Genomic DNA, 113,772 nt, shown 5'->3' with positions numbered 1-113,772 from the left:
CCAGTAAAGCCATTTCTGGAGGGTACTTTCGCGCGGTTCCGCGAGTACGCAGATGCCTCCGCTGACGGCCGCCATCAATGCGACGTAGAAGTCGGGGTCCGGCGCTCTCATCGCTTCACACTCTATGTGGGCCACATTCAGAGTGGCCGATCCTGTTCAGCGGTAAGCGATGTTCGGCTCGTGGAACATGGTGCGACGGCCCAGGGCATCACCCCTGCAGCCGGCCAGACTGTGTGCAGGTTATTCGGACTTGTTGAACATGTATCGGGCTATTTTCCACGCACCGTCTTCTTTGTGGAGGACAAACACCTCGCGGTTGGACTCGGTGCTTCGGGTGCCGTCGGCCAGCACGGTCTGAGTGCCTTTGCTGCGAGTTAGGGCATACGCGATGTCGTCACTCGCTATGACGAGTTCATCGATGGTGAACGTCACGTTGAGGCGGATGGCACTGAAGATTTGTTCATATGCTTCACGCAATCCATCCCCTGTCGCGGTGGGCTGAGCAGTCGGCATGAAGACTCCGCCGGCGGTGTAGCAAGAGGCGGCCAAGGCTGCGTCGCTGTTGTTCAGCGCTTGCTCATACGTGTAGAGCAGCGTCTTGACGTCGTGTTCGTTGGTCATCTGATTCCTGTCGTCTTTCCGAGAATTTGCATTCCATGGAATACAGTACAGGAAACGCCGATGGTATATTCCATGGAAGGTAATGCTCGGCAGGACGGGTGGATGTGTCATGGCAGATTTAGAGCTGATGTTCAGAGAGCTGGTCAGGTGGGAGATCGGGCTGTGGAACGCCGTGGATGTGCGACTGCGTACCGACTTTGATCTGCCGCTGAGTCGCTATGAGCCGATGCGGGTCATCGAGCAGCACGGCTTGTGTCGGGTAAACGACATCGCCACCGACTTGCTCATCACGGTAGGCGGTACCAGCAAGCTCGTCGACCGCATCGAAGCCTCCGGGCATTGTCGGCGTCGGCCCAATCCCGAAGACGGGCGCTCCTCGGTCATCGAATTGACGCCATCAGGCAAGCGTCTGCTAGCCCGGGCGAAATTGGCTCTGGAGGAAGAACTTTCCACCCGTTTGGGGAAGGTGCTATCCGCTGGCGAGCTACAGCAGTTCGCGACCATCTTGACCAAAGTCCGCGCAGCGGAACAAAACAGCAGTGCGAAGAATAGGGGAGTGTTGTGACCACGACCATGCGGGCCATCGTGCTGGACGCCCCCGGGCCTCCGGAAGCTCTGAAGATCCGGCAATTACCGGTCCCAGAACCGGCCGAAGGCTGGGTGCTTATTGCGGTGAAAGCGTTTGGCCTGAACAGATCTGAACTGCACACCCGCCTGGGCCTAGCGGAAGGAGTCACCTTTCCGAGGGTGCTCGGGATCGAAGCGACCGGTGTGGTGGCAGCGTGCCCTGGCGGTGAGTTCGCGGTGGGGCAGCAGGTGATGGCCATCATGGGTGGCATGGGCCGGGAATTCGATGGCGGATATGCCGAATACACCTGTGTGCCTGTTACGCAAGTGACCGCATTTTCCAGCGACCTGGACTGGGCCACGATTGGCGCGGTACCGGAGATGCTGCAAACGTCATATGGATCCTTGACGGTAGGACTGGATGCCGCGGACGGTCAGTCGCTCCTTATCCGGGGCGGCACATCCTCGATCGGCATGGCCACTGCGATCTTGGCCAAACAGCGCAATATGACTGTGTTTTCCACCACGCGGAACCCCGGAAAAGCCAGTGCGCTAGCCAGGATTGGCGTTGACCACGTCCTTGTCGACGACGGCCAGATAGCACGCCAAGTCCGTGATCTCCTCCCCGGCGGCGTCGATACCGCACTGGAACTTGTCGGTACCCCAACACTGCCCGACACTCTGCGTGCCACGCGCGTGCATGGGGTGGTGTGTTTCACCGGAATGTTGTCCAACCAGTGGACAGTGGATGAGTTCTATCCCATTGAGTACATCCCACGGGGCGTCCGCCTCACCTCGTACGGAGGAGGCGCCGCCGACCTACCCGCACATGTCCTACAGGAGTATCTCGACGGTGTCGCCTCCGGCAACATTGCTGTTCCTATCGATCGTGTCTACGCCTTCGACGAGATAGTCGAGGCGCACACGGCAATGGAAGCGGGCCGTGCGAGTGGGAAACTCGTTGTGACAACCACGTGACCGTGTGACGCCGGCCCCGCGGACCAAGGCCGAGATCGCATGGTCACCCGTCGGACCCGCCCGGCATGATGTCAGGCATGGCCGAGCACTGGACTGACCGTGAGATCACCGGAGAGACCTTCTACGACGAGGACTTTCGTGAACTGCGCACCGAGCGCGTGGTTTTCACCGAGTGCGACTTCAGCGGCGCCAATCTCACCGAGTCGCTGCATGTCGGCTCCGCCTTCCGGAACTGCACCTTCCGCCGCACATCGCTATGGCATTCGGAGTTCCGCCAGTGCAGCTTGCTGGGCTCCACGCTCACCGACTGCCGGGTGCGCCCTTCGAAGTTCACCGAGACCGACTTCACGCTGTCCTCGCTCGGCGGGCTCGATCTGCGTGAGATGGACCTGTCGGACTGCCGTTTCCGGGAGGCCAACCTGGTCGGCACCGATATGCGCAAGGCCAATCTGCACGGCGCCGACTTCACCGGTGCCCGCACGCAGAATCTCAAACTCGACGGTGCGGACCTGCGGGGTGCCCGCATTGACCCGACGTTGTGGACCACCGCAACCCTGATGGCCGCGAAAGTCGATCTGCCCCAAGCCGTCGCGTATGCCGCAGGGCACGGACTGGACGTGCACGGCGGCTAAGGCGGGCCCGTCTCTTCGAAAGAACTCAGCCCTTGAGGCGGATGCGCCAGCGCACGAATCCGGCCATCACCAGCGCGAGTAGCGCCAAGATGCCCATGTCGAACAGCCAGGTTCCCGCATCGTGATTCCACAGCTCGTCCTGCGGCCCCACCGGCACCAGCTTGCGCAGGTCGGTGGTCGCGGCGGTGGCTGCGAAGCCCCATCGCGAGGGGAACAGGAACGAGAACTGTTCCAGCCCCGCACGTCCCGTCACCGGGATGAGTCCGCCGCTGAAGACGATCTGCGTCATGGTGGCGATCACCAGCATCGGCATCACCTGCTCGGCGGAGGTGGCTAGTGAGGACAGCACCAGGCCCAGCACGGTGGCCGCGCATGCGGTGGCGGCAACGGCGACCCACAGCTCGAAGTTCGCGTTTCCGAGCAGCACCGCGCCCTGCGTCGGTCCACCGCGGACGATCACGATGACGGCCGTCATGATCGCGGACTGCACGATGGCGGCTCCGCAGTAGGTGACGATCTTGGCGAGCAGATATGCGGTGGCCGACAGGCCCACTGCCTGCTCACGGCGGAAGATCACCCGTTCACCGATCAGGTCACGGATGGTCAGCGCCAGACCCAGGAAGCTGGCACCGAGGTTCGTCAGCGCCAGCAGCAGTCCAGGTTCGTTCGGGTTGTCAGGCAACGCCACATTGAAACCGGCACTACCGGGTACCGACAACACCAATCCGGCAAGGACGAACGGCAGTAGCGCCAAGAAGATGAAATAGCCGCGGTCGGCTAGGATCAGCCGTCCCTGGCGGCGCGCCACCGTGGAGACCTGCCGCAGCAGACTTGTCTTCGGGGGCTTGCCGAGGTCGCCAGGCTGTACCGGGGCGGTGACGGGTTTGTTCGCAGCGGGATGCCGGGCCAGATAGGCCTGGTGCACACCGTCCGGGTCGGCCGCGGCATTGGCGAAGATGTCGGCCCAGTCGGTCGTGCCCATCTCTTGGTTGATGCTGCGTGGAGGTCCGCAGTATGCGGTCTTGCCACCGGGGGCCAGCAGCAGCACCTGGTCGCAGTAGCTCAGATAGGTCAGCGAGTGCGTCACCACCACCACTACGCGGCCGGCGTCGGCGAGCTGGCGCATCAGGCTCATCACCTGACGGTCCAGTGCCGGATCCAGGCCCGAGGTGGGCTCGTCCAGGATCAGCAGAGACGGACCGGTCAACAGCTCCATGGCCACCGAGGCGCGCTTACGCTGCCCGCCGGAGAGCTTGTCGACGCGCGTCTCCGCGTGCTTGGTCATCTCGAGTTCCTCAAGAACCCGGGACACGACCTGTTCGCGGTCTTCTTTGGTGGTATCCGGGGGCAATCGCAGCTCGGCGGCGTAATGCAGTGCCTGGCTCACCGTCAGCTGCGGGTGCACCACATCGTCCTGTGGCACCATGCCGATGCGGTTTCGCATGACGGCGTACTCGGCGTGGACCCCGTGACCTTCGAAGGACACCTTGCCCGCCGACGGTTGGGTGTTGCCGACGATCAGCCGGGCCAGGGTGGACTTGCCGGCACCTGATGGGCCGATGACCGCGGTGAGTGATCCGGGGCCTGCGGAGAAGCTGATGTTGTCGAGCAGCTTCTTGCCGCCCTCGACGGTGAAGTCGATACCCTGCACCTCAAGCCCGCCGACGCGGGCGGCTGTCGTCGGTTTGACCAGTGTGCCGTCTTGAACGACGAGGTCGACGTTACCGATGGTGACGGTGTCACCCTCGCGCACCGTTGCCTGTTCAACCTGGACACCGTTGACGAAGGTGCCGTTGATGGTGTGCAGGTCCTGGATTTCCAGGCCACCGGCCGACGGAAGCAACAAGGCGTGGTGCCGCGAGGCCAACACGTCGTTGACGACGATCGTGTTGTCGGGGGCGCGACCGACGGTGATGGCACCGGGTGACGGTTTGGGTGCGCCGCCGATGCCGAGCGCGCGCATCGCACGGGTGCCGAACGGCTCGACCGGCTCGTGGGCGTAGGCGGCGGGGGGCACTGGGGTGGGTTCCGACGGATACTGCTGGCGCGGGCGGGTGGGCCCGGACGTTCCATAGGTTTGGGGCCCCGAGGGCGGTGCGCCGTAGGGGTGCTGCTGGCTCGGCGGCTGCCCGTAGGTCTGCGGAGCGGATTGGTAACCGCCGGTGGGGTAGTGCTCCTGAGTGCCGGTATAGGGGGCTGGCTGCAGACCCGAGGCCGGACCACGCATGGTGGGGGGAGCGATTCCCAGCTGCGTTTCGCTGCCGAGACCGCCCAGGGCGAACGTCAGCCGCGGTCCGCCGGGGTCGCCGAGGTTGACCACGGTGTCATCCCGCACCTCGACCCAACCGACCTGACGGCCGTTGACGAAGATGCCGTTGAGGCTGCGCTGGTCCTCGGCGATCCATTTACCGTCGACGAACCTGATTATCAGGTGAATACGCGACACCAACGGGTGCGTGATGCGTACATCGGCGTGGATATCGCGGCCGATATGAATATCGTGCCCGGGCGCGAACTTTCGCTCGTCACCGTCGAATACCACCGTGAGAGTGGGTGCTTCCCGACCAGTCATCGCTATCGACTGTATCGGTTCACAGCGAGTGGTCAGTCTTCCCGCGCCGGAGCTGTGCACGGGCGCGGGAAGACTCGCACTCGTGAGCTGCGCCCGATCCGGCAGCCGGGCACTGTGTCAGTCGGCGGTCAATTGGCGACCGTAAATCGCTCGTGTCGGTGTGCCGGGTGTTCAAGTTCGTCGGCTACCGCGACCGCGAAATCTTCGGCCGAGATGCGCTGGCCCGCTGGGGAGTCACCTGCGACGCGGTAGGAACCTGTGCGCTCTCCCGGCTCGATGAGCGGCGCCGGGGAGAGGTACACCCAGTCCACGTCTTGTCCGGTCCGCTCGAGTATCTCCAGCGCGGCAGCCTGAGTCAGTGCCTCGGCGCGGTACGCCTCCGGGAACTCTGGGGAGTCGACCAGGCGTATTCCGTTGACACGGAGCGTTCCCGCACCGCCGACGACGAACAGCCGGGTGCCGTGGAGGTTTGCGGCGGCTGTGCTGATCGCGTCGATGAATTCGCTGTGTGGTTCACCGGCGCGGCTTGGTCCGATCGCGGAGACCACAGCGTCATGCCCGGCAGCGACTGTTGCCACGAGAGTGCTGTCGGAGAGTGTTCCGGCACCGGCGGTGTCACTACCTCGGCGGCTGTAACCGGTCACCTCGTGTCCGCGTCCGCGTAGCTCGGCGGCGATCCGCGAGCCGACCATTCCGGTTGCGCCGAATATCGCGATTTTCATGGGGCGAGTCCCTTCTTCAATCCGTGTGAACGCCCCAAAGGTATCCAGTGGTAACTTGGTACCTCAAAGTAACTAATGGAGTTTTTGATGTCTGCCTCGTCACAGCCCGTGGATGACTGGTTGGGAAACCTGTTCGACACGGAATGCCCCACCCGGATCGTGTTGGACAGAGTCGGGGATAAGTGGACAGTCCTGGTGGTCGCGGCCCTTGCCGACGGACCCTTGCGGTTTACTGTCCTGCGCGATCGCGTCGGCGGCATTACCAGCAAAGTGCTCACGTCCACGCTGCGCTCGATGCTCCGCGACGGGCTGGTGAAGCGAATGGCTTATGCCACGGTCCCGCCGAAAGTGGAGTACCAGCTGACCGAGTTGGGCGTTTCGCTTCGCGAGCCCATCGACCAATTGCGGGTGTGGGCAGAGCGCAATGTGGCGCAAATCGTGCGCAACCGGGAAGCCCATGATGGGGACTTGTCATCAACCGACGCGGTCAGGTGAGTGCACGACACCAGCGACTGTGTCGCTCACCGGTGGTGACCTGGTCGCGCCGGACGCTCACAGGTTGTGCAGCAGAAACAGCGTTCTGACGAGGACGGACACGCACAGCGCCGGCCAGTACCAAATGTGCCAATGCCGCCAGTGCCCGATGCCCATGGCGATGGGTGCGGCCATGCACGTGAACAGGGTCAGCAGCGACCAGACGAACACCGCGGCTGCCGCGTCGGCCTGTTCGGGTGCGGCGCCGCTGAAGGCGAGCGGGAAGATCGAGGCGAACGCGACGACGCCTGCCGCCGCGGTCACCAGCACCCACAGCAGCCAGCTGACGACGGACTCGGCGGTTCCCGGTCTCTGGTGTTCGGGCGCCGCCGTCATGGCAGCGATGCTATGTGAGCACGCAGTGGGTTCTGCTGAAAATCGTGGCCATGCACTGATTGCAGTGGGTGCATCGGGAATGGGCGGCCCGGTCGGCCGCCACCCGATTCACCAGATCCGGATCGGCCAGCAGCGCACGTCCCATGGCCACGAAATCGAAGCCCTCCGCCATCGCCAGGTCCATGGTGTCGCCGCCGGCGATTCCGCCCAAGAGGATCAGGGGCATGTCCAGTTCGGCGCGAAACCGGCGGGCATCGTCCAGTAGGAAGGCGTCGCGGTAGGGATAGGACCGGAAGAACTTCTTTCCGGTGAGCCGCACGCCCCAACCCATGGGTTTGGGGAAGCCGCTGGCGAGCTCACGGATCGGCACCTCGCCGCGGAACAAGTACATGGGGTTGACCAGAGAGGATCCCGCAGTCAGTTCCAGGGCATCGAGTCCGCCGTCTTCTTGCAGCCATTTCGCGGTTTGCAAAGACTCCTCGATCGGGATGCCGCCGCGGATGCCGTCGGTCATGGTGAGTTTCGCGGTCACCGCCAGCCGATCGCCGGCCACCTTCCGCACTGCTTGCACCACCGCGCGCGCCACCTTGGCGCGGTTGGCCAGCGATCCGCCGTACTCATCGCTGCGCCTGTTGAACAGTGGGCTCAGGAAGGAACTCACGAAATAGCCATGGCCCAAGTGGATTTCGACGGCGTCGAAACCGGCCTCGATGGCAAGCCGGGCCGCGTTCGCGTGCGCGGCAATCACGCCCTCGATATCGGAAGTGCTGGCCCGGCGGGCGAATTTCATGCCCAACGGGTTGAAGAACCGGATCGGGGACAGGGCACGTGACCCGTTCGATCGCGCATTGGCCACCGGACCGGCATGGCCGATCTGCGCCGAGACGGCGGCGCCGGTGTCGTGGATGGCGCCGGTGAGGCGCCGCAGCCCGGGCAGGGCCTCTTCACGCATCCAGACCTGGCCGTATTCGGTGCGTCCCTCGGGGGCGACGGCGCAATAGGCAACCGTTGTCATGCCGACCCCGCCGAGTGCGGGTCTGCGGTGATACTCGATGAGATCGTCGGTGACGAAAGCGTCCGGTGAGGCGGCCTCGAATGTGGCGGCCTTGATTGTCCGGTTGCGCAATGTGATGGGGCCGAGTCGCGCGGGCGCCAACACGTCGGGAACTCCAGCGGCGTCATTGCCCATGAGCGGGAGATTACGCCGCGACCACGGACGGCGAATTCTGGATGCGGACTCCTAATTTTCGGTAAGCCCGGTGGATGTACGTTCGTCGTATGACCTCCCTGAATCTGTCAGCCGACGAAGTTCTGACCACCACCCGTTCGGTGCGCAAGCGCCTTGATTTCGACAAGCCCGTCGAGCGCGCGGTTGTCGAGGAATGTCTGAACATCGCGCTGCAGGCACCGACCGGCTCGAACCATCAGGGCTGGCACTGGGTGATCGTGGAGGACGCCGACAAGAAGAAGGCGATCGCCGACATCTACCGCGAAGGCTGGAACAAGTACGCCAAGGGCGCAGGCGCCACCTACGCCGAAGGCGACACCCGGGCCGAGCGTAAGGAAAAGGTTGTGGACTCGGCCGGCTACCTCGCCGAGAACTTCGAGCGGGCGCCACTGTTCCTCATTCCCTGCATCGAGGGACGACTCGACAATCTGCCGGTGGTCGGCGCGGCCTCGTCGTGGGGATCGTTGCTTCCTGCGGTGTGGAGCTTCATGCTCGCCGCCCGTAACCGCGGTTTGGGATCGGCCTGGACGACATTGCACCTGATGGACGACGGTGAGAAGCGCACCGCCGACATCCTGGGCATCCCGTTCGACAAGATCACCCAGGGCGGGCTGTTCCCCATCGCGTACACCGTCGGCACGGACTTCCGGCCTGCCAAGCGCCAGCCCGTCGCCGACGTCCTGCACTGGGACACTTGGTGAGAGCTGGAATACTGGCCGTGTGACGGCGACTCGACTTGATGGCAAGACCACCCGCGACGAGATCTTTGTGGAGCTGGCCACTCGCGCCGCGGCGCTGACCGCGGCGGGCAAGACCCCAGGCCTGGGAACCATCCTGGTGGGGGACGACCCGGGTTCGCACGCCTATGTTCGCGGTAAGCACGCCGACTGCGCCAAGGTGGGCATCAACTCGATCCGCCGCGATCTGCCCGCGGATATAGATCAAGCCACACTGTGCGCCACCATCGACGAGCTGAACGCCAACCCGGACTGCACCGGCTACATCGTGCAGCTGCCGCTGCCCAAGCACCTCGACGAGAACGAGGCGCTGGAACGCATCGACCCCGATAAGGACGCGGACGGGCTACACCCCACGAACTTGGGCCGGCTGGTGCTGGGCAAGGAAGCCCCGCTTCCGTGCACGCCGAGGGGCATCGTCTATCTGCTGCGTCGCTATGACGTCAAGCTCGACGGCGCGCACGTGGTGGTGATCGGTCGTGGCGTCACGGTGGGCCGTCCCCTCGGGCTGCTGCTCACCCGCCGCTCGGAGAACGCGACGGTCACCCTGTGCCACACCGGAACCCGTGACCTGGCTGCCTTGACCCGGCAGGCCGACATCATCGTCGCCGCTGCCGGCGTGCCGCACATGGTGACGGCGGACATGGTCAAGCCGGGTGCCGCGGTGATCGACGTGGGCGTGAGCCGGGTCGACGACAAGCTGACCGGCGACGTGGCCGAGGACGTCTGGGATGTCGCCGGGTACGTCTCGCCCAACCCGGGCGGAGTCGGACCCTTGACCCGAGCGTTCTTGCTTAGCAACGTGATCGAGCGAGCGGAACGTTCGTGACGACTACCCGGGGCATGTACGGGGCGGCTCTTGATGCCGTCCGCCGCTTCGCCCGTGAGCAGTGGCCGATTCTGGTGGTATCGGCGGTCTTTCTGGTGGCGCTGGGATTGGTGATCGCGGATCGGTGGCGCCGCGGTGCGCTGGTCGTGGGGATCGCTGTGGGAGTGGCCGCGGCGCTGCGGTTGGTGCTGGCCGATGACACCGCGGGCCTGTTAGCGGTGCGCAGCAAGACCTTTGACGTCGGTGCTCTCAGTGCCGTCGCTGCGGTGATGGTCTACCTGGCGTTGACGATCGACCCGCTGGGCACCGGATAGACCTACTTGAGCAGTTGCGCCGAGCGTGCGATGGCATCGGCTTGCTCGCCGAAGAACTGCTCCGACGGTTCTCCGCTGGGGCTGCCGGTATTGCTGGTGGCGATCTGCCAACGTTGATCGCCCTGCCCGACAAACGCCACGTAGATCTTGGGTGTGACGGCGGACGGCGGCTTGCCCTCCGCGACCGGAGGCTTCTCCAGCTCCAGGCTTGCCGAGGCTCCGGGCAAGTTGGGGCCGTCCCATGAGTCTCGTTTATCCGCAGTGACTTTCGACTTACGGCTCTTGACGAAGTCGCTCACCGCATCGGCATTCGACGATTCGAGCCAGCCCTTTACCTCGGGTGCGGCCGTGTTCTCGTCGGAAGCCGTCAACTTGCGGATGCGCACGTACTGCGCGAATTCCGTTGACTCCCACTTGGGCCGGACTTGGAAGGTCACCTGCCCCTTGTTGTCGTGCACTCCGTCGGCGAAGGCCACCCAGTCATGCGGGAGGGTGACGTAGATGCCCAGTTCGGGGATGAACTGCCGAGTGTGCCGTTCGGTGGGCGCGCTGCTGGCGCTGGATTCGGACTGGTTCTTGGTGTCCGAAGGTGACCCCGCCGATCCACAGCCGGCGAGTGCCGGGGTCAGGAATGTGGTGGTGACAAAGAGGGCTGCCAGCAGGCGGCGATCCGTACGCACGGGTACACCGTAGCGGCACGCGGCCTATTCGTCTCTGTGAATTGGGGCACCCGATTCACAGATCTTCTACTGGTTGAGTGTCGCCCGGATACTCACGGTGACGTACGGCAGCGCCAGTCCCGTCGACTGGGCAAGCGCAGGATGGGTGGACAGCAGTTCCCGAACCTGCTGCAGGGTCTTCTTCCGGGCGGCTTCGGGGGCGGTGATGCAGTAGCTGCGTGAGGCCACCATATCCAGAAGTGCCTGAGGGGTAAGGTAACTCGTCCATTCGACCTGGTGTCGTTGCTGCCCGCTAAACGGCGCGGGCAGGCTGACCGTGTGGTTGAACGGATCGTCCTCACTGCCGATGATCCTGCCGAGGTCGGCCACCCAGCCCAGGCGCTCATCGCGCGTGTTCCACACCAGCCCCAGCCGCCCACCCGGGCGCAGCACGCGAGCGACTTCGGGAATGGCGCGTTCGGGATCCACCCAGTGCCAGGCCTGCGCCACGAGCACCGCATCCACGCTGTTGTCGGGTAACGGAATCTCCTCGGCGGTGCCCAGTAGTGCGGGGGTTTCGGGAAGCGAATTGCTCAGTACTTCAAGCATTTCGGCGAGCGGATCCACCGCGATCACGTTGAGCCCGCGTTCCACCAGGCGGGTGGTGAGTTTCCCGGTACCGGCGCCCAGATCCAGGACATCGTGCGCTCCGTCGGGCAGCAGCCAGTCGATGGCCTCGGGCGGGTAGGACGGTCGGCCCCGTTCGTAGGCGGCCGCCTGTGAACCGAACGAAAGCGAGGGCTCTGCGTGTGCGTCCGGCATTCGCGCTCCTCGGGTTCCGTTTACGAAGCCTGTGTTGACTTGGCCAGGGCGAGTGTCTCCCGAACCAGCTCGCTCACCGCGTCGAACTCGATGAGGAACGCGTCGTGGCCATGCAACGATTCGACCACCCGCAAGCCGGTACAACCGGGGAGCAGGTCGGCTAATTCCTCCTGCAGGCGCAGCGGGTACAGCCGATCGGACGTGATACCGCCGACGACGACGGGGACGGGGCAGCCGCGCAGCGCCTTCTCGACACCGCCACGGTTCCGGCCGACGTCGTGGCGGTTGAGTGCCTCGGTCAGGATGACGTAGCTTCCGGCGTCGAAGCGCCGAACGAACTTGTTGCCCTGATGCTCCAGGTAGCTCTGCACCGCGTATCGGCCGTCGGCCCACGGATCCTCGGGCCCGTCCGGGCCGACCTGGGGATCATTGCCGAACCGGGTGTCCAGCTCGACCTCTCCGCGGTAGGTCAGGTGTGCGATGCGCCGGGCGAGGTTCAAACCCTTCTCGGGGCTGCGTCCGCTGCCGTGGTAGTCGCCGCCCTGCCAGTTTGGATCGGACCGGATGGCGGCGATCTGCGTGCTCTGGGTGCCGATCTGGTCGCCGGTGGCGCGTGCACCAACCGCCAGCACCAGCGCCGCACGCACCGAATCCGGCTGCATGACGGCCCATTCCAGCGCGCGTGCACCGCCCATCGAACCGCCGACGACGGCGGCGATCTCGGTGATGCCGAGTTGTGCGAGTGCGGCGATGTCGGCGTTCACCTGGTCACGTACCGACACCTCGGGGAATCGTGAGCCCCAGGGCTTTCCATCGGCGGCAAGGGAAGTCGGGCCGGTGCTACCGCGGCAGCCACCCAGCACGTTGGTGGCGATGGCGCACCACTGGTCGGTATCGATCGCCGCGCCGGGGCCGATGATTCCTTGCCACCACCCGCCGGTGATGTGGTCGGGGCCGGCGGGTCCGATCACGTGTGAGTCGGCGGTCAGCGCATGACAGACGAACACCACGTTGTCGCGGCGGGGTGAGAGCTTTCCCCAGGTCTGTACCGCGACGGTCGCGTCGTCGATGACGGCACCGCTTTCGAGTGTGATCGAACCTATTGACACATAGGCGATCTCATCGCCTTGTGGAAGGGCGATGTTCGGTGCCGGAAGCTGGTGGTCGGCGGAGCCGTTTGCGCGAAGATCGTCGGTCAAGGTCATGATGATGCCACCGCTGCGGGCTGTTTGAGTCGCCGCACGGCGGCGAATCCGGTGTCCAGATCGGCCAGGATGTCGTCGATACCCTCAATACCGACGGCCAACCGCACCAGGCCGGGTGTGACGCCGGAGGCCACCTGTTCGGCGGGCGCGAGCTGTGCGTGTGTCGTCGTGGCGGGGTGTATGACCAGCGATCGCACATCGCCGATGTTGGCTACCTGACTGTGCAGTGTCAGGGAATCGATGAAGGTGGTCGCCGCCTCGGCTCCTCCGTCCAATTCGAATGCGAGTACCGCACCGGCACCCTTGGGGGCCAATGATTTCGCGCGTTCGTGCCAGGGGGAGGTGGGTAGCCCGGCGTAGTTGACGCCGGTGACCTCCGGCTGGGCGGCGAGGTACTCGGCCACCCGCTGTGCATTTTCGACGTGGCGTTGTACTCGCAGGCTCAACGTCTCAAGTCCCTGCGCAATGAGGAAGGCATTGAACGGGGAGATGGCGGGCCCGAGGTCACGCAACAGCTGAACACGCGCCTTGAGTGCGTAGGCCGGTGCGCCCAGATCGGCGAACACCACACCGTGGTAGCTCGGGTCCGGCGTGGTGAATCCGGGGTGGCGGCCCTGGGTCCAATCGAAGGTGCCGCCGTCGATGATCACGCCACCGATCGCATTGCCGTGTCCACCAAGGTATTTGGTGGCCGAGTGCACCACGATGTCGGCGCCGTGGGCCAGCGGCTGGATCAGATAGGGAGTGGCGACAGTGTTGTCGACGATGAGGGGGACGCCCGCTTCGTGCGCGATCTTCGAGATGCCCGGAATGTCGAGAATGTCGTTCTTGGGGTTGGAGATCGATTCGGCGAAGAGTGCCTTGGTCTGTGGCGTGATGGCGCGGCGCCAGGAGTCGAGGTCGTCGGGATCCTCGACGAAGGTGGTTGAGATTCCCAGGCGCGGCAACGTGTAGTGCAACAGGTTGTATGTGCCGCCGTACAGACGCGGGCTCGACACGATGTTGTCGCCGGCCTGCGCGATGTTGATGATGGCCAATGTCGCTGCCGCCTGCCCGGAAGCCAGCAGCAGCGCCGCCACGCCGCCTTCGAGGGCAGCGATGCGCTCCTCGACGACATTCTGGGTCGGGTTGCCGATACGGGTGTAGATGTTGCCCTCTTCGGACAGCCCGAACAGCGCTGCCGCGTGCGCGGTGTCGTTGAAGACGTAGGACGTGGTCTGGTAGATCGGCAGGGCCCGGGCATTGGTCGCCGGGTCCGCGGTCTGGCCCGCGTGGATCTGCTTGGTCTCAAACGCCCAGTGGGCGGTGGGATCGATATCGGTCATGGGAACCTCCTGGGTGGTCGGTGCGGGGCTGGCGGTTTAGGGCATGCGACAGCGACAACACCGACAACAGGAATGCAGGGACTCACCCCCGGGTGACGAACGCTTCATTGGGCCAACCTGTCTTCTCGGGGCCCGTCATCGGACCCGCGCTTGCCGTGTGGCCGACTGTCCTTTCATAACCCAGTCGGCTACTCAACCTGGTCATCACCCGGGGCACCCCACCGCGGTTGGAGGGTTGCCGACCAGCGAGCCGGGGCTTGACGCTGGTACTCATGACCGCTTAAAAGCGTATCGCAATGCACCGAATGGTTGCCACCAGGTATGCAAGGCGCGGCTCGGCGGTGTCTGCGGGCCACGATGGGAGCGCGATCACAGCCCGTCCGCCCGCCTAGGCTCGGAAGCGACGTGATACTGAATAGGTCATCCGTGTGACCCACGGGATGCCTGAGATTTGACCGACCAACAAGTCCGATCAACGATGCCGGGAGTGACCATGAGTGCGCAGCAGCCGACCATCATCTACACGCTGACAGACGAGGCGCCGCTGCTTGCGACGTACTCCTTCTTGCCGATCATCCGGGCCTTCGCGGGCCCCGCCGGTATCGACGTCCAAACCAGCGATATCTCCGTTGCCGCACGCATCCTGTCCGAGTTCGCCGAGTACCTCCCCGAGGATCAGCGCGTTCCGGACAACCTGGCCGAGCTGGGCCGCCTGACGCAGCTGCCTGAGACGAACATCATCAAGCTGCCGAACATCAGCGCGTCGGTGCCGCAGCTCCTCGCTGCCATCAAGGAACTGCAGGGCAAGGGTTACAAGCTGCCCGAGTACCCCGGCGATCCGAAGAATGAGGAAGAGGAAGCCATCAAGACGCGCTACACCAAGTGTCTGGGCAGCGCCGTGAACCCCGTTCTACGTGAAGGTAACTCGGACCGCCGTGCACCCCGCGCGGTGAAGGAGTACGCGCGCAAGCACCCGCACAGCATGGGCGAGTGGTCGCAGGCATCGCGCACCCACGTCGCGACCATGAAGGAGGGCGATTTCTACCACGGTGAGAAGTCGATGACGCTGGACCGCGACCGCAAGGTCAAGATGGTCCTGACCACCACGAGTGGCGAGACCATCGTGCTCAAGCCTGAGGTCAAGCTGGCCAAGGGCGACATCATCGACAGCATGTTCATGAGCAAGAAGGCGCTCTGCGACTTCTACGAGGAGCAAATCGAGGATGCCTACAAGACGGGCGTGATGTTGTCCCTGCATGTCAAGGCGACCATGATGCGCGTCAGCCACCCCATCGTCTTCGGGCATGCGGTCAAGATCTTCTACAAGGACGCCTTCGAAAAGCACCAGAAGCTGTTCGACGAGTTGGGCGTCAACGTAAACAACGGACTCTCGGATCTCTACAGCAAGATCGAGTCGCTACCCGCCTCGCAGCATGAGGAGATCATCCGCGACCTGCACGCCTGCCACGAGCATCGGCCCGAGCTGGCCATGGTGGATTCGGCCAAGGGCATCTCGAACTTCCACTCGCCCAGCGACGTGATCGTCGACGCCTCGATGCCCGCGATGATCCGGGCCGGCGGCAAGATGTATGGCGCCGACGGCAAGCTCAAAGACACCAAGGCCGTCAACCCGGAGTCGACGTTTTCCCGGATTTACCAGGAGATGATCAACTTCTGTAAGACCCACGGCCAGTTCGATCCGACCACCATGGGCACCGTTCCCAACGTCGGTCTCATGGCACAGAAGGCCGAGGAGTACGGCAGCCACGACAAGACGTTCGAGATCGCCGAGCCCGGCGTTGCCGACATCGTCGACGTCGAGACCGGTGAGGTGTTGATGTCGCAGAACGTCGAGACTGGCGACATCTGGCGTATGCCGGTCGTCACCGATGCCGCCATCCAGGATTGGGTCAAGCTGGCCGTCACGCGGGGCCGCGAGTCCGGGATGAATGTGGTGTTCTGGCTGGACACCGAGCGTCCGCACGAGGTCGAACTACGCAAGAAGGTCAAGGAGTACCTGCAGGACCACGACACCGAGGGTCTCAAGATCCAGGTTGTGCCCCAGGTCTGGGCCATGCGCTACACCCTGGAACGGCTGATTCGCGGCAAGGACACCATCGCCGCGACCGGCAACATCCTGCGCGACTACCTGACCGACCTGTTCCCGATCCTGGAGCTGGGTACCAGTGCCAAGATGCTGTCCATCGTGCCGCTGATGGCAGGTGGCGGACTGTACGAGACCGGCGCCGGCGGCTCGGCACCCAAGCACGTCAGTCAGCTGGTCGAAGAGAACCACCTGCGGTGGGACTCGCTGGGTGAGTTCCTGGCGCTGGCCGTCAGCCTGGAGGACCTGGGCATCAAGACCGGTAACCCGCGGGCCAAGATTTTGGCTACCACGCTGGATGCGGCGACCGGGAAGCTGCTGGAGAACGACAAAAGCCCGTCGCGCAAGACCGGTGAGCTCGACAACCGCGGCAGCCAGTTCTACCTGGCCCTGTACTGGGCGGCCGAACTTGCCGCGCAGACTGAGGACACCGAACTCGCCGAGCTGTTCGCGCCGCTGGCCAAGCAGCTGGTCGAGAACGAGGACGAAATCGTCGCCGAGCTTGCCGCCGTCCAGGGCAGCCCGGTCGATATCGGCGGCTATTACGCGCCGGACCCCGACAAGACCGCCGCGGTGATGCGGCCGAGCCAGACCTTCAACGCCGTTCTGGCCTCCGTCCAGGTATAGCTCACTGCGTCGAGTGTGAAACCTGGGCGGCGAATCAGTCGAAACTCCGCCACAGGTTCACACTCGACGTGATCCCTAGCCGACGTCGGAGGCCGCGGCGCGTTTGGCGGCGACCAGCGGGTCGATCAGGTCGGTGATGACCTCGGTGACCTGACCGGGCGCTTCCAGCATCGGCACGTGCCCCATGCCCGCCAGGGTGATCCGCCGTGCATCGGCAGGCAGGCCCTGGCTGATGAGCTTCCCGAATCGACCCGGGGGCACGATCTCGTCCTTCTCACACAGCACCAGCTGTGCCGGCACCGAGATGGTGTTCAGGTTCTGCAGGCCCGGTGCCGGCAGAATCGACGACAGCGACGGCAAGTAGGCCGGGCAGTGCGTGATGTCCTCGAAAATGCTGTGGAAGTCCGGCAGGCTCAGCGCCTCTGTCTCGCCGCAGAGGGCGCGGGCGGTGGCGAACTTGACGAACGGCAGGCCCGCCGCACGGCGGCCCAACAGCCGGGAGAACGCCAGCCAGGGGAGCATGGCCGCGAACTTCACCACGATCTCCGCCTTCAGCGGCGAGTACTTGGTCCAGCCGCCGGCAGGCGCGATGGCGGTGACACTGCGAGCCCGGCCGCGTAGCGCCAGTCCCAGCGCGATCCAGCCGCCCAGTGAGTTACCCACCAGATGGGCGGTCTCCCAGCCCTTCTCATCCATGATCTCTTCGACCTGGTCCAGGTAGGTATCGACCGAGCGCTGCGACAACGGAGGCAGCGCGGGCAACGGTCCGCCGCCGTTGTGTCCGGGGTAGGTGGGTGCGAACACCTCGTATCCGGCATCGGCGAGCTGCTCGGCCACGGTCTCCCACACCGACTGCGACAGCATGAACGGATGCAGCAGCAGGACCGGCTCGCCCTCACCCATCTCGATGGGCGCCCGCTTGCTCGACGACTTCGACAAAATGGCTTCCAGCATGCGGTCCTCCTAGTGCGCCAACATCAGCGTTGACATTACTGTCTGTTGCGTCAACTTACCGTGCCCCGTGGTGCCCATCACTGTCGGCTGTTCTTCGCCTCAGCGGCTCATCACTGTCAGACCTCTCGACTATCGTCGGCGATCGATGAGCACCGAGAAGATCACCGTCACCACCATCAACGTCAACGGCATTCGTGCCGCGGTGAAAGAGCGGTCCGCGGAGAACCGGGGGCTGCTGCCCTGGTTGGAGCAGACGACCGCCGACATCGTGTGTCTGCAAGAGGTGCGTGCGGAGAACGAGCAACTCCAGGAGGCGCTGGCACCGGCGCTGGCCGCGGGGTGGCACGTGGTGAACGCCTCGTCGAGCGTGAAGGGACGTAACGGCGTGGGGATTCTCAGCCGCGTCCCGGCCACCTCGATCAAGGTGTCGCTCGACGCCGATGGCGGCGAGTTCGACGAAGCCGGGCGGTATCTGGAGGCCCAGGTCGGTGATCTCACGGTGGCGAGCATCTACCTGCCCACCGGGGAAGCGGGCACGGCGCGCCAGGACGAGAAGGAACGATTCATGGCGGCGGTGGGCGCCAGGATGGCCAAACTGGTTGCGAGCGGGCGCGACACGGTGATCTGCGGTGATTGGAACATCGGGCATACCGAGCGAGACATAAAGGCCTGGAAGGCGAACCAGAAGAAGGCCGGGTTCCTGCCGGAGGAGCGGGCCTGGGTCGGCTCACTGCTCGCAGCCGGATGGGTCGACACCTTCCGGCTGCTGCACCCCGGTGTTGACGGACCGTACAGCTGGTGGTCGTGGCGGGGTAAGGCCTTCGACAATGACGCGGGCTGGCGCATCGACTACCACCTGGCGACCGCCGATCTGGGGCAGCGCGCACACGCGGCGCGGGTCGAACGCGCCGACGCCTACGCGCTTCGCTGGTCCGACCATGCGCCGGTGACGGTTGAGTACCGGCTGCACTAGCCGATTGAGCGTCCTGTGCTCGGGTAAATGGTTTTGACCGGTCATGCCAGGATGGATGCACTATGACTGCCGACAGGACCGCTGAAACCGCCGCCCGGGGACGCCTGTTCTCTGGGATTCAACCCACCGCCGATTCTCTCCATCTCGGAAATGTGTTGGGCGCGGTGCAGCAGTGGGTGCGGTTGCAGCACGAATACGAGGCGCTGTTCTGTGTTGTCGACCTGCATGCCATCACGGTCGCGCAGGACCCCGAGGAGCTACGCCGACGCACGCGCGCAGTAGTTGCCCAGTACGTGGCGCTGGGTGTTGACCCGGCCGAGAGTGCGATCTTCGTGCAAAGCCATGTCCCGGCGCATACCGAATTGGCTTGGGTACTGGGATGTTTGACCGGCTATGGCGAGGCGTCGCGGATGACGCAGTTCAAGGACAAGTCCGCCAAGCAGGGGAATGACGCCACCACCGTCGGTCTGTTCACCTATCCGGTGCTGATGGCCGCCGACATCCTGCTGTATCAGACGAATGTGGTGCCGGTGGGCGATGATCAGCGTCAGCATCTCGAGCTGACACGCGATGTGGCGCAGCGGTTCAACGGCCGCTATGGCGAGACCTTCGTGCTGCCGGAGACATTCGTGCCGAAGAATGCGGCGCGGATCTACGACCTGCAGGACCCGACGGTGAAGATGAGCAAGTCCGCCTCGACGCCCGCCGGGTTGATCAACTTGCTCGACGATCCAGCGGTCTCGGCCAAGAAGATCAAGTCGGCGCAGACCGACAGTGACCGGGAGATTCTTTTCGACAGGGAAGCCAAGCCAGGTGTTTCGAACCTGCTGAGCATCCAGTCCGCGCTCACCGGCGCCGATATCGACACACTCGTCGACGGCTATGCCGGGCGGGGTTACGGCGACCTGAAGAAGGACACCGCCGAGGCGCTTGTCGAGTTCGTCACGCCGGTGCGTGACCGGACAAACGAGCTGCTCACCGACACCGCGGCGCTCGACGACATCCTGGCGGCAGGTGCGGCGCGCGCCAGGGAGCTGGCAGAGAAGACTCTCACCGAGGTCTATGACCGGATAGGGTTTGTCCGGCCCGCGAGGTAGCGAACAGTAGAGGCGGTGAGTGGTGGCCGAAGACGATAAGCCTGGGATTCTCGACCGCTATCGCGCAAGGTTTCCCTGGTTCGACCACATCATGCGCATGCAGGAGCGCTACCAGAAGGTCAACGGCAACTTCTACGCCGCCGGAATTACGTATTTCACAGTCTTTGCGCTGTTTCCGCTGATGATGGTCGGATTCGCGGTCATGGGCTTCGTCTTGTCCAGGCGGCCGGACACGATTGCGGAGTTACGGGGCCGAATCAGCGGGGCGATCTCCGGCGAAGTGGGCAATCAGCTAATCAATCTGATGGATACCGCGATTGCCTCGCGTACCAGCCTGGGCATCGCGGGCCTTGCGACGGCGGCCTGGGCCGGGCTGGGGTGGATGGCCAACGTGCGGGCGGCACTGAGCGCCATGTGGGAGCAGCCCAACGACTCCGACGGGTTCGTACGGGGCAAGCTCTCAGATCTGGTGGCATTGGGGTCGACGTTCGTGGCGCTGGCTCTCACCATCGCGGTCACCGTTGTCGGTAATGAGAAAACGATTCTGCGCATACTCGGCTGGTTCGGGCTGCATGACGTCTCGATACCGGCAGTGCTGCTCAAGGTCGTCACCATCGCCATAGCGACCGTGTTGTCGTGGGCGCTGTTCACCTGGATGATCTCGCGGCTGCCCAGAGAGCGGCTGCCGTTCTCCAGTGCGGTGCGGGCCGGGCTCATCGCGGCGATCGGCTTCGAGCTGTTCAAACAGGTCGCGTCGATCTATCTGAGCGTGATCATGCATGGCCCCGCGGGCTCCACGTTCGGTCCGGTGCTGGGCATCATGGTGTTCGCCTACATCACTGCGCGTCTGCTGTTGTATGCCACCGCGTGGGCGGCCACCTCCGATGAGAACCGGCCCTTTGTCTATGTGCCGCCGCCCGAGCCGGTGGTCATCACTACGCGGATCGAGACCGTCGAGCGGCCCACCAAGCTGGGTGTCCTCGCCGCCTTCGGCGCTGGAGCTCTTGGTGCTCTGGGTATTTCGTGGCTAGGCCGCGGCGGCGACTAGCGGTTTAGGCCTGGCGGCGGTTGAGTGATCGCGCCGCCAGGATGAGACCGAAGACGATCATCGCGCCGATGATCGTCACACCCACCCGGACCGGGACGCTGTTGACCGCATCCGTGGTGAGACCGGCGGCTTGGGGCGTGGCCGCGTTGTCGGCATGCGGCTTGGTCAGCAGCGCAGGGTCGGGATCGACGAGCTTGCCGATCGAGGCGTCGCGTGGCGTCGAGAACCCGTAGTCGAGTAGGTGGGCGGCCTGCTCCCACGGAGCTATCGGAAGACGCGTACCCCGCAGCATGGTGACCACCAACCGGCGGCCGTCACGCTCGGCGGCGCCGACAAAGGTCTGTTGCGCGTCGTCGGTGTATCCGGTCTTTCCGCCGAGCGCGCCGGGGTAGTTGTAGAGCAGCCGGTTGTCGTTCGTCATCTCGTAGGCCGGATGATCGTCGGGCTCACCCGGTTTGGCGGGATGGCCGGGGAAGGTCGCCTTCGGAGCCGACACCAGATCGGCGAAGGTGGGGTCTGCGAATGCGTACTTGTAGAACAAACCCAGGTCGTAGGCCGAGGTGCTCATGCCGGGGCCGTCGAGACCGGAGGGGGTGGCAACCCGCGTATCCCGCGCGCCGAGTTTCTGCGCCATGTCATTGATCTTGGCGACGGTCTCGGACATGCCTCCGAGCTGGACGGCCAGCGCGTGTGCGGCGTCGTTGCCCGAGTTCATGAGCAGACCGGTGAGCAGCTGCCGGACGGTGTAGGTGCCGCCGACGTCGACACCGACTCTGGTGCCCTCGCTGTTCGCGTCTTCTTGGGTACCCACCACCGCCTGGTTGAGGTTCAGGTTGTTGATGGCCTCCATGGCGACCAGCACCTTGATGACACTGGCGGGTCGGTGCCGGGCGTGGGGGTCCTTGGCCGCCACCACATTTCCCGTGTTCAGGTCGGCGATGAGCCAGGATTCCGCAGAGACGTCATTGGGGACGGGCCCCGCCCCGTTAGGAGTGATCACATCGCAGCTTCCGAGCATCTCGCCGCCGATGGGCTTGGCGGGCACCGGGAGTGGCGCGGGCGGATCGCCACCGGCCTTGGGAACCTCGGAGGTGTCGACTGCCGGTGGCGTGACGACCTTGTAGGGGCACCCGCTGGTATCCGGCGGCGTGAACCCGGGCTCGGCAGTAGCCAACGGTGTGCTCATGGGGAGGGCGGCGACGATCAGCCCGGCGGCGGTGGCCGCGGCGAAGCGCGTCGCGGCTGCTCGCAGCGACGGGCGGCGATCGGGCGCAGGAATCCAGGTGGTCATCGCCTTGCCACAGTAAGTGACCACCACCCTGAACTGGGGGATGTTACGTCTGTGTCGGATGTGACTTCTGGGTCGACTACTCCGACGGCGCGATATCGGCCAGGTTGATATGGCCGACGGCCGACGATCCGATGCAGCCCAGCCAGAGACGCCCGCCGGACTCCACGATGCCGGTCGTGGTCTGCAGCAGTGGGTCGCGCCCGCGGATGTTCACCACCGCGGCCCCGGTGTCCGGATTGAACGCGACAACCCAGGCGTCGGCCGCGACGGCGGGCTGAATCGATTCCGGAAGCCGCCAGAGGAGTTTGCGTAGCAGCGGAGCGCGCGGCACGAGTGTCTCCAGCGCGGCATTGCGCGGCCCCGCCATCGCGACCCAGATCCGGCCATCGGAGCCGGTGCTGATGTTGTCCGGCATGCACGGCAATTCCTCGACGAGCCTGGAGGTCTGTCCCTGCGCAGAACCCGACAGCGCGATCGTGCTCAGGCGCCGGCCAATGGTTTCGGCGTACACCAAGCGAGACTCGTCGGCGGTCAGGGTGACGCCGTTGGTGAAGTACAACCCGTCGGCGATGGTGGTGACGGTGCCGTCGACATCGCGGCGGAATACCCTGCCGGTGCCGCGGCCCTCGATGGCGGCAGCCCGATACTCCTCGAAGGGGAAACGTGCCGTTGACTCGCTGAAATAGATTGTCCCATCGGATGCTTCGGTCACATTCGAGCAGAAGATGAGTGGAGAGCCATCGACCTTGGTGACAAGTGGCTCGATATCTCCGGAGGCCGGATCGAGGGCCAGCAGCTTGTCGCGGCTGCAGATCAGCACGCGTCCATCGCGCGCGACATGCAGGCCCAGGGGTGGGTGCTCGGTGGTCGCGATGTGTGTGACCTCGGCGCCGTCGGGGGAGATACGGAGCATCTTTCCGTCCACCACACCGGTCCAGATGTTTCCCGCGGCATCGGCCACGACATCCTCGGGTCCATGACCCGGGAGCGGCACCACCGTGAGCGGGGGTAGGGGCCGTGGGTTCAGGGATAGTGCCCGCACTCCGGGCGGCTGCCAGCGGACGGGGTCAATCGACGGCTTAGCCATGGGCTCACCTTATTGCAGGCCTAGGCTCAAGAGGTGGCAGTTCCGGTTCGCGATCGCACCGACGAGTTCGAGGCGCTGCGCCCTCGGTTGCAGGCGGTGGCCTACCGCCTCACCGGCAGCGTCGCCGACGCCGAGGACATCGTCCAGGACGCGTGGTTGCGCCTGCACTCTACGACCGTCGAGATCGAGGACCTCGCGGCGTGGCTGACCACCGTGGTATCCCGGCTGGGCCTGGATCGGCTGCGGTCGGCCGTCCATCGCAGGGAAACCTATGTGGGGGAGTGGCTTCCGGAGCCGGTGGTCACCGGTTTGGACGGCAATGATCCGCTGGCCGTGCTGGTGGCCAGTGAGGACGCGCGCTTTGCGGCGATGGTGGTGCTGGACCGTCTGGCACCCGATCAGCGCGTGGCCTTCGTCCTGCACGACGGATTCTCCGTGCCCTTCAAGCAGATTGCCGAGATCCTGGGCATCAACGACGCGGCCGCGCGTCAACTCGCCACGCGTGCGCGTCGGACGGTGAGTGCGACGCCGCAGCCGGTGGGTGATGCCGAGCATAATGAGGTGGTCGGCCAGCTGCTCGAGGCCCTCATGTCCGGCAGTGTGGAAGCCGTTGTCCGACTGTTGCATCCGGATGTGACGATGACGGGGGATTCCGATGGCAAGGCACCCACCGCGGTGCGGGTCATCCGCGGCCCCGATAAGGTGGCGCGCTTCCTGCTCGGATTGCTGGACCGTTACGGCCCGCAGATGATTCAGGCCATCAATCCGGCGTTGGTGAACGGACAGTTCGGCATGTATCTGACCGAGACAGACACCGACCCGGATTTCAGGCCGGTGCTGCCCCGGGTCAGTGGATACACCGTGCGCGACGGCAAAGTGCTGGCGGTCTGGGATGTGAGCAATCCCGACAAGTTCAGCGGCACGCCGTTGCGCAGGGGCTAGGCGTCCGCTGTGTCCTCGATAGCCCATGGAACCCGGCAGGCATCGCCGGAATTGAAGCCCTGCTCGGTGATTCCGAGGGCGGCGTAGGTCCGGGCGCGCATGTTCTCGACGCCGACCTGGTAGGTCAGCTCAATCACCCCGGCGTCACCGAACCGCCGGCGTAGATCCTCGATCTGCTCGTCGGTGATGTCATGCGGATTGCCGGTCATCGCATCGGCATAGGCGATGGCTGCCCGCTCGTCGTCGGTGTACAGCGGCGAGGTCGCATAGTCGTCGATGGCCTTGAGGCGCTCGACGTCCAAGCCGTCGAGCCGCTGCAGCATGGAGCCGAAGTCGACGCACCATGAGCAGCCCACCGTGCGGGCGGTCCAGAACACCGCGAGTTCTCGCACGCTGGCCGGCAGAACCTTGGATGCGCTGCCCAGCATCTGCTCGTGCATCGCGGCGGCCACCATCAGCTTGCGGTGGTGGGCAAGCACCGTAAACGGTTCGGGCACTTGGCCGTATCGCCGCTTGGCGACCCGGTACATGATGCGTGTGAGCAAGGAGGCTTGTTGCGGGGGGACGGGATTGATACGGGTTGTTCTGCGTGATTGTGCGGTCATATCCGTATGACGAGGCAGCCCTCGGATGTGTGACAGGGCGCGCCTCGGCATAGAAAAAACCGCCGGGCGTGAGCATTGGCGCTCACACCCGGCGGTGCAGACGGATCGATCGGCTAGCGCGCGAACATCAGTGCGCGCTTGACCTCCTGGATCGCCTTGGTGACCTCGATACCGCGCGGGCAGGCGTCGGTGCAGTTGAACGTGGTGCGGCAGCGCCACACCCCGTCCACGTCGTTGAGGATGTCCAGGCGCTCGGCGGCGGCCTCGTCGCGGCTGTCGAAGATGAACCGGTGTGCGTTCACGATCGCCGCGGGACCGAAGTAGCTTCCATCGCTCCAGAACACCGGGCAGCTGGTGGTGCAGCAGGCGCACAGGATGCACTTGGTGGTGTCATCGAAGCGCGCGCGGTCGGTCTGGCTCTGGATGTGCTCACGTGTCGGCTGGTTGCCGCTGGTGATCATGTACGGCTTCACGGCGCGGAATGCGTCGAAGAAGGGTTCCATGTTGACCACGAGGTCCTTTTCCACCGGCAGCCCGCGGATCGGCTCGATGGTGATGGTGAGCGTCTTCTTGGGCTTCTTGGGCAGCAGATCCCGCATCAGGACCTTGCAGGCCAGCCGGTTGACACCGTTGATGCGCATGGCATCCGAGCCGCACACGCCGTGCGCGCAGGAGCGGCGGAAGGTCAGCGTGCCGTCCAGGTAGCCCTTCACGTACAGCAGCAGATTCAGCAGCCGGTCCGTCGGCAGGCACGGCACGCGGAAGCTCTGCCAGCCGGCGGCGTCCGGATCTTCGGGGTTGAAGCGCTGAATCTTGAGCTCCACCATGACCGCGCCCTCGGGGACCGGCGGCAGCGGCGGGTCGCCGGCTTCGGCTTTCTCGATAACCGCAGTCATCTCAGTACTTCCGTTCCATCGGCTCGTACCGGGTCTGGACAACGGGCTTGTAGTCCAGCCGGATATCGGACAGCAGCTCGGCACCCTGCTTGTACGCCATGGTGTGTCGCATGTAGTTGGTGTCGTCCCGGTTCGGGTAGTCCTCGCGGGCGTGGCCGCCGCGGGATTCCTTGCGGTTGAGCGCACCGACCACGGTCACCTCGGCGAGTTCGAGCAGGAAGCCCAGCTCGATGGCCTCGAGCAGGTCGCTGTTGTAGCGCTTGCCCTTGTCGTGCACCGTGATCCGGCTGTACCGCTCCTTGAGCCGGTGGATGTCCTGCAGCGCTTGCTTGAGCGTCTCTTCGGTGCGGAACACCGCGGCGTTGTTGTCCATCGACTGCTGCAGCTCGGTGCGGATGTCGGCCACGCGCTCGTCACCGTGCTCGGAAAGCACGTCCGCCACCCACTGGGTGACCATCGTGGCCGGGTTCTCCGGCAGTTCGACGAAGTCGTGGGAGTCGGCGTACTCGGCTGCGGCGATACCCGCCCGGCGGCCGAACACGTTGATGTCCAGCAGCGAGTTGGTGCCCAGCCGGTTGGCGCCGTGCACCGAGACACAGGCGCACTCGCCCGCGGCGTACAGCCCGGGAACCACGTTGTCGTTGTCGCGCAGCACCTGTCCCTTGATGTTGGTCGGGATGCCGCCCATCACATAGTGGCAGGTGGGGTATACCGGAACCAGCTCGGTGACCGGGTCGACACCCAGGTAGGTACGGGCGAATTCGGTGATATCCGGCAGCTTGGCTTCCAGCACGTCGGCACCGAGGTGGCGCACGTCGATGTAGACGTAGTCCTTGTTGGGGCCCGCGCCGCGGCCCTCCAGCACCTCGAGAACCATTGAGCGCGCGACGATGTCGCGAGGTGCCAGGTCGACGATGGTGGGGGCGTAGCGCTCCATGAACCGCTCGCCGTCGGCGTTGAGCAGACGACCCCCCTCGCCGCGCACGGCTTCGGAGATCAAGATACCCAGACCGGCAAGGCCTGTCGGGTGGAACTGGTGGAACTCCATGTCCTCCAACGGAAGTCCCTTGCGGAACACAATGCCCAGGCCGTCGCCGGTCAGGGTGTGTGCGTTGGACGTCGTCTTGTACATACGGCCCGAACCGCCGGTGGCGAAAACGATTGCCTTGGCGTGGAACACATGGATATCGCCGGTCGCGAGCTCGTAGGCGACCACGCCGGTGGCCACCGGGCCGTTGGGCGTCTCGGTGAGTACGACATCCAGTGCGTAGAACTCGTTGAAGAACTCGACGTCGTGCTTGACGCAGTTTTGGTACAGCGTCTGCAGGATCATGTGCCCGGTGCGGTCGGCGGCGTAGCAGGCGCGGCGCACCGGCGCCTTACCGTGGTCGCGAGTGTGGCCACCGAAGCGGCGCTGGTCGATTCGACCCTGGGGTGTCCGGTTGAACGGCATACCCATCTTCTCGAGGTCGAGGACGGCGTCGATGGCCTCCTTGCACATGATCTCCACGGCGTCCTGATCGGCGAGATAGTCGCCGCCCTTGACGGTGTCGAAGGTGTGCCACTCCCAGTTGTCTTCCTCGACGTTGGCCAGCGCGGCGCACATGCCGCCCTGGGCGGCGCCGGTGTGACTGCGTGTCGGGTACAGCTTGGTCAGTACCGCCGTACGAACGCGAGGTCCGGCCTCGACCGCGGCACGCATACCCGCGCCGCCCGCGCCGACGATGACGACGTCGTACCGATGTTCCTGAATCATTGTGGAAATCGCCCCTAACCGATGTTCGGGTTGAAGGTCAGCAGGACGTACGTGCCGAGCACAACCGTGAAGATGATCGACAGTGCCAGCAGGCAATTGAGCCAGAACCGGGTCGAATCCTTACGGGTGTAGTCGGCGATGATCGTGCGCATGCCGTTGCCGCCGTGCAGCTGAGCCAGCCACAGCATCGTCAGATCCCAGGTCTGCCAGAACGGGCTCGCCCAGCGTTGCGCCACGAAGTTGAAGTCGAGGCGGTACACGCCGTTGTCCCACATCAGCATGATGAACAGGTGGCCCAGGGCCAGGAAGATCAGGACGATGCCCGACAGACGCATGAAGATCCACGCGTACTTCTCGAAGTTGGGCATACCCGATGCCCGCCGGGGTGCGCGTGGATTGTCCAGTGCGGCAGGGCGGTCGTAGTTGCGCTCCATGACGGGAGCGAGGCGGCCACTGGCGCGCGCACTCGCGTTCGGACCGGTCTGAGGTGTTGTCATAGGAAACGCTCCGCCATGTGCATGAGAATCCGGGTTACCGCGGGAACCATCACCACAAACCAGACGCCGCCGATGATCCACAGCATGAGCCGCTGATAACGCGGGCCCTTGGACCAGAAATCGACGAGGATTACCCGGACGCCGTTGAGTGCGTGGTAGAGCACCGCCGCGACCAGGCCGAGTTCCATCAACCCGACGATCGGGGTCTTATAGGTCTCGATCACCGAGTTGTACGACTCGGGGCTCACCCGTACGAGTGCGGTATCCAAGACGTGGACAAAAAGGAAGAAGAAAATCGTGGCACCGGTAATGCGATGCAGGACCCAGGACCACATTCCTGGATCACCACGGTATAGCGATCGCTTGAGGCGATTACCTTCACGGCCAGATGTGGCCGTATCGGGCGTCGCAGTCGTCACGTGGGCCTCCAACACCAATGGTGGACTGGGGCCAAACGGCGCGGTAAATGGGGGCGTCCATGACGCGCAACCGATGGCCCAACGGTGGTCGGCGAACCGTCATCCGAACTCTAAACCCATTCCGAGGTGGCGCCGAAATCGCGTGAGCGCGAAAAAGCGCCGAAATGCACCGTACTCCAAAGTAAGTTAGGTAAACCTTGCACGAGCAAATGATGAGCCGACGCGACTCTCATGGGGTCGACAGGGAGGATTCCCGATCATGTTGATCGACTGGAATGAATTGCGGGACAAAGCATATGCGATAACCAAGCATGCGTATGCGCCCTATTCGAAGTACCCGGTGGGTGCGGCCGCGCTCGTCGACGATGGTCGGGTCGTCGTCGGCTGCAATGTGGAGAATGTCTCATATGGGCTAGGTCTCTGTGCGGAGTGTTCTGTGGTGTGCGCCCTGTTCTCCACCGGTGGAGGGCGGCTGGTTGCGCTCTCCTGCGTCGATTCGCGCGGTGAGGCCCTGATGCCCTGCGGCCGGTGCCGCCAGCTACTTCTCGAACACGGCGGCCCTGACCTGCTGATCGATCACTCGGATGCGCCACGAAGACTCGCGGAGCTGCTCCCGGAGGCTTTTGGCCCCGATGACCTGGAACGAGGCCGGATCTGATGGCAAACATGTACACGTTCGATATGCCGTCGATCATCGCTGCCAAGCGTGACGGCGGAGAACTGAGTCCGGGAGCCATCGACTGGCTGATCGGCGAATACACCCGTGGCGCCATCGGTGAGGAGCAGGTCGCGGCGCTGCTGATGGCGATCTATCTGCGCGGGATGAACTCCGCCGAGACGACGGCATGGACCGCGGCGATACTGGCCTCGGGGGAGCGGCTGAATCTGTCCGGTCTGTCTCGCCCGACCGTGGATAAACACTCCACCGGTGGCGTGGGGGACAAGATCAGCCTGCCGTTGGTCGCGGTCGTGGCCGCCTGCGGGGCGGCGGTGCCGCAGCTGTCCGGCCGCGGTCTCGGGCACACCGGCGGCACGCTGGACAAGCTTGAGTCCATCGCGGGCATCCGGGTCGACCTCACCAACGAGGAGATACGTCACCAGCTTTCCGATGTCGGGGCAGTGATCTGTGCGGCCGGGGCCTCATTGGCGCCCGCCGATCGAAAGCTGTACGCGTTGCGGGATATCACCGGCACCGTGGAATCGATTCCGCTCATCGCCGGGTCGATCATGAGTAAGAAGCTGGCCGAGGGCACCGCCGCGCTGGTCCTCGACGTCAAGGTGGGCGCCGGGGCATTCATGAAGTCCGAGCAGCAGGCGCGCGAATTAGCCTCGGCGATGGTCGATCTGGGCACCGCACACGGAGTTGCCACCAGTGCGCTGCTGACCGCGATGGATACCCCGCTCGGGGCCACCGCGGGAAACGCGGTCGAGGTGCAGGAATCACTTGACGTGCTGGCGGGGGGAGGCCCCGATGACGTTGTCGCCCTCACGGTGGCTCTGGCCCGCGAGATGCTCGCCGCTGCCGGTATCGACGGCAAGGACCCGGCTGCGACGTTGACCGACGGCACCGCGATGGACGTGTTCCGGGCGATGATCAGTGCGCAAGGCGGGGATCTTTTGGTGCCGTTGCCGGTCGGCCAGTGCCAGGAGACTGTGCTCGCTCCGTCCAGTGGTGTGGTGCATCACATCGATGCGATGCCGGTTGGGGTCGCCGCGTGGCGGCTCGGGGCCGGGCGCAGCCGTCCCGGAGAGTCGATACAACATGGCGCGGGCGTGCGTATTCACCGGCGCCCGGGTGAGCCGGTGGTCGCCGGCGAACCGCTGTTCACGCTGTACACCGATACCCCCGAACGGATGCCCGCAGCGCTCGACGCGCTGGAAGGTGGATGGGGTATCGGTGCGGCGCCGCCCGCTGCCGCACTCATCATCGATAGACTTTCGGTGTGACGGCCGAACTTGATTTGGTGTCAATCACCCAGGCTCCCAAGGCGCTTCTGCATGACCATCTCGACGGGGGGCTGCGGCCCGGCACCGTCCTGGATCTGGCCCGGGAATCTGGGTACGAGAGCCTGCCTGCCGAGGACGAGAGTGCCCTGGCTTCGTGGTTCCGTACCGCTGCGGACAGTGGCTCTCTGGAGCAATACCTAGAGACCTTCGCGCACACCGTGGGTGTGATGCAGACGGCGGCGGCGCTGCACCGCGTGGCCGCCGAGTGCGTGGAGGACCTCGCGGCCGATGGCGTGGTGTACGCCGAGGTGCGCTTCGCCCCCGAGCTGCACATCGATGCAGGCCTGACCCTCGACGACGTCATGGACGCCGTGCTGGCCGGTTTCGCCGACGGGGAACGGCAGGCGAGCGCGGCCGGCAAGCGCATCAAGGTCCGCACCCTGGTCACCGCGATGCGGCATGCGGCACGGTCGCGGGAGATCGCCGAGCTGGCTGTGAAGTTCCGCGATCGGGGTGCCGTCGGGTTCGACATCGCCGGAGCCGAGGCGGGCTATCCGCCGAGCCGCCACCTCGATGCCTTCGAGTACATGCGTAATGCCAACGCCCGGTTCACCATCCACGCCGGTGAGGGGTTTGGATTGCCCTCGATCCACGAGGCGATCGCCTTCTGTGGTGCCGACCGGCTGGGCCACGGTGTGCGCATCGTCGACGATATCGACATCGATCCGGACGGTACGGCGCATCTTGGCCGGCTGTCATCGCTGCTGCGTGACACTCGCGTGCCGTTGGAGCTGTGCCCCAGCTCGAATGTGCAGACGGGAGCGGTCGCCAGCATCGCCGATCATCCCTTTGACCTGCTGGCACGGTTGCGATTCCGGGTGACCGTGAATACCGACAACCGGCTGATGAGCGATACCTCGATGAGCCGCGAGATGCTGCGGCTCGTAGAGACGTTCGGGTACGGCTGGAGTGATCTTCAGCGGTTCACCATCAACGCGATGAAATCAGCCTTCATCCCGTTCGATGAACGGCTGGCGATCATCGATGACGTGATCAAACCCGGATACGCGGTCCTGATCGGTTAAACCGGCTAGCCGCGCACTACTCGCGGCGCAGCCGCGCTTCCATGGCGCGCTCCAGCGTCCGCCAGCTCTCGGCCGCATCGGCGAAGGGGCCCTTCGGCTCGTCGTGCTTATCCGGTTCGAGCAGATGCCCGACCAGCTTGCCCAGCGCGGTGTCACCATCCAGCTCGGCGTCGACGCTGTCATCCTCGGAGTATTCGGCGACATCGGTCAGCAGCTCCACCGCCAGCTCGAGCTGATCGCGGTCCACCTCGTCGATGCCGTCTTCCAGGTCATCGGCCAGGCCCGTGAACACGTAGATGTTGTCGTCGGTGATGTCGATCCGCAGCGAGCCGTCGGTGGCGGCGGTACGGATGTCGTCATAGGTGCTCAGGTCGGACAGGTCGTGATCGTGCTCGTCGGCCAGATACCGGGCCAGTGCCCGCTCGGAACCGAACACACTGATTCTTCCGTTGCGTCCCAGGAAGATCGGCTCGTCGTTGAGGTAGCAGCGCAGTGTGTAGAACGTCCCCGAGTTGGTGATCATCTGGATCGGGTCGATACCGACTTCCAGCCAGAAGTCCTCGTCGCCGCCCAGAACCGGGGCGTCCTCGTCTTCGGTGTCGTCGTCCTCGGTGTCTTCGTCTTCGTCGCCGGACTCGTCGTCAGCGTCGTCGTCGGAGCTCTCGGCGTTCGAGTCGGATTCCTCGTCGAGCAGTTCCAGCTCGTCGTCATCCTCGAGGTCGTCCTCGTTGTCGACGGCATTTTCCGCGGCAGCAAGCAGCTCGGCATCGGCGGCGGCGGAGAGCTCCTCATCGACATCCGGGGTGGCGGCGATCTCGTCGATGGCATCGACCACCGAGTCCCAGGACTTGCCCACGATGGCACCGATCTGGTTCCACCGCTTCAATCCGTCTTTACCGGTGAAGCTTTCGGCCCCGCCCGACAGCGTGCCCAACACGGGGTTGCCGTTGATGAGCTTGTTGATGGGTGCCAACTCGCAGACCGCGCCGATGGAGGCCACGATCGCCAACGTGGCGCGCAGCGTGTCGACGGCGTCCTCGCTCGGCTTGTCGGCAACCAGCTCCGGCACCCCGATCAGATCGAAGCGATTGTCGTCGTCGGGCTCGAGTTCGTCGGCCGACAGTGCACCCAGCGTTGACCACGCGGGATGATCGACCAGATCGTTGTCGTTGTCGGTCCGTACGAAGGCCACCAGATCGGCCACCGACTCGAACACGTACAGATCGTCGTCCTTGCCGAGAAACGCCTCCCACTCGTCTCCGGCGTCGCGCCACCGCGGGGCCCACAGGGTGACCACGTCACCCTCTGTGAGCCCGAGTTCGATGGGAACGATGTCAGCAGCCATGCGGCAAGCCTAGCCAGAACGGCTGAGTTGAGCGAAAGACCCACCGCGAGAGCCGGCACACGCGCGGCGAACAGAGCTGCCCGGACCCCGGTGGTCTACGACTGGGCATTCGGCCGCGGCGCGGCCGTCAGGGTGACAAGAGCCGCAAAAGCATTGTCACGCAACGCGAATCTTGTGGCCGAGGCGTGCAGTTGCAGCCACCCGCCGGAGACAGCGCGCACCCGGAGCACCCCGGTGGTCGACCCTGTCCGCAGCTCTTCGCGCATGTTCCTCACCACCGCGGCGTCCTCGGGATGGATGCTCTCGGGCCGATCGGGGTCGTAGCGCCATGCCAGGTCGGGGTAGGGCGTGTCGATCCATTTGAGGACGGCGAAGGTGTCGACGTTGATCAGCACCCGATGTGCTCCAGGGATCGCGACCGCATCCAGGATCTGCTGCGCCAGTCCCACCCGAGGTTCAGCGGGACTGTTCTGCACCCGTGTGCACACGATCCTGTTGATGCGCGCCACGGTCCCTGTCGCATCGGTTTCCTTGGATGCCCGCCCGGCGTAGTGGACTTGAAGGGTGTTTCCCTGGTGGTCGGCGGCCAGGCATGTTCCGCAGAACGTCGACTCGAGTTCGGGGTTGACGGCGTTGGCCATCAACTCGATGTTGTGTGGACTCGGCAAGACGGGGGCAAGGCCTTCGGCAATGGCTTGTTTCTCGGATCTGTTCTGTGGGTCGAAACCCATCACGTCGAAGTACCCCTCGGTGAGCGTTGTGACCGAGGTGTCCAGATCGCCCAGGCACGCCCCCGCAACGGGACGCGGCGGCGGCTCGAGGTCTGCCGGTCCAAACCACACCTGGACGCCGTGAACATGCACCTGTCCCATCGCTATCGGATGCACGCGCACGATGCGATCCCGTGCCGGCGTGAGGGCCTCTGCGGGATCACCCGTGCGACGGCAGTCGGCGATCGCCGCCTCGATCAATGGGCGGTGCCGGTTGCGGCCCAGCACCGATTCGAGCGGAGTCATGTTGCGGGCCTGCGATCCGATAGCTATGACCGTGGGCACGTCACTCAGGGTCTCTAGCAGCATCCAATCGCCGGCCATGCCGGGATGTTAGCAATTTTTGAGCGAAGATCCGGTGGGTGCGTCCGGCCCCGCTACCGGCGCCGATGAGTGATGAGTGCGACGGTCGCATCCTCATTGAGCCGAACGAGTTGGGTAGAGCAGTGCAGCGGTTCCCAGCTGTCGTCGTGGCAGCGGAACCGGATTACCGCCTCGGTCGCACCAAACACGGCGTTATCGATCATGAAGTTCAGGTTCGCCTGGTCGTCCGGGTGAATCTTGGGGCGACCCAGCGGGTCAAATTCCCAATGCCATTCCGGGGCAGGAGGATCGATCCACTTGATCAATTTCCGCGAAGCGATCATGACTAACGCGCGATACATGCCGGGTTCGGCGGTGGCCTCGAGGATCTGCTGCTCCAGCAGCGGGACCGGCGGCGCCGGCTGGCCGACTCGCAGGTTGATCGCGCGCCCCAAACGCTCGGGGACGCCCTGCTGGTTGGGTTCCAGAACCAGTCGGCTGGCGAAATGGCACAGCGTGGGATTCCCCTCGCTGTCCACACCGGGCCAGGTGGCGCTGTAGGTCATGCCTTCGGTCGCCGTCACGATGAGCCCCAGGACATCTGTTTCGCCCGGATTAGGCGCCAGGTAGCGATACAGCTCGGGCATGCTGATGTGGGCATGCGGCTCGGTGGGAGCCATTCCCATGGCCAGGGCGGCACCGTCACTGATGTGTAGGGCGCCGGTATCGGCGTTGAGCACCACCGCACCGCCCTCGCGCGGGGGATCGGCGGAGGGGCGTGCTGCGCCCGTCCACAGCCAGACCCCGTGCACGCGACCGTCGGGCATGGCGATCGGCCGGATGTCGATCACCGAATCCGAATCGGGTGGCCCGATGCTCGCGGCCTTGTTTGCCTTTGTCGCCGCAGTGATGACTCGGCGAATCAGACCGAGATTTCGATTACGGCGCAGGAACGCGCTGAGCGGAATCATGTTCCGCGGCTGACTGCCGGAGGCGATGACGGTGGGCTCGTCGCCAAGTGTCTCCAGCAGAAGCCACTCGCGTGCCACCTTCGGATGTTATCAGCGGAGCACATGCCGGCGATCGATCAGCGCTCGGTGTTGAGCAGGGCCGCGAGTATTCCGAAAAGGTTGCGCTGGGCAGGTCAGACGCGATATTTTCTGCTGGCTCCCGCGATCGGCGGGCTAAGTGCGGACCCTGTCTCTTCGGGCCGCGCCCGCAGCGTGGATGCGCTCTGTGTGGCGGCCGTTCGGCCGATCACACGCGTGCATTTTGGTCGCCGCGAGCACCTACCGGTGCACATATGAGGGGTCGGTAGGTGTGACGGTGACCCCCGGCGCCTCATCGGGTCGGGTGACGTGTGATTCCTTGGCGCAGATCCGCCTTCGTCTTTTCCGCTAATGTGCCCACGTGAGCATGCCGGCGCTGAGAATGGCGCAAACCTATCTGCCGTTTCTGCGGCCGCTCAAGTTCGGCGCGTACAACATGGGCACTCGGCTATTCGGGTGGCGCATCGATCCCGAATTCCGCCTCCTGGGCCGCTTGGGGCCCATCTCGGAGGCGGTGGACATCGGCGGCAACTGGGGTCAGAGCATCTGTGCCCTGCAGCGCACGGCGGCGCCGGACCGGATCGTTAGCTTCGAGCCCAATGCGGTTCTGGCTCAGCGGCTTAGACGTCGATATGAAAGCAAGACCGTACACGTGCATGCCTGCGGACTCTCCGACGCGGACGGTACCTTCGATCTGTTCGTTCCCCGATACCGGAACTTCGTTTACGACGGTCTGGCCTCCCTCGATGAGAACGAGGCGCGCGGCTGGCTCAACCCGGACACCCTGGCGGGGTTCGACGCATCCAAACTGACGATCGAGCGCCATCCCGTACAGGTTCGGCGGCTTGACGACTTTGGCCTGGACCCTCAGGTGATCAAGATCGATGTACAGGGTCTGGAGGCCGCGGTCATTCGTGGTGGGCTAGCCACGATCGCCGCATCACGTCCGGTGATGATCATCGAGACGCCGTCGGATGAAGTGGTGTCCCTGCTGCAGCCAGCCGGGCTGAGGCCGTACGCCTATCGAGACGGACGGCTCAGCCAACACTGGCGGGACACCAAAAATACGGTCTTCCTGACCGATTCGCACCGAGACCGCGGGGATTTGTAGCTCGAAAACCGTTACGGCTGCGGATTCTTGAGATCCGCCAAGAGTTGGGCTAGCACGCGTTCGCGGTGATCGAAGGCCTGGCCCGCGGCGGCGGCCGCGGTGGCCACCACGATCTGTCCGACGATCTTGGGCGACAGTTTGGTGACAGAGTCGTCGAGTCGCAGGTTGGTCAGCGCACCATTGCCGTTGGCTTCCGCCTCGACATGACCCTGCGCCGAACGTGCCCATCCGCGAAGGCCTTTCAATTCCTCGACGGCGCTGTTCAGAATGTGGCCCCCGGCACGGGCCCGCGTCATGGTCTCCTGATACTGCTGTTCGAGTGCCCGGAAGAAGGTGAGGTCAGGCTCGGTCATCAGGATCTCCTTTCCAGCTGCTCTTCGGACTGCCGCAGCTCGATGTCGGCGACTTGAGCGGGCGTCGCGAGACCGATCTTGTCGAGGAGGTATTCGGGGATGCCGCTTTCGGCAAGCTCCTCGCGCCGTGCCGCACCGCAGCGCGCCGCACCGAGCTCGCACAGGTTTTTGATCTCCTGTGCCAGTGCCGACGCACCACGACTAAGCATGTCGGGTTCGATGTGAACCTCAAGCGGCAACCCGAATTCTGAGACCTTGACCCGCAGCGTGCGAGCACGATTTGTCATATCAATGCTCGCACGCGGTTCGGGCCGCGGCACCCCTGAACTAGGAAGTGGGTCGGTAGAATCCATGGAATCCCTGCCCGGCGTTGGTGGTGCGGATCGGGGAGATCTGCACCGGATCACCGGCCTCGACCATCATGCCGTTGCCGATCACCATGGCGACGTGGCCATCCCACACCGCCAGGTCGCCCGGCATGACAGATCCCTGATCCACCCGGACACCCACACCCTGCTCCTGAGCAAGGCGGGGGATGTCGACGCCGGACTCGCCATAGGCCCACTGGGTCAGGCCACTGCAGTCCAGACCGACGCCCGGCTTGGTGCCACCCCACTCGTAGGGCACACCGACCTGGCTGAGCGCTTTGCGCACGGCTTCCGCCGCGGCCGCGTTCGGGGCCTGGCTGGTGCTGCCATCGGGCAGGAACAGCTGCGCGCCCTTGCCCATGCTGCGCGGGTCAAGCAGCATCTTGGCCGCACTTGCGTTGGAGCTGCCCAGTCCGCTGCTGGTCCCGCCCGCGGTGGAGGAGGCGTGGCCGCCACCGGCACCGAATGGGTTGGCCAGCGCACCGGCGGCAATGCCGCTCATGTTGGCGCCGCCCAGGGCGCTACTTGCGCCACTGGCGCCACCACCGCTGAGCATGCCGGTGAGGGCCTGCGGAATCTGACCAAGGCCCTGACCCATGGAGCTCATGGTCTGGGTGACGCCGCTCGCGACGCCCGACATCGCCTGCGTGCCTGCTTGGAGGCCGCCCTGCATGGCCGACATCGCGGGCTGGACGCTCCCGGACGCGGGGGTGGAGGGGTTGCCCATATCGGCACCCGCCATCCCCGTGAGTTCGCCAGCCTGTCCGGCCAGCTCTCCTTCAAGCTGTGCGGTGTGCTCGGCGACTCGCGCTGTGCATCGGCTGGCGGCTTCTGCCAACTCCGCGGCAACCCCAGGAACCCAGAGCAATGGTGTCAATGCCTCGGAGGTGTGTTGGAACTCCTGGAGGGCTTCACCGATCAGGGCGCTGGCCCGGCCGGTGGATTCTGATGCCTGTCCGACATTGGCGCCCATGGCGCCGCTGCGGGTGGCCATGCTGCTGAGCGCCTGACCGGCCATGCCAGCGAACTGCCCCAGAGCCTGGGCCGCCGCACCGGCGAAGGTGCCGATGAGCTGGCTTCCTGCCTGCATGCCCTGTTGCATGACCTGCTGCATGACCTGCATGCCGCCCTCCAGCATCTTGCTGGGGTCCTGGCCCTCCTTGAACTGGCCGTTACCGACGGTGCCCGCCATGTCCATGGCCGGCCCGATCAGCCCCGCGGAGAAGGGGTTGTTCTCGAAGCTCGGATAGTTCGTGTTGACGGCCTCGGACAGACGGCTGGGCGAGATTGGACTTGTCTCAACCATGGTTACGCCTCGATTCCTTCGACGGTGGCGCTGATGTTCTGGCCGATGTTGTCGTCATCGTCGTCGTAGCCCTTGCTCGCCACATTGGTGGTGACACCGGACTCGGTGACGCTCATGGCGAGCTGACCGACGTCCAGCCCTTGCTTTGCGGAGGTTGCGGCGAATGCGCCCAGGTAGTGCGCGCCAATCGGACCGAAAATCGGCGCCAGTGCGGCGACCGGGAAAATGCTGACTGCGGTGCCTACCGCCGCGAGCGTTCCGCCCATACCCAGCTGAGCTCCGCCAACGCCACGCAGAATGTCTGTGTCGGCTGCTAATCCGTCTGCCATGTCCCCTCCATCTCTCCGGTGGTTCGGCTACCGCCTATTTTCGGGCAGTTTTCGCCTTGTACTTGGATACGACGGGGGTGGTCGCGATTCGGTTCCATCTTTCTCAAACTTTTTGAAAGATTTTTTGGCAACGTGGCCACCCCGTTGTATTACCTGCTCAGCATAGCTGGCTTGGCTTTGCCAGGAACGATAAAGAGGCATAGAGCCGTACTGTGCCGAAAGTGACGCCCATCACATGCCTCCCGCCTCTGGGATCGGCTGGATCGAAGCTTGCTGTTCTAGGGTCTGGAGCATGCATGTGCACGTAGTCGAGCATCCGCTTGCCGCGGCCCGGTTGACCACTCTTCGCGATGCAGGCACGGACAACGCGGCCTTCCGCGCTGCGCTGCGGGATCTCACCCTGATGCTGGTCTATGAGGCGACCCGCTCGGCACCGGTGGAGTCCTCCGCGGTGCACACGCCGGTGGCGGTGACGACGGGGTTCCGTTTGGCCAATCCGCCGTTGCTGGTCCCGGTCCTGCGGGCGGGGTTGGGGATGGTGGATCAGGCACATGCCCTCATTCCCGAGGCGCGCGTCGGGTTCGTCGGCATGGCGCGCGACGAGCAGACATGGCAGCCCACCCCGTATCTGGAATCTCTTCCGGCCGACTTGTCGACACAACCGGTGTTCGTCCTGGATCCGATGCTGGCCACCGGTGGTTCGATGGTCCATACGCTCGATCTGTTGCATTCCCGCGGTGCCTCCGACATCACGATGTTGTGTGTGGTCGCGGCGCCGCAGGGGGTCGAGGCGGTCCAGGAGGGCGTTGCGCGCTACGGCCCGTCGACATCCGCGCGGTTGTTCACCGCCACCATCGACGAGGGTCTGAACGACGCCGCATACATCGTGCCGGGCCTGGGCGATGCCGGCGATCGTCAGTTCGGTCCCAGATAAGTCGGGCCGAGTCAGATGTTGCGGGCGTACGCCTCCAGCTCGGAGACCACCACGCCCGCCCAGATCCGAGCGACGGTCGCATCGGTGATGACCGGCTCGCGGACCTCGATGTAGCACTTGACCTTTGGTTCGGTTCCCGAGGGGCGGATCACCAGCCGGATGGACGATCCCCCGATTTCGCCGGACAGTATCACCGCGTCGGTGCGCTGCTGACCCCGTCGTTCCCGTAGGTCTTCGACGGTGATCGGGAACCCGGACAGCGCAGTGGGCAGGTTCGCCCGCAGGCGCGTCATCATCGCCGTGATGTCGGCGAGAGAGTCCATGCGCAACGAGACCTGCGAGGTGACATGGATACCGTGCCTGATCGCCAGGTTCTCGAGCTTTTCCTCCACACTCGATCCGAGCTCACGCAGATGTGTCACGAGGTCGCATGCGAGCACCGCCGCGGAGATACCGTCCTTGTCCCGCACGGCGGCCGGATCGACGCAATGCCCAATGGCTTCCTCGTACGCGTAGACCAGGTCAAAATCTGCCGCTCGGACAAGCCATTTGAAGCCGGTGAGGGTTTCCACATGCCGTGCGCCGAGGGATGCCGCGATGCGCGCGAGCATGCGGGAGGAGACCACCGTGCTGGCTACCACCGGCGGAGTGGGCGATGGTGGCTGCGTTGAGAGGATGTAATCACCAAGCAGCCAACCGGTTTCATCGCCGGACAGCATGCGCCAACCGGTCGTGGTGGGAATTCCGATGGCACAGCGGTCGGCGTCCGGGTCCAGCGCGATGGCCAGATCCGCATCGATCTCGGCGGCCCGGGTCAGTACCGCGTCCGCGGCTCCCGGCTCTTCGGGATTCGGAAAAGCGACCGTCGGAAAGTCCGGATCCGGCTGGAACTGCTCGTCCACCACATGAATATCGGTGATACCCGCGGCATTCAGCACGGCCACGGCGGTGGCGCCGCCGACTCCATGCAATGCGGTGAGGGCGATGCGGACACCGCCGGAGCCCCGCCGCACCGTGGCGGCACGCTGGACGTAGGCATCCACCAAGGTGTCATCGGCGGGGGTGACGGGGGTGCGGGGAATCTGATCAGCGAAAGGGGCTGCCTTTGTTGTTGATTCGATATCACGATCGGTTGGGGAGATGATCTGAGCTCCTCCCGACCAGTACACCTTGTAGCCATTGTCAGCGGGAGGGTTGTGGGATGCGGTGATCTGAATGCCTGCCGCCGCATCCAGATGACGTACCGCGAATGCCAGCACCGGCGTGGGCAGCGGGCGGGGGAGCAGTACGACCTTGAACCCCTCGGCAGCAAGGACTTCCGCCGCGCCCTGTGCGAACTGCTCGGATCCGTGTCGCGCATCGCGACCCACCACCACGGTCGAGCCGCCGAGGCACCGATCCTTGAGGACCTTGGCCAGTGCGTAGGTGGTGCGCAACACCACCGCCAGGTTCATGCCGTTCGGGCCGCCCCGGACGGCGCCGCGCAGGCCCGCCGTGCCGAAGACCAATGGCTCCGAGAATCGTTGCGCGAGCTCCTCCTCGGAGCAGGCGCGTAGCTCGGCTGCCGTCTCGGGGTCGGGGTCATGGTCGATCCAGTCCTGGATCGTCTGCGCCGCGACGGTCATAACCGGCCAATCACCGAGCTGAGAAGTTGGCCCATGCGAGTGGCCGACGCGCGCCCGGCGGCCAGTACCTCGTCATGGTTGAGAGACTCTCCCGTCATGCCGGCCGCAAGGTTGGTCACCAGTGACACCCCCAGCACCTCGGCACCGGCCGCGCGGGCCGCGATCGTCTCGTGCACCGTCGACATGCCCACCAGGTCTGCCCCCAACGTGCGCAGCATCCGGATCTCCGCGGGGGTCTCATAGTGCGGACCGGGAAGGCCCGCGTACACCCCCTCGGCGAGGCTGTCATCGATTTCCCGTGCGAGTGCCCGTAATCGCGTTGCGTACGCATCGACGAGGTCGACGAACTGCGCACCCACCAACGGTGAGCGGGCCGTGAGGTTGAGGTGGTCGCTGATCAGCACCGGCTGACCCACCGTGTACTCGTCGCGCAATCCTCCGGCGGCGTTAGTGAGCACGATGGTGCGCGCACCGGCGGCGCAGGCGGTGCGCACCGGGTGCACGACGTGGCGCAGGTCGTGACCCTCGTACGCGTGGATCCGGCCCAGCAGGACCAGCATCCGCTCGCCGCTGTCGCCAATGGGTACCGACAGCACCGATCCGCCGTGTCCGGCAGCGCTCGGCGGGCTGAATCCGGGCAGGTCTGCCATCGGGATCGTGGTGGCGGGGGTGCCGAGCGCCGCGGCCGCCGGAGCCCAGCCGGACCCGAGAACCACCGCGACGGGGTGGGACGCGACGCCGGTGCGCGCGGCGATCTCCGCCGCGGCACGCGCTGCCTCGTCGGCCGGAGTCTCGTCGGTGCTGTTGCCTCTTCGCCCAAGTGGCTCATCGGTCACAGCTACGCAGCCTAACCATGATGGGATACTCATCTAATGCCCTTGAGCACCGGAGCGTCGTCCGCCGCGCATGCCCAGGCCGCTTGCACGGTCGTGGACGCCGCGGCAACGGATCTGGTGGCGTTATCGCACGATATTCACGGCGAACCTGAGTTGGCCTTCCACGAGGTTCGCAGTGCTATGAAAACCCAGCGGCTGCTAGCCGAGCGCGGATTCGAGATCGTGACAGGTCAAGGCGGTTTGGACACCGCATTCCGTGCCACCTTCGGGGACGGTCCGCTGGTCATCGGTGTTTGCGCCGAGTACGACGCGCTGCCCGGCATCGGACATGCGTGCGGGCACAACATCATCGCCGCCTCCGCGGTGGGCACCGGGCTGGCTCTCGCCGAGGTTGCTGACGCACTCGGACTCACCGTGGTGGTTATCGGCACTCCAGCGGAGGAATACGGGGGCGGCAAGGCACTTCTGCTCAAGGCGGGTGCTTTCGACGACATCGCGGCCGCGGTGATGTTGCACCCCGGGCCGATCGATATCGCCGGAGCGCGGTCACTCGCGCTGACCGACGTGATGGTCACCTATCACGGCAAGGAATCACACGCGGCGGTCGCGCCGCACCTGGGAATCAACGCCGCCGATGCGGTGACGGTGGCTCAGGTCTCGATCGGTCTGTTGCGTCAGCATCTGTCACCCGGACAGCTGATCCACGGCATCGTCACGGAGGGGGGAGAAGCGGCCAACATCATTCCGGCTCGTGCGGCGATGCAGTACACGATGCGCGCCGTCGAATCGTCGTCCCTGCGCGAACTGGAGGAGAAGGTGTACGCCTGCTTCGCCGCTGGTGCGGTGGCCACCGGATGCAGCCATGAACTGGTCGAGTCGTCGCCGCCATACCTGGAGCTGACGCCCGATCCCTGGCTGGTCGGAGTGTTCCGCGAGGAGATGGAGTCCTTCGGCCGCACGCCGGTGCCCGCCGAGTTCGAGGCAGCGGTGCCCCTGGGTAGCACCGATATGGGCAACGTGACGCAAGTGCTGCCCGGTATCCACCCGGTCATCGGCATCGATTCGGGCGGAGCGGTCATTCATCAGCCCGATTTCGAAAAGGCGGCCCGGGAACCGGGCGCCGACCGAGCTGTGGTTGAAGGAGCGAAGATGTTGGCGCGCACCGTGATACGGCTTGCTGAGAATGAGACAGAGCGATCCAGGGTGCTGGATCGGCTGGCGCGCAGGACGGTGACAGTGTGAGCGAATCCCTGTCCGCCGTCGCGGAGCGTTGGCTCGCGGAGAATTCCGAGACGCTAATCCGGTGGCGGCGCCACATTCACGCGCATCCCGAACTGGCACGCCAGGAGCACGCCACTACCGAGTACGTGGCCGCGCGGCTGGCCGAGGCCGGACTCAACCCGAAGGTGCTGCCCGGCGGGACGGGAATCACCTGCGACTTCGGGCCCGAGGACGGTCCACGTGTGGCATTGCGCGCGGATATGGACGCCCTGCCGATGCAGGAACGCACCGGCGCGCCCTACTCCTCGACGGTGCCCAATGTCGCGCATGCCTGCGGGCATGACGCACACACCGCCATCCTGCTGGGCGCGGCCATGGCCCTGAATTCGGCTCCCTCGCTGCCCTCGGGCGTGCGGCTCATCTTCCAGCCCGCCGAAGAGGTCATGCCGGGCGGCGCGATCGACGTGGTGGCCACCGGGGCGATGGCCGGTGTGACGAGGATTTTTGCGCTGCACTGTGATCCACGCCTGGAGGTGGGCAAGGTGGCAATCCGTGCGGGGGCAATCACCTCGGCCGCGGACACGGTCGAAGTCACGCTGCATTCCCCGGGAGGGCATACTTCGCGGCCGCATCTGACGGCCGACCTGGTGTACGGGCTCGGCACCGTCATCACCGGATTACCGGGGATGTTGAGTCGCCGGATCGATCCGCGCGCCGGCACCGTCATGGTGTGGGGAGCCGTCAACGCAGGGCAGGCGGCCAACGCCATTCCGCAGATCGGCTCGCTGGCGGGCACGGTGCGCACCGGTAGCCGGGATGTGTGGATCACCCTGGAGGACACCGTCCGCGACGTGATCGAGGGACTGCTGGCCCCGCTGCGTATCGACTACACGCTCAACTACCGGCGTGGTGTTCCACCCGTCATCAACGAGTCCGACTCGACGCATATCTTCGTGCGGGCCATCGAGGACATCGGGCTGGATGCACTCGCGGAGACCACGCAGTCCGGCGGTGGCGAGGACTTCTCCTGGTATTTGGAGGAGGTGCCCGGTGCGATGGCGCGGCTGGGGGTGTGGTCAGGATCGGGCCCGCAGCTCGACATCCACCAACCGAACTTCGATATCGATGAACGGGCTCTGGGCGTCGGCGTGCGGACGCTGGTGAACCTCGTCGAACAGAGTGCCGCGCAGGGTTCCGTCTAGCTCGTTCCGGGGCCGATATTGCGTGAGGCGCGGGTGCGCAGACCGTGCACGTAATCCTCTGGCGCGCCTGCGATTTCCGCCGCGTCGGCCATCACGCCCAGGTATCGGGCCGACGGTAGTCCGCCCTCGTAGGCATTGACGACGTAGAGCCAGGCCAATACCGGGTCGATGGTCGTGTCGGAAGACTCGCGGTCGATCCGGCAGCGAATCTTGGTATGGATGCCGAGTTCGGAACCTTCCCAGCGATCAAGGTTCTTCTCGTCGGCCCCGGTCATGTCGTAGAGCACAACGAAGACCTTCGAATTGGGGTCTTGCACGACGGTGGCCAGCGCGCCCTCCCAGCCGATGTCCTCGCCGCCGAAGGTCAGCCGCCAGCCGTGCAGCCAGCCGGTGCCCGCCATGGGGGAGTGCGGCGCACGCTGCAACATCTGCTCGGGATGCATGTTGGAGCCGTAGGCGGCGTAGAGCGGCACGGGGGCAAGCCTAGTGGTCCTGTGTTGTAGATGACGGCAGGGATGGTGGCAAGTTCCCCCATCGTGGCAAGCCGGGTCGGTTCGGTCCTTGTAGGTTTGATGCCGTGGCGACGCGCATCGTGATCATTGGTGGAGGACCAGCGGGATACGAAGCGGCGCTCGTGGCCGCGGCCCATGAGCGAAGCACCACCGAGGTGACGGTGATCGACTCGGACGGCATCGGTGGCGCCTGCGTGCTCTTCGATTGCGTGCCGTCCAAGACGTTCATCGCGTCCACGGGTGTGCGTACCGACCTGCGGCGCGCCCCCAACCTGGGCTTTGACATCGACGTGGAGCACGCCAAGATCTCGCTCCCGCAGATCCACAACCGTGTGAAGCGCCTTGCCGCCGAGCAGTCGGCCGATATCGCAGCGCGGCTGCGCAACGCCGGGGTACGGCTGATCTCTGGACGTGCCGAGCTGGTCGATCACGTGGTCGGAATGGCATATCACCGGGTCAAGGCCACCGCCGCAGACGGAAGCAGCACCATTCTGGAGGCCGATGTGGTGCTCATCGCCACCGGCGCCAGCCCGCGGGTGTTGTCCCATGCGCGTCCCGACGGTGAACGGATCCTCACCTGGCGTCAGCTCTACGACCTGGAGGAATTGCCCGAACACCTGATCGTGGTCGGATCGGGTGTCACGGGTGCGGAGTTTGTCCACGCCTACACCGAGCTGGGAGTTCAGGTGACGGTGGTGGCCAGCCGCGACCGTGTGCTGCCGCACGAGGACGAGGAAGCCGCCCTGGTCCTGGAGGACACGCTGGCCGAGCGCGGTGTGACGCTCATCAAGAATGCTCGCGCCGATGCGGTGACCCGGACCGAGACAGGTGTCCGCGTGGCGATGGCCGACGGCAGGGCGGTTGACGGCAGCCATGTGCTCATGACCGTGGGGTCGATTCCCAACACTGCGGGCCTGGGCCTCGAGCGCGTCGGGATCAGCCTCGGCTCCGGCGGCTATCTGACCGTGGACCGGGTGTCGCGCACCTCGGTGGCAGGCATCTACGCCGCGGGTGACTGCACGGGTCTGCTCCCGCTGGCCTCGGTGGCTGCCATGCAGGGCCGCATTGCCATGTATCACGCCCTCGGCGATGCGGTACAGCCCATCAGGTTGAAAACCGTTGCTGCTGCAGTGTTTACCCGCCCGGAGATCGCTGCGGTGGGGGTGTCCCAGGCGGCCATCGACAATGGAGAGATTCCGGCGCGGACGGTCACGCTGCCCTTGAACACCAATCCCCGGGCCAAGATGTCGGGCCTCAAGCGCGGTTTCGTGAAGATCTTCTGCCGTCCGGCCACCGGTGTGGTGATCGGCGGTGTCGTGGTGGCCTCGAATGCCTCCGAGCTGATCCTGCCCATCGCGATCGCGGTGCAGAACCTGCTGTCCGTGAACGACCTGGCGCAGACCTTGTCGGTGTACCCGTCGCTGTCCGGTTCGGTAACGGAGGCGGCGCGCCAGCTCATCGCCCACGATGACCTGGACTGACCTCGGACGACATGCGCCACAGCGGCACACATCACAGACGAGAGCGCTACCGGCCGGTAACGTGGGTTTCTGGAAGGACTCCGGGGCCCGGTAATGGGCGTGGAAGGGAGCAGTCGTGAGTGACGCAACCAGCCCATCGGCGGGTGGACCCACATACACGTTCCTTGGACCGCAGGCCCGTTCGTTGAACTGGGAGCGCCTGGGATCTGAGCAGTTCGATGTCATCGTGATCGGCGGCGGTGTGGTTGGCGCCGGATCGGCTCTGGATGCCGCCACTCGCGGGCTGAAGGTGGCGTTGGTCGAGGCGCGTGACTTCGCCGCCGGGACATCGAGCCGCTCCTCGAAGATGTTCCACGGCGGCCTGCGCTACCTTGAGCAGCTCGAATTTGGGTTGGTTCAGGAGGCATTGCGCGAGCGAGAGTTATCGCTCTCGACATTGGCGCCGCATCTGGTCAAGCCGCTGCCGTTCTTGTTCCCGTTGACCAATCGGTGGTGGGAACGTCCCTATATTGCCGCCGGGATTTTCTTGTATGACCAGATGGGTGGCGCGAAATCTGTTCCCGCCCAGAAACATCTCACCCGCGCCGGCGCGCTGAGGCTGGCGCCCGGACTGAAGCGCAACTCGCTCATCGGCGGTATCCGCTACTACGACACCGTGGTCGACGATGCTCGGCACACCATGAATGTGGCCCGGACGGCGGCGCACTACGGGGCCGTGGTCAGGACATCCACTCAGGTGGTCTCGCTGCTGCGTGAGGGTGATCGCGTCACCGGTGTGGTGGTGCGGGACACCGAGAACGGCGCTGAAACCGAGGTTCGCGGGCATGTCGTCGTCAATGCGACCGGGGTGTGGACCGACGAGATTCAGGCGCTGTCGCGCACCCGTGGCCGGTTCCGGGTGACCGCGTCCAAGGGTGTGCACATCGTGGTGCCACGGGACAGAATCGTCAGCGAGGTGGCGATCATCCTGCGGACCGAAAAGTCGGTGCTGTTCGTCATCCCGTGGGGTAACCACTGGATCATCGGGACCACCGACACCGAATGGAATCTCGACCTGGCGCACCCGGCAGCCACCAAAGTCGATATCGACTACATCCTGGACAAGGTGAACACGGTGTTGGCAACACCGTTGACGCACAACGATATCGATGGCGTCTACGCGGGATTGCGGCCGCTGCTGGCCGGGGAGGATGACGACACGTCGAAACTCTCCCGCGAGCACGCCGTGGCGGTCGCCGCTCCGGGGCTGGTGGCCATCGCCGGTGGCAAGTACACGACGTATCGCGTGATGGCCTCCGATGCCATTGACATGGCAAGCGAATTCGTGCCGGCGCGAGTGGCGCCCTCGATTACCGAGAAGGTGCCGCTGCTGGGCGCCGACGGATACTTCGCGCTGATCAATCAGACTGAACACGTCGGGGAGACCTACGGTCTGCACCCCTACCGGGTACGGCACCTGTTGGACCGATACGGTTCGCTGATCGGCGAGGTCCTAGCTTGTGCGGGATCGGATCACAGCCTGTTGCAGCCGATCGCGAAGGCGCCGATGTACTTGAAGGTCGAGGCGCTCTACGCGGTGGCGGCCGAGGGTGCCCTGCACCTGGAGGACATCCTCGCCCGGCGTATGCGCATTGCCATCGAGTACCCGCATCGTGGTGTCGACTGCGCCCAGGAGGTCGCCGAGCTGGTGGCTCCTGTGCTTGGCTGGTCCGCGGAAGACATTGTGCGTGAGGTGGATACCTACCGTGCGCGGGTCGACGCGGAGGTACGTTCGCAACGTCAGCCCGACGATGCGTCGGCGGATGCATTGCGGGTGGCCGCACCCGAGGCGCGGTCGTTCATCGTCGAGCCGGTGACCGACGTATTGTCGCCGTCCAAGTAAGACGCGATATAGGTTGCGCTGGTGAGCCCCAGAAGAAGGGCTCCTGAGCCGCCTCTACCGGTGCGAGACGGCCTGGGGCCGGTGCGAATCCGCTTGCGCGAAGATGGGCAAGTGGTTGACGAGCTGGTATCCCGATTCGGTTCGGACGCCGCCGGCAAGGTGAGCCGTGGCGAGGTTGTCGACGCCGCGGGTGCGCCGATCACCACGGATACGCGCCTGCGCTCGGGATCGGTGGTGTACACGTATCGCGACGTGGCCGTGGAGGTTCCCGTACCCTTCGCCGTCGACATATTGCATTGGGACGAAAACGTTCTGGTGGTCGACAAGCCGCATTTCCTGTCAACGATGCCGCGCGGGCGGCATGTCGCCGAGACAGCGCTGGTACGTCTGCGCAGGACGCTGGACCTGCCGGAACTGGCACCCGCGCATCGCCTGGACCGGCTCACCGCGGGGGTGCTCCTGTTCACGGTGCGCCGCGAGGTCCGTTCCGCGTATCAATCGCTCTTTGCGCAGCGGCAGGTCGCCAAGACCTATGAGGCCTTGGCGCCCGTCGATCCCGGAGTGGCTCTGCCGGTCACGTTGCGGAGCAGGATCATCAAGCGGCGCAGCATCCTTCAGGCGGTCGAGGAGCCGGGGCCGGCGAACGCCGAGACCCATATCGAGCTGGTCGATCACGATGGTCCGACAGGCAGATATCGCCTGACTCCGAGCACCGGCCAGACCCATCAGCTGCGGGTCCATCTGAACAGCCTGGGCATCCCGATCGTCAACGATCCGCTGTATCCGCAGGTGCGCGAGGTGGCATCGGACGATTTCGCGCATCCGTTGCAACTCCTGGCGCGCTCTTTGGCGTTTCGTGACCCGTTGACGGGCAAGGACGTCCGGTACGAGTCGACGAGGACTCTAGGGCAGTGACGCGCGGAGATGTTCGGCGTAGTCCCGCAGGTAGCGGCCCGGTAGATCTCTGGCCTTGTCCAGGTACTCGCGCAGTAGCGTCTCGTCACCGACGTACTCGCTCAGACATTCCAAGCAGCCGATCTTGTGATGTTCTTCCTCGATCGTGTGCCAGGATTTTTCGATCAGCGCCCGGATGCCGGGATATCCACCCTGTGCCAGGGAGATGAGAGATAGGCGTTTGGTGTACTCATCGGTGCTGTCGTAGAAGGCCAGCAGAACGGATTCGGTATCTGCTTTGAGCGGCCCCAGCTTTCGGATGGAAGCCGCGAATTGGTATCGCGCGTCGTCGTATTCGGTGCCCTCGATGATTGAAGCCAGCCGGGCGAGTATCAGGAAGTCTTCTCGCTCAAGGTCGCCGAGGTTGGACAAGTTGGGTGTGTTCGACAGCCACGCGATCATCCGGCCGATGTCCCAGCCCCGAGCGATGAGGTAAAGCAAGGCCGTCAGCTCGTCCTGGTTGAGCCGGCCGACACCGCCAGTGACGAGTAGCTCGGAGAAATGGGCTTCGACGTGTTTCCAGTGCGGATATCCGATCTCGTTGCCGGGGTACTCCTGTAGCCAATGCTTGAACCGCGTCGCGTGGGTCCGCAGCACCCGATCAGCGGCGAGAGCGGTCACTGGGGTGTGGCTTCAAGGTCGGCTACCCGTGCGCGTAGTCGCTCGATTTCGGCGGTGAGCTCGGCCTCCCTGGCGGCGGCCTTCTCCTGATAGGCCTTGCCGAGATCGGACAGGTGCTGCTGGTCATAACGGGGAATGATGCTGCGCGAGCAGTTCCAGTCGAATGCCTCCACGGTCACTTCGATCTCGCGGCGGGTGTCGTCGTGCACGGTGCCGCGGCCAAAAACCTTGAGGCGCTGCTTGCGCGGGTAGTCGACGAAGAACATCGCCAGCCGATTGTCGGCGGCGAGGTTTCCGAGGGTCACGAATTGGTTGTTGCCCGGAAGATCAACGAACCGCACGGTGTTCCCGCCGAGATGACGCACGAATCCCGCCGGGCCGCTGCGGTATTGCAGATAGGGCCACCCCGTCGGGGTCACGGTGCCCAGACAGAATTGGGTCGCCTCGGCGATCATCCGTAACTCCCGTGATCCCAGATCGTCGGGGCCGTCATCCGGGCGTTCCAGGTGTGTGCCGTAGGCGACGTAGCTGCCGTTGACTCGCTGGCGCTCGATCGCATCCGTGCCGAAGGCGATGTAGTGATAGTGGTTGTTGCTCATGGGTATACCGCGATCTCGATGAGGTTTCCGTCGGGGTCCCTGCAGTAGTGCGATGTCATCGCGCCCAGCGCACCGATCTTGGTCACCGGCCCCTGCTCGATATCTATCCCACATGACGTGAGATGCTCGCGGACCTCGTCGGGGGAAACGTCGGTGATGAAGCACAGATCATCGGAGCCGGCCGCCGCGGCCAGGCCGGTGAACCACTCCTCCTGGGTTGCCGTGACTGGCCGCAGGTTGATCTTCTGAGCGCCGAATGTCAGAGCCGTGCGGCCGGCGGGGCCGAAAGTCTCCCGAGTCATGCCAAGGACACGCTGATACCAGGCCGCAGTGGTGTCCACGTCGGTGCAGTTGATCACCACGTGGTCAAACCGTGTCACCTTCATTGCTGTCTCCTCATCGGCGCACTCTCAGTCCCTTCGGCGTCCGCCCGAAACCGGCTTCCAGTAACGCCGTGCTCACTGCGGACTCTCCGATGTCGAAAACCGATCTGCCATCGATTTTTTCGACTACTAGACCATCGAGCCCACCGGCGCGTACCAAATCCATCGTGCCCAACGCCGCGGCGTGCAGCATCGTGGGATCGGTCACGAAACTGAGCAGCGACTTGCCGCCCCTTTCGATGTACAGCACCAGATGGCCATCGACGAGCGCCACGAGCGCCCCGGCTTTGCGGCCCGGTCGATGACCGGAATCGGACGCGGTCCGTGGCCACACCAGGGCCGCACCATACGGATTGGCGGGGTCGGTTGCCGCCAGCACCGTCGCCCGCTGCGGCGTGCGTTCGTCGTCGACCGTGTCGAGGTATTCGCGCAGCCTGTCGACGGTCGAGGGAGAAGCGAACTGCGCACCCCCAAGTGATTCGACGAAATAGCCCCGGCGACAGCGCCCGTTGTCCTCAAACGTCGACAACACCTTGTACAGCCAGGCGAAACCGCCCGCGACTCCCTCGGCGACGACGCTGCCCTTGGTCACCACGCCGTACCGCCCGAGCAGCAACTCGGCCTGTGTGTGCGAACGTTCAGTCCCGTCGGCAAGCCTCTCCGGGAGCAATGACCACCGGCCGGCGACCGCGGGATCGACCGGTGCCGCGGTGGGGATTGGTGTGTAGGCACGCAGCCTCGGAGCTCGCCGGTTTCGGTGCGTCGTACGCGATGTGGCGGCGGTGCCCAGGAGCGCTCGCAGCGGCGCAAAGGTGTCACCCGTCACCTGTCCCGCCCACACCAGATCCCATAACGCCGCGCGTGTCGCCCCGTCGCCGAACTGGCGGAAAAAGAATCCACCGCCGGCGGCGAGGCCATCGAGAATCGCGCGGTGTGCCTCGTCCAGAACCACCGAATCGGGTGCGGCCAGTGTGGCCGGTGCGACCTCGCTCGGATGCAAGGCGATCCAGCCGTCCTGCGCGGTGATCGAGCCGTGTCCAGACCACACCGCCTCTCCGGAGGCAAGCAGCTCATCGAGCATCTGGGGCGAATAATCGCGGACCCGGCGCGCCAGAATCAGTGGCTCCCAAGCAGATGCGGGTATCGGCACCCCGGCCAGCTGGTCGATGACGGTGGCGACTCCGTCGACGCCGCGCAGGCTGGAATCGAGGTACTGCCAATCAGGCAGAAACCGTGCGAATGCCGATGTGCTGACGGGCTCCACCTGCGCGCGCAGCGCAGCCAGGGACCGTCGGCGCAGGATCCGCAGGACCTCGGCATCGCACCACTGTTCAGAATCTGTTGCTTCGGAGGTGAATTCGCCACGTACTAACTGGCCGCGTGCGGCCAGTGCCGCCAAGGCGTCGGCGGCAACACGAATACCAATACCAAAGCGTTCGGCGGCCTGCCCGGTGGTGAATGGGCCGTGTGTCCTGGCGTATCGGCCCAGCAGCTCCCCGAGCGGATCGGCCGTCGCGTCGGTGAAGGCCGCAGGCACACCCGGCGGTACCGGCACCCCGAGCGCGTCACGCAGACGTGCCGCATCCTCGACGGCCGCCCACCAGGCGCGCTGCCCGTAGTGGGTCTCGATCACCCGGTGCGCGGCGACGAGCTCGCGCAGCCAATCGGCCCCCGCGCCGGAGCAGCGGGCGCTGACCTCTTCGGCGGTGATGGGGCCCAAGAGGCGGAACAGATCGGCGAGGCCCTCGGCGTCGCGGGCCTTGCGTTCCTCGGCGAGGCGCTGCAGTTGTTTCTCGGTCGTCTCGATGACTGCCGGGTCGAGCAGCTCGCGCAGTTCCACCCGTCCCATAAGCTCGGCGAGCAGGCCAGTGTCCAGCGAGAGAGCAGCGGCACGTCGCTCGGCCAGGGGGCGGTCCTCGTCGTACATGAATCCGCCGATATAGCTGAACAGTTGTGCGGCCGCGAAGGGAGAAGGTACCTCGGTCTGTACCTCGACGATCCGGATCCGACGCTGCTCGATACTCGACATCAACCGCACCAGGGTGCCGATGTCGTAAACGTCCTGCAGGCATTCGCGTAACGCCTCAAGCACCATCGGGAAATCGGAGTGCTTGCGTGCGACATCGAGCAGTTGCGCGGCGCGCTGGCGTTGCTGCCACAGTGGTGATCGGCGCCCGGGAGTTCGGCGTGGAAGGAGCAGAGCGCGCGCGGCGCACTCGCGGAACCGCGCCGCGAACAGCGCGGACCCGCCGACCTCCCGCGTGACGATCGCCTCGATCTCGACGGCGTCGAAGACGAAAAGGCTTGCCCCGGGTGGACTGTCATCGGTATCGGGCAGTCGGACCACGATCCCGTCGTCGGTGGCTGTGGGTGACTCGCTGACCCCATAGCGCTGTTGGAGCCGATCGGCGACGGCCAGCGCCAATGGGCCGTTGACCCGCAGTCCGTACGGCGAGTGCAGCACGATGCGCCAGTCGCCGAGTTCATCGCGGAATCTCTCGACGATCAGTGTGGTGTCGGTGGGGACAGCGCCGGTGGACTGCAGCTGATCGGTGAGCAGCTTTCGTAGATTGCCGATCGCAAAGTCATCGAATCCCATATCGGCACAACGTTTATCGAATTCGGCGTCATCGGCTGCGGCCAGCTCGCCGGTCAGGTGTCCCAGTGCCATGCCCAGCTCTGCGGCCCGCCCTACCGCGTCGCCGCGCCAGAACGGCAACCTGCCCGGTTGGCCGAAGGCCGGGACCACGATCACCCGTTCGTGGGTGATCTCGGTGATGCGCCAGCTGGTGGCCCCTAAGGAGATGACGTCCCCCGGGCGCGACTCGTACACCATCTCCTCGTCGAGTTCGCCTACCCGTGATGGCTTCTCGCCCTCGGCGCCGGCATACATGTACACCGTGAACAGGCCGCGATCGGGAATAGCGCCCCCGGACGTGACTGCCAGCCGTTGCGCGCCGGGCCGTCCGGTGAGCGTTCCCGCGTCTCTGTCGTAGACGACGCGCGGACGCAACTCGGCGAAATCGGTGGACGGGTACTTGCCGCTGAGTAAGTCGAGCACGGCGTCAAACGCACTGCGCGGCAGGGAGGTGAAGGAGGCGCTGCATCTGACCACGTCGAACCAGGTCTCGACGTCCAGCGGATCCAGTGCACATGCGGCCACGGTGTGTTGCGCCAGGATGTCCAGCGGATTGGCGGGTACCTGCAGGGTTTCGATATCACCGTCGAGCATGCGTCGCACCGTGACCGCGCAGCCCAGCAGATCGGTGCGGTGCTTCGGGAAAAGAACACCCCTGGAGATCTCGCCGACTTGGTGTCCGGCCCTGCCGATGCGTTGCAGTCCGCTGGCCACCGACGGTGGCGCCTCCACCTGAACTACCAGATCCACGGCGCCCATGTCGATTCCGAGTTCGAGGCTGCTGGTGGCCACTACGCATCTGAGCCGGCCGGTCTTGAGGTCCTCTTCGATGTTCGCGCGCTGCTCCTTGCTGACCGAGCCATGATGCGCCCGGGCCAGCAAGGGTGCGGCACCGTAGGTCTGCCCGCTGCCCATGATGTGCGCCGGGGGCCCTCCTGGTACGCCGGGATTGGCCACCGGGGTGAGATCCACCCCCAGACGCTCAGCGTGAATCTCGTTGAACCGAGCGGTGAGCCGCTCGGCGAGGCGACGCGAATTGGCAAAGACGATGCTCGAGCGGTGCGCCTCGATGAGGTCGACGATGCGCTGCTCGACATGTGGCCAAATCGTGTTGGTGCCCGCGTTGGAGGCCTCGGCGTCGGGGTAGGTGTCTGGGGCGCTCATATCTGAAACGGGCACCACCACCGACAGGTCGAAGGTCTTCGGGCTGGCGGGGGCGACGACGTTGGCCGGGGCGCGACCGGACAGGAAGCGGGCGACCTCAGCCGCGGGTTTCACCGTCGCCGACAGGCCAATTCGCTGTGCTGGCCGGGAAAGACGATCGTCCAGCCGTTCAAGCGAGAGCGCAAGGTGCGCACCGCGTTTGGTTCCGGCCACCGCGTGGACCTCGTCCACGATGACGGTGGTGACCGTTTCCAATGTCTCGCGTGCGGCGGAGGTCAGCATCAGGAACAGTGACTCCGGGGTGGTGATGAGGATGTCCGGGGGAGAGGAGATCAGCGCCCGGCGGCGTTGCGCGGGGGTGTCGCCCGAGCGCACCCCGATAGTGATGGATGGCTCGGCCAGGCCCATCCGCTGTGCGGTGCGGGCAATCCCGGCAAGGGGGGCACGCAGGTTCCGCTCGACATCGACGGCGAGCGCCTTGAGCGGTGAGATGTACAGGACCCGGGTTCCGCGCCGAGCCGGAGCCGCACCGGCGGCGATATTCAGCTCGGGGTTGGCGCCGGCCAGGGTGTCGATGGCCCACAGAAACGCCGCGAGGGTTTTGCCGGACCCGGTGGGGGCGATGACGAGGGTGTTGTCGCCCTTGGCGATGGACTGCCATGCACCGGACTGTGCCTGGGTGGGAGCCGGGAATGATTCGGCGAACCATTCCCGGGTAGGTGCCGAGAACCGGGCGAGTGGACCGGACTCGCTGCTCATCGGACCATCGTGCCAACAGGGGCCGACAATTAATCGGCACCCATGAGGTCCACCACTGCTTTCGGGATGTTCGGTACCCGCCGGACGGCGTCGATCATGGCGTGCGCGGAGGTATCGGCCAGCCAGTCGACGTCCAGATCAGGATTGATGGCCCGTTGACGTGCCAGTTCCTGGTTGAAGGTCAGCCAGGCCCGGATGACCACGCGCAGGGCGGTGACGAGATCCGGGGTCAGTTCGTCGCCGGCGACATGTTCGACGACGGCCATGATGCGATCGGTCTGCTTGTCGTATTCCTGCTGCTCTATCGCTGCGACGGTGGGATCGGCAGAATCGATCATGCGGAACACGGTCACCGGCGCGTAGGGATGCTCCTCCTGGTAGTGCAGGTACACCAGAAGAGTCCGCCGGAGCCGCTCGAAACCGGAAAGAGTCGGATCCATATCCAGCGAGATGGTGGCGTCGTAGAGCCTGTCGTACTCGGCCTGCATCACCGCGGTGTAGAAGGAGCGCTTGTCGGGAAAGTAGCGGTACAGCAGCGCTCGTGACACACCCGCCTGCTCAGCTACCTCGTCCATGCGGACGTCGTCATAGTGACGTTCGCCGAATAGTTGCGTACCGAACTCCAGTAGCTCGGCACGTCGGTCCTCAGGGGTGAGCCGCCGACGGGGCGATGAGCCGCTCGGGCGAACTGCATCGGAGTCGTCGGTCATCCAGCAGATTTTACTAGGCAGCAGGGTCGTGGTTGGCCCGATCGGTGTGCACGGACGAGGGGCGGACGGGCTTCATCAGATCTGCTATTACGAGAACTGCTGGCCCTCTAACTACACTGCGTCGGTGGCTAAGCACATCGACCCCGAGGACATGGCCATCTTTGGGCGTGTCCTGGATCAGGCCGCCGCGCTTGCACCCGATCATCCCGATTCGATTGCCGTGCAACGCGGCGTCGCGAAGCTGTTCAAAATTCTCAAGAGGCAGCGCCGCCGCGAGGCGCGCCAGGCGGAGCTGGAAGCCGACCGTGCGGTGATCGGGGCCACTGCGACCGGATCGGCCGATCGGATCGATGACGAGACGGCCGGCCTGCCGCTGCGTGGTGGGGACGCGGTCGGGACGCTGCGGCGTCCCCAGCATTGCTACATCTGCAAGGTCAGATACACAGAGATCGATGCGTTCCACCACCAGCTGTGTCCGGATTGTGCGCCTGCCAACAGGTCCCGGCGTGATCAGCGCACGGACCTGACCGGGCGACGGGCCGTGCTGACCGGTGGCCGCGCCAAGATCGGGATGTACATCGCCCTGATGTTGTTGCGCGACGGTGCCAGCCTCACGATCACTACCCGATTCCCGCGGGACGCGGCGCGCAGATTCGCCCAGCTGCCCGATGCCGCGAGTTGGCTCGACCGGCTGAGCATTGTGGGTATCGACCTGCGTGACCCCGCCCAGGTGGCTCGTTTCGCCGATGAAGTTGCCGCGCAGGGACCGTTGGACATTCTGATCAACAATGCCGCCCAGACGGTCCGCCGCAGCCCGGGCTCCTACACGTCCTTGGTTGACGCAGAACAGGCGCCTCTCAGCGGCGCCGCTGCACGTGTCCCGATTACGGCGATGGGAGATTCCAGCGAGTTGCATCCCCATACTCTGGCGCTGGGAGAGGGTTCCGAAGCCGCCGCACACTCGCTGGTGTCGTTGGCCTTGACAGCAGGTTCGGCCACCCCGGACCGAATTGTCGACGGCACCGCCGTCGACGCCGGTGGGCTGTTGCCCGACCTCGTCGACACCAACAGCTGGGTGCAGACGGTCGACCAGATTGACCCGCTGGAACTGCTTGAGGTGCAACTGTGTAACAGCGTGGCGCCGTTCATTCTGTTGTCACGGCTGCGGCCCGCAATGCGTGCCTCGACGGCCCGGCGCAAGTACGTGGTGAACGTATCCGCGATGGAGGGCAACTTCTCGCGCGGTTACAAGGGGCCGGGGCATCCGCACACGAACATGGCCAAGGCCGCGTTGAACATGCTGACCAGGACCAGTGCGGGTGAACTGTTTTCCGAAGGCATCCTGATGACTGCGGTCGACACCGGCTGGATCACCGATGAGCGTCCACACACCAGCAAGATGCGCCTGGCGCAAGAAGGGTTTCGCGCGCCGCTGGATCTGGTGGACGGTGCGGCCCGGGTTTACGACCCCATCGTGCAGGGCGAGCGCGGCGTCGATCTCTACGGCTGCTTCCTGAAGGACTTCCAGCCGCACCCGTGGTAGTCCATCCGATTAGCCCGTCCGACTAGCCGAAGTGCACGCCCTGAGCCAACGGCAGCTCGGTGGAGTAGTTGACGGTGTTCGTGGCACGCCGCATGTATGCCTTCCATGAGTCGGAGCCGGACTCGCGGCCACCGCCCGTCTCCTTCTCTCCGCCGAACGCTCCGCCGATCTCGGCGCCCGAGGTGCCGATGTTGACGTTAGCGATTCCACAGTCGGATCCGTCGGCGGCCAGGAAACGCTCGGCCTCGCGCATGTCCAGGGTGAAGATCGCCGAGGAAAGGCCCTGGGGCACTGCGTTGTTCAGTGCGATCGCCTCGTCGAGGGTGTCGTAGCCGAGCACGTACAGAATCGGGGCGAAGGTCTCCCGGTGTACAACGTCACCCTGTTCGGGCATCCGCACCACGGCGGGGGTGACGTAGTAAGCGCCGTCACCCAGATCGCGGCGTTCGCCGCCGATGACCGTTCCGCCCTGCGCGCGGGCGGTTTCCAGTGCGTCCTGCATATCGCGGAACGACTTCTCGTTGATCAGTGGGCCTATCAGGGTCTGGTCGCTGAATGGATCGCCTACCGGAAGCTGGCCGTAGGCGTTGACGATGCGTTCGACCAGCGCATCAGCGACAGAGTGGTGAACGATCAACCGCCGCAGGGTGGTACAGCGCTGGCCCGCGGTGCCCGCGGCCGAGAACACGATTCCGCGCACCGCAAGATCCAGATCCGCTGAGGGCGTCACGATGGCCGCGTTGTTACCGCCCAACTCGAGCAGCGACCGGCCGAAGCGGGCAGCCACCCGCGGGCCCACCTGTTGGCCCATCCGCACCGACCCTGTCGCACTCACCAAGGCGACGCGTGGATCGTCGACGAGTTGTTCGCCGACCTCACGGCCGCCCTGGATCAGTCGGCTCACCTCCGGCGGCGCCCCCACGTCGGCGGCGGCGCGGTCCAAGAGTGCCTGGCAGGCAACGGCAGTCAGTGGTGTCAACTCGGATGGCTTCCACACCACGGTGTCACCGCAGACAAGGGCGATCGCGGTGTTCCATGACCACACGGCTACCGGGAAGTTGAACGCGGAAATGACTCCGACCACGCCCAGTGGATGCCAGGACTCCATGAGTCGATGCCCGGCACGCTCGGAGGCCATCGTCTTGCCATAGAGCTGCCGGGACAGTCCGACCGCGAATTGGCAGATGTCGATCATCTCCTGGACCTCGCCGAGTGCCTCCGAGACAATCTTTCCGGCCTCGATGGTCACCAATTCGGCCAGATCCTTCTTGTGCTCCGTCAGCAGCTCGCCGAGACGGGCCACCAATGCACCGCGCACGGGCGCCGGGGTGGTGCGCCATTGTGAAAATGCCTGGGCGGCTTCGGTGATGGCGTTATCGACATCCTCCGTCGAGCTGGCCGCGAGCGTGAACAGCGTGTCGCCGGTGATAGGGGTACGCACCGTGACGCCGCCACCTTCTCCCGCTCCCGTGCTCAGTTCTACGTCCGCGCCGATCCACCGCAGCGCGTTCTGGGCGCGCGTGCGCAACTCGTCGGCGGTTGGCAGCACCTCGGGGGATGCGGTAGGCAGTGTGGTGGTCATCGATCGGCTCCTATCGTGAGGTCAGATTGTGCGGCGATGGCGGCGTAGAGCGTGTATGGATCGTGGATGTCCCGCCCTATGGCGCCCGACATCCAATCCTTCGAGTAGTCGGCGGCGTAATCGTCGGCACTATCCCCGTATGCGCCGTCGTCGTCGAGATTGGACCGGAATATCCCAGCGGCCGAACGCGGCAGGAAATCCTCGTACACGATGGGGCGGCGCACGATCTCACCGTCGGCGCCGACGTCCGTGCGGAAGTATGCGAGTTCCTGCTCGGCCAGACCGGCCTCGGTATCGGGAAAGTGATCGGCCCAAATAGACGCGGCCCGTTCGGGATCTGCCTGTGCGGTGTCGATGGCGATCATCGCGGCGTCGTAGCGAGTGCGGCCGGTGGGGGTGAGGGCTATGCCCCGTGCCTCGACTTCGCCGAACCGGACCCGCAGCGTGTCGCTGGTCACGGTGCCGTCGGGCATGAGGAAACGGCGTGGCTCGGCCAGTGCCCGGAATGAGGTCTGCCGCAGGAGGACATCGGGTCCATGCCAGCGCGGTGGCCCCTGGATCGCGTCGATCATGGTGATGCCGCGTGCCGTCATCTGCCGGTACAGGTCGTCGATATCGAGCACGCGCGGTGTCAGATGGTTGATGTGTGTGCCGCCCACGCCGGCGATGTCCGCGGCGACCGGTGAGACCGCGGAAAGCTCGTCATACCAGGCCCGATCGATGGGGGCCGTGGACAGTGCGAACGACTTCACAGCTTCGCTAATGAAGTCCTCGGCCTGCGCCGGGGTGGCTCCGCCCGCAGCGCTGATTAGTCGCGCGTGGGCCAGCAGCGCCGGATCGAACAGCTCTCGCCGCCGTACGAAGTGATCCACGCGCGTGCGCAGTTCCGCGTCGAAGAACCGGCGGTCGGCGGTCGCAAGCATGGAGGTGAACACTCGGAAGGGGTTGAGTGCCAACTCTTTTTCATCGATGGGCCGAAATGCCGTCGAGACCACGGGTACCGGCGACGCGGCGTCACGCAAGTCGTAGAAGTCAACGGGATACATCCCGAACGCTTCGAACAGGTCGGCGACGGCGGCGAGTTCTCGCGGGCTGCCCACCCGGATCGCGCCGTGGCGCTCGGCGGTCACGCGATCGATCGAGCCGAGCCGTTCGGCATCCGGATGTGTTGTGGCGTAAGTCTGGTTCACTTCGGTGCTGACATCGACCAGCGTGTTGTACGCGGGAACTTCCGTCCCATACATCTGGGACAGTGCCGCCGCGAAACCTGCGCGTAGTTCCCAGCAGGGGATGAGATCGGTCATCGAATTCGTCCTGTAGTTGGTCTCACAGTTGACGTGATTGGCCTACGCAAGTTCGTTCCTTGTGGTCCGTGGTCGCGGTACTCTGCCTCCGTGACTGCGGATTCCGAGAGAACGCCCGAGCGTCCGCTTGATGACGTCGACCGGATTCTGGTGCGCGAGTTGGCTCGCGATGGCCGGGCGACCCTGGCGCATCTGGCGGCAAAGGCCGGGCTGTCGATCTCTGCGGTGCAAACTCGTGTGCGGCGGCTGGAATCTCGCGGTGTTCTCACCGGATATGCGGCCAGGGTCAATCCGGAGTCGGTGGGCCAACTGCTCTCGGCGTTCGTGGCAATCACCCCTCTCGATCCTTCGCAACCCGATGATGCTCCGGCACGGCTTGAGCACATTGACGCCATCGAGTCGTGCCACTCGGTGGCGGGCGAGGAAAGCTACATCCTCCTGGTGCGAGTGCCCTCGCCGCGTGCGCTCGAGGAGCTGCTGCAGCTGATCCGCACCACAGCCAATGTTCGCACGCGAAGCACCATCATCTTACAAACTTTTTACGATGGCCGCCAGCTAGTGCCGTAAATATTCTTGTCTTGATGTAGAGAAGTCGTAAATACTCCGTTAGTGTGGGTCCTATGACCGCACTCATGTTCCCGGGGGCCCACGTAGGCTCCACGACCGATGACGAGGCGACGCGTCCGGACCCGGTGACACCGGATCGGGTGCATGAGGTGCTGCGGCGCAGCATTCTGGCCGACGGAATGGACCTCGTGCTCGACCTGGAGCGTTCGCGCGGGGCGCATCTGGTGGATGCGCGCGACGGGACCACCTATCTCGATATGTTCACCTTCTTCGCGTCGTCGGCGCTGGGGATGAACCACCCGATGCTCGCCGAGGACGGTGAGTTCCGTGCCGAACTGACCCGGGCTGCCATCAACAAGCCGAGCAATTCGGATATCTACACCGTCGAGATGGCCAGGTTCGTCGACACTTTCGCGCGAGTGCTCGGTGACCCGGCGCTACCGCACCTGTTCTTCGTAGACGGCGGAGCGCTGGCGGTAGAGAACGCACTAAAGGTGGCATTTGATTGGAAGAGCCGCTGGAACGAGGCGCACGGAATCGATCCAGCCTTGGGCACCAAGGTATTACACCTGCGCGAGGCCTTCCACGGCCGAAGTGGCTACACCATGTCGCTGACGAACACCGATCCCAACAAGGTGGCGCGGTTCCCCAAGTTCGACTGGCCGCGCATCGATGCGCCGTACCTGCGCCCCGACGCCGATATCGAAGAGCTGGAGGCTGCCGCACTGGCACAGGCCCGCCGTGTGTTCGCCGAAAATCCGCACGACATAGCATGTTTCATCGCCGAGCCAATTCAGGGTGAGGGTGGAGATCATCATTTCCGCCCCGAGTTCTTCCACGCCATGCGCGCGCTGTGTCACGAGAATGACGCCCTGTTCGTCTTCGACGAGGTGCAGACCGGGTGTGGCCTCACCGGTACGGCGTGGGCATTCCAACAGCTGGGCGTGACGCCCGACATCGTGGCGTTTGGCAAGAAGACGCAGGTGTGCGGGGTCATGGCGGGCGGTCGTGTCGATGAGGTCGCCGACAACGTCTTCGCCGTCAGCTCACGCATCAACTCCACCTGGGGCGGAAACCTGGTCGATATGGTGCGCTCTCGCCGCATCCTGGAAGTGATTGAGTCGCAGCGGCTTTTCGGCAATGCGGCTCGGATGGGCGAGTACCTACTGGACCGTCTGCAGACCCTGGCGCTGCGGCACGGCGAGATTGGCGACGTGCGGGGCCGCGGGCTGATGTGCGCGTTCAGTCTGCCGACCACGCAGGAGCGTGATCATCTGGTGGAGCGCCTGTGGTCGCAGGAGCACGTGATCCTGTTGCCCAGCGGCAAGAACAGTGTCCGGTTCCGTCCGCCGCTGATCGTCAGTGCCGAGGAGATCGACGCTGCGGTGGCCGCGGTATCACGGGTGCTGGCGCAGTCTCCCCAGGCATAGCTCACCAGGCGTAGGGGGAGTGCTCCCGCGCCGTCCGTAACGCGGAACCCCACCATGCCAGCTCATCGAGCATCGTCTTGGCGGCGGTTTCCGCGTCGCGGCTGTCGACGAGCTGGCCGGCGTCATCGAATTGGCTCCACACGCCGTGGAAACTGACCACGTCACGGGTGGTCACGGCATGCAGTTCGGCGAAAACCAGGCGCAGCTGCTCGATGGCGCGCAACCCTCCCGACATGCCGCCGTAGGACGTGAATCCGACCGGCTTGGCCTGCCACTCGCTGTGATGCCAGTCGATCAGGTTCTTCAACGGGGCGGGGAAACTGTGGTTGTACTCCGGAGTGACCACGAGAAATGCGTCGGCAATGCGCAGCCGTGCCGTCATCTTGGCCAGATGGGCGGTGTCGTCGGCCCCCGGTCTGCGGGAAAGGTGAAGGGGAAGTGGGTATTCCGCGAGGTCGATGTAGCCGGCATGGAACGACGGATGATGCCGGGCCTTTTCTGCGATCCAGTTCGCGACAGTGGGGCCGAACCGACCGTCGCGCGTACTGGCGCAGATCACGGCAAGGCGCAGCGGGGTGGTTGACGTGTTCACTCGCCCATCGTCGTACCTAAAGTGCACTCGAGGTCAAGTGGTTTCTTTCCGTCACGCCAGCATGGCGTCGGCGAAGCGGCGCACGGCGGCGACGGCTTCCTGCTCGGCACTCGTCGAGCCCGGGTAGTCGTCGCGGGCCCGCGATTCGATGCCCCCGGTGGCGGGGTCGAGCCGTACCTCGGCGACCATCTCCGCGGTGGTCGGTTCGCAGACGGCCCAGCTGTAGAGGCGATCGGAGTCCCAATCGGCTGCGCGCGCGGATACATAGTCGGCATCGTCGACACCGAGTGAGGTCAGTGCCGGGCGATCGTCCATGCGTTCGTCGGCCCGCAGGGCGCGCAAGTACCATGCGCCCGCATTGATCTCGATGGTTTCCATGAGTCTAGAAACGCGTCGAGCGTGAAACCATGGCGGCAATTCGGTGAGAATCCCGCCACAGCTTCACGCTCGGCGACAACAGTCTTACTTGATCTCGGCGATCACGGTGCCTTGGGTGATGGCGGCACCTGCCTCGACGCTGAGCCCGGTGATGGTGCCGGCCTTGTGCGCGGTGACCGGGTTCTCCATCTTCATGGCCTCCAGCACCACGATCAGCTCGCCGGCCTCGACCTCCTGGCCCTCTTCGACCGCGACCTTGACGACGGTGCCCTGCATCGGAGCGGTCACCGAGTCGCCGGTGGCGCCGCCGCCACCGTGGCCGCCGCGCTTGCGCGCCTTGGGCTTCTTGCGGATGACACCGTTCGCGGCGCCACCGCCTCCGCCACCGAGCGAGATGTCACCGGGCAGCGACACCTCGAGACGACGGCCGCCGACCTCGACGACCAGCTTCTGGCGGGGCAGAGCCTCGTCCTCTTCGCCTTCTGCGGCGTCGGCGGTGAAGGGCTCGACGGTGTTGTCCCACTCGGTCTCGATCCAGCGGGTGTGCACGGTGAAGCCGTCCTCGTCGCCGATGAAGGCGGGATCGGAGACCACTGCGCGGTGGAACGGGATGACGGTGGCCAGACCCTCGACGTTGAACTCGGCCAGGGCACGCCGCGAGCGGGCCAGCGCCTCGTTGCGGTCGCGGCCGGTGACGATCAGCTTGGCCAGCATCGAGTCGAACTGTCCACCGATCACCGAACCGGCCTGCACACCCGAGTCCAGGCGCACACCGGGGCCGGTGGGGGTGTCGTAGACCTTGACCGGGCCGGGGGCGGGCAGGAAGTTACGGCCGGCGTCCTCGCCGTTGATGCGGAACTCGATCGAGTGGCCGCGCGGCGTCGGGTCCTCGGTGAACTCGAGGGCCTCGCCATTGGCGATCTTGAACTGCTCCAGCACCAGGTCGACGCCTGCGGTCTCCTCGGTGACCGGGTGTTCCACCTGCAGACGGGTGTTGACCTCGAGGAATGAGATCAAGCCGTCCTGGCCGACCAGGTACTCGACGGTGCCGGCACCGTAGTAGCCGGCTTCCTTGCAGATGCGCTTGGCGGACTCGTGGATCTCCTTGCGCTGAGCGTCGGTCAGGAACGGCGCGGGCGCCTCCTCGACAAGCTTCTGGAAGCGGCGCTGCAGTGAGCAGTCGCGGGTACCGGCGACGATGACATTGCCGTGCTGATCGGCGATGACCTGCGCCTCGACGTGGCGCGGCTTGTCCAGGTAGCGCTCCACGAAGCACTCGCCACGACCGAAGGCGGCGACGGCCTCGCGGGTGGCGGACTCGAACAGCTCGGGAACCTCTTCCAGGGTGCGGGCCACCTTCATGCCGCGGCCACCACCACCGAAGGCCGCCTTGATGGCGATCGGCAGACCGTGCTCCTTGGCGAAGGCGACGACCTCGTCGGCATCCTTCACCGGGTCCGGGGTACCGGGCACCAGCGGGGCCTGGGCCCGTGCGGCGATGTGGCGGGCGGTGACCTTGTCACCGAGGTCGCGGATGGACTGCGGGCTGGGCCCGATCCAGATCAACCCGGCGTCGATGACGGCCTGGGCGAAGTCGGCATTCTCGGAGAGGAAACCGTAGCCGGGGTGGACAGCGTTGGCGCCGGACTTCTCGGCGGCCTCCAGGATCTTGCCGAAATCCAGGTAGGACTCGGCGGCGGTGTTACCGCCGATGCCGAAGGCCTCGTCGGCGAGGTGAACGTGGGGCGCGTCGGCGTCGGGCTCGGCGTAGATCGCGACGCTGCCCAGGCCGGCGTCCTTCGCCGCGCGGATCACCCGAACGGCAATCTCGCCGCGGTTGGCGACGAGTACCTTGCTGATCTTCGAGCTGGCGTGATTGGGCACCGGGCCTCCTGTTGTTGGTTCTTCGCGCAAGCGGCTCATCGGGACTCCTACTTCCTGAGTTTTACCGCTTTCTTAGAGTCTCGGCAGTGAGTTTATGCATCCATGGCATCAAACACACATCCGGGATGGGGTGTGCCGCCCCTGTTTTTACCTACTGATGAGTAGGTTTAGGACAATCTTCGTTTGATGCGCGCCAGCATCGCCGACATTCCGCGCAGCCGCAGTGGGCTGATCAGCTCTGCCAATCCGAGTTCGGCGTAGAAGTCGTCGGGTACCGCCAAGATTGCCTCTGCTGACTGGCCGTCCAGACCCTGATGCAGGATCGAGGCGAACCCGCGCGTCGTCGGGGCCTCGGCGGGCGCGCTGAAGTACAGCCGGATGCCGGAACGGTCGCTGGCGTCGACGTCCAGGAACAGCGGCGACTGGCACTCCGGCACCGGTTCCATCGCCGCCTGCTCCAAATGCGATGGCAAATCAGGCAATTCGCCCGAGAATTCCAGTAACAAGCGCAGCTTGTCCTGCCCGTCGACGGCCTTGAAATCGGCGACGATCTCGGCGAGTTCGGCGGGGAGGCTCATGCTGCAGGGGGCGCGCCTGGTTTGTCGCCCTTGACGATCGGCGTGCGGACCCGGTTGCCCCATTCGGTCCACGAGCCGTCGTAGTTGCGCACACCCTCGACACCCAGCAGGTGGGTGAGCACGAACCAAGTGTGGCTGGAACGCTCACCGATGCGGCAGTAGGCGACGATGTCCCCCTCGGCGGCGATGACGTCGCCGTAGATCTCGTCCAGCTCGCGACGGCGACGGAACCTGCTGTCTTCTGCGGCGGCCTTGGCCCAGGGGATCGAGACGGCGGTCGGGATGTGTCCGCCGCGCAGCGCGCCTTCCTCCGGGTAATCGGGCATGTGGGTGCGTTCGCCGGTGTATTCGGCGGGGGAGCGCACGTCGACGAGCGGTCCGTGCCCGAGGTGGGCCAACACATCGTCGGCGTAGGCGCGGATCGGGGCGTCGTTGCGATCCACCACGGGGTAGCCCTCGGTGTGCTTGGACGGAACGTCGAGGGTGGTGTCGCGACCCTCGGAGATCCACAGATCGCGTCCACCGTCGAGGAGCCGGACGTCCGGGTGGCCGAACAGCGTGAATACCCACAGCGCGTAGGCAGCCCACCAGTTGGACTTGTCGCCGTAGATGACGACCGTGTCCTCGCGGCGGATCCCCTTGCGATTCATCAGCTCTGCGAACTGCGCGCCGTCGATGTAATCGCGGACCGTGCTGTCGTTGAGGTCGACGTGCCAGTCGATCTTCACCGCACCGGGGACGTGCCCAATGTCGTAGAGCAAGACGTCCTCGTCGGACTCCACGATGGACAGTCCGGGAGTGCCCAGGTGTCCCGAGAGCCAGTCCGCGGAGACTAAGCGTTCGGGGTGGGCATAGGCGGCAAATTCGGGGCTGGGGTCGGCCGGGAGGGTCACGTTGTGAGCCTAGTCGCGTTCGAGGGCGGTCGGCTCATCGAGTTGGATACCGAGTTCAGATACCCGGTGCGTTGCTGGTCGCGGTGCGAGAATTCGCCAACTCCGGACTGGACGTACCACCCGCAGAGCCCGATCGCGTCATCCGTTCTCGGTGAACGCACCGGGCGCTGTATGCCGACAGGACACATGTAACGATCACGTTTGCATAGCTCACTCTGGTGATCGTGTAGGGGACGATGAGCTCGGGGTTGACAACCAGCACCGTCTTGACCGCTGGGTGTGACCTGAGGAGACGGTAGGCGTGAGCGAAACCGTAGACGAGTCGGTCCTCCGGCGTGTCGTGCTGTTCCACGACGGACTCGACTTGGTCGAAGAACTTTGCCAGCTCGGATTGTACAAACGCGTCGATTAGCAGCTCGCGGCGAGGAAAGTGCTTGTAGAGCGTTGCTCGGACGATGCGTGCGCGCTTTGCTACATCGCCCATAGACAGCTTGCGTAGTCCGGTTTCGGCGGTCCACATGAGAACTGAGTCCAATATGGCGGGGCGTCGCATCCGGATATACCGCGGCTATGAATGTAACTGCCGCCAAAGTTTCCACACTCAGGTGAGAATAGTCTCTTGACACTTCGCCCCGCGTTAACGCTCCGTGGAGAGCGTCCTGGAACTGTCGATATATTTGCGTCTCAGTGCATTCACCTTGTTGATATGTCTTGGATATTCTCAGGGCTGAGGTCGATCGATTTCATCGACCGGGTTGCCTGAGATTACCGACAAGTTGTCCCTGCTCGCCAAAAAGTTCCTTTTGCCAATGTTCGAGGAGGTTGGTGGTGTCGATCTGATCGGGATGAAAGTCGCGCTTGAAGAAGGGTCTCATGTCTCGGTGGAAGCCCTTCCACATGGGGTTTCGCAACATTTGAACTGTCTCTTTCAACACCCTAAACGGCTGGCGCCGTCCCTCGGGGTCGGCGGCCGCAATGGACAACCATGAAAACAGGACGACTATAGGGATTCCGAAATTCCCGGCGAAGTACATCCACCGAATGCGTGTGGATTCTGGTACCTGTAAGTATCTGTACACATCAAAGGCAACAGATTTATGTTCCAGCTCCTCTAGGGCGTGCCAATTAAGGAGCTTCTTGACCCCGGGGTCATGGGCCATAGCCTGTAATTCGGGGCTTTTTAGAATATTCTCGGCCCAGGTCGCGGTGAAATGCTCGGCGGCGACGGTGAAACCCAGGAAGAAGTGGCGGTACCGTGGGAGTCTGTCAGGGTCTGGGTATTGTTTGTCGAGAAACTTCTCCATGCGCTCAGTACTTTCCAATATGTACTCGAACCACGCCGTGGGATAGCCCATTGCAGTTAGCTTCTCGTTGAGTTCGCGATGCTGATTGCCATGCACCTTTTCCTGGCCAATGAAGCCCATGACGCGCTTCTTTAGCTCAGGGTCGGTGATCTTGTCCATGTAGCGGCGCACAGATCGCACGAAAATATCTTCGCCGGGAGGAAATATCGCCGATAGGAAGGCGATCGTGTGACTAAACATGATGCTGTTATCCGCGAAGTACTTGCTTTCCGGAGGAGAAGCATCGAATCCAAAGTCCATTCGCCGCACGCGGGGGTACGCCTGTTCGGCCAAAACCATCGTTCGCTCCCTGATCGTCATCATCGACACAACCATTACGGACAAAACCGTAACGTTACTATCTGTAATAGTCAACGCCGGCGGTGTCCTTGCTTCATCTAGCCTGCTGGACTCGTAGCGCGCGGTGCCGCCCGCGGCGTCACGGCCGCAGCGTGGCGTACACCAGCCACGTCAACACCAGCGCGACCGCCATGAGGACGGTCAGTGCGATCAACGGACCGCCAAACCTGATGCAGCCGGCTCTGGTGGAACAGAATGGGTATGGCGACGAATGAAGTCGTCGCTATTTGGGTTCGCCAAGCGCTTACGTAGTTCATCGAATGGCCATGGCCATAGGACGGGTACACCGTTTGGGCCGAGGTACCAACTATCACACCCGGAGGACCACACGGTGCCTCCGAGCGCAGCAGTCAACTCTCGATAGAAGCGATCCGTTGCTACCGAAGTGGGCTCGATTTCCACTACACGATATCTCTTCATGTGTTTGAGCCAGTTGACCACGTAATCGGCCTGAGTTTCGGCGATAGGCACCAGCGATGCGTTTCCGATCGGGCTATTAGGGCCCATCAGGGTGAACAAGTTTGGAAGCCCTGGGATCATCGTGGTGTTATGCGCTCGCGGCCCCTCGCTCCATGCCTGCTCGAGGGACAAGCCGGTAGGGCCGATGATTTGCATAGGTCGCATATATGCGTGAGCCTCGAAACCAGTTGCCAATACTAGGGTATCGAGTTTATGGAGGTGGCCGTCGGATGTCACTATTCCGTCCGGACACACGCGATTGATTGCCTCGGACACCACCGCCACACTGGGCCGTTGGATGGCGCGGTAAAAGTCGGCTGAATTTATCAACCGCTTACACAGCGGTTCATAGTCCGGCGTCATTCGCGCTCGCAGTTCGGGATCCTGCACTGTCGCTAGACTTTTGCGCGCCAAATATCCGAAAAGGCGCCGCTCCCACCCTTGCGCAATCGGAGCCCGGGCCGCGACGTTAAAGGTCACGTTCGCCATCCGATACATCGCCTGATTCAGAACCGGCGAGTGCGCTAGTAGGAAACGGAACCATTGAGGTATCGGCGGATTAGGGACAGCAATGACCCACTGTGGAGTCCGCTGGAACAGTGTCACCTTCGCGGCGATCTCCGACAATGCTGTGGTTATCTGCACCCCCGTTGAACCAGTTCCAACTATACCGACGCGGGCATCGACGATCTCCGCGTCATGCTCCCAACGCGCGCTGTGAAAGATCTTTCCCCCGAAAGTTTCCAGCCCCTCAATGCTGGGAGTGCGTGGGTGATGGAGCACTCCGGTGGCGCACACCAGCACATCCGCTGAGTGTTCGCATCCGTCAGCGTCAGTGAGAACCCACTGGCCTCCCGTAAACTCTGCTCGGATCATCTCCGTCCCGAACTGGATGAAGCGGGTGAGATCTTTTTTGGCCGTGACATTCTCGAAGTATCTCTGGATTTGACTGCCGGGGGCGAATAGATGCGTCCAGTCAGCGGATAGTTCGTCTCGGTAACAGTAGTAATGTGCGGGGACGTCACATGTCAGCCCTGGATAGGCATTTTCTCGCCAAGTGCCACCGACATTCTGCGTCTTCTCGAAGATCACAAAGTTGTCGCTACCGGCGGCTTGGAGTTTCATCGCCATCGCCAGCCCGGACATGCCGGCGCCAATGATCGCCACCTTGGGTAGTCCTGCCGCAGGGGTTTTCCGAAACTCGCGTGCTTTCTGCCTCTGCACGATTCGGGTCGCAACTCGGTCGATGACCTCAATGGCGTTGCTTGTCGGGTGTGTCACGCGAACGGGGGCTCTCACCACTGCGTCGAGAACCATCGACACGCCCTTGTCCGTGGACAACTTCGGGTACCGATTCCACGCATCTTGCGCCGGCGCAATCATGTCTGTCTGGGTCAGCGGTAAATTCACTGTGGTCCAACGGATTCCGTCAGCGAGCATCTCAGGCGCGGCCGAAAGTGCAAACTGGTCCAGCGCCCCCTTGGATGCCATGTAGGCGGCGAATCTTGGCGTGCCAGCGAATTGAGTGCCTGCCGTCGACACATTGATGACTTGGCCACCACCGTCCTGGCGCATGCGTTCCACCAGCGGGATGGTGAGCCAAGTGACTCCGAAGAAGTTGAGTTGCATGACGCGCTCGTAGTCGTGCATTCGATCGACGGATTCACGCACGGTTCTCCGGATTGATCGGCCGGCATTGTTTATCAGCACGTCCACTCCGCCATGCTCGTCCAACACCTGAGAAACCAGTGCGGCGACTTGCAGCTGGTCGCTGAGGTCGCATTGGAAATATGACGCATGACCGTCGGTGCTGCGTGATTCCTGGGCAAGTTCCTCGAGCAGCTGGACACGCCTGGCAACCAGCAACACATGGGCGCCGGCCTGCATGAGCCTCAGCGCGGTGCCGCGCCCGATACCGGACGAAGCGCCCGTGACCAGGATGCGTTTGCCTGACACTGCCGAACGTAGTTCATCCGAAAAGGTGCGTCCGGCGATCAGTCGCCGCCCTCGACGGAACTGACGTGCGAGATCGGCTTCCAGGAGTGCGTTGTACGCCCTGTCCATGGGGCTGATCGGTGTGCTTTCACTGAGATTGGGCATCGCCAAGAATCCTCTCAAGAACACTCTTCACGATGCGCGGATAAGGTGGGACCGCCACTGAGGCAACGGAAAACGGCAGTCGTGAACGCACGACAGGACGTACGTAACTGAACGTGTCGAATCCGTACTTGCCGTGGTACGCGCCCGTGCCGCTGTGGCCTATGCCGCCAAACGGTACGAGGGGACTCGCGAGGCTCAGCAGGCCGTCGCCGATGTTCACTGAGCCAGATCGGGATGAGTCTGCCAGCGTTCGATAGTCTCTGTTCTTCGGCCCGAACCAGTACATGGTGAGAGGTGAATCATTTTGTCCCACATAACCGACAACGTCATCGATGTGCTTGTAGGGATACACGCAGAGCACAGGTCCGAAGATCTCCTCCCGTGACACCTCCATCTCAGGAGTTACACCGGTCAGGATGGTCGGGGCAATCTTGCGCTCGGCGGCCATCACCGTGCTGTCTTTTGTTGCGGATTCCCACCTCTTGGCGCCGGTGCGTTCGGCACCCTCGATGAGCGAGAGGACTCGACGGTAATTCTTGTCATCGATGATTGATGTATAGCCGGATTGTCCTGCGGGCAGAGGATATCGGCGTTCAGACTCGGCGAGGAAGCTGTGGATGAACTCCTCCACGCCGTCCTCGGGGACGAAAACATAATCGGGACAGATACAAGCTTGCCCGCCGTTGACCAGCCGCAGGGCGGACAATACTTTCGCGGCGCGTGTGATGTTCCCTTGATGTGCGATGACTGCGGGGTTCTTTCCGCCGAGTTCAAGAGTGACCGGCACAAGGTTCTTGCCCGCCGCACTTGCGACCAACGCGCCGACGCGACGCGACCCCGTAAATAAGAGATGGTCAAAACGTAGTTGGCTAAACTCCTCGCCAGATCCATTTGTTTCGCTGAACACCGCAAGCTCCTCGGGAGCAAAATACTGTCGCACGATCTCGCTGACAACTTCCGCGGTGGCGGGTGCTTGTGGTGATTGCCAGAGCATCACCCGATTGCCCGCGGCCAATGCGGACGCCGCCGGGCCGAGTGTAAGTTCGGACGGAAAGTTCCACGGGCCCATCACTCCAACGACGCCTTTTGGCTCGCTTCTGGTGGTTTGGTCAATCCCCAACGCACTGAGTAGTAGCGATGATCGTCGGACCTTCATCCAACTGCGGAGCTTTACGCGGTGGTAGGCCATATCGATAATCGGTGCCAAGGCAAACAACCCGCTGAACTCGCGTGATCGGTATCCGAAATCTTCCGTTGCCGCGTCGGCTAGATGTCCAATGTTCCGATAGAGCATCGAGCCGAACCGGCTGAGTCGGTCCTTGCGCACAGCCAAGCCGGGGAACCCCTCACGGGCAAAAGAAGCTCGCTGCAACGTAAGCAGATCCCCGGCATTCAAGGCGATGTTGTCCATCATAGGTCCTTAGGCGTAGTAAACGTGCTGTTAGCCAGTGTATTTGGATCGCCACATACAAAATCCTCCTGTGGGACAGCGCGATCCAGGCTCGCCTTGGTCTCCGGAATGGCGTGAGCGCTCCTTCGGAGAGCCTTTTCAATAGGAAACCGAAACGCCACTGCTAGAACATTGATGGCGTACATCAGACGCCACGCATGTGCCTGTGGCCGACGAACCAGCGCGTGCGCGACACCCCAAGCGGCCTCATCGGCCGACTGACTGGGGAACCGCCGTTGCAAATTCCCCGGTGCGCTCATCTTGGTGCGCACGCTCCCAAGGTAGTACTGCGTGATGACTACGCCGTCCTGTATCGCTTCCGGAGCCGCGGCGCGAAGAAACCAATCCAGCGCGCTCTTCGAAGCAAGATAGAAGCCCCACTTCGGATTGGGGGGACCCAGCACACCACTGGTCGATATGTTGACTATGTGCCCCGACCCACGTGCCCGCATGTATGGCAGGAGCGCCATAGTCAGCCTTACCGGTCCGATGTAATTGGCGGCGACGCTCGCGTGGAGGTCCTTCGGTCGCCGGTAGGATAGGTGGATTGCTCGATTGAGTGATTTACCCGCGTTATGTACCAGGACGTCGACACGTCCGTACTTCGCCAATACTTTGGATGCAAAGCTCATGATTTGAGCGTCGTCTGCCAGGTCCATGGTGTGGATGTCAATGTGGCCGCCGGCCTGGCGTATCTTCTCGGCGACTTGCTCGAGCAATTGTGTGCTGCGCGCGCAGATCACCACGTATGCACCGGCTGCCGCGCAGTGGCCTGCAAGGCTTGCGCCTAGACCGGAAGATGCTCCGGTGATCACCACCACTTGTCCCCGCAGCGCCTGCTCCAGCAAAGCTGGATTACGAAGCATCCTGGGCGAGGTGATTCGTCCTAGGAAACGCATCCACCGTGTGGAGTGTTTGTCCTCCGCATTTGCCGACCAGGACGTCGGTAACACCAACTCTTGCGCGCTAGACATCATTCGCCCACTTCTTCGAGTACGAACTCGGCCAGGTATTGAACGACTTCCGAGTCCTTGACAGGCTTCCACTTCGGCGCAAGTAGCTTCATGTACCGCTCCACGTACAACAGTTGTTTGGCGACGAGAACGAGGTCCCGAGGAAGACGGAGCCCGTAGGTCTGTCCGAGCTCGAGGATCTTCTTGCCTAATTCCTGGTAGGACACATTGCCCAGCTCCGCTCCCGAGAGCGGCTCGGTGACCGACCGTAGATCGGTCACTACTTGGCCCGTGAAAGTTGAACGTTTGACCGCGCCTAAAGCCACCAGATGTCCACCGGCGGCGCGCAGGTCGTTGTTGATCACGAGATCGACGATCAGTTTGCGTAAGAGTGAAGCTCGGTCGGCATCGAACCGACCGACTATCCCCCAGTCCAGGAAGACCAAAGCGCCTGACCTGTCGACAAGGACGTTTCCCGCATGCAGATCGCCGTGGAACACCCCAGCCTTGAAGATTGAGTCCAACAGCACGAGCAGCAATGTCCGGATGGCTCTCGAACTGTCTCCGCCGAAACGTTCCTCGACCGCATTGACGTCGTCGACACGCACACCGTCGATATGCTCCATGACAAGTAGGTTCGCTGTGGTGAACTGGCCGAAGACCACGGGCACCCGGGCATGGTCGGCGAATCGTGACTGCCCGACAAACTCCGCCCATGCCGTCATCGCAGCGGCTTCATTGCGAAAATCCAACTCGCTGAACAGATTATCTGTGAAGTCTTCCACAATATCTCTAGCGGCGAGCATTCGCCCGGAAGGAAATAGCTCCAGCATCCTTGCCGCTACCGACAGGATGCGGGTGTCCGACACGATGCGTTCACGGATGGCGGGGCGCTGAATCTTGACCACCACCCGTTCGCCTGTGATCAGAGTGGCCGCATGAACCTGCGCTATCGACGCAGATGCCAAGGGGTGAAAGTCGAAATGAGAGAAGATGTTCGCGACAGGCTCACCCAACTCCCTATACAGCGTCTTGCGCACCTCGACGGAGTCGGCGGGAGTGGCGCGATCGAGGAGCAACTGAAGCTCGTTGGCCAGCACCTTGGGAAACACGCCGGGTGAAGAGGCCACTAGTTGGCCCAGTTTGACGTAGGTGGGACCTAATGCCTCGAATCGCTTTCGCACTTGCGCAGCGGCAGGTTGGGAGATTCTTCCACGAACCCGTTTCGAGAAGAGCACATGGGCCGACCCGATGCTCATGTGCCACGCAGTACTCGCAACCCGAGATCCGGTTCTGGCAATTGACACGAGCATGGTGTTTACCGGACGCCCCAAGACGAAAGGATTTGCCGAACCTCTGCACTATCCCGAGTGATCCCCACAGGATCCGCCAGACTGGTGCGTGAGAAGCGAGGTGCGGGCGCAGGGTGAGTGACGCCGTCGACACTCAGAAATCCCTTGCGCGCCTTGTTGTGTGGATGATTCTCGACCTCATCCAGTTCAAGAACGGGTGTTACACACGCGTCCGAATCTGCGAAGATCTCAGCCCATTCATCTCGGGACTTCTCTTTGAGTTTGCCCGAGATCAATTCAACGAGCTGAGGCCAGCCACGTCGATCCAACTGGAATGGCAACTCAGGGTCGTCGATCCCGAGCACCGCCAGTAGCTCCGCATAGAACTGCAATTCGACGCACCCCACCGCGAGATGCTTACCATCGGCACATTCGTAGACGTTGTAGAAGGGCGCCGCCGCGCCCTCAAGAACGTTCTGTCCGGGCTCCTCATTCCATAAACCCGCGCCGCGCATGCCGTGCAGAAACGCCGTGAACAGTCCCGATCCGTCGATCATCGCCGCATCAACGACCTGTCCCCGGCCTGACCGGCCGCGCTCCACGAGGGCCGCCGCGATGCCGAGCGCCAGGAGCATCCCCCCTCCCGCGAAATCTCCGAGCATGTTGGCGGCAGGGTAGGCGCGACCGGCCCCGCGGCCGGACACCGCGAGCGCTCCAGATAACGCGATGTAGTTGAGGTCGTGGCCAGCTCTCGGCGCAAGCGGACCGTTCTGGCCCCAACCCGTAAGGCGGCCGTAGACCAGGCGGGAGTTCTGATCGATCAGTTCTTGCGGACCCAACCCTAGACGTTCGGCGACGCCCGGGCGAAAGCCCTCGATGAACACATCCGCCTGCTCGACAATATTGAGGAGTTCAGCAAGGTCTTCTTCACGCTTCACGTCCAGTTCAATGACATACTTGCTGCGATCCAATGGTCCTTCGGGCGGTGCTATCCCTCTGTCGGCAGGCCCCTTTCGGTCGACTCGCAAGACCTGAGCGCCCATATCCGCCAAGATCATTCCGCAGAATGGTGCGGGCGCCAGACCCGCCATTTCGACAACCTTGATTCCTTCTAGCGGTCCCACAAGTCCAGATCCTCCTTGACGCGGTTTCGGGAGCGTCGCCGCCACCTGGGTCCTGCGGAAAAGATTAGATACCAAACGAAATCGGTTCTATGACCTAACTTCTCACCGGACTTGACTTGAATTTTCGGGCTCGCCAGCCATCCTGACCAGTTCGCTCCGCAAGAGCTTGCCCGTCGAATTGCGGGGAAATTCCGCTACAAATCTCACCGTGCGTGGGACCTTGTACCGGGCAAGATTGGCCCTCACGTCCACGATCGCTGAGGCGTTGGGCTTCTGTCGTAACGATGGCGCAAATGCGCCTACCAGCGGACCCTGCGATCGGGCGATCCTGAACGCGTGCACTCCACCGGCCAGTCCAGAGGGTCGGAGAAATCCCCTGCGATAAAGCACTCCGACGCTGATGGCCGTGTCACGGATACGCAAGAGCAGTGCTGATCTAAAAATACCGGAAAGGTACGGCACCATAAGGACTTTCGCCCGTCGCTATCGAACCGGCTCGGAATCTCGGGGGAGCCCGAGGATCCGTTCGCCTATGACGTTGAGCTGTACTTCTGTCGTCCCGCCGTACACGGTCATGGGGCGTGCAGACAGGGTTTTTTCCATCCAGCCCCTTGCCGCCTTATCCGTGCCATCGCACACGCCGGCTAGCCCCAGCTCAGCGTGACAGAAGTCGGCGATCTGCTGACCTAGTTGTTGGCCAAGGAGTTTCGCGACACTTGCGGAAGCTCCCAAGTCCAGCCCGAGGAGCTGTTTGAGTAATGTTCGGCCTTGAAGCAGCGCGACGGTCTGAGCGTCCGCCACCATGCGTCCGACCGTCTCCAGCGGCGCGGACGTCGAACTGGTCCGACGGACAAAATCCAGGAGGTCCTCGATTGTCGCGTCGGTAGGCATGCCCTTGCCGAGGGCCACTCGTTCATTGCCCAAGGTGCCACGCGCCACTTCCCAACCGCCGTCGACCTCACCAACTAGTCCCGAATCGGGAACAAAGACGTCGTCGAAGAAAACTTCGGAAAAGAGGGTTCCGCCAGAGGCTTCGCGAAGTGCCTTCGCTTTGACTCCTGGTGTGCGCATGTCCACCAGAAAGTATGAAATACCCTGATGTTTAGGGACATCGGGATTGGTCCGGGCAAGGAGTACACCCCACTCGGCCATAAAACCCAATGAAGTCCAAACCTTTTGGCCGTTGACAATCCAGCCGCCGTGGACCTTCTTGGCCTCGGTGCGCAGCGACGCCAAGTCTGAGCCAGCTTCTGGCTCGGAAAATAGTTGGCACCATAATATTTCGCTACGGAGTGTGGGGCGGACCAGTTCGTGTTTTTGCTCTTCCGTACCGTGTACAGCCACGGACGGCATGAGCCACGCCGCGAGTCCAAGCTGCGGACTGACGATGCCGGCACGTTCCTGTTCCTGTGCAATCACCACCTGCTCGACCGGTCCAGCACCTCGTCCCAGGGGTGGGTCGAGGAACGGCATGACCCAACCGTTATCACCTAGCCGCCGCAAGAGGTCTCGTTCTCCCAGGCCGGCGATTTCTGCGAGTTCGGCACGAACTTGGTGCCGGTATGCCTCGGCCTCCGGGGGGAGCTCCGGTTCTACCGCGCGAAAGCTGCCGTTCAACGCGTATTGCGCCACTGATGTGGCGATGTCCCTGCTCCTCCCGAGCACACCGCGAAGCGCAATCGCCCTGCGGTAGTGCAGGTGTGCATCATGTTCCCAGGTGTAGCCGATACCACCGAGAACCTGCATGGCGTCGCGTGAAGCCGACACTGCGGCGTCCGGGGCGAGGAGTTGGGCAACGGTGGCGGCGTAGTTGGCTGTTTCATCGTCGCTGTCGAGAGCGCGCGCTGCATCCCACACAGCCGCTCGGGCCTGTTCCACCGCGACAGCCGCGCGGGCGCAACGGTGCTTCACCCCTTGGAACTGGCCGATTGGCTTACCGAATTGGACACGGATCCTTGCGTATTCGGTCGCCGTGTCGACACACCAAGCGCCGACTCCTACGGCTTCGGCTCCGTAGATCACCGAGGCCAGCGAAACCACCGTTTTACGGTCGATATCGAGAATACGATCGGCGGGAATCACCACCTGCTGAGCAGACAGAATCACCGTAGAGCGATTCAGGTCGATGCCCAAGGCAGCATGTGTGGTGAGCGATTCGGTATCAACGGCGGCCCACTTCACGCCTGTCTCAGTATCGATAGGGAGGATCACGACGGTCGCGTGCGCGCCGCCATAGACCGCGGACTCGCCAGTCACCGACAATGCTCCGGTGTGCAAGGTGACGCCGCTCAATGGGCGGTCAAGTGCCACAGCGGCTGGTGCTGCACCGCTGACCATCTGGGGCAGCAGCTCAGTTCGCGCTAGCCCGGGAGCGGCGTCGAGTACTGCCGCCGCTAAAACTGTTGGCGCATAACCTGATGGAATCAGATGACGCCCCATTGCTTCCAGTGCAACCGTAGCTTCTACCAGTCCGGCGCCCGACCCGCCGAGCTCCTCGGCTACGTGGAGACCGAGCAGCCCCTGAGCCGCCAGCTCGTGCCAGAACGTGGGCAACGGCTCAATGTCGCCAGAGTCGATGCAACCCACGGTCGCACGTATCGCGTCGGCAGTTAAGTAGCGGCGAGCGAATGCGTGGACTGAGTCCGCGAGGTCCAACTGATCACGCGTGATAGCTATGCTGGACCGGCTTGATGTGCTGGTTTCCATGGGGGTTCCTCTAGTCAGATTTAATAGGAGCGTGACGCGTCGACGGCGCGCCGCATTATGCGAGTGCGTTCAGGGCGGGCCTGCGCTGTGCGTATTCGATGATGACGTCGGCGACCCGATCCGGTTCGTCGAGGTGGGGGCAATGTCCGGCATGTGGCAACACCACCAGCCGTCCGCCGTGAATGCGGCGGACGAGCCTACGCGCCCCCGAGACCGGCACCAGGCGATCTCGCCCGCCGTGAATCATGGTCATCGGCATAGTGATACGGTCGGGTAACCGAACTCTGTCGACCTCGGCCTTAAACTGAACGGCTAGCTTCGTCAATCGCCTGGCCTGGCTCCGGCTATCAAAATGCTCTGTGAGTTTCGCGATCATGGCGGGATCTACCCGGTCTTTGCGCCCGTAGCAGAGATATGCAGTACTCCAGCTGAGCAGCGACCGGGGCAACAGCGGGATAGCCGGCCATGCGAGCGCCAGAATCTTTAGCGGCGAGTTGGCACCCAACGACATGACCTGCACGGGATATGTCCAACCGACCCCCGCGGGATCGACCGCGACAAGATAGCCCACTTCGTGGACGGGATTCGATTCTCCAGCAACAAGAATTGACAGTAGTCCGCCCAAGGAGTTGCCCGCCAGCACCACTGGTCCTCTCGCGGAATAAGTCCGAATCAACCCTCGCGTGAACTGCAGGAGTTGGTCGAGTTTCGGCCCACTGCGCAGCCGACTTGCCGAGCCAAAGCCCGGCAAGTCGACTGCGACAGCGTGTACACCCCGCCTTGCGCACCGTTCGAGGACCGGCCGCCAACATTCTGCAGAGTGGCCGAAACCATGCAGCAGCAATACGGTCGGGCCGCTGCCAGCTACGACTAGTTCACAGGTGCCGTATCCGCCGTAGGTGGCATAGCGCCGGCTGATCACCGACTCATTCATGGATGGCGCACACGACTTAGACCCAGGCGCCGATCTGCTCGGGCAACCTTGATGTGTCCCACGGCCCTTCTTGTTCCACCGTGTGTGTGATCGTCCAACCTTGAAGCAATAAACCCATATCTACCTCTCAGTGATTGCACTGGCTTCTGCGCGAAGCGACTTAGCTCACCAGTTCGGAAAGTTTGATGAGGGAAGAATCGAGCTCTTTTGCGGCCGTGCGCTCGATCGCAGAACCGATTGCGCCGACCATCATCTGGCTGATGAAATCGGCCTGCATCGCCATAACCGACTGATCACCCTTGGGCTCCACGCGCAACGTCATGGTGATCTCGGCGCCCGCCATTCCGGTGCCGCTGAGCGCGACGTTCTTCGGCGGGTTGTAGTCGGAGACCGTCAGGGTCAGAGTGTTAGCCATGCCCATGACGGTGAGCACTGCCGTCAGTTGTGTGCCATCGCTCACTTCGGCGGGGGGTTCGCTCACCCACTTGGTGAACATGGTGTTCCATTCGCCCCAACGGGAGTAGTCGTTGGCTAGCGCCCAGACCTTCTCTGCCGGAGCGTTCATTTCGCGTTCGATGGTGATACTTGCCATTGTGATTCCTTTCAATTTCGGGTGTTGACGACGGTCCGCTTCAGCGATTTGCTGGACGGTAGGCAGTGATGACGGCGGAGCCGCCCAGGCCGATGTTGTGCTGTAGCGCCACTTTCGCGTTCTGGACTTGCCGTTTGTCGGCTGTTCCACGAAGCTGCCAGGTGAGTTCGGCGCACTGCGCAAGGCCGGTGGCGCCCAGGGGATGCCCCTTTGAGATCAGCCCGCCTGATGGGTTCACAACCCATCGGCCGCCGTATGTGGTGTCGGCGTTGTTGACCAGATGGTGCGCGCCCCCTTCTTCGCAAAGCCCCAAGGCCTCGTAGGTGAGAAGTTCATTGGGTGCGAAGCAATCGTGTAGTTCGATGACATCTACGTCATCGGGGCCGATCCCGGCCTGCGCATACACCTGCTGGGCGGCCACTCTGCTCATGTCGGCGCCGACAAGGGTGGACAAACTGCCCGAATCGAAGGTGCCGGGTGTATCGGTAGACAGAGCTTGCCCAACAATTTCGATCGCCCGGTCTCCGAGCCCGTGGCTGTCCACAAAACGCTCACTGGCAAGAACGGCCGCGGCGGAACCATCCGAAGTAGGCGAGCACATCGACCGAGTGATCCCTGCCGCGGCATAGATCAACTTGTCGTTCTTGATCTGTTCTTCGGTGTACTCGTCTTGGAATTGTGAATAGGGATTGTTCTGGGAGTGCCGATGATTCTTCACCGCGATTTTCACAAAATGATCAGGAGAAGATCCATATTTCCGGTTATGTTCCAGCCCTGCGGCTCCGAACATCCATGGTGCCGGTGGAAATGATATCTCCTGTAATTCCGCCATGGCCAGCAAGTGGCGTTGCATGGGCTGCTCGCGATCATCATACGTTGATCCGAGAGCCCCTGGCTGCATTTTCTCGAAGCCTATGGCAAGGGTGCAATCTGTTACCCCGCCTCGTATCGATTGAGCAGCGAGAAAGAGTGCGCTGGACCCAGTCGAGCAATTACTGTTCACATTGAAAACAGGTATGCCCGTCAGTCCCAGCCCGTAGACCGCGCGATGGCCGCTGCAGGATTCCCCGTAGCAATACCCCGCATATGCCTGCTGGATCTCATCGAATGCGATACGGGCATCCTCAAGTGCCTTGGTGCCCGATTCAAGCGTCATGTGAGGGTAGTCCCAATCGCTGCCGTCGTCATTCTTTCGGCGGCCTGGTTTCTCAAATTTTGTCATTCCGACGCCGATGACAAAGACCCGATTGGACATGTAGATCTCCTAGATTTCTATCTGTTCTGAATGCAAGAAATGGCAGCGTCGTCGCGTTGGCTACGAGGAAAATTCGGCGATACCGTCGGTAATCACGAACTTTCCCGGTTTCTCATTTCCTGCTGTCTCGAAGCTCAGCACATGCCGCTCTTTCGACTGGGTCTGCCACGCACGGGTGGTGATAATCTCCCCGGGAATGGCAGGCTTGGAGAGTCGCACTGCGAGGCGCTTCAAGGTTGACGAATCGCCCGGAGAAACGGCGCCTATCAGCGCGTGGGATACAAAGGCAATCGTGCACAGCCCGTGGATGATAATTCCGTTCAGGCCCATTTGCTTTGCGAACGCGTCATCCAAATGGATGGGCATGGGATCACCCGCAGGCTCCGCGTAGCGATAGGTCTGGTCCTCATCGAACTGTTGGACAAATTCATAGTGAGCGTCCCGCGTGCGCAACGACTCGTCAAAGGTATGGTCGGGGCTTACCGTGCCCACCGATCCGTCAAACTCTCCTCCCCGGAAGAAGCCGATGAAATACTGCTCGTTCACCAGGTCGTCGTGAGTGGTGCTTCGGGTTTCCATGAGTGTCGTGACCACGACCCCAGAAGATTTTCCCTCGATCCCAATCGGTTTGGCGCGCACACTGAGCGTCTCCCCGGGCCTTATCGGGCGGTGGAGTCGGAAATCATGCTCGCCATGCAAGATTCGGAACACTAAAGGGTCTGGAACCATCGATATGGTGGCTTCAGCCATCAAGTTCATCGCTGGCACGACAGCGAACACCGGTGGCGCGACAACCCCCCGTAGATGGCTTTCGATGGGGTCATTAGTCGCCTTTGCGTACGCGACAGTTCGGTCCGCCGTAACCTCGAAGCGTTGCTCCTCACCCCAAACATCAAGGCGCTCTAGGTTATAGCCCTCTCTGCTGGCGACGGTCATCTCTTCTCCTCTGGATGTCACTCGATTGGTTGCCTACGTTATAAGTGGAGTCGTGAGGGCACAGTGACATAACAGCTCGAGCTGCTTGACACAATGTGCAGCTGGCCGATCAAATGGGGACGTTGGGACTTCCTCCGCGTGACCCGGTTCAGCAGTGTCCCCGCCGTGCTCCTGCATCCGCGACAGATATCTTGAGGTGATATGCCCGACGAGCTCAGATACATCGAGCCCACGATCCCGATCCATCGCCTGGAGGCCATGTTGGCTCTGGCGGTCCGGAAGGGCTGGGAGGTTGACGATCTGCTGCGCAAAGCCGGAGTGTCGCCGGCATTGCTGGTCGATGGCCGTTCGCGGATTACACGCAGTCAGCTCATCATCGTGGTCCAAGAGCTATGGGCGCACACGGACGACGAGATGTTCGGCCTAGGGCCTGCACCGATGCCACGCGGCACATTTCGACTTCTGGGATGCGCGATGTTCTACGCGGCGGCAGATGTTAGGGCCGCCGCCACCCGCTTTATGGAGATGCATCACGTACTGCCCAGCATTCCGTCTGCGTCGCTTGAATACCGTGGCACTGATATCGCACTCATTCTCGACATCAGTGCAGTACGGCAGCCCATTCCGTTGTTGGTGGACGCATTGCTCGCCGGTTCGCACCGGCTCCTGGAATGGTCGGTGGGGCGGCGTATAGACCTGACGTGCGTTGAGGTTCCACATGAAAGAGTGGCCGGTCTCGATGACTATGATCAGATCTTCGGCGCGCCAGTGAAATTCGGCGCGCGGGCGCCTGCATTGGTGATTGATCAATCGATACTGTCGGCGTCGATCATGCGCAATGAATCCGATTTCGACGAATTCATACGACGGGCACCCTCGGATTTGCTGTTTAGGCCGCGTCGCGACGGCCTTTCGATGACTGAACGTGTTCGTCGGCTCACCGAACAAGGGATCGGCGGGCAGTGGCCCACAATGGTCGATATGTCACACCGACTCGGACTCAGCGCCCCGGCGGTCAGACGAAAGCTTCATGAGGAGCAGACTTCGGTACGACGCATTCGTGACGAGGTTCTGCGCGATGCGGCCGTGGCGAGCCTCGCCTGCGGTGACGAGACCATCGCGGAGCTCTCTAAACGTTTGGGGTTTTCCGAAGCCAGTGCTTTCACCCGTGCCTTCCGAAGGTGGACGGGCAGCGCACCGCGGTCATACTGTCCCGATAACGCCTTGTAACCAACTAGTCCGAACTAGTGATTCGAGACTCATAGTCTGCGCGCGTCTGACTGTCGTAAGCGTCAAGCATATGGTGATTGACGCCCACCAACTTCATGGCAGGTGCTATCACAGAGCGCGGCATCACCGCTAATACCTTGGTGATTGGAGTCAGGCGCTTGGGGACAAAGACCGGAAACCGCCTACGGCCGACTGCGCGCACTGTTGCCGACGCAATGTCTTCAGGCTGGACAGTTTTCAGGAGCCAGTGATCTGCCACGCCCGAAATTAGCTCAGTGTTGACTAAGCCCGGCATGACACACACGACCCCGATGTCATCGGGCTGAAGCTCCAGGTTCAACGACTCGGACAGCCCCACAACCGCATACTTTGTGGCGCAGTAGGTGGCCAATCCCGGAGATCCGAACTTGCCCGCCGCCGAAGCGATATTGACGAGCGTCCCACCGCTCGCCATCACCCGAAGGGCGAGCTGACAGCCCCACATCACCCCCCGGACATTGATGTCGAGCTGCCGCTGTATCGACTCCAAGGACTCAGCACCGAACGGGGAAATCGGCATTATCCCAGCGTTATTGACCATAACGTCGAGCCGTCCATGGGTATGCATCGTCGTCGCGATGAAGGATTCGAAGCTCTCGTAATTCGTAACATCCAAAGGCAGCCCAACAGTGTTGCCGCCAAGCTGCTCAGCCGTTTGTTCGCAGAGCTTCTTATCCAGGTCACCTATCACCACGTGCGCGCCGTGCTTAACGAACTCGGCCGCAATGGCCCGACCGATGCCTCGTGCACCGCCGGTTATCGCGACGATTTTTCCACGGAGGTCAGTTTTGGCCATGACGAAGTCTCCAGTCCGGGTCGATGCACAGAGCGGTGGCTCATGCGAAATCACTAAGTGCGTGCGATGCTACGGATTACTTTGCACAAGAAGATATGACAGAAACGCGCAATGCCTTGACCTTACTGATTGACAAGAATGTCGCTGTGAGCCTGAGCCAGTTTTCAAGGCGAGACCATGGCCTAGCTTGAGAGCGATCTCTAGACGGAACCGATCGTTGTCGACTGGTTGCCCCAGCATGGCCACCCGCCAACGCAGTATCAAGATAGTATTTGCATTGGGCTGCAACATAATTGACTGACCATGGCAGCGGCGGCGTCAACAAGCCGCTACCGCCTAACAAGACACCCGTCGATCACAGCCCAGTCACAGAAACGTCACCAACCCCCCGCTCTCGCACGCAGTGCGCGATGCTGGCCGGTGTTATGGACATCGGCGGAGCCAGGACCGTTGATCCTAGTGGAGAGGAGACATCAACACCGGATTGGAGGATGTCCGTCAGCTGGTATTCGGCCCTCGAATGACGCTGTCGCTGTCCAGCATCGGAGCCACGGACATGTATAGCTGTTCAGCCGCCACTCGGCCCGGCTACTCACGGTATGTGTAGACCAAACGCTGCGGCGGCGGCGCTCGACCGCCTGTGTAGGAAGCGATGACCTGTCGTAATCGTTAAAGCCGCGGGATGTGTGCACTCGCCGAATCGGCATTATGCCTGGACAGCGTACGCTTGGAGATTTGCTGGCTGGGCTTTACCTGATCGAGGAACCATGAAATTAGAACGGACCGATATCTGTATCGCAGCTCGGGGTGTTCGGTGAACGAAGAACATAGATGTGATTGTTCCGGGCGGGCTACAGATTTTCCGATATTGACCGGTATGCCGTCAGGTGCCTGCTGGGGCTGCTTTGGTTACGTTGAACCGTATCTAGCCGAAGCCGACTACTGGGTTTCGATGCCCGTTCATCTGGTGGTGTAAGCCGATGCCGGATGGGGAGTTGAAATCGGACCGTACGTCTTCGACCGCAAGGACATTCACCGACTACGGTCTGCGGTCGATTCTTATCAACACGCATCAGAGGGGCAAGTGGCCCATGTGGATAGTGATATTCGGCGTGCGATTTCCGACCGTTACGGGACACGATCGACAACGATCACGCCTGAGCCTCAACGCGCAACCGGGGTCAACTGTGTGAAGATCCTGTGCCCTGACGGTGCGCTGATGCACATCAATGCAGCGGGACGTGCCGCTTTAGGTATTTCCCCGCTGGACACCCAACTTGGCATGCCGTGGTTGGAGATCCTGCCGTCCGTGGTGCGCGACAGCGGACGGTACGCGCTCAATAGCGCGGCGAGCGGGATCGCAGCGCGGTTTCTTGGACTAAGTGTCGAACCGGACGGAACAACCCGACAATGGGCGAACGAACTGGCACCGGTTAGAGGAATCGATAGCCATATCACCGAAATCCTTTGTATCTCAATGGATATAACACTGATTTCTCATGGCGCCAACTTCGACAACCCTCCTGCTGCGGAGTCTCGTTGATCTGGTACACGTGGTCGCCCTCGGTCTATCGAGAACGTACCTCACAGCCTTGCCCGATCAGTCGCCGACACCTGCGTTCAGTCGCGTGGAGCCAGCCCACTGACCTCGGCCACGATCTCCAGTGACCGCAGCTGCAGCTTCCGGTCGGGCGCATTGGGCACCACGATGAGCTCATCGGCCTCGGCCAGCTGCGCAAAGTCGTCCAAGTATGCGCTCACCTGATCTGGAGTGCCGACCGCGAAGTACTTTGTCATCGCCTTGATCTGTTGCCCGGCAGGGGATTCCAGTGCGGCAAGGGCCTCGTCATCGGTGAGGCGCGGACCTCCGCCGCGATGCAGGAAAAGCTTGGCACGTTCGATCAGCGCCGACCGGTACTGCTCCCGGGCGGTGTCTTCGTCGTCGGCGGCGATGACGTTGACCCCGGCGATCACGTACGGCTCCGGCAGCTGCTCGGAGGGCTGGAACTCCCGCCGATACAGCGCCACCGCATCCCGCAGCGCGGGAGGCGCGAAGTGGGAGGCGAAACCGTAGGGCAGGCCCAGCACCGCCGCCAGCTGTGCGCCGAACAACGACGACCCAAGGATGTAGAGCGGTACGTGTGTCCCGTGCCCCGGTGTCGCGGTGACCCCCGGGACCCGGCTCTGTTCGCTCAGATATGCCTGCAGCTCGATCACATCCTGCGGAAAGTGCTCGGCATCGGCGGGGGAGTGCCGCAACGCGCGCAGCGTCACCTGATCCGTCCCCGGGGCGCGGCCGAGACCGAGATCGATGCGTCCAGGGTGCAGGGTTTCGAGGGTGCCGAACTGCTCGGCGATCTGCAGCGGGGAATGGTTGGGCAACATGATGCCGCCCGCGCCCAGTCTGATGGTCGACGTCTGGGTGGCCACATGTCCGATCAGGACACTGGTCGCCGACGAGGCAATGGACCGCATGTTGTGGTGTTCGGCGTACCAGACGCGGTGAAATCCCAGCGCTTCGGCGTGCCGCGCGATCTCGACGCTGGCGGCGAAGCTCTCGGCCACGGTCTCGTGCGGCGCCACCCGCGCCAGATCCAGAATCGACAAAGGTCTCGCCATGAATTGGAGCAACCCGCGGCGTTTCTTCGCTATTCCCCCGTGGGACGCACCATAGACGGTACAAACGTATGGTGCCCTTCCTTCCGACCGCAGCGGAACTGGCGGGTGCTCTCGCCGAACTGCTCGACGACCTCCAATCCGAGCTGCCCGCATCCTCGGTGCATCGCGCCCGTGTCGGGGCCAACATCGCCAGGATTCTGCAGCGAGAACTAACCACGCCCTCGCAGCCGCCTGCCGATGACCCGTCATGGGAGGACCTGGCCGAGGCGGTGCGTAGTGAACTCGCGGTTGTCAAGCCCGGGTACGACGCCTGGGAGGGCGAATGATCGACCTGGCCGACGGGCTCACCCGTTACCTGCACGACGAGTTCGGCAAAAAGTTTCAGGTTTCTGGCGTGGTTGGCGTTTCCGCGGGCGCCCGACGGCGAAATGTGCTGGTGGATGCCACTTTCGGGGGTGAGACCCTCAAGCTGGTCGCGACCATTGTGCCCGCAGTCGTGCAGCAGGTGCCGGTGGGTAGTGAGGCCGGGGTGCGTGAGCTGGCACGCAGCCACGGTGTTCCGGTGCCGCGGGTTCGTGGCGTGTGTTCCGAGGCCTCATATGTGGGTGCGCCCTTCATGATCTCCGAACGCATCGCGGGCGAGACGGTTCCCCGTAAGGTGCTGCGGCTGGTGCAGTCCACCGGGATTGAGGATCTAGTGGCCGAGCAGCTTGGTGCGGCGATGGGTCGGCTGCATGGGATAGATCCGGCGATGGCGCCGCCGGATCTGCCCGGTGACCCGGAGGCCGAGCCGGCGGTCGTCCTGCTGGAACAGATGCGTGAGGGGGTGGCGGCGCTGCTTCCGGATCGGCCGGTGTTCCAGCGCACGCTGTCCTGGCTGACCGAGCGCATGCCCGGTCCACCCGCTCGGCGATGCCTGGTGCACACCGACATTCGCAATGGCAACGTCATCGTCGGCGAGGACGGCTTGCGTGCGGTTCTCGACTGGGAGGGCACGACTCGGTTTGGAGATCCCATGCGCGATGTCGGCTGGACCGCGCTGCGGATGTGGAGGTTTGGTGTCGACGAGCGCGAGTTCGGTGGCTTCGCGGGCCGTGAGGTGTTTGTGCGTGCGTACGAGGACGCGGGCGGAACATTTGACGCCGACAGGTTCCAGTGGTGGAAGGTGCTGGGGACGCTGTGGTGGGGTGTTGGCCTTGCCGCGCAAGCGAAGTCGTATCTGGACGGTAGCGTGCGGGACATTGTGATGGCCGCAAGCGGTCGCCGGATACCCGAGATCGAGTGGGACCTGTTGATGTTGACGAAGCCGGAAGGTCGCTGATGAACTTCGAACTGCCGCCCGAGCTTGTCGACTATCTGGCCGAGCTCGACGAGTTCATCGACCGCGAGATCGTGCCGCTCGAGCAATCCGATGACAACATCCGATTCTTCGATCACCGGCGCGAAGATTCCCGTACTGACTGGGATCGTGGTGGCCTGCCCAATGGTGAGTGGGAGGAACTACTCGGGGAGGCACGTCGGCGTGCCGATGCGGCCGGTCACCTTCGGTACCCGTTTCCGGCGGAGTTCGGCGGACGTGACGGGTCCAACCTCGGCATGGCGGTCATCCGTGAGCACCTGGCGCGGCGCGGTCTCGGACTGCACTGCGACCTGCAGAACGAGCACGCCATCGTCGGTAATAACGTGGGGCTGCTTCTCATGCTGGAATACGGCACCGCGGAGCAGAAGGCCCAGTGGGTCGAGGGGCTCGCCAGCGGCACGAAGTTTTTCGCTTTCGGTATCACCGAGCCCGAACACGGCTCCGATGCCACCCATATGGAAACCCGGGCCACAAAGGATGGGTCGGACTGGATCATCAATGGTGAAAAGACCTGGAACACCGGTGTGCATATCGCCGACGCGGACCTGATTTTCGCCCGCACCTCGGGCGATCCGGGTGACGGGCGCGGTATCACCGCGTTCCTGGTGCCCGCGGATGCACCCGGGTTCAAGGTCGAGGAATACCTGTGGACCTTCAACATGCCGACCGACCACGCCCATATCTCGCTGACCGACGTGCGGGTCCCCGATTCGGCGGTCTTCGGTGGGGAGGGCCGCGGGCTGGGTGTGGTGCAGCACTTCTTCAACGAGAATAGGATTCGTCAGGCAGCGTCCAGCCTTGGGGCGGCGCAGTTCTGCATCGACCGGTCTGTTGAATATGCCAAGGAGCGCAAGCCTTTTGGGAAGCCGCTGGCATCGAATCAGGCCATCCAATTTCCACTTGTCGAGCTGCAGACCCAGTGTGAGATGCTGCGCGCGCTGATTCACAAGACGGCGTGGTCGATGGACACCTACGGACCGTTCTCGGTCTCTGAACAGGTCTCGATGTGCAATTACGTCGCAAACCGGTTGTGTTGCGAGGCCGCAGACCGGGCCATGCAGGTTCATGGCGGCTTGGGGTACTCGCGGCACATGCCGTTCGAACACATCTATCGCCATCACCGCCGGTACCGGATCACCGAGGGCGCCGAGGAGATTCAGATGCGCCGGGTGGCCGGGTATATGTTCGGCTTCATGAATCAAAAGGCGCCCAAGGGGGTCTAGTGGGCGAAACGTCGGTACCCGTTGTGGTGGTCATGGGTGTGGCAGGGGTTGGCAAATCAACCGTGGCGCAGGCCCTGGCGAAGCTCCTGGGTGCACCCTGTGCTGAGGGTGATGATTTCCATCCGGACGCGAACATTGCCAAGATGTCGGCCGGAATCCCGCTGGATGACACCGATAGATGGCCATGGCTGCAGCGGATCGCCGAATGGATGGCCGAGCGCGGACGGGAGGGGACGGGCGGGGTGGTCACCTGTTCGGCACTTAAACGCCGCTACCGTGACGTTCTCCGCGTGGGATACCCGGATGCGTTCTTTGTGCACCTGTCCGGAGACAGGGCGCTCATCGGCGACCGGATGTCGCATCGCTCAGGACATTTCATGCCGACATCGTTGTTGGATTCGCAGTTCGAGATTCTCGAACCGCTGGAACCCGACGAGCGGGGTGCGGTGCTGGATGTCGGTATCGGGCCGGATGAACTGGTAGCGGAGGCTTTGAGGCAGATCGGCGCATGAACGCCGACCTGATTCTGCTGGCCGAGCCGGCCAAGATCCCGCACACCACCAGTGACGTTCGGCTACTTGTTGCCGTGGTGCTGAGCATCGGCGTGATCATCGCGCTCATCACCAGGGTCAAGATGCATCCGTTCCTGGCGCTGCTGCTCGGATCGGGAACCCTGGCCGCCGTCGCCAGTGTGCCGTTCGACAAGCTCCTTGGGTCCTTTGTGACCGGATTCGGCTCGACCATCGCCGGTGTCGGGCTGCTCATCGGGTTGGGGGCGATGCTGGGCCGCCTGCTGGCTGACTCCGGTGGCGCCAACATCGTCGCCGATGCCGTGCTCGCGCGGTCGGGTCCACGCCTGCTGCCCTGGGCGGTGGCGCTGATCGCGGCCGTGCTCGGGCTGCCCTTGTTCTTCGAAGTGGGTGTGGTGCTGCTGATTCCGATCGTGCTCTTGGTGGCACGCCGGGGAAATGTGCCACTGCTGCGGGTGGGAATTCCCGCGCTGGCGGGCCTATCCGTATTGCACGGACTGGTTCCGCCGCACCCAGGTCCCTTGGTGGCGGTGGACGCGCTGAAGGCGGACTTGGGTGTCACCCTGGCGTTTGGTCTGCTGGCCGCGGTGCCCACCCTGATAGTGGCGGGGCCCCTCTATGCGCGGGTGGCAGAGCGCTGGGTGGGGCCACTGGAGATCCCTACCGCGACCGCACCCGAAGCCGATCGAAAGGGGTCGGCTCCGAGCGTTGTCGCGGTGTTGGCGACGATCTTGCTTCCGGTGGCCCTGATGTTGGCGAAGGCGCTCTCCGATGTGGTGATCGACAATCCGAAATCGTTGGTGCAGAGGATTTTCGACACCGCCGGTACGCCGCTGGTAGCGCTACTGGTGGCGACACTGGTGGCAATGGTGACGCTGGGCACGGCATCTGGCCTGGACCGCGCGGGTGTCTCGGGAATCATCGAGAAGTCGCTCGGGCCCATCGCGGGCATCGTCTTCATCGTCGGTGCCGGAGGCGGATTCAAGCAGACCCTTATTGATGTGGGGGTCGGAGATGCCGTGAGCACCTGGTCGGAGAAATGGCATATCCCCGCGCTGGTGCTGGGCTGGCTCATCGCGGTGCTCATCCGATTGGCCACGGGTTCAGCCACGGTGGCGACCATCACCGCCGCCGGTATCGTCTCCCCGCTTGCCGCGGACATGTCTACCGCGCACGTCGCGCTGTTGGTGCTCGCGATTGGTGCCGGGTCGCTCTTCTTCTCCCACGTCAACGACGCCGGATTCTGGTTGGTGAAGGAGTATTTCGGGATGACGGTCGGCCAGACCCTCAAGTCATGGTCGGTGATGGAAACGGTGATTTCGGTCGTCGGATTTGCGATGGTCCTGCTGCTGAGCGCCGTTGTATGACTCGTCTAACTCTTTGTCGCACTCACGAACTGTGAGAGTCCCCGCACCTCTTGCTCAATGTCGTGAAATCCCGAGTTCCACAGCACCGAGGTGATGTCATCGCGGTCGAAGCCGTGTAAACCGTTGCGTGCCGCCATTTTCACGGAGAGCGACCGAACGAGCCTGGGGCCGCGGGTGCAGCTGGTCATCACCGCGATCCGGCCGCCCGGCCTGAGCACCCGGAGCATCTCATCGAGAACCTTGAAGGGCTCGGGTACCAGATACAGCGCGGCGAAACAGCACACCGCATCAAAGCTTCCGTCGTCGAACGGCAGGGTGCGGGCATCCGCACGCAGGTATCCAACCCCGTTCGCGATGTTGGTCCGGACCGCGCGCCGCAGCATGGGCTCGGAGAAATCGAGCCCGACTGCCAGACCGTCGGCGGATAACTGGCCGCCCAGGTATTTGGTGAAGTTTCCTGGCCCGCAGGCGACATCGAGCAGTGTATGGGCCGCGTCGAGTCGCAGGGCCCGTGCCGCACGGCGCCGTTCTGCCGACGGCGTGATGCCGGTGTAGAGCACGGTCTGGCCCCAGCGCCACGGCCCTTGATAGACCGCGGCCACCAGGGGATTGTTCATGGCGCGCTGGGCGACGCGCTGAGGCTGATCAGAGGGCGGCGGAAGCAGATCCAGGTAGCCGGCCGACGAATGCGCACCCGCGTCGAGTGCGTCGGACCAGACGAGCTCGCCGAGGCGATCCAATGCGGTCGGGGTTGTCATTGGGCCTCCTGCAGCCTGTCGTCGTCGTGAAGGTGCTGAGCGAAAAAGGCGTAGACCCGTTCCCAGGCGTCGGCCTCCGCCTCGGGGGAGTACCCGAATCCGGCGATCCGCATCAGTGGTTGCATCGGCAGCTGGTTGGCGAAACTGTGCCCCGCGTCGTACTTCTTGATGTCGTGTTCGATGCCGTGGGCGTCCAGTGCCTTGCGCAACCGGGGCTCGCCCCGAATCACGAAGGGGTCCCGAGTGGCCAGGCTCGCGACGACGGGGCACGCTCCCTCGAAATGGTCGCCGTAGGGGCCGGGCATTGCACCGTAGAAAGGTGCGGCCGCATCAAACCCCTTGGTGGAAGTGATAAGTACGAATCCACCGCCCATGCAGAAACCGGCGACACCGACCCCGCCCGTGGTGTAGGGCAGCGACAACAGGTGATCGCGCGCGGCCAGGATCTCGTCGATGGCACGACCCCGGCGGGTGATGAGATTGGTCATGACTCGGCTGATGCACCGGATTCGTCCACGGGAGTACAGGTCGGGCGCCAGGGCCACATAGCCGTTGGCCGCCACGTTCTTGGTGATGCGACGCAAGTCGGGAGTGGACCCGTTGATGTCGTGCAGCACCACGATCGAGGGCCACGGCCCGTCGCCCGCAGGCTTCTCCAAGATGCCTGTGACTTCACCACTTTTTGTGGGGAAACTGATGTCCGCCATAGCGCTCCTGTGATCGATCACAAATATTGTTTACAGTGATGTTAAGCTAATTGGAAAGGTAGGCTCCAGCGCTGATGGCTGTCAATACCCCATCGGGCCGGTCCCGGGGGCGCCCCGCGCGCACGCCCGAGCAGCACGAGCAGATGCGCGCACGCATCCTTGCCGCTGCCGGTGCCGTGTACGCCAAGCACGGGCAGCGCGGCACCACCGTGGCGCGCATCGTCACGAAGGCCCACCTGTCCCGGCCGACGTTCTATGTGTTCTTCGACGGAACCGACGATGTCATCACCGCATTGGTCAACCACACCCAGTCGCAGCTCAACGGAAGGCTCTACGCGGTGATCGCGGAGCCGGCCGATCCGATCACCCAAATCGTCGCGGCGGTGGACGTTTACCTCGATACCACCGAGGAGATGGGCGATGCGGCGCGGGTGTTCCACATCGAGGCCCACGATCCTGCTTCCTCCGCACATCGATTGCGCCAGGAGAACGAGGAGGTAATGGTCGAGATGCTTCGTGGCCGGATCATCGAATCCGGTCGCCCTGCACCATCTTCAGAGGCCTTCCGAATGCTGTTCGGAACCCTGCAGGCGGGCAGTTACCGCTACTTGTCGACGCCCGGCAGCGATCGCCGGGAGGCGCGCGCCGCGATGCTGCGGGCGGCGGTGGCGCTCGTGGGCACGCCGGAGGACTGGCGTCAGGCCGCCGAGCGTCCCGACCTGTTCGGGCAGCAGGGCTAGATGCTCAGGTACTGGGGCGACAACACGATGGAGTACAGGATTGTTCGGTAGGCCCGAGTGGGATCGGTAACCCATTGGCTCACCAGGAAGTACAGCGTCTGAGTGCCATCCGCGTTCATGGTGATGCTGACGACCTGGGGCCCATACGGCTGCAGCAGCTTGTGTGGATCACGGGAGATGAACGGATCATCCGGTCGTGGATCGGACGGATCGTTGCGGATCAGCACCGTCATGGGCTCGCTGACCAACTCCTGAGGAGTGCGAAACAGCTTGAGTCCGATGTGCGCGTCGCCGGAACCGTTGGAATCGAGCAGGCCGAAACCACCTGCGGGTAGGGCGAATAACTGATTCTCGCGGTCTCCGCCACCACGGATCTGGCCAATCTTCTCCCACGCCGACGAGTCCAGGAAAGCCGGATCGTCGATCGGAGGTGTGAGCCACGCACACCGCGGCGCCCAGGGCCCGGTTCCGATGTTTCCCGCCACCAGCATTCGGCGACCAGGCGCCGAAACCCCACTCGGCTGCGAGATCCCGGCCATGACACCGATCGGCTGGTAGGACGGTTTGCCCGGCTCGCTCACGTCGTAGACGGTGGTGTCCGCCGAGACGAAGGTGCTGCATCCCGGCGACGGAATGCACGAGGCGAACAACAGCGAACGCTGCGCCAGCTCCGCAGATCCGGTGGGCAGGAGCCGGGCACCGTCCTGTGCATCCGATGGCAGCGCAAGCGGTTTGGAACGTCCCCCGAGTGCCACCGAGGGGCTGGCAGGGTCGACGGGAATGAGCTGAATGCCGTCACCGGTGTTCAGGTAGTCGCCCGTCCACAGGCAGGCGCCGCGGTTGGTGTGCACACCGAGGTCGAAGGAATCGTCTCGACAGGCGGTCTGAAAGCTGGCGTTGACCGATGGCATGTGCGGAATCGGGTTGCCCTGGGCATCCTTGAATTCCTGCTGTTGAGTCGGCCCGAGCATGACGAGTGAGTCCAGCAACGGCACCATGCGGGGCGGCAGTGGGGCCGGGGTAGGAGTATCCGGATGGAATGGCTTTGGCGGCAGATGCTTTTCGTGGCGGATCCACAGTGAGGAGGCGGGCACCCCGAGCCTATTCAGCAGTTGGCCCAGCAGCGGCACGCTGACGCCGATCACATTCGAGGGATCGCCGTCGATGCCTTCGACGAACCAGCTGCCCAGGCCGTCGAGCGTGAAGGCGCCCGCCACCTGCAGGGGCTCGCCGGTAGCCAGATAGGCCTCGAGATCTGCTGCCGATGGGTTTCCGAAACGCACTGTGGTCGAGCGTGTTTTACTGACACGTGCGACAGGCTTGCCCTCGACGACCCGCACCAGGCAGTGCCCGGTCAGCAGCTGAGCGGACCGCCCGGCCATCAGCCCCCAGCGGCGGCGCGCTTCCTCCACGGTGCCCGGCTTGCCCTGCAACATGCCGTCGAGCAGGAGCATCGAATCGCAGCCCAGCACTACCGCGTCGGCGGCCACCTCGCCGGCCAGGGTCGTTGCGACGTCAAAGGCCTTGGCGCAGGCCAGCACTTCCACGGCTCGCTCCGGGGCGGTACCCGAGGGTTGGGTGGCCATGACGAGATGCTCGTCGACATGCGAGACGATGACGACCGGGTTCAGGCCGGCCTGCTCCAGGATCCGTTCGCGCGCGGGAGAGGCCGAGGCCAGGACAAATGCGCTCACGGGGCCGGTGACGGCCGTCTAGAACGTGCCCTGCGGGCGCGCCAGCTTCGCGCGCTCGAACAGGGTGACTCGCTGCCAGCTGTGCGGGCTGTAGCGCAGCATGTCGATCGGCTCGGCCCAGAGGTTCCGGGGCTTGCGGCTCTCGGTCTCCGCCTTCGAGGCCAGCGCGCTGAGCGCCGCGACCAGGGCCGCGATCTCCTCATCTGTCGGGTTGCCGCTGAGCACCTGCACGTCGGCGGCTTTCACCTTCCCGGAATCGCTTTCAGCGGTTACGGTTTCGCTGGTCTCGTCGGTCACGGACGCACCTTCTTCATTCGTCACAGCGGAATGTTTCCGTGCTTCTTCGGTGGGAGCCGCACGATCTTGCGATCGAGCAAGCGCAGCGAGGTGGCGATGTAGCCGCGAGTGTGCGATGGCGGGATGACCGCGTCGACGTATCCGCGCTCGGCAGCCATGTACGGGTTCACCAGGGTGTCCTCGTACTCGGCCTGCAACTGCAGGCGCAGGGCGTCCACATCGTCACCGTTCTTGGACGCCTCGGCCAGCTGCGAGCGGTACACGAATCCGACCGCACCGGAGGCACCCATGACCGCGATCTGTGCGGTGGGCCAGGCGACGTTGACGTCAGCGCCCATGTCCTTGGAGCCCATGACGCAGTACGCGCCACCGTAGGCCTTCCGGGTGATCACGGTGATCTTCGGAACGGTGGCCTCGCCGTACGCGTACAGCAGCTTGGCGCCACGCCGGATGATGCCGTTGAACTCCTGCTCGGTGCCGGGCAGGAAGCCGGGCACATCCACCAGAGTGATGATCGGGACACCGAAGCAGTCGCAGGTGCGGATGAACCGCGCGGCCTTCTCCGAGGCATTGATGTCCAAGCAGCCCGCGAACTGGGTGGGCTGGTTGGCGACGATGCCGACGCTGCGGCCGTCGACACGGCCGAAGCCGACGATGATGTTCTGGGCGTATCCGGCCTGCACCTCGAGGAACTCGTCGTCGTCGAGGATGCGGGTGATGACCTCGTGCATGTCGTACGGCTGGTTCGGGGAGTCCGGAATCAGCGTGTCGAGCTCGATGTCCTCGTCGGTGAGGTGATCTTCGATGGCGCCGTCGGTCGGCTCCGGTCCCGGATAACGCGGCGGCTCGGAGGCGTTGTTGGACGGCAGGTAGCTCAGGATGTCGCGGACGTAGTCGAAGGCGTCCTGCTCGCCGGAGGCGACATAGTGCGTGGTGCCGGACTTGGCCTCGTGGGTGTGTGCGCCACCCAGCTCCTCCATGGTGACGTCCTCACCGGTGACGGTTTTGATGACGTCGGGACCGGTGATGAACATCTGGCTGGTCTGGTCGACCATGACGATGAAGTCCGTCAGCGCGGGCGAGTAGACGTGACCACCGGCGGCCGGGCCCATGATGAGCGAGATCTGCGGGATGACGCCCGAGGCGATGACGTTGTTGTGGAAGATCTGGCTGTACAGGCCGAGGGAGACCACGCCCTCTTGGATGCGGGCGCCGGCACCCTCGTTGATGCCGATGAGCGGGCGGCCGGTCTTGAGGGCCAGCTGCTGCACCTTGACGATCTTCTCGCCGTACACCTCGCCGAGGCTGCCGCCGAACACCGAGACGTCCTGGCTGAAGATGCACACGTCACGGCCGTCGATGGTGCCGAAACCGGTCACCACGCCGTCGCCGAGCGGGCGCTTCTCGCCCAGTCCGAAGTTTGAACTGCGGTGCTTGGCCAACGCGTCCAACTCCACGAACGAGCCCTCGTCCAGTAGCGCGTAGATGCGCTCACGGGCGGTCAGCTTGCCCTTGGCGTGGATCTTGTCGACGGCGGCCTCGCCGACCGGATGCAGTGTCTCCTCGCTGCGCCGACGCAGATCGGCGAGCTTGCCCGCGGTGGTGTGGATATCGGGCTCGGTGGTCGTCATGGGTCCCGATGTTATCGCGCTGCACCCGGGAGAACGCGCATGGGCCTTAGAGAGTTCTCAGAAATTTTCTCGAATGGATGTTCACCGATAGCGGTACATAGAAGGAGATGGACAAACAGCCCGCACTGGATGCCGACCTGGTGTTCACGATCGTGTCCCGTTTCGACCAGCTCGAGGGGGCCGACGCGGAGGTCGCGGTGCGTTCGGCGGCGGAACTGGCCGAGTGTCCGGTGGGTGTCCGCTGGTCCGAGGACGCCGAGCCCACGGTATGGCTGGAACGCGAGGGGCTGGCCCGATCCACCGACGAGCTCCTGTTGCACCGGCTGCGGCACCATGACTCGTGAGTCCACTCCTCGGACCGATATCGCTGCCATGCTCCTGGACCGTGTCGGCGACAGACATCTAGGGCTCCGTACCCGCGACCGCGACTGGACATGGGATGAGGTGATCGGTGAGTCCGCCGCACGAGGCGAACTCGCGCGGAAGCTGCGGGCCGAGGGGCCCTTCCACATCGGGATCCTGCTGGAGAACGTTCCCGACTTCATCTTCTGGCTGGGCGGTGCCGCACTGGCCGGCGCCACCATCGTGGGTATCAATCCCACCCGAGGGCCTGTCGAGATGGCCGCCGAGATTCGTCATACCGACTGTCAGCTGATTGTCACCGACACCCGCAATCTCGATCGGTTGCGGGATCTCGAGCTGGGTCTGACGGTGGACCGGTTTCTGGTGATCGACACGCCCGAATACCTGGCGCAGATCGACGAGAATCGCACTGCGGCATCGGTTTCCCATGGAGTAGGTGCGCAATCGCTGCTCCTGCTGCTGTTCACGTCCGGAACCACGGGTGCTTCCAAGGCAGTGAAATGCAGTCAGGGTCGCCTGGCGCAGATCGCGCACCTGGCCACCGACAAATTCGGGCATCACCGCGGCGATGTCGACTACTGCTGCATGCCGCTGTTCCACGGGAATGCGTTGATGGCGCTGTGGGCCCCGGCGCTGGCCAATGGCGCTACGGTCTGTTTGATTCCCACCTTTTCGGCGTCACGCTTTCTGTCCGACATCCGGTACTTCGGCGCGACGTTCTTCACCTACGTCGGTAAGGCACTCGGATATCTGTTGGCCACCGCCGAGCAACCCGACGACGCCGAGAACCAGCTGGTGCGCGGATTCGGCACCGAGGCCTCGCCGGAGGATCAGGCCGAGTTCCGGCGACGATTCGGTGCGGAGCTGTTCGAAGGTTATGGATCCAGCGAGGGTGGGGGAGCCGTCGTGCTCGATCCCAACGCGCCGCCCGGCGCGCTGGGGCGCCCGGTGCATGAGGGCGTGGTGATCGTCGACCCGGAGACGCTACGAGATTGTGTTGCAGCAGTTTTCGATGAGCATGGACGTGTGCTCAATGCCGATGACGCGGTCGGTGAGATTGTCGACAAACAGGGGCGGCGCGGGTTCGAGGGCTACTACAAGAACGACGACGCGGATGCCGACCGCATCCGTAACGGGTGGTACTGGACCGGTGACCTCGGCTATCTCGATGCAGCCGGGTTCATCTACTTCGCGGGTCGTCGCGGTGACTGGATCCGGGTAGACGGTGAGAACACGTCGGCGCTGACCATCGAGCGGGTGCTGCGGCGCCACCCGGCGGTGATCGCGGCAGGTGCCTATGCGGTACCCGATCCGCGTTCCGGTGATCAGGTGATGGCATCCATCGAGGTGGCTAATCCGGAGGAGTTCGATGTGGAAGGGTTCACCGAGTACCTCGCGAGGCAGGAAGGCCTGGGTAGCAAGGGTATTCCACGTTTCCTGCGGGTGTCGGCGAACCTGCCGGTGACGGGCTCCAACAAGGTGCTCAAGCGCGACCTGCAAGCGCAGCGCTGGCATACCGATGAATCCGTGTTCCGTTGGGAGGGAAGGGGCGCGCCGGTGTATCGGCGGATGAGTGCGGATGACAAAACCGCACTCGATGCTCAATTCACGGCATATGGGCGACAACGGCTGCTGTAGAGCGCAGTATTGACGACAAGTCAGCGAAAGGACAGCCCCCGATGACTGACGAAATGATTCGCGAAATCGACAGCGGCACAGTGATGACCCGGTTTGCCCGGGGGTGGCATTGCCTGGGACTGGCCGAGTCGTTCCATGACGGTGAGCCGCACGGTATCGAGGCGTTCGGCACGAAGTTGGTGGTGTTCGTCGACTCGCGCGGCGAGATCAAGGTGCTGGACGGATACTGCCGTCACATGGGCGGCGATTTGTCGCAGGGCACCATCAAGGGCGACAACATCGCGTGCCCATTCCATGACTGGCGTTGGGGCGGCGACGGTAAGTGCGCGCTGGTTCCGTACGCCAAGCGCACCCCGAAACTCGCGCGCACTCGCAGCTGGCCCACTCTTGAGGTGAACGGTCAGCTGCTGGTGTGGCATGACCCGGAGGGGTCTGCTCCACCGCCCGAGCTCAGCCCGCCGACGATCGACGGCTATGCGGAAGGTAAATGGTCATCATGGCAATGGAACTCGATCCATATCGAGGGATCACATTGCCGCGAGATCGTCGACAACAACGTGGATATGGCGCACTTCTTCTATATCCATCACGCCTATCCGACGTACTTCAAGAACGTCATCGAGGGGCAGACCGCCAGCCAGTTCATGGAGTCCAAACCGCGGCCCGACTTTGTTCCTAACCCCGAAAAGCTTTGGGAAGGAACGGGTGTGCGCTCGGAGGCCACATATTTCGGCCCGGCATACATGATCGACTGGATTCACAACGACCTCGGTCCCGGATTCACCGTCGAAGTGGCGCTTGTCAACTGCCACTATCCGGTGACGCACGATTCTTTCGTGCTGCAGTGGGGTGTGGCCATCCAGGAGATGCCCGATCTGCCACCGGATAACGCGCGTAAGCTCGCCGCCGCGATGGCCAGATCATTCGGCGACGGATTCCTGGAGGATGTCGAGATCTGGAAGAACAAGACGCGCATAGACAATCCGTTACTCACTCAGGAGGACGGTGCCGTCTATCAACACCGGCGCTGGTACGAGCAATTCTACGTGGATCTGGCAGATGTCACGCCGGACATGACAGAACGCTTCGAGATCGAGGTGGACACCACGCATGCCCACGGGGTGTGGGTGCACGAGGTCGAAGAAAATCTTGCCGAGCGGGCCGCCACGGCGTCGCGCTGAGAGTCCTAGGCTGAGCGTGTGACCTCGGACAGACTCACCCTTACCGACAGCCCCGGTGGACAGTGGCGCCGCATCGACATCGTCGAGGAAACCGGATCCACCAACGCCGATCTGGTGGCACGCGCCGCGGCGGGGGAGGACATCGACGGTGTTGTGCTGCTGGCCGAACACCAGACCGCCGGCCGGGGCCGTCACGGCCGCAACTGGGGCGCGCCCGCGCGCACGCAGCTGTCGATGTCGGTGGGCATAGGAGTCGGTGAGGTGTCACCGGACCGGTGGGGATTGGTGCCGCTGCTGGCCGGAGTGGCGATCGTCGATGCGGTCGCTGAGGTGTCGGGCATTCAGGCCGGGCTCAAGTGGCCCAACGATGTGCTGGTGGAGGGTCGCAAGCTGTGCGGGATCCTGGCTGAGGTCGCGACACCGCAGCCGGCCATTGTGCTCGGTCTCGGACTCAACGCCACCTTCACCCAACACGAGCTGCCGGACCCCAATGCGACGTCCCTGGCGATCCTGGGCTGGGCCAATCCGGACCGCAACGAGCTGGCGCGCGCGGTGCTGCGTGAACTCGCGGGCCGCATCGCGCATTGGCGTTCCGCGAGGGGAGTCGATGAGCAGCTGTTGGAGGATTACCGCGCCCGCAGCGTCACCCTGGGAGCGCGGGTGCGGGCCGAGCTGCCGGGCCAGCGTGAACTGATCGGCGTAGCCGTCGGGCTCGGTAACGATGGACAGCTCCGTATCGAGGCCGCAGACGGCACCGTCACCGCGGTGACGGCGGGCGACATTACGCATCTGCGCCCGCTCGGCGACCAGTAAAGTCCCTGCACGTGGGGTATCCGGAGAACGTACTCGCCGACGACGAGCAGGTGGTGTTGCACCGCCATCCACATTGGAAGCGACTGATCGGCCCGGCCCTGGTGCTGATTCTGTCCACCGGCGTGGCGGCCTTCGTCGCCGCAATGGTCGATAACACCGACTGGCAGCCCACCGCGAAGAACGTGGTGATGATCGCGATCGGTGTTGTCTGGCTGGTGCTGGTCGGCTGGCTGAGTGTGTGGCCATTCTTGAACTGGCTGACCACGCATTTCGTGATCACCGACCGGCGTGTGATGTTCCGTCAGGGACTGTTGAGCCGTTCGGGAATCGATATCCCGTTGGCGCGCGTCAACAGCGTCGAGTTCCGGCACGGCTTGGTGGACAGGATTCTGCGCACCGGCACCCTGATCATCGAGTCGGCATCACAAGATCCGTTGGAGTTTCACGAGATACCGCGAGTGGAGTACGTCCACTCGCTGCTGTATCACGAGGTCTTTGACACCCTCGGTTCAGAGGAGGGCGACAGCCGCTCCACCGGGCGTGGCCGGGAACGGCCACCCGCCACGTGATGCGCTGAGCCGTACAAGCCACGGCCGACCTCGGTGCCGTGATGCACGGTGGTGCTGTTGGGCAGCCCCGTGGGCGGGTGCAGCGGGGTGACGTTTTCCGAGTCTGCGCCTGATCCGTCGTCGTCCACCTCGGCCGCGACGAAAGCCACCGGAGTCTCGTGGCGCCCGAACTCGTCAGGAAACACCCAACGGCGGAAGGCCCAGAACCGGAACGCCATCTGCAGCAAGTTGCCGATGAGGTATGCGCTGATGAAATCGGCGATGTTCTCGACCGTCAGGCTGACGTTCGGCACGCGCAGCTCAAAGATGTAACTCGACACCCACAGCGGAAGCATGGCGATCAGCACGCCAATGCCGCTGACCGCGAAGAACAGCAGCGCCTCGTGGTGCCGTTCCCGGCCGCCGCGGTCCCGGAAACTCCATTCCCTGTTGAGGATGTAGGAGGCGATGACGGCGATGATGCCGGAGATGATCTTCGCGGTGAGTGGTTTGGGCTCCAGGATCGTCAGCTTGAGCGCGTAGAAGATGCCGGAGTCGATGATGAACGTGGTGGCTCCGACGATGCCGAACTTGATCAGCTCGTGGTGCCGCTCGGCGACAGGCCGGATAAACCGGGGCAGCCGGGCGATGGTGGCATCGGCGAAAGACACAAATGGCGAGTGTACGGAAGATGGCATGGCAGTGCGAAGCGGTCCACGGACCTCATGTGGGTACGGGCGTGTACGTGATCACCTGATCCCGGCTGCTGACGACGGCTGAGACGGACCGTTCCGGCGGGGCCGTGTGGCCAGCATGACAACATATGTCTGTGCCCGAAACTCCCGTCGTCACCATGATCGGTGGTGGTCAGCTGGCCCGGATGACCCATCAGGCGTCGATCGCGCTGGGTCAGACACTGCGGGTGCTGGCACATGCCGCCGATGAGCCGGCGGCTCAAGTCACCCCCGATGTCGTATTCGGTTCGCATACCGATCTTGATGATCTGCGCCGCGCGGCGAAGGGGGCCACCGTGCTCACCTTCGACCACGAACACGTCCCCACCGCGTTCCTGGAGACCCTGCAAGGCGAGGGCGTCAATGTGCAGCCACCGCCGTCGGCGCTCATCTACGCGCAGGACAAGACGTTCATGCGACGCAAATTGAAGAGCATCGGGGCTCCGGTGCCCGGATTCGCCGATATCAAGACCGTCGCCGACGTCGAGCGGTTTGCCGCGGAGACGGGCAGCCGGGTGGTGCTGAAGGCGGTGCGGGGCGGATACGACGGCCGTGGCGTGTGGATCACCGACGATCTGGATGAGGCGCGCGCGGTGGCCGCCGAGCAGCTGGCGGCGGGTGTGGATCTGCTTGCCGAGGAACGTATCGACATGCGCCGTGAGCTGTCGGCGATGGTGGCGCGCTCACCGTTCGGACAGGGTGCCGCCTGGCCTGTGGTGGAAACCGTTCAGCGGGATGGGATTTGCGCCGTGGTCATCGCGCCGGCACCCGAGCTGCCCGAGGGACGGGCGATGGAGGCCGAGCAGCTGGCGCTGCGGATCGCCACCGACCTCGGTGTGACCGGATGCCTGGCGGTGGAACTGTTTGAAACCAATGACGGCCGATTGCTGGTCAATGAGCTGGCGATGCGACCACACAACTCCGGGCATTGGAGCATGGACGGCGCGCGGACCGGGCAATTCGAGCAGCACCTGCGGGCCGTGCTCGACTACCCGCTCGGCTCCACCGAACCACTGGCTCCCGTGACCGTCATGGCCAACGTGTTGGGTGCACCTGAGACTCCCGCGATGTCACTCGATGAACGGATGCACCATTTGATGGGCCGCATCCCGGAGGCGAAAGTGCACTTGTACGGCAAGGGCGAGCGTGCGGGCCGCAAGCTCGGGCACGTGAATATCCAAGGCCGCGCGGATGGTTCGCCGAGCGATCCGCAGTATGTGGCCGAGGTGCGTGAGCGTGCCGAGCGTGCCGCGCACTGGCTCTCGCACGCGGTATGGACCGATGGATGGCAAGCGACACACTGATGAGCGCTTGCGCGAAGAAGCGGAGGCACTGATGAGCTTGCGCGAAGAGGCGAAGGCGCTGATAAGCGGCTGCGCGACGATGAGAGGACGCTGAATAGTGAGTGCACGGGTCGGCCTGATCATGGGCAGCGACAGTGACTGGTCGGTGATGTCGGATGCCGCGAATGCTTTGGCGGAGTTCGCAATTCCGTTTGAGGTGGGCGTTGTCTCGGCACACCGCACCCCGGCGCGCATGCTGGAGTACGCACAGACGGCCGCCGACCGGGGCATCCAGGTGATCATCGCCGGGGCAGGCGGCGCCGCGCATCTGCCCGGCATGGTGGCCTCGGCCACCCCGTTGCCGGTCATCGGCGTTCCGGTGCCACTGGCGCGGCTGGATGGTCTGGACTCCCTGCTGTCCATCGTGCAGATGCCCGCGGGTGTGCCCGTCGCGACGGTGTCGATCGGTGGAGCCCGCAACGCCGGGCTGCTGGCCGCGCGCGTCCTGGGGGTCTCCGACACGACGCTGCGGGACAAGGTGGTTGCCTTCCAAGCGAGCATGGAAGCAACCGTTTTGGAGAAGGATGAGGCGCTGCGGCGCAGACTATTAGGCGACTAAATTGACCGTGACGTACAGTTAACGGCGACTAACTGTTCGATCCTGGAGGCTGTGATGGCTGGAAACCCGTCGTTTGACCTGTTCAAGCTGGCAGAAGAGCATGACGAGTTGCGTGCGGCGATCCGTGGCCTGGCTGAAAAAGAGATCGCTCCCTACGCCAAGGATGTCGACGAGAAGGCCCGGTTCCCCCAAGAGGCCCTCGATGCGCTGGTCGCCTCGGGCTTCAATGCCGTGCACGTTCCCGAGGAGTACGACGGTCAGGGCGCCGATAGCGTGGCCGCCTGCATCGTCATCGAAGAGGTGGCCCGGGTCTGTGCGTCATCGTCGTTGATCCCCGCCGTCAACAAGCTCGGCACCATGGGGCTGATCCTCAGCGGCTCCGACGAGCTCAAGAAGCAGGTTTTGCCGTCCATCGCCAGCGGCGAGGCCATGGCCTCTTACGCGCTGTCCGAGCGCGAGGCCGGCAGCGACGCGGCCAGCATGCGCACTCGCGCCAAGGCGGACGGCGATGACTGGATCATCAACGGCAGCAAGTGCTGGATCACCAACGGTGGCAAGTCTTCCTGGTACACCGTGATGGCGGTGACCGATCCCGAGAAGAAGGCGCACGGCATCTCGGCCTTCATGGTGCACAAGGACGACGAGGGTTTCACCGTCGGCCCGCTGGAGCACAAGCTGGGCATCAAGGGCTCGCCCACCGCGGAGCTGTACTTCGAGAACTGCCGGATTCCGGGCGACCGGATCATCGGCCAGCCGGGCACCGGTTTCAAGACCGCGCTGGAGACGCTCGATCACACCCGGCCCACCATCGGCGCGCAGGCCCTTGGGATCGCGCAGGGTGCGCTCGACGCCGCGATTGCATACACCAAGGACCGCAAGCAGTTTGGCCGGTCCATCAGCGACTTCCAGGGTGTGCAGTTCATGCTCGCCGATATGGCGATGAAGGTCGAGGCCGCCCGCCTGCTGGTGTACACCGCGGCGGCTCGTGCTGAGCGCGGCGAGAAGAGCCTGGGCTTCATCTCCTCGGCCTCGAAGTGCTTCGCCTCTGATGTGGCCATGGAGGTCACCACCGATGCCGTGCAGCTGTTCGGCGGCGCCGGGTACACCACCGACTTCCCGGTGGAGCGGATGATGCGCGATGCCAAGATCACCCAGATCTACGAGGGCACCAACCAGATTCAGCGCGTGGTGATGACCCGCGCCCTGCTTGGTTCCTAACTCGCGTTAGGAGAGCGTACGGGTGACCTTTTCGGAGGTGACCCGGCGTTCTTGCGCGCCCGGATCCGGATTGGCCACCTGCACCAGGGAGGCTCCGGCGATGAGCACTGCCAGCAGATTCTCGATCAGCTTGTCCGGGCTGTCCCAGGAACCGGTGCTCAGCACCCGATCCTCGGCCGTGATGCCTTGCGCCGTGGCACTTTCCCGTGCGGCAGCGGCAACGTCCCCGACGTTGCGGCCGTTCATGGCGGGCCCGGCACCGGCGGGCGAGAACCGGTCGCCGTGTACCCGGACTGCCGTCGAATAGTCGGTCAATCCCAGCGGCAGGTCCGGTACGGGGCGCCCGAACGCGTCAAGCGACAGCACGCACACCTCCTCGGCATCCGGTTCGTCGCCAAGCGTGCAGAACGCCACGTCGGCATTGTCCTCGCCGCCGAGCACCACTTCGGCTCCGGCCCACCAGATTCCAAGCAGTACGCCCGCTGTCTGCCAATGTGCGGGCAGCCGCACCGCGACCGTGGACCCGGGTCCGGCACCGAATTCGTCACGCAACATGTTGGCGGTCTTGGCCGCCCAGTTGGCCAGCGTCACCGTCGAGAGTTCGATGCGTTCGCCGGAGGCGTCGTCGTAATAGGTGACCCGGGGGGCTGGGTTGTTCACATCGCCCAGCAGCAGGGAGGTGAGATCCATCAGTTGACGCAACGCGGGCCGTTGGCCGCCGTGAAAATCGGCGACGGGGGCGGGGGCGGCGCCTCTTCTTCGGTGGAGGAGCCGGTTTCCGAGGCGGCAGGTGTGGTCTCACGGCCAGATCCCGGGCCTTGGTAGTCGTTGGACAGCACCACGCGCACGGTGTGCTCGGCCAGGCCCGGTTTCTGCACTACCTGCAATCCCAGCGCCTCGGCCACTGCCTTGGCGCCCACGTCGTCCGACTCCGCGGCCTGAACCTGGCTGTTGCCGGCATGCTCGGCCTCATTGTTGCCCACCTTGCCTGCGGTGAATCCCTTGCCCACCAACAGTTCCGACACCGCAGCGGCCAGGCCGTTGATCTGGGTCTCATTGACGACGTCGGCGATCGTCTGGTCCTTGGAATAGGTGGCCTCTTCGGTCTTGCCCTGGGCCTGCTGGTCCAGCAGACCGGATACCCAGCTGCGCACCTGATCGGGATCGACCTTCACGACGCTTTGGGTGCCATCCTCGGTCCAACCATCCTCACGCAGAATGGGAATGGTCGCGAATGCCACGTTGCCCCCGGACAGCTTCTGTAGCTGCTTGATGAAGTCCATGACGTCCCAGCCCTCACTGAGCACCACGGTGCGCGTGATCGCATCGCGCAGCTTGCCCAGCGTGGAGGGGTTGGTGAGTGTGCCCCCGGAGAGCGCCGAGTGCGCCAGTGACGACATCACCACCTGCTGGCGGACCACACGATCGAGGTCACCGCGCGGCAGATCGTGGCGTTGTCGCACGAAACTCAATGCGTTGGGGCCATCGAGTGTCTGCGGACCGGCGGGAAAGTCGGCTCCCGACATCGGTTCGTACACAGCCTCGTTCAGGCACACGTCGACACCACCGAGCGCGTTGGTCATCAGCACGAATCCGAGCATGCTGACCTCGGCGTAGCGATCGACGGTGACACCGGTCAGCTTGGCCACGGTCTGGGTGAGCGCCGAACGCCCGGCGTCGACGGATTCGCGTTCGGCGGCTTCCAGTGTCTCGCCGGATTCGACGCGTTTCTGACGGTCGTTCTCTTTGGCTTCGCCGTAGACGCCGTTGATCTTTCCCTTGCTGCCATCCGGGACGGTGACATAGGAGTCGCGGGGGATGGAGATCGCCGTTGCGGATTTTCCGTTGCTGGGGATGCGGATGAGGATGATGGTGTCGGTATTGGTGGCGGTCTCGTCCCCGGCCCTCAGCATGGACAGCTCGTCCTGCGAGAGCGGATTGCCGTGTGCGTCGCTGCGACTGTCGACGCCCACCATCAGAATGTCGATCGCGCCGTCATCGGGCCTTCCGGCATTGCCGAACAGACCAGGCAGATCGAACCGGGCGATGTTCGGATCGATGTTGCCGATCTTTCCCCAGGCGGCGCCGGTGACCACCATGACGGCGACGGCGGCGAGCGTCGCAATACCCCGCCACAGAGGGCGCGGCGTCTCCGTCTGCGACGAGCCGCTCGCGCGAGGAGCGTGAGGGTCGGTCACGGTGATCCGTTTCTTTTCCGGGCCGGGCGTTCGCCGGGCAACGAGTCTCAAGCCTCGTCAAGGCTACGTCGGGGTGGCTCTCATCCCTCGGAAGCGAAGTCGGCGTGCCAGACTCTCGGTGTGCTTGTTATCACCGGAGCGGGCGGTCAGCTCGGCACCCATCTGATTGCCCGTGCCGCGCTTCGCGCCCTCCCTATCCGCGCCCTGAACTCGGCTGATTGGGATATTGCCCGCGACGGTGTGCCCGATGGTGCGGTTGCTGCAGGGGATACCGTGATCAACTGCGCCGCGTACACCGCCGTGGATGCCGCGGAAAGCGACGAGGCCAGGGCGTACGCGGTCAATGCCGAAGGTCCTGCCCGGGTGGCCCAGGCGTGTCGCGAGGTTGGCGCCAGATTGATCCATATCTCCACCGATTACGTGTTCAGCGGTGAGTTCGGTGATGCCGACCCACGCCCGTACCGACCGGGTGACGCCACGGCTCCGGCCGGTGTGTACGCGCGCACCAAGGTCGCCGGAGAACGGGCCGTGCACGATGTCCTACCGACAGCACAGGTGGTGCGCACAGCGTGGGTCTACACCGGCGTCAACGGGGATTTCGTCGGGGTCATGCGGCGATTGGCCGCCGGGGACGGCCCGGTGCGGGTGGTCACCGATCAGACCGGCTCTCCGACCTACGCCGCAGACCTTGCCGAGGCATTGTTGAACCTCGCGGCCTCCGATGTCCGCGAACCGTTGCTGCATGCGGCGGGGGGTGGAGCGGTGAACCGGTTCGACTGGGCGAAGGCCGTGTTCGAGCTGGTCGGGGCGGATACCTCGCGTCTGCAGCCCTGCCTGTCCGTCGATTTTCCGAGCGCAGCGCCCCGGCCGGTGTACACGGCACTTGACGGCGATCTGTGGGCCGAGGCGGGTCTGGCACCGTTGCGTCCGTGGCGGGACGCGTTGGCTGAGGCGCTGGCCACACATCAGGGGTAGGTACCCTCAAGCACCGTGCCTGATCCTCATCGCCCGAGTGGCTCGTCGGTGCCGCTCGAGCAGATCGCCGTGGTGACGGTGACGTACTCGCCTGGCGAGCATCTCCATCGCTTCCTCAGAACGCTGCGCCACGCCACCGATCGCCCGCTGCGGTTGATCCTGGCCGATAACGGTTCCACCGACGGAGCGCCCGAAGTGGCCGCCGAGGAGCCCGATGTCGAGCTGCTGCGCACCGGGGGCAATGTCGGCTACGGGAAGGCCGCCAACCTTGGGGTGGCGCAGGTTGATCCCGAAGCCGAATGGATCGTGATCGCGAACCCCGATGTGCAGTGGGGGCCGGGAAGCATCGATGCGCTGCTTGAGGTCGCGCAGCGCTGGCCCGCCGCGGGCGCGCTGGGTCCGCTTATTCGTGAGCCCGATGGTTCGGTGTATCCCTCGGCGCGAGTGGTGCCGTCGCTCGCGGGGGGTGCGCTACACGCGCTGCTGGGATCGGTGTGGCCCACCAATCCGTGGACCGCGGCGTATCGCCAGGACCGGATGGAGCCGTCCGAGCGCATCGTCGGATGGCTCTCGGGATCGTGCCTGCTGCTGCGGCGCAAGGCCTTCGATGCCATCGGCGGATTCGACACGCGCTACTTCATGTACATGGAGGACGTTGATCTCGGAGACCGGCTGGCACGTGCGGGCTGGCAGAACGTGTACGCGCCGAGCTCGGAGGTCGTGCATGCGAAAGGTCATGCCGCCGGGCGTGATCCGGCACGCAGCCTTACTGCGCACCACGACAGCGTCTACATCTACCAATCAGACCGGCATCCACATTGGTGGCAGGCACCGCTGCGTTGGAGCATTCGGGGCGCACTGGCGGCTCGATCTGCGATCGTGGTGCGCTCGGCCATCCGTGCCAATCGGCGCCGGGACAAGCAAGGAGGGTGATATGTCTGACCACGTGAAAGCCGATGCCGTCATCTTGGTGGGAGGGCAGGGCACCCGGCTGCGTCCACTGACGCTCTCGGCGCCCAAGCCGATGCTGCCGATCGCCGGCTTCCCCTTCCTGACGCATGTGTTGTCGCGGGTCGCCGCGGCCGGGATCGATCATGTGGTGCTCGGAACGTCGTACAAGGCCGAGGTCTTCGAGTCGGAGTTCGGCGACGGGTCCAAGCTGGGCCTGTCGATTACCTATGTCACCGAAACGGAACCGCTGGGTACCGGTGGAGCCATCCGGAATGTGCTGGACCATCTGCGCCACGACACCGCCCTGGTGTTCAACGGCGATGTGTTGTCCGGCTTGGACTTGAAAGACCTTCTCGCGCAGCATGAGCAGACCCAGGCCGACCTGACATTGCACCTGGTACGGGTCGGCGACCCGCGCGCGTTCGGTTGTGTGCCTACCGATTCCACGGGCTGCGTGACCGCATTCCTGGAGAAGACCGAAGATCCGCCCACCGACCAGATCAACGCCGGGTGTTACGTGTTCCGGCGCGAGCTGATCGAACAGATCCCCTCCGGGCGGCCGGTCTCGGTTGAGCGAGAAGTCTTTCCAGGATTGCTCAGCAGTGGCGCCAAGGTATGCGGATACGTCGACACGAGCTACTGGCGCGATATGGGCACTCCCGAGGACTTCGTGCGCGGCTCGGCGGACCTGGTGCGCGGTATCGCGCCCTCACCAGCGATCCCCGAACATCCGGGCGAGGCGCTGGTGCACGACGGTGCCTCGGTGGCACCGGGCGCGCTGGTGATCGGTGGCACCGTGGTGGGCCGGGGCGCCGAAATCGGGCCGGGCGCACGGCTTGACGGCGCGGTCATCTTCGACGGTGCCCGCATCGAGGCGGGTGCGGTGGTGGAACGCTCCATCATCGGGTTCGGCGCCCGCATCGGGCCGCGCGCCTTGGTGCGTGACGGCGTGATCGGGGACGGCGCCGATATCGGTGCGCGCTGCGAGCTGCTGCGCGGCGCCCGGGTATGGCCCGGAATCACCATTCCCGACGGTGGCATCCGGTACTCCTCGGACGTCTAGGGACTCGGCCGCACATCGGCGTCGGACGGCGCGTACTCGGCGGAAGAGCCGAACATGCCTGAGGGGTTGGCGTTCTCGATGATCGTCGACGCCTTCGTGCTCGAGAGCGGATTGTCCAGCGATTCCTGGGTGCCGAAGAACGGCAGCAATATCGGCGTGGTTGCCCCAGAGGCGTACACCATGGTGAAGATCCGCAACACGGGGTGATCGGAAACCAGTTCCTCGATGACACCGCGGGACGCGAACTGGGTTTCGGTACACAACGCCTTACCCCCCAGGAAATCGTGGACCAGGGTTGATTCCCTGAGGAAACCGATCACGTCCTCGCCGAGCGCGACCTGTGGGGGATAGCAGGTGCGTGTTTCCTTCACCGATCGGTGGGTGACGGCGATCAGGGTGACCTTGATGACCGCCAACCGGACGGTCCGGGAATCGATATCGATGATGGTGCTGCCCTGGTTCGTCGATCCGGGAGCCAGGAACGCCCCGCCGGCACCGCCGGACGAGCCGGCATAGATCAGTCGTGCCTGGGCGGACATCGCCGGAGTTTCGCGATAGTCCCCGAACTGACTCCCGAGTGCGTTCAGGTGCCCGGCCACGTTCTCGGGTGTAGGGGGTTCTGCGGGTGTGCCCTTGGGATAGACGACGACGCGGGTCAGGGTGGCCGGGACGTCGACGCGAAACGATCCACGGTTGTGGTACGTGGTCTTGGCCAGGACGTGGATGATGGGGCCGGTCGAGCCCACCGGCGTCAACTCGGTCTGCACGTCTATCAGCGGAAGCGAACTGTGCGTCATGTACTCGTTCTGAATCCAGAACTGCACCAACCCAATGAGGGGAAACAGTGCGACGACGGCGATGCCGGTTCTGGTCAGGGCGCCCGCCGCGTACCGGCTCAGATACAGCACCCAGCACAGGGCGACGGCGCCCAATGCCAGCGCGACTCCTGTGATGCCCCCTAGCTGGCTTGCGGGACTACGCAGGTCGAGCAGCCAGACATAGGCGGCAAGACAGATGACGAATACCTGGCTGGCCAGGGGGGTGAGCACAGAACTGTGCCGGTACTTCACAATCCCCCCGATCGCCAGCGCGCAGGTGATGCCGATGGCAAGGAGTAGCGCGGTGCCCAGCAGATCCCACGCGTTCTGGGTCAGCGTGGCGTTCTTGGCGGCCAGCCACAACACGATCGTGCCGTCGATGGCGATGCACAACACCAAGAGCGCCCGGACTCGCGGTCGTAAGTCCCCGACGGTGAACGTGTGCTGGGGCTCGTCACCGCCGGGGGACGGCTCGCGGTCGGGCTTGGTGATTCTCGCGCTGCCACCGAAGGGGGTCTCAATCTTGATGTCCATGTGCGTCCCCTCGCAGAATCGCCGCTGATGAGGGGACGATACGACGGCTCGTTAGGCCGGACACGGGTAATGCACTACCCGACTTTCAGCGCAGTCTGGCGCGGGCCCGTTCGGCCAACACGACCACCGAGGGATCTTCGGCCGGAATCTGGTCGATGGGCCACCAGCGCAGGTCCAGTGATTCGTCGCTGACGGTGATCTGGGCGCCCTCGGGCGCGCGCGCCAGGAACTGCAGATCGAGATGGCGAGTCGGCACACCCAGCGAGCATGTGATCGGATGTACATGTATGCCAAGCAGATTCGGCTCAAGAGTGAGGTCTGCTATCCCGGATTCCTCGGTGGCTTCACGCAGCGCGGCGGCCCGGATGGTGGCGTCCTCCTCTTCGCAGTGGCCGCCCAGCTGAAGCCATTTACCCACGCGCGGGTGCAGGGTCAGCAGCGCCTGCGACCCGTCGTGGTTGACCACCAGCGCCGAGGCGGTGATATGGCCTGCGGCGCTGCGGCGACGGCAGGCGTCCGGATTGGCGTCGAGAAAGGCCAGAACGGAGTGCCGCAGGCTGTCCTGCTCGGTATCGGGCGTTTCCCACGCGGAGAGCAGCTCGACGGCGGAAGCTTGCAGACCCGAGATGCGGCTCATCAGAGCTCAACCAGCATCTGGCCGGCAGGAAGGGGAGTGCGGGGTTCCAGCGTCTTCTCGGGGTATCCGTGCGGATATCCGATGGCGATGGTCCCCATCGGTTCCCATGAGGCATCCAGCTCGAGCTGCCTGCGGACGACATCGGCGGCGAAGATGGTGGACCCGATCCAGCAGCTCCCCACGCCCCGCGCCGCCAGCGCCACCAACAGTGCCTGCACCGCCGCGCCCACCGCGACGGCGAACATGGTGTGTTCGGCCGCGTTGCGGCGCTCGTCCGGGTAGTCGTGGGCACCGTCGGGAACCAGGAACGGAATCACGATTTCGGGTGCGTCGTAGAGGATCTGTCCGCGGGCCACCCGTTTCTCGACGGATTCCGGGGTGCGTCCGTCTCCGCTGAGATCCACGGCCCATGCCTGTTTCATGGCATCCAGCAGTGCGCGCCGTGTCGCCAGATCCCGTACCCATACGAATCTCACCGGATGGGTGTGATGCGGAGCGGGCGCCGTCAACGCCTCGCCGATGGCTTCCCGTAATAGATCGGAATCTACTGCGATATCAGCGAATTGACGGATAGAGCGGCGCACCAGCACCGCATCGCGGCGCCCCTGCTCCAGCGCTTCCGCGGTGCCGAGCCAGAACAAATCGTCGGGGCCCGAGCGCTGGAGGTCGCGAGCCACGCTGCCGTCGTCGGGCACCGACAGACCCCGCACCACCGCAACTGGTACATCGGTGAGCTTGCCCTTGACAAGGTCGGCGGCGGCGGCGATCTCGTCGACGATGGCCACCTCTGTCACCTGAAGTTCGTTGCCGTGCTTGTCCTTTGCACCGGCGTAGCCATACAGGACAGGGATGCCGGAGGAACCGATGGCGGCATCGGTCTGGCCATTGCGCCAGGCCCGTCCCATGGTGTCGGTGATCACCACCGCTACGTTCACGCCCAGCTGTCGCGACAGTGCTGCCCGCACCGCCGCGGCGCTGCCATCGGGGTCGGTGGGGAGCAGTACGAGTTCGGCGGTATCGACATTGGACGCGTCGATTCCGGCGGCGGCCTGCACGATGCCGATGGTGTTCTCGGTGATCAGTGTCTTT

The 113,772-nt window shown here is 63.9% G+C and carries 108 protein-coding genes, 1 pseudogene and 1 riboswitch (2 of these 110 only partly in view); of the genes and pseudogenes, 44 read left to right on the top strand and 65 right to left on the bottom strand.

Annotation, left to right across the window (positions count from 1 at the left end; translation table 11 throughout):
• Positions 1-111, bottom strand: partial view of a hypothetical protein gene (locus tag HBA99_RS18845; RefSeq protein WP_057968685.1) — the 5' end (the start) only. Its footprint begins 126 nt before the window's first position; only the first 111 of its 237 coding nucleotides appear in the window; it begins with the start codon at positions 109-111; its stop codon lies beyond the left edge, outside the window.
• Between the two features lie 129 nt (positions 112-240).
• Positions 241-621: a YybH family protein gene (locus tag HBA99_RS18840; RefSeq protein ID WP_057969770.1), complete on the bottom strand. Its 381-nt coding sequence runs from the start codon at positions 619-621 to the stop codon at positions 241-243.
• A gap of 109 nt (positions 622-730) precedes the next feature.
• Between HBA99_RS18840 and HBA99_RS18835 the strand changes: the two genes are divergently transcribed.
• From HBA99_RS18835 to HBA99_RS18825, 3 genes are all read left to right on the top strand, one after another.
• Entirely contained in the window at positions 731-1,186 is a 456-nt protein-coding gene (locus HBA99_RS18835; protein WP_057969769.1) for a MarR family winged helix-turn-helix transcriptional regulator, read from the top strand.
• The gene (locus HBA99_RS18830; RefSeq protein ID WP_199252981.1) at positions 1,183-2,166 is read left to right on the top strand and encodes a zinc-binding alcohol dehydrogenase family protein; all 984 of its coding nucleotides are present in this window, start codon (positions 1,183-1,185) and stop codon (positions 2,164-2,166) included. Before HBA99_RS18835 ends, HBA99_RS18830 begins: the two co-directional genes overlap by 4 nt.
• 77 nt (positions 2,167-2,243) lie before the next feature.
• On the top strand, positions 2,244-2,798 hold the full coding sequence (locus HBA99_RS18825; protein ID WP_070922906.1) for a pentapeptide repeat-containing protein: 555 nt from the start codon (positions 2,244-2,246) through the stop codon (positions 2,796-2,798).
• Between the two features lie 25 nt (positions 2,799-2,823).
• Here the strand turns inward: HBA99_RS18825 and HBA99_RS18820 are convergent, their stop codons facing one another.
• Entirely contained in the window at positions 2,824-5,370 is a 2,547-nt protein-coding gene (locus HBA99_RS18820; protein WP_070952107.1) for an ATP-binding cassette domain-containing protein, read from the bottom strand.
• A 128-nt stretch (positions 5,371-5,498) separates the two neighbouring features.
• Positions 5,499-6,092: an NAD(P)-dependent oxidoreductase gene (locus HBA99_RS18815; protein ID WP_057970196.1), complete on the bottom strand. Its 594-nt coding sequence runs from the start codon at positions 6,090-6,092 to the stop codon at positions 5,499-5,501.
• An 87-nt stretch (positions 6,093-6,179) separates the two neighbouring features.
• On the opposite strand from HBA99_RS18815, the gene HBA99_RS18810 reads away from it, so the two are divergent.
• Positions 6,180-6,587 (top strand): winged helix-turn-helix transcriptional regulator, encoded by a 408-nt coding sequence (locus HBA99_RS18810; RefSeq protein WP_057970197.1) that lies wholly within the window; start codon positions 6,180-6,182, stop codon positions 6,585-6,587.
• A gap of 57 nt (positions 6,588-6,644) precedes the next feature.
• On the opposite strand, the gene HBA99_RS18805 is transcribed toward HBA99_RS18810, so the two are convergent.
• Positions 6,645-6,962, bottom strand: a complete 318-nt coding sequence (locus HBA99_RS18805; protein ID WP_030096807.1) for a hypothetical protein — start codon at positions 6,960-6,962, stop codon at positions 6,645-6,647.
• 10 nt (positions 6,963-6,972) lie between these two features.
• Positions 6,973-8,151, bottom strand: a complete 1,179-nt coding sequence (locus tag HBA99_RS18800; RefSeq protein WP_057964502.1) for an NADH:flavin oxidoreductase — start codon at positions 8,149-8,151, stop codon at positions 6,973-6,975.
• Positions 8,152-8,240: 89 nt separating this feature from the next.
• Between HBA99_RS18800 and HBA99_RS18795 the strand changes: the two genes are divergently transcribed.
• Genes HBA99_RS18795 through HBA99_RS18785 form a run of 3 tightly spaced genes read left to right on the top strand, consistent with a single transcriptional unit; the run spans position 8,241 to position 10,070 of the window.
• The gene (locus HBA99_RS18795; protein WP_057964501.1) at positions 8,241-8,891 is read left to right on the top strand and encodes a nitroreductase family protein; all 651 of its coding nucleotides are present in this window, start codon (positions 8,241-8,243) and stop codon (positions 8,889-8,891) included.
• A gap of 19 nt (positions 8,892-8,910) precedes the next feature.
• Complete coding sequence (locus tag HBA99_RS18790; RefSeq protein ID WP_030096810.1) at positions 8,911-9,756, top strand: bifunctional methylenetetrahydrofolate dehydrogenase/methenyltetrahydrofolate cyclohydrolase; 846 nt, start codon at positions 8,911-8,913, stop codon at positions 9,754-9,756.
• 14 nt (positions 9,757-9,770) lie between these two features.
• On the top strand, positions 9,771-10,070 hold the full coding sequence (locus HBA99_RS18785; RefSeq protein ID WP_030096811.1) for a DUF3017 domain-containing protein: 300 nt from the start codon (positions 9,771-9,773) through the stop codon (positions 10,068-10,070).
• A gap of 2 nt (positions 10,071-10,072) precedes the next feature.
• Here the strand turns inward: HBA99_RS18785 and HBA99_RS18780 are convergent, their stop codons facing one another.
• From HBA99_RS18780 to HBA99_RS18765, 4 genes are all read right to left on the bottom strand, one after another.
• Positions 10,073-10,750 carry a hypothetical protein gene (locus HBA99_RS18780; RefSeq protein WP_030096812.1) on the bottom strand — a complete coding sequence of 226 codons (678 nt, stop codon included), beginning with the start codon at positions 10,748-10,750 and terminating at the stop codon, positions 10,073-10,075.
• A 66-nt stretch (positions 10,751-10,816) separates the two neighbouring features.
• The gene (locus HBA99_RS18775) at positions 10,817-11,551 is read right to left on the bottom strand and encodes a class I SAM-dependent methyltransferase (RefSeq protein ID WP_030096813.1); all 735 of its coding nucleotides are present in this window, start codon (positions 11,549-11,551) and stop codon (positions 10,817-10,819) included.
• Positions 11,552-11,571: 20 nt separating this feature from the next.
• Positions 11,572-12,756, bottom strand: coding sequence for a homoserine O-acetyltransferase MetX (metX, locus tag HBA99_RS18770; protein WP_109418710.1), 1,185 nt, complete (start codon positions 12,754-12,756; stop codon positions 11,572-11,574).
• Positions 12,753-14,081: a bifunctional o-acetylhomoserine/o-acetylserine sulfhydrylase gene (locus HBA99_RS18765; protein WP_057968591.1), complete on the bottom strand. Its 1,329-nt coding sequence runs from the start codon at positions 14,079-14,081 to the stop codon at positions 12,753-12,755. Before HBA99_RS18765 ends, metX begins: the two co-directional genes overlap by 4 nt.
• A gap of 141 nt (positions 14,082-14,222) precedes the next feature.
• A riboswitch (SAM riboswitch) is annotated at positions 14,223-14,359 on the bottom strand.
• A gap of 215 nt (positions 14,360-14,574) precedes the next feature.
• On the opposite strand from HBA99_RS18765, the gene HBA99_RS18760 reads away from it, so the two are divergent.
• Positions 14,575-16,812, top strand: a complete 2,238-nt coding sequence (locus HBA99_RS18760) for an NADP-dependent isocitrate dehydrogenase (protein ID WP_030096816.1) — start codon at positions 14,575-14,577, stop codon at positions 16,810-16,812.
• A gap of 75 nt (positions 16,813-16,887) precedes the next feature.
• Here the strand turns inward: HBA99_RS18760 and HBA99_RS18755 are convergent, their stop codons facing one another.
• The gene (locus tag HBA99_RS18755) at positions 16,888-17,766 is read right to left on the bottom strand and encodes an alpha/beta fold hydrolase (RefSeq protein WP_030096817.1); all 879 of its coding nucleotides are present in this window, start codon (positions 17,764-17,766) and stop codon (positions 16,888-16,890) included.
• Between the two features lie 145 nt (positions 17,767-17,911).
• On the opposite strand from HBA99_RS18755, the gene HBA99_RS18750 reads away from it, so the two are divergent.
• From HBA99_RS18750 to yhjD, 3 genes are all read left to right on the top strand, one after another.
• Positions 17,912-18,739, top strand: coding sequence for an exodeoxyribonuclease III (locus HBA99_RS18750; RefSeq protein ID WP_070952108.1), 828 nt, complete (start codon positions 17,912-17,914; stop codon positions 18,737-18,739).
• A gap of 62 nt (positions 18,740-18,801) precedes the next feature.
• A complete protein-coding gene (gene trpS / locus HBA99_RS18745) occupies positions 18,802-19,836 on the top strand; it encodes a tryptophan--tRNA ligase (RefSeq protein ID WP_030096819.1) in 1,035 nt (344 codons plus the stop codon).
• 19 nt (positions 19,837-19,855) lie between these two features.
• Positions 19,856-20,884 carry an inner membrane protein YhjD gene (gene yhjD, locus HBA99_RS18740; protein WP_030096820.1) on the top strand — a complete coding sequence of 343 codons (1,029 nt, stop codon included), beginning with the start codon at positions 19,856-19,858 and terminating at the stop codon, positions 20,882-20,884.
• 4 nt (positions 20,885-20,888) lie between these two features.
• On the opposite strand, the gene HBA99_RS18735 is transcribed toward yhjD, so the two are convergent.
• Both HBA99_RS18735 and HBA99_RS18730 read right to left on the bottom strand, forming a co-directional pair.
• Complete coding sequence (locus HBA99_RS18735; RefSeq protein WP_057968611.1) at positions 20,889-22,175, bottom strand: D-alanyl-D-alanine carboxypeptidase family protein; 1,287 nt, start codon at positions 22,173-22,175, stop codon at positions 20,889-20,891.
• Positions 22,176-22,251: 76 nt separating this feature from the next.
• A complete protein-coding gene (locus tag HBA99_RS18730; RefSeq protein WP_070952109.1) occupies positions 22,252-23,262 on the bottom strand; it encodes an SMP-30/gluconolactonase/LRE family protein in 1,011 nt (336 codons plus the stop codon).
• 33 nt (positions 23,263-23,295) lie between these two features.
• Here HBA99_RS18730 and HBA99_RS18725 point away from each other — a divergent pair, with 33 nt between their 5' ends.
• Positions 23,296-24,204, top strand: coding sequence for a sigma-70 family RNA polymerase sigma factor (locus tag HBA99_RS18725; RefSeq protein WP_070922902.1), 909 nt, complete (start codon positions 23,296-23,298; stop codon positions 24,202-24,204).
• Here the strand turns inward: HBA99_RS18725 and HBA99_RS18720 are convergent.
• The 5 genes from HBA99_RS18720 to sdhC all read right to left on the bottom strand — a co-directional run bounded on the left by HBA99_RS18720 (position 24,201) and on the right by sdhC (position 28,293).
• Positions 24,201-24,809: a carboxymuconolactone decarboxylase family protein gene (locus tag HBA99_RS18720; protein WP_070952110.1), complete on the bottom strand. Its 609-nt coding sequence runs from the start codon at positions 24,807-24,809 to the stop codon at positions 24,201-24,203. The two genes, HBA99_RS18725 and HBA99_RS18720, sit on opposite strands and share 4 nt — an antisense overlap.
• A 113-nt stretch (positions 24,810-24,922) precedes the next feature.
• A complete protein-coding gene (locus HBA99_RS18715; RefSeq protein ID WP_030096825.1) occupies positions 24,923-25,705 on the bottom strand; it encodes a succinate dehydrogenase iron-sulfur subunit in 783 nt (260 codons plus the stop codon).
• Between the two features lies 1 nt (position 25,706).
• On the bottom strand, positions 25,707-27,461 hold the full coding sequence (gene sdhA / locus HBA99_RS18710; protein WP_030096826.1) for a succinate dehydrogenase flavoprotein subunit: 1,755 nt from the start codon (positions 27,459-27,461) through the stop codon (positions 25,707-25,709).
• A gap of 14 nt (positions 27,462-27,475) precedes the next feature.
• A complete protein-coding gene (locus HBA99_RS18705) occupies positions 27,476-27,958 on the bottom strand; it encodes a succinate dehydrogenase hydrophobic membrane anchor subunit (RefSeq protein ID WP_044105172.1) in 483 nt (160 codons plus the stop codon).
• Positions 27,955-28,293 carry a succinate dehydrogenase, cytochrome b556 subunit gene (sdhC, locus tag HBA99_RS18700; protein ID WP_030096828.1) on the bottom strand — a complete coding sequence of 113 codons (339 nt, stop codon included), beginning with the start codon at positions 28,291-28,293 and terminating at the stop codon, positions 27,955-27,957. The genes HBA99_RS18705 and sdhC overlap by 4 nt, the downstream gene beginning before the upstream one ends.
• A gap of 343 nt (positions 28,294-28,636) precedes the next feature.
• Here sdhC and HBA99_RS18695 point away from each other — a divergent pair, with 343 nt between their 5' ends.
• Genes HBA99_RS18695 through HBA99_RS18685 form a run of 3 tightly spaced genes read left to right on the top strand, consistent with a single transcriptional unit; the run spans position 28,637 to position 31,409 of the window.
• Complete coding sequence (locus HBA99_RS18695) at positions 28,637-29,035, top strand: cytidine deaminase (RefSeq protein ID WP_030096829.1); 399 nt, start codon at positions 28,637-28,639, stop codon at positions 29,033-29,035.
• Complete coding sequence (locus tag HBA99_RS18690; RefSeq protein ID WP_070952111.1) at positions 29,035-30,324, top strand: thymidine phosphorylase; 1,290 nt, start codon at positions 29,035-29,037, stop codon at positions 30,322-30,324. The genes HBA99_RS18695 and HBA99_RS18690 overlap by 1 nt, the downstream gene beginning before the upstream one ends.
• Complete coding sequence (locus HBA99_RS18685) at positions 30,321-31,409, top strand: adenosine deaminase (RefSeq protein ID WP_030096831.1); 1,089 nt, start codon at positions 30,321-30,323, stop codon at positions 31,407-31,409. Before HBA99_RS18690 ends, HBA99_RS18685 begins: the two co-directional genes overlap by 4 nt.
• Before the next feature lie 16 nt (positions 31,410-31,425).
• Here HBA99_RS18685 and HBA99_RS18680 read toward each other — a convergent pair whose 3' ends face one another.
• From HBA99_RS18680 to HBA99_RS18670, 3 genes are all read right to left on the bottom strand, one after another.
• Complete coding sequence (locus HBA99_RS18680; RefSeq protein ID WP_070922899.1) at positions 31,426-32,754, bottom strand: primosomal protein; 1,329 nt, start codon at positions 32,752-32,754, stop codon at positions 31,426-31,428.
• A 95-nt stretch (positions 32,755-32,849) separates the two neighbouring features.
• Positions 32,850-33,848, bottom strand: coding sequence for a GAF domain-containing protein (locus tag HBA99_RS18675; RefSeq protein WP_070952112.1), 999 nt, complete (start codon positions 33,846-33,848; stop codon positions 32,850-32,852).
• A 53-nt stretch (positions 33,849-33,901) separates the two neighbouring features.
• Positions 33,902-34,876: a GAF domain-containing protein gene (locus HBA99_RS18670; RefSeq protein WP_030096834.1), complete on the bottom strand. Its 975-nt coding sequence runs from the start codon at positions 34,874-34,876 to the stop codon at positions 33,902-33,904.
• A gap of 367 nt (positions 34,877-35,243) precedes the next feature.
• Between HBA99_RS18670 and HBA99_RS18665 the strand changes: the two genes are divergently transcribed.
• Entirely contained in the window at positions 35,244-35,987 is a 744-nt protein-coding gene (locus HBA99_RS18665) for an FkbM family methyltransferase (RefSeq protein WP_070952113.1), read from the top strand.
• A gap of 11 nt (positions 35,988-35,998) precedes the next feature.
• Here the strand turns inward: HBA99_RS18665 and HBA99_RS18660 are convergent, their stop codons facing one another.
• Genes HBA99_RS18660 through HBA99_RS18645 form a run of 4 tightly spaced genes read right to left on the bottom strand, consistent with a single transcriptional unit; the run spans position 35,999 to position 38,343 of the window.
• Complete coding sequence (locus HBA99_RS18660) at positions 35,999-36,340, bottom strand: YbaB/EbfC family nucleoid-associated protein (RefSeq protein WP_030096836.1); 342 nt, start codon at positions 36,338-36,340, stop codon at positions 35,999-36,001.
• Positions 36,340-36,693, bottom strand: coding sequence for a hypothetical protein (locus HBA99_RS18655; RefSeq protein ID WP_193606327.1), 354 nt, complete (start codon positions 36,691-36,693; stop codon positions 36,340-36,342). Before HBA99_RS18655 ends, HBA99_RS18660 begins: the two co-directional genes overlap by 1 nt.
• The gene (locus tag HBA99_RS18650; protein WP_030096838.1) at positions 36,668-38,014 is read right to left on the bottom strand and encodes a C40 family peptidase; all 1,347 of its coding nucleotides are present in this window, start codon (positions 38,012-38,014) and stop codon (positions 36,668-36,670) included. Before HBA99_RS18650 ends, HBA99_RS18655 begins: the two co-directional genes overlap by 26 nt.
• A 2-nt stretch (positions 38,015-38,016) precedes the next feature.
• Positions 38,017-38,343 (bottom strand): hypothetical protein, encoded by a 327-nt coding sequence (locus HBA99_RS18645; protein ID WP_030096839.1) that lies wholly within the window; start codon positions 38,341-38,343, stop codon positions 38,017-38,019.
• Between the two features lie 292 nt (positions 38,344-38,635).
• Here HBA99_RS18645 and upp point away from each other — a divergent pair, with 292 nt between their 5' ends.
• Positions 38,636-39,277 carry a uracil phosphoribosyltransferase gene (gene upp / locus HBA99_RS18640; RefSeq protein WP_030096840.1) on the top strand — a complete coding sequence of 214 codons (642 nt, stop codon included), beginning with the start codon at positions 38,636-38,638 and terminating at the stop codon, positions 39,275-39,277.
• Positions 39,278-39,288: 11 nt separating this feature from the next.
• On the opposite strand, the gene HBA99_RS18635 is transcribed toward upp, so the two are convergent.
• Positions 39,289-40,902: a phospho-sugar mutase gene (locus tag HBA99_RS18635; protein ID WP_070933025.1), complete on the bottom strand. Its 1,614-nt coding sequence runs from the start codon at positions 40,900-40,902 to the stop codon at positions 39,289-39,291.
• Positions 40,899-41,771 carry a purine-nucleoside phosphorylase gene (locus tag HBA99_RS18630; RefSeq protein ID WP_078321287.1) on the bottom strand — a complete coding sequence of 291 codons (873 nt, stop codon included), beginning with the start codon at positions 41,769-41,771 and terminating at the stop codon, positions 40,899-40,901. Before HBA99_RS18630 ends, HBA99_RS18635 begins: the two co-directional genes overlap by 4 nt.
• Positions 41,772-41,774: 3 nt before the next feature.
• Here HBA99_RS18630 and HBA99_RS18625 point away from each other — a divergent pair, with 3 nt between their 5' ends.
• Together HBA99_RS18625 and HBA99_RS18620 are read left to right on the top strand one after the other, a co-directional pair.
• Positions 41,775-42,980, top strand: coding sequence for a M20 family metallopeptidase (locus HBA99_RS18625; RefSeq protein WP_070922895.1), 1,206 nt, complete (start codon positions 41,775-41,777; stop codon positions 42,978-42,980).
• Entirely contained in the window at positions 42,977-44,161 is a 1,185-nt protein-coding gene (locus HBA99_RS18620; protein WP_030096844.1) for a M20 family metallopeptidase, read from the top strand. Before HBA99_RS18625 ends, HBA99_RS18620 begins: the two co-directional genes overlap by 4 nt.
• Here HBA99_RS18620 and HBA99_RS18615 read toward each other — a convergent pair.
• Positions 44,158-44,634 carry a gamma-glutamylcyclotransferase family protein gene (locus tag HBA99_RS18615; protein ID WP_030096845.1) on the bottom strand — a complete coding sequence of 159 codons (477 nt, stop codon included), beginning with the start codon at positions 44,632-44,634 and terminating at the stop codon, positions 44,158-44,160. The two genes, HBA99_RS18620 and HBA99_RS18615, sit on opposite strands and share 4 nt — an antisense overlap.
• 104 nt (positions 44,635-44,738) lie before the next feature.
• Between HBA99_RS18615 and HBA99_RS18610 the strand changes: the two genes are divergently transcribed.
• From HBA99_RS18610 to HBA99_RS18600, 3 genes are all read left to right on the top strand, one after another.
• A complete protein-coding gene (locus HBA99_RS18610; RefSeq protein WP_044105177.1) occupies positions 44,739-46,154 on the top strand; it encodes an NAD(P)H-quinone dehydrogenase in 1,416 nt (471 codons plus the stop codon).
• Between the two features lie 115 nt (positions 46,155-46,269).
• Positions 46,270-48,036, top strand: a complete 1,767-nt coding sequence (locus HBA99_RS18605; RefSeq protein ID WP_030096847.1) for a glycerol-3-phosphate dehydrogenase/oxidase — start codon at positions 46,270-46,272, stop codon at positions 48,034-48,036.
• A gap of 60 nt (positions 48,037-48,096) precedes the next feature.
• Entirely contained in the window at positions 48,097-48,951 is an 855-nt protein-coding gene (locus tag HBA99_RS18600) for a pseudouridine synthase (RefSeq protein WP_196326614.1), read from the top strand.
• Here the strand turns inward: HBA99_RS18600 and HBA99_RS18595 are convergent.
• The 5 genes from HBA99_RS18595 to HBA99_RS18575 are packed head-to-tail and all read right to left on the bottom strand — an operon-like array spanning position 48,940 to position 55,864.
• On the bottom strand, positions 48,940-49,611 hold the full coding sequence (locus HBA99_RS18595) for a hypothetical protein (RefSeq protein WP_030096849.1): 672 nt from the start codon (positions 49,609-49,611) through the stop codon (positions 48,940-48,942). The genes HBA99_RS18600 and HBA99_RS18595 overlap by 12 nt on opposite strands.
• A complete protein-coding gene (locus HBA99_RS18590; protein WP_070952114.1) occupies positions 49,608-50,210 on the bottom strand; it encodes a pyridoxamine 5'-phosphate oxidase family protein in 603 nt (200 codons plus the stop codon). Before HBA99_RS18590 ends, HBA99_RS18595 begins: the two co-directional genes overlap by 4 nt.
• Entirely contained in the window at positions 50,207-50,596 is a 390-nt protein-coding gene (locus HBA99_RS18585; RefSeq protein WP_030096851.1) for a VOC family protein, read from the bottom strand. The genes HBA99_RS18590 and HBA99_RS18585 overlap by 4 nt, the downstream gene beginning before the upstream one ends.
• A 10-nt stretch (positions 50,597-50,606) precedes the next feature.
• The gene (locus HBA99_RS18580; protein WP_070952115.1) at positions 50,607-55,154 is read right to left on the bottom strand and encodes an ATP-dependent helicase; all 4,548 of its coding nucleotides are present in this window, start codon (positions 55,152-55,154) and stop codon (positions 50,607-50,609) included.
• A 29-nt stretch (positions 55,155-55,183) separates the two neighbouring features.
• The gene (locus HBA99_RS18575) at positions 55,184-55,864 is read right to left on the bottom strand and encodes a TetR/AcrR family transcriptional regulator (RefSeq protein WP_030096853.1); all 681 of its coding nucleotides are present in this window, start codon (positions 55,862-55,864) and stop codon (positions 55,184-55,186) included.
• Between the two features lie 151 nt (positions 55,865-56,015).
• Here HBA99_RS18575 and HBA99_RS18570 point away from each other — a divergent pair, with 151 nt between their 5' ends.
• Positions 56,016-57,407: an SDR family oxidoreductase gene (locus HBA99_RS18570; RefSeq protein ID WP_057964512.1), complete on the top strand. Its 1,392-nt coding sequence runs from the start codon at positions 56,016-56,018 to the stop codon at positions 57,405-57,407.
• Between the two features lie 22 nt (positions 57,408-57,429).
• Here HBA99_RS18570 and amaB read toward each other — a convergent pair whose 3' ends face one another.
• Together amaB and hglS are read right to left on the bottom strand one after the other, a co-directional pair.
• Complete coding sequence (gene amaB / locus HBA99_RS18565) at positions 57,430-58,989, bottom strand: L-piperidine-6-carboxylate dehydrogenase (protein ID WP_030096855.1); 1,560 nt, start codon at positions 58,987-58,989, stop codon at positions 57,430-57,432.
• A complete protein-coding gene (gene hglS, locus HBA99_RS18560) occupies positions 58,986-60,293 on the bottom strand; it encodes a 2-oxoadipate dioxygenase/decarboxylase (protein ID WP_070952116.1) in 1,308 nt (435 codons plus the stop codon). The genes amaB and hglS overlap by 4 nt, the downstream gene beginning before the upstream one ends.
• Before the next feature lie 90 nt (positions 60,294-60,383).
• Here hglS and HBA99_RS18555 point away from each other — a divergent pair, with 90 nt between their 5' ends.
• Together HBA99_RS18555 and lat are read left to right on the top strand one after the other, a co-directional pair.
• Positions 60,384-60,860: an Lrp/AsnC family transcriptional regulator gene (locus tag HBA99_RS18555; RefSeq protein WP_057964465.1), complete on the top strand. Its 477-nt coding sequence runs from the start codon at positions 60,384-60,386 to the stop codon at positions 60,858-60,860.
• A gap of 125 nt (positions 60,861-60,985) precedes the next feature.
• On the top strand, positions 60,986-62,290 hold the full coding sequence (lat, locus tag HBA99_RS18550) for an L-lysine 6-transaminase (protein ID WP_220096908.1): 1,305 nt from the start codon (positions 60,986-60,988) through the stop codon (positions 62,288-62,290).
• A 1-nt stretch (position 62,291) separates the two neighbouring features.
• Here the strand turns inward: lat and HBA99_RS18545 are convergent, their stop codons facing one another.
• The 17 genes from HBA99_RS18545 to HBA99_RS18465 form a co-directional block, all read right to left on the bottom strand.
• Positions 62,292-62,882, bottom strand: a complete 591-nt coding sequence (locus tag HBA99_RS18545) for an NADPH-dependent FMN reductase (protein WP_057964463.1) — start codon at positions 62,880-62,882, stop codon at positions 62,292-62,294.
• 51 nt (positions 62,883-62,933) lie between these two features.
• Positions 62,934-63,260 carry a hypothetical protein gene (locus HBA99_RS18540; RefSeq protein WP_057964462.1) on the bottom strand — a complete coding sequence of 109 codons (327 nt, stop codon included), beginning with the start codon at positions 63,258-63,260 and terminating at the stop codon, positions 62,934-62,936.
• Positions 63,261-63,344: 84 nt separating this feature from the next.
• Positions 63,345-65,144 (bottom strand): acetyl/propionyl/methylcrotonyl-CoA carboxylase subunit alpha, encoded by a 1,800-nt coding sequence (locus HBA99_RS18535; RefSeq protein WP_057964461.1) that lies wholly within the window; start codon positions 65,142-65,144, stop codon positions 63,345-63,347.
• Positions 65,145-65,311: 167 nt separating this feature from the next.
• Positions 65,312-65,722: a SufE family protein gene (locus HBA99_RS18530; RefSeq protein WP_057968609.1), complete on the bottom strand. Its 411-nt coding sequence runs from the start codon at positions 65,720-65,722 to the stop codon at positions 65,312-65,314.
• Positions 65,719-66,615, bottom strand: coding sequence for a sulfurtransferase (locus HBA99_RS18525; protein WP_030096863.1), 897 nt, complete (start codon positions 66,613-66,615; stop codon positions 65,719-65,721). Before HBA99_RS18525 ends, HBA99_RS18530 begins: the two co-directional genes overlap by 4 nt.
• Positions 66,616-66,670: 55 nt before the next feature.
• The gene (locus HBA99_RS25145) at positions 66,671-67,168 is read right to left on the bottom strand and encodes a TetR family transcriptional regulator (RefSeq protein WP_081347689.1); all 498 of its coding nucleotides are present in this window, start codon (positions 67,166-67,168) and stop codon (positions 66,671-66,673) included.
• Between the two features lie 190 nt (positions 67,169-67,358).
• A complete protein-coding gene (locus HBA99_RS18515) occupies positions 67,359-68,258 on the bottom strand; it encodes a metal-dependent hydrolase (protein WP_070952457.1) in 900 nt (299 codons plus the stop codon).
• Positions 68,259-68,468: 210 nt separating this feature from the next.
• Positions 68,469-70,877 carry an SDR family NAD(P)-dependent oxidoreductase gene (locus HBA99_RS18510; RefSeq protein ID WP_081347690.1) on the bottom strand — a complete coding sequence of 803 codons (2,409 nt, stop codon included), beginning with the start codon at positions 70,875-70,877 and terminating at the stop codon, positions 68,469-68,471.
• Positions 70,861-72,288, bottom strand: a complete 1,428-nt coding sequence (locus HBA99_RS18505; RefSeq protein WP_157859029.1) for an aldehyde dehydrogenase family protein — start codon at positions 72,286-72,288, stop codon at positions 70,861-70,863. The genes HBA99_RS18510 and HBA99_RS18505 overlap by 17 nt, the downstream gene beginning before the upstream one ends.
• Positions 72,288-73,193, bottom strand: coding sequence for an SDR family NAD(P)-dependent oxidoreductase (locus tag HBA99_RS18500; RefSeq protein WP_157859028.1), 906 nt, complete (start codon positions 73,191-73,193; stop codon positions 72,288-72,290). Before HBA99_RS18500 ends, HBA99_RS18505 begins: the two co-directional genes overlap by 1 nt.
• Positions 73,194-73,300: 107 nt before the next feature.
• The gene (locus HBA99_RS18495) at positions 73,301-74,539 is read right to left on the bottom strand and encodes an ABC1 kinase family protein (protein WP_157859027.1); all 1,239 of its coding nucleotides are present in this window, start codon (positions 74,537-74,539) and stop codon (positions 73,301-73,303) included.
• Between the two features lie 59 nt (positions 74,540-74,598).
• Entirely contained in the window at positions 74,599-75,696 is a 1,098-nt protein-coding gene (locus HBA99_RS18490; RefSeq protein WP_081347691.1) for a CaiB/BaiF CoA transferase family protein, read from the bottom strand.
• 483 nt (positions 75,697-76,179) lie between these two features.
• Positions 76,180-78,402 (bottom strand): acyl-CoA dehydrogenase family protein, encoded by a 2,223-nt coding sequence (locus HBA99_RS18485; protein ID WP_057969874.1) that lies wholly within the window; start codon positions 78,400-78,402, stop codon positions 76,180-76,182.
• Between the two features lie 55 nt (positions 78,403-78,457).
• Positions 78,458-79,336 carry an alpha/beta fold hydrolase gene (locus HBA99_RS18480; protein WP_081343352.1) on the bottom strand — a complete coding sequence of 293 codons (879 nt, stop codon included), beginning with the start codon at positions 79,334-79,336 and terminating at the stop codon, positions 78,458-78,460.
• 160 nt (positions 79,337-79,496) lie between these two features.
• Positions 79,497-79,928, bottom strand: coding sequence for a type II toxin-antitoxin system Rv0910 family toxin (locus tag HBA99_RS18475; protein WP_057969876.1), 432 nt, complete (start codon positions 79,926-79,928; stop codon positions 79,497-79,499).
• A gap of 40 nt (positions 79,929-79,968) precedes the next feature.
• On the bottom strand, positions 79,969-81,183 hold the full coding sequence (locus HBA99_RS18470; RefSeq protein ID WP_070952118.1) for a lipid-transfer protein: 1,215 nt from the start codon (positions 81,181-81,183) through the stop codon (positions 79,969-79,971).
• A 60-nt stretch (positions 81,184-81,243) separates the two neighbouring features.
• A complete protein-coding gene (locus HBA99_RS18465; protein ID WP_057969878.1) occupies positions 81,244-82,119 on the bottom strand; it encodes a MaoC/PaaZ C-terminal domain-containing protein in 876 nt (291 codons plus the stop codon).
• A gap of 201 nt (positions 82,120-82,320) precedes the next feature.
• Between HBA99_RS18465 and HBA99_RS18460 the strand changes: the two genes are divergently transcribed.
• Positions 82,321-83,349 (top strand): AraC family transcriptional regulator, encoded by a 1,029-nt coding sequence (locus HBA99_RS18460; protein WP_057969879.1) that lies wholly within the window; start codon positions 82,321-82,323, stop codon positions 83,347-83,349.
• A 4-nt stretch (positions 83,350-83,353) separates the two neighbouring features.
• On the opposite strand, the gene HBA99_RS18455 is transcribed toward HBA99_RS18460, so the two are convergent.
• The gene (locus HBA99_RS18455; protein WP_057969880.1) at positions 83,354-84,184 is read right to left on the bottom strand and encodes an SDR family oxidoreductase; all 831 of its coding nucleotides are present in this window, start codon (positions 84,182-84,184) and stop codon (positions 83,354-83,356) included.
• 1,189 nt (positions 84,185-85,373) lie between these two features.
• Here HBA99_RS18455 and HBA99_RS18450 point away from each other — a divergent pair.
• The gene (locus tag HBA99_RS18450) at positions 85,374-85,727 is read left to right on the top strand and encodes a PAS domain-containing protein (protein WP_131822825.1); all 354 of its coding nucleotides are present in this window, start codon (positions 85,374-85,376) and stop codon (positions 85,725-85,727) included.
• Between the two features lie 77 nt (positions 85,728-85,804).
• On the opposite strand, the gene HBA99_RS18445 is transcribed toward HBA99_RS18450, so the two are convergent.
• On the bottom strand, positions 85,805-86,803 hold the full coding sequence (locus HBA99_RS18445; RefSeq protein WP_070952119.1) for an LLM class flavin-dependent oxidoreductase: 999 nt from the start codon (positions 86,801-86,803) through the stop codon (positions 85,805-85,807).
• A gap of 71 nt (positions 86,804-86,874) precedes the next feature.
• Between HBA99_RS18445 and HBA99_RS18440 the strand changes: the two genes are divergently transcribed.
• From HBA99_RS18440 to HBA99_RS18420, 5 genes are read left to right on the top strand one after another with little or no spacing between them, the layout of a single operon-like run.
• Positions 86,875-87,129, top strand: a complete 255-nt coding sequence (locus HBA99_RS18440; RefSeq protein ID WP_070952460.1) for a hypothetical protein — start codon at positions 86,875-86,877, stop codon at positions 87,127-87,129.
• The gene (locus tag HBA99_RS18435; protein WP_057966852.1) at positions 87,126-88,124 is read left to right on the top strand and encodes a phosphotransferase family protein; all 999 of its coding nucleotides are present in this window, start codon (positions 87,126-87,128) and stop codon (positions 88,122-88,124) included. The genes HBA99_RS18440 and HBA99_RS18435 overlap by 4 nt, the downstream gene beginning before the upstream one ends.
• The gene (locus tag HBA99_RS18430; RefSeq protein ID WP_070952120.1) at positions 88,124-89,386 is read left to right on the top strand and encodes an acyl-CoA dehydrogenase family protein; all 1,263 of its coding nucleotides are present in this window, start codon (positions 88,124-88,126) and stop codon (positions 89,384-89,386) included. The genes HBA99_RS18435 and HBA99_RS18430 overlap by 1 nt, the downstream gene beginning before the upstream one ends.
• Before the next feature lie 32 nt (positions 89,387-89,418).
• On the top strand, positions 89,419-89,898 hold the full coding sequence (locus HBA99_RS18425) for a gluconokinase (protein WP_371258736.1): 480 nt from the start codon (positions 89,419-89,421) through the stop codon (positions 89,896-89,898).
• Positions 89,895-91,283: a GntP family permease gene (locus tag HBA99_RS18420; RefSeq protein ID WP_057966855.1), complete on the top strand. Its 1,389-nt coding sequence runs from the start codon at positions 89,895-89,897 to the stop codon at positions 91,281-91,283. Before HBA99_RS18425 ends, HBA99_RS18420 begins: the two co-directional genes overlap by 4 nt.
• A gap of 5 nt (positions 91,284-91,288) precedes the next feature.
• On the opposite strand, the gene HBA99_RS18415 is transcribed toward HBA99_RS18420, so the two are convergent.
• On the bottom strand, positions 91,289-92,041 hold the full coding sequence (locus HBA99_RS18415; RefSeq protein WP_057966856.1) for a class I SAM-dependent methyltransferase: 753 nt from the start codon (positions 92,039-92,041) through the stop codon (positions 91,289-91,291).
• On the bottom strand, positions 92,038-92,748 hold the full coding sequence (locus tag HBA99_RS18410; protein WP_030096873.1) for a dienelactone hydrolase family protein: 711 nt from the start codon (positions 92,746-92,748) through the stop codon (positions 92,038-92,040). Before HBA99_RS18410 ends, HBA99_RS18415 begins: the two co-directional genes overlap by 4 nt.
• A gap of 74 nt (positions 92,749-92,822) precedes the next feature.
• Here HBA99_RS18410 and HBA99_RS18405 point away from each other — a divergent pair, with 74 nt between their 5' ends.
• The gene (locus HBA99_RS18405) at positions 92,823-93,488 is read left to right on the top strand and encodes a TetR/AcrR family transcriptional regulator (protein ID WP_070952121.1); all 666 of its coding nucleotides are present in this window, start codon (positions 92,823-92,825) and stop codon (positions 93,486-93,488) included.
• Here the strand turns inward: HBA99_RS18405 and HBA99_RS18400 are convergent.
• Genes HBA99_RS18400 through HBA99_RS18390 form a run of 3 tightly spaced genes read right to left on the bottom strand, consistent with a single transcriptional unit; the run spans position 93,485 to position 97,110 of the window.
• Complete coding sequence (locus HBA99_RS18400; protein ID WP_070952122.1) at positions 93,485-95,182, bottom strand: Maf family protein; 1,698 nt, start codon at positions 95,180-95,182, stop codon at positions 93,485-93,487. The two genes, HBA99_RS18405 and HBA99_RS18400, sit on opposite strands and share 4 nt — an antisense overlap.
• A gap of 18 nt (positions 95,183-95,200) precedes the next feature.
• Positions 95,201-95,503 carry an acyl-CoA carboxylase epsilon subunit gene (locus HBA99_RS18395; RefSeq protein WP_030096876.1) on the bottom strand — a complete coding sequence of 101 codons (303 nt, stop codon included), beginning with the start codon at positions 95,501-95,503 and terminating at the stop codon, positions 95,201-95,203.
• On the bottom strand, positions 95,500-97,110 hold the full coding sequence (locus tag HBA99_RS18390; RefSeq protein WP_044105188.1) for an acyl-CoA carboxylase subunit beta: 1,611 nt from the start codon (positions 97,108-97,110) through the stop codon (positions 95,500-95,502). The genes HBA99_RS18395 and HBA99_RS18390 overlap by 4 nt, the downstream gene beginning before the upstream one ends.
• A 107-nt stretch (positions 97,111-97,217) precedes the next feature.
• Here HBA99_RS18390 and HBA99_RS18385 point away from each other — a divergent pair.
• From HBA99_RS18385 to HBA99_RS18365, 5 genes and pseudogenes are all read left to right on the top strand, one after another.
• Positions 97,218-97,442, top strand: a pseudogene (locus tag HBA99_RS18385) (PucR family transcriptional regulator); the annotation flags it as partial.
• Position 97,443: 1 nt separating this feature from the next.
• A complete protein-coding gene (gene casI / locus HBA99_RS18380; protein WP_070952123.1) occupies positions 97,444-99,111 on the top strand; it encodes a steroid-22-oyl-CoA synthetase in 1,668 nt (555 codons plus the stop codon).
• Positions 99,112-99,152: 41 nt separating this feature from the next.
• Entirely contained in the window at positions 99,153-100,292 is a 1,140-nt protein-coding gene (locus HBA99_RS18375; protein WP_070952124.1) for a 3-ketosteroid-9-alpha-monooxygenase, oxygenase component, read from the top strand.
• 18 nt (positions 100,293-100,310) lie between these two features.
• Positions 100,311-101,105, top strand: a complete 795-nt coding sequence (locus tag HBA99_RS18370) for a biotin--[acetyl-CoA-carboxylase] ligase (RefSeq protein ID WP_070952125.1) — start codon at positions 100,311-100,313, stop codon at positions 101,103-101,105.
• 11 nt (positions 101,106-101,116) lie between these two features.
• Entirely contained in the window at positions 101,117-101,674 is a 558-nt protein-coding gene (locus tag HBA99_RS18365; protein WP_057964444.1) for a PH domain-containing protein, read from the top strand.
• Here the strand turns inward: HBA99_RS18365 and HBA99_RS18360 are convergent.
• Positions 101,590-102,324: a GtrA family protein gene (locus HBA99_RS18360; RefSeq protein WP_070952126.1), complete on the bottom strand. Its 735-nt coding sequence runs from the start codon at positions 102,322-102,324 to the stop codon at positions 101,590-101,592. The two genes, HBA99_RS18365 and HBA99_RS18360, sit on opposite strands and share 85 nt — an antisense overlap.
• A 158-nt stretch (positions 102,325-102,482) precedes the next feature.
• On the opposite strand from HBA99_RS18360, the gene HBA99_RS18355 reads away from it, so the two are divergent.
• The 3 genes from HBA99_RS18355 (at position 102,483) to HBA99_RS18345 (ending at position 105,507) form a co-directional block, all read left to right on the top strand.
• Positions 102,483-103,691 carry a 5-(carboxyamino)imidazole ribonucleotide synthase gene (locus HBA99_RS18355; RefSeq protein WP_109398797.1) on the top strand — a complete coding sequence of 403 codons (1,209 nt, stop codon included), beginning with the start codon at positions 102,483-102,485 and terminating at the stop codon, positions 103,689-103,691.
• A gap of 97 nt (positions 103,692-103,788) precedes the next feature.
• Positions 103,789-104,289, top strand: a complete 501-nt coding sequence (gene purE / locus HBA99_RS18350; RefSeq protein ID WP_109494279.1) for a 5-(carboxyamino)imidazole ribonucleotide mutase — start codon at positions 103,789-103,791, stop codon at positions 104,287-104,289.
• Positions 104,290-104,343: 54 nt separating this feature from the next.
• The gene (locus tag HBA99_RS18345) at positions 104,344-105,507 is read left to right on the top strand and encodes an acyl-CoA dehydrogenase (protein ID WP_030096887.1); all 1,164 of its coding nucleotides are present in this window, start codon (positions 104,344-104,346) and stop codon (positions 105,505-105,507) included.
• 6 nt (positions 105,508-105,513) lie between these two features.
• Here the strand turns inward: HBA99_RS18345 and HBA99_RS18340 are convergent, their stop codons facing one another.
• Both HBA99_RS18340 and HBA99_RS18335 read right to left on the bottom strand, forming a co-directional pair.
• Positions 105,514-106,200 (bottom strand): TIGR03089 family protein, encoded by a 687-nt coding sequence (locus tag HBA99_RS18340; protein ID WP_109398798.1) that lies wholly within the window; start codon positions 106,198-106,200, stop codon positions 105,514-105,516.
• On the bottom strand, positions 106,197-107,705 hold the full coding sequence (locus HBA99_RS18335) for an LCP family protein (protein ID WP_070915210.1): 1,509 nt from the start codon (positions 107,703-107,705) through the stop codon (positions 106,197-106,199). The genes HBA99_RS18340 and HBA99_RS18335 overlap by 4 nt, the downstream gene beginning before the upstream one ends.
• A 120-nt stretch (positions 107,706-107,825) precedes the next feature.
• Between HBA99_RS18335 and rfbD the strand changes: the two genes are divergently transcribed.
• From rfbD to manB, 3 genes are all read left to right on the top strand, one after another.
• Positions 107,826-108,680 (top strand): dTDP-4-dehydrorhamnose reductase, encoded by an 855-nt coding sequence (gene rfbD, locus HBA99_RS18330; RefSeq protein ID WP_070952127.1) that lies wholly within the window; start codon positions 107,826-107,828, stop codon positions 108,678-108,680.
• A gap of 69 nt (positions 108,681-108,749) precedes the next feature.
• Positions 108,750-109,613, top strand: a complete 864-nt coding sequence (locus HBA99_RS18325) for a glycosyltransferase family 2 protein (RefSeq protein WP_064410405.1) — start codon at positions 108,750-108,752, stop codon at positions 109,611-109,613.
• Position 109,614: 1 nt separating this feature from the next.
• Positions 109,615-110,694, top strand: coding sequence for a mannose-1-phosphate guanylyltransferase (manB, locus tag HBA99_RS18320; protein WP_070952128.1), 1,080 nt, complete (start codon positions 109,615-109,617; stop codon positions 110,692-110,694).
• On the opposite strand, the gene HBA99_RS18315 is transcribed toward manB, so the two are convergent.
• From HBA99_RS18315 to HBA99_RS18305, 3 genes are all read right to left on the bottom strand, one after another.
• Complete coding sequence (locus HBA99_RS18315; protein WP_057966868.1) at positions 110,691-112,046, bottom strand: hypothetical protein; 1,356 nt, start codon at positions 112,044-112,046, stop codon at positions 110,691-110,693. The two genes, manB and HBA99_RS18315, sit on opposite strands and share 4 nt — an antisense overlap.
• An 85-nt stretch (positions 112,047-112,131) precedes the next feature.
• A complete protein-coding gene (locus HBA99_RS18310; protein ID WP_064409397.1) occupies positions 112,132-112,683 on the bottom strand; it encodes an NUDIX hydrolase in 552 nt (183 codons plus the stop codon).
• A protein-coding gene (locus tag HBA99_RS18305; protein WP_070952129.1) for a coenzyme F420-0:L-glutamate ligase crosses the window boundary here: on the bottom strand, positions 112,683-113,772 show its 3' portion. It continues 287 nt past the right edge of the window; the window shows 1,090 of its 1,377 coding nt (coding positions 288-1,377); its start codon lies off the right edge, out of view; the stop codon is at positions 112,683-112,685. Before HBA99_RS18305 ends, HBA99_RS18310 begins: the two co-directional genes overlap by 1 nt.

The organism is Mycobacteroides chelonae (assembly GCF_016767715.1).
In the GTDB taxonomy this organism is placed as follows: Bacteria; Actinomycetota; Actinomycetes; order Mycobacteriales; family Mycobacteriaceae; genus Mycobacterium; species Mycobacterium gwanakae.
Note: the sequence above shows the minus strand (reverse complement) of the source record. Positions and strands in the feature narration are given on the sequence as shown.

Excerpts from the sequence above, each read along its gene's own strand:
- HBA99_RS18840 (WP_057969770.1), bottom strand. The coding sequence starts at position 621 with ATGACCAACGAACACGACGTCAAGACGCTGCTCTACACGTATGAGCAA.
- HBA99_RS18835 (WP_057969769.1), top strand. The coding sequence starts at position 731 with ATGGCAGATTTAGAGCTGATGTTCAGAGAGCTGGTCAGGTGGGAGATC.
- HBA99_RS18825 (WP_070922906.1), top strand. The coding sequence starts at position 2,244 with ATGGCCGAGCACTGGACTGACCGTGAGATCACCGGAGAGACCTTCTAC.
- HBA99_RS18820 (WP_070952107.1), bottom strand. The coding sequence starts at position 5,370 with ATGACTGGTCGGGAAGCACCCACTCTCACGGTGGTATTCGACGGTGAC.
- HBA99_RS18815 (WP_057970196.1), bottom strand. The coding sequence starts at position 6,092 with ATGAAAATCGCGATATTCGGCGCAACCGGAATGGTCGGCTCGCGGATC.
- HBA99_RS18810 (WP_057970197.1), top strand. The coding sequence starts at position 6,180 with ATGTCTGCCTCGTCACAGCCCGTGGATGACTGGTTGGGAAACCTGTTC.
- HBA99_RS18805 (WP_030096807.1), bottom strand. The coding sequence starts at position 6,962 with ATGACGGCGGCGCCCGAACACCAGAGACCGGGAACCGCCGAGTCCGTC.
- HBA99_RS18800 (WP_057964502.1), bottom strand. The coding sequence starts at position 8,151 with ATGGGCAATGACGCCGCTGGAGTTCCCGACGTGTTGGCGCCCGCGCGA.
- HBA99_RS18795 (WP_057964501.1), top strand. The coding sequence starts at position 8,241 with ATGACCTCCCTGAATCTGTCAGCCGACGAAGTTCTGACCACCACCCGT.
- HBA99_RS18785 (WP_030096811.1), top strand. The coding sequence starts at position 9,771 with ATGTACGGGGCGGCTCTTGATGCCGTCCGCCGCTTCGCCCGTGAGCAG.
- HBA99_RS18775 (WP_030096813.1), bottom strand. The coding sequence starts at position 11,551 with ATGCCGGACGCACACGCAGAGCCCTCGCTTTCGTTCGGTTCACAGGCG.
- metX (WP_109418710.1), bottom strand. The coding sequence starts at position 12,756 with ATGACCTTGACCGACGATCTTCGCGCAAACGGCTCCGCCGACCACCAG.
- HBA99_RS18765 (WP_057968591.1), bottom strand. The coding sequence starts at position 14,081 with ATGACCGATATCGATCCCACCGCCCACTGGGCGTTTGAGACCAAGCAG.
- HBA99_RS18760 (WP_030096816.1), top strand. The coding sequence starts at position 14,575 with ATGAGTGCGCAGCAGCCGACCATCATCTACACGCTGACAGACGAGGCG.
- HBA99_RS18755 (WP_030096817.1), bottom strand. The coding sequence starts at position 17,766 with ATGCTGGAAGCCATTTTGTCGAAGTCGTCGAGCAAGCGGGCGCCCATC.
- HBA99_RS18750 (WP_070952108.1), top strand. The coding sequence starts at position 17,912 with ATGAGCACCGAGAAGATCACCGTCACCACCATCAACGTCAACGGCATT.
- trpS (WP_030096819.1), top strand. The coding sequence starts at position 18,802 with ATGACTGCCGACAGGACCGCTGAAACCGCCGCCCGGGGACGCCTGTTC.
- HBA99_RS18735 (WP_057968611.1), bottom strand. The coding sequence starts at position 22,175 with ATGACCACCTGGATTCCTGCGCCCGATCGCCGCCCGTCGCTGCGAGCA.
- HBA99_RS18730 (WP_070952109.1), bottom strand. The coding sequence starts at position 23,262 with ATGGCTAAGCCGTCGATTGACCCCGTCCGCTGGCAGCCGCCCGGAGTG.
- HBA99_RS18720 (WP_070952110.1), bottom strand. The coding sequence starts at position 24,809 with ATGACCGCACAATCACGCAGAACAACCCGTATCAATCCCGTCCCCCCG.
- HBA99_RS18715 (WP_030096825.1), bottom strand. The coding sequence starts at position 25,705 with ATGACTGCGGTTATCGAGAAAGCCGAAGCCGGCGACCCGCCGCTGCCG.
- sdhA (WP_030096826.1), bottom strand. The coding sequence starts at position 27,461 with ATGATTCAGGAACATCGGTACGACGTCGTCATCGTCGGCGCGGGCGGC.
- HBA99_RS18705 (WP_044105172.1), bottom strand. The coding sequence starts at position 27,958 with ATGACAACACCTCAGACCGGTCCGAACGCGAGTGCGCGCGCCAGTGGC.
- sdhC (WP_030096828.1), bottom strand. The coding sequence starts at position 28,293 with ATGTGGTCCTGGGTCCTGCATCGCATTACCGGTGCCACGATTTTCTTC.
- HBA99_RS18695 (WP_030096829.1), top strand. The coding sequence starts at position 28,637 with ATGTTGATCGACTGGAATGAATTGCGGGACAAAGCATATGCGATAACC.
- HBA99_RS18690 (WP_070952111.1), top strand. The coding sequence starts at position 29,035 with ATGGCAAACATGTACACGTTCGATATGCCGTCGATCATCGCTGCCAAG.
- HBA99_RS18680 (WP_070922899.1), bottom strand. The coding sequence starts at position 32,754 with ATGGCTGCTGACATCGTTCCCATCGAACTCGGGCTCACAGAGGGTGAC.
- HBA99_RS18675 (WP_070952112.1), bottom strand. The coding sequence starts at position 33,848 with ATGGCCGGCGATTGGATGCTGCTAGAGACCCTGAGTGACGTGCCCACG.
- HBA99_RS18665 (WP_070952113.1), top strand. The coding sequence starts at position 35,244 with ATGCCGGCGCTGAGAATGGCGCAAACCTATCTGCCGTTTCTGCGGCCG.
- HBA99_RS18660 (WP_030096836.1), bottom strand. The coding sequence starts at position 36,340 with ATGACCGAGCCTGACCTCACCTTCTTCCGGGCACTCGAACAGCAGTAT.
- HBA99_RS18655 (WP_193606327.1), bottom strand. The coding sequence starts at position 36,693 with ATGGATTCTACCGACCCACTTCCTAGTTCAGGGGTGCCGCGGCCCGAA.
- HBA99_RS18650 (WP_030096838.1), bottom strand. The coding sequence starts at position 38,014 with ATGGTTGAGACAAGTCCAATCTCGCCCAGCCGTCTGTCCGAGGCCGTC.
- HBA99_RS18645 (WP_030096839.1), bottom strand. The coding sequence starts at position 38,343 with ATGGCAGACGGATTAGCAGCCGACACAGACATTCTGCGTGGCGTTGGC.
- upp (WP_030096840.1), top strand. The coding sequence starts at position 38,636 with ATGCATGTGCACGTAGTCGAGCATCCGCTTGCCGCGGCCCGGTTGACC.
- HBA99_RS18635 (WP_070933025.1), bottom strand. The coding sequence starts at position 40,902 with ATGACCGTCGCGGCGCAGACGATCCAGGACTGGATCGACCATGACCCC.
- HBA99_RS18630 (WP_078321287.1), bottom strand. The coding sequence starts at position 41,771 with ATGAGTATCCCATCATGGTTAGGCTGCGTAGCTGTGACCGATGAGCCA.
- HBA99_RS18625 (WP_070922895.1), top strand. The coding sequence starts at position 41,775 with ATGCCCTTGAGCACCGGAGCGTCGTCCGCCGCGCATGCCCAGGCCGCT.
- HBA99_RS18590 (WP_070952114.1), bottom strand. The coding sequence starts at position 50,210 with ATGAGCAACAACCACTATCACTACATCGCCTTCGGCACGGATGCGATC.
- HBA99_RS18585 (WP_030096851.1), bottom strand. The coding sequence starts at position 50,596 with ATGAAGGTGACACGGTTTGACCACGTGGTGATCAACTGCACCGACGTG.
- HBA99_RS18580 (WP_070952115.1), bottom strand. The coding sequence starts at position 55,154 with ATGAGCAGCGAGTCCGGTCCACTCGCCCGGTTCTCGGCACCTACCCGG.
- HBA99_RS18575 (WP_030096853.1), bottom strand. The coding sequence starts at position 55,864 with ATGACCGACGACTCCGATGCAGTTCGCCCGAGCGGCTCATCGCCCCGT.
- HBA99_RS18570 (WP_057964512.1), top strand. The coding sequence starts at position 56,016 with ATGGCCATCTTTGGGCGTGTCCTGGATCAGGCCGCCGCGCTTGCACCC.
- amaB (WP_030096855.1), bottom strand. The coding sequence starts at position 58,989 with ATGACCACCACACTGCCTACCGCATCCCCCGAGGTGCTGCCAACCGCC.
- hglS (WP_070952116.1), bottom strand. The coding sequence starts at position 60,293 with ATGACCGATCTCATCCCCTGCTGGGAACTACGCGCAGGTTTCGCGGCG.
- HBA99_RS18540 (WP_057964462.1), bottom strand. The coding sequence starts at position 63,260 with ATGGAAACCATCGAGATCAATGCGGGCGCATGGTACTTGCGCGCCCTG.
- HBA99_RS18530 (WP_057968609.1), bottom strand. The coding sequence starts at position 65,722 with ATGAGCCTCCCCGCCGAACTCGCCGAGATCGTCGCCGATTTCAAGGCC.
- HBA99_RS25145 (WP_081347689.1), bottom strand. The coding sequence starts at position 67,168 with ATGCGACGCCCCGCCATATTGGACTCAGTTCTCATGTGGACCGCCGAA.
- HBA99_RS18515 (WP_070952457.1), bottom strand. The coding sequence starts at position 68,258 with ATGGTTTTGGCCGAACAGGCGTACCCCCGCGTGCGGCGAATGGACTTT.
- HBA99_RS18510 (WP_081347690.1), bottom strand. The coding sequence starts at position 70,877 with ATGCCCAATCTCAGTGAAAGCACACCGATCAGCCCCATGGACAGGGCG.
- HBA99_RS18505 (WP_157859029.1), bottom strand. The coding sequence starts at position 72,288 with ATGGACAACATCGCCTTGAATGCCGGGGATCTGCTTACGTTGCAGCGA.
- HBA99_RS18500 (WP_157859028.1), bottom strand. The coding sequence starts at position 73,193 with ATGCTTCGTAATCCAGCTTTGCTGGAGCAGGCGCTGCGGGGACAAGTG.
- HBA99_RS18495 (WP_157859027.1), bottom strand. The coding sequence starts at position 74,539 with ATGAGCATCGGGTCGGCCCATGTGCTCTTCTCGAAACGGGTTCGTGGA.
- HBA99_RS18485 (WP_057969874.1), bottom strand. The coding sequence starts at position 78,402 with ATGGAAACCAGCACATCAAGCCGGTCCAGCATAGCTATCACGCGTGAT.
- HBA99_RS18480 (WP_081343352.1), bottom strand. The coding sequence starts at position 79,336 with ATGAATGAGTCGGTGATCAGCCGGCGCTATGCCACCTACGGCGGATAC.
- HBA99_RS18475 (WP_057969876.1), bottom strand. The coding sequence starts at position 79,928 with ATGGCAAGTATCACCATCGAACGCGAAATGAACGCTCCGGCAGAGAAG.
- HBA99_RS18470 (WP_070952118.1), bottom strand. The coding sequence starts at position 81,183 with ATGTCCAATCGGGTCTTTGTCATCGGCGTCGGAATGACAAAATTTGAG.
- HBA99_RS18465 (WP_057969878.1), bottom strand. The coding sequence starts at position 82,119 with ATGACCGTCGCCAGCAGAGAGGGCTATAACCTAGAGCGCCTTGATGTT.
- HBA99_RS18460 (WP_057969879.1), top strand. The coding sequence starts at position 82,321 with ATGCCCGACGAGCTCAGATACATCGAGCCCACGATCCCGATCCATCGC.
- HBA99_RS18455 (WP_057969880.1), bottom strand. The coding sequence starts at position 84,184 with ATGGCCAAAACTGACCTCCGTGGAAAAATCGTCGCGATAACCGGCGGT.
- HBA99_RS18445 (WP_070952119.1), bottom strand. The coding sequence starts at position 86,803 with ATGGCGAGACCTTTGTCGATTCTGGATCTGGCGCGGGTGGCGCCGCAC.
- HBA99_RS18435 (WP_057966852.1), top strand. The coding sequence starts at position 87,126 with ATGATCGACCTGGCCGACGGGCTCACCCGTTACCTGCACGACGAGTTC.
- HBA99_RS18430 (WP_070952120.1), top strand. The coding sequence starts at position 88,124 with ATGAACTTCGAACTGCCGCCCGAGCTTGTCGACTATCTGGCCGAGCTC.
- HBA99_RS18425 (WP_371258736.1), top strand. The coding sequence starts at position 89,419 with ATGGGTGTGGCAGGGGTTGGCAAATCAACCGTGGCGCAGGCCCTGGCG.
- HBA99_RS18420 (WP_057966855.1), top strand. The coding sequence starts at position 89,895 with ATGAACGCCGACCTGATTCTGCTGGCCGAGCCGGCCAAGATCCCGCAC.
- HBA99_RS18415 (WP_057966856.1), bottom strand. The coding sequence starts at position 92,041 with ATGACAACCCCGACCGCATTGGATCGCCTCGGCGAGCTCGTCTGGTCC.
- HBA99_RS18410 (WP_030096873.1), bottom strand. The coding sequence starts at position 92,748 with ATGGCGGACATCAGTTTCCCCACAAAAAGTGGTGAAGTCACAGGCATC.
- HBA99_RS18405 (WP_070952121.1), top strand. The coding sequence starts at position 92,823 with ATGGCTGTCAATACCCCATCGGGCCGGTCCCGGGGGCGCCCCGCGCGC.
- HBA99_RS18390 (WP_044105188.1), bottom strand. The coding sequence starts at position 97,110 with ATGACGACCACCGAGCCCGATATCCACACCACCGCGGGCAAGCTCGCC.
- casI (WP_070952123.1), top strand. The coding sequence starts at position 97,444 with ATGACTCGTGAGTCCACTCCTCGGACCGATATCGCTGCCATGCTCCTG.
- HBA99_RS18375 (WP_070952124.1), top strand. The coding sequence starts at position 99,153 with ATGACTGACGAAATGATTCGCGAAATCGACAGCGGCACAGTGATGACC.
- HBA99_RS18345 (WP_030096887.1), top strand. The coding sequence starts at position 104,344 with ATGGCTGGAAACCCGTCGTTTGACCTGTTCAAGCTGGCAGAAGAGCAT.
- manB (WP_070952128.1), top strand. The coding sequence starts at position 109,615 with ATGTCTGACCACGTGAAAGCCGATGCCGTCATCTTGGTGGGAGGGCAG.
- HBA99_RS18315 (WP_057966868.1), bottom strand. The coding sequence starts at position 112,046 with ATGGACATCAAGATTGAGACCCCCTTCGGTGGCAGCGCGAGAATCACC.
- HBA99_RS18310 (WP_064409397.1), bottom strand. The coding sequence starts at position 112,683 with ATGAGCCGCATCTCGGGTCTGCAAGCTTCCGCCGTCGAGCTGCTCTCC.